The organism is Defluviimonas sp. D31 (genome assembly GCF_033436765.1).
Lineage (GTDB): Bacteria > Pseudomonadota > Alphaproteobacteria > Rhodobacterales > Rhodobacteraceae > Albidovulum.
This window is the reverse complement of sequence record NZ_JAWQFN010000001.1, coordinates 225,476-318,455: the sequence shown is the minus strand read 5'-3', so window position 1 is coordinate 318,455 and position 92,980 is coordinate 225,476. Positions and strand designations below refer to the sequence as shown.

General features: G+C 68.2%; 89 protein-coding genes, 1 tRNA gene and 1 pseudogene. 52 read left to right on the top strand and 39 right to left on the bottom strand.

Translation table 11 applies throughout. The annotated features are described in order from the left end of the window. Nucleotides 1-128: 128 nt before the first annotated feature. Together R5H32_RS01535 and R5H32_RS01530 are read left to right on the top strand one after the other, a co-directional pair. Nucleotides 129-1,256 (top strand): aminotransferase class V-fold PLP-dependent enzyme, encoded by a 1,128-nt coding sequence (locus R5H32_RS01535; RefSeq protein WP_318336918.1) that lies wholly within the window; start codon nucleotides 129-131, stop codon nucleotides 1,254-1,256. 59 nt (nucleotides 1,257-1,315) lie between these two features. Next, nucleotides 1,316-2,134, top strand: coding sequence for a class I SAM-dependent methyltransferase (locus tag R5H32_RS01530; protein ID WP_318336917.1), 819 nt, complete (start codon nucleotides 1,316-1,318; stop codon nucleotides 2,132-2,134). Here R5H32_RS01530 and R5H32_RS01525 read toward each other — a convergent pair. The 3 genes from R5H32_RS01525 to R5H32_RS01515 form a co-directional block, all read right to left on the bottom strand. Then, nucleotides 2,131-3,327, bottom strand: a complete 1,197-nt coding sequence (locus R5H32_RS01525) for a UbiH/UbiF family hydroxylase (protein WP_318336916.1) — start codon at nucleotides 3,325-3,327, stop codon at nucleotides 2,131-2,133. The genes R5H32_RS01530 and R5H32_RS01525 overlap by 4 nt on opposite strands. 74 nt (nucleotides 3,328-3,401) lie before the next feature. After that, nucleotides 3,402-3,641 (bottom strand): hypothetical protein, encoded by a 240-nt coding sequence (locus tag R5H32_RS01520; protein ID WP_318336915.1) that lies wholly within the window; start codon nucleotides 3,639-3,641, stop codon nucleotides 3,402-3,404. An 80-nt stretch (nucleotides 3,642-3,721) separates the two neighbouring features. Beyond that, entirely contained in the window at nucleotides 3,722-4,369 is a 648-nt protein-coding gene (locus R5H32_RS01515) for a pyrimidine 5'-nucleotidase (RefSeq protein WP_318336914.1), read from the bottom strand. A gap of 118 nt (nucleotides 4,370-4,487) precedes the next feature. Between R5H32_RS01515 and R5H32_RS01510 the strand changes: the two genes are divergently transcribed. After that, entirely contained in the window at nucleotides 4,488-5,129 is a 642-nt protein-coding gene (locus tag R5H32_RS01510) for a GntR family transcriptional regulator (protein WP_264771450.1), read from the top strand. A gap of 24 nt (nucleotides 5,130-5,153) precedes the next feature. Here R5H32_RS01510 and R5H32_RS01505 read toward each other — a convergent pair whose 3' ends face one another. Further along, on the bottom strand, nucleotides 5,154-7,295 hold the full coding sequence (locus R5H32_RS01505) for a glycosyltransferase (RefSeq protein WP_318336913.1): 2,142 nt from the start codon (nucleotides 7,293-7,295) through the stop codon (nucleotides 5,154-5,156). A 111-nt stretch (nucleotides 7,296-7,406) separates the two neighbouring features. Next, the gene (gene carA / locus R5H32_RS01500; RefSeq protein ID WP_318336912.1) at nucleotides 7,407-8,573 is read right to left on the bottom strand and encodes a glutamine-hydrolyzing carbamoyl-phosphate synthase small subunit; all 1,167 of its coding nucleotides are present in this window, start codon (nucleotides 8,571-8,573) and stop codon (nucleotides 7,407-7,409) included. A gap of 181 nt (nucleotides 8,574-8,754) precedes the next feature. Between carA and R5H32_RS01495 the strand changes: the two genes are divergently transcribed. After that, nucleotides 8,755-9,213 carry a GatB/YqeY domain-containing protein gene (locus tag R5H32_RS01495; protein ID WP_318336911.1) on the top strand — a complete coding sequence of 153 codons (459 nt, stop codon included), beginning with the start codon at nucleotides 8,755-8,757 and terminating at the stop codon, nucleotides 9,211-9,213. Nucleotides 9,214-9,262: 49 nt separating this feature from the next. Here the strand turns inward: R5H32_RS01495 and R5H32_RS01490 are convergent, their stop codons facing one another. Further along, nucleotides 9,263-9,679 carry a MarR family transcriptional regulator gene (locus R5H32_RS01490; protein WP_318336910.1) on the bottom strand — a complete coding sequence of 139 codons (417 nt, stop codon included), beginning with the start codon at nucleotides 9,677-9,679 and terminating at the stop codon, nucleotides 9,263-9,265. A 218-nt stretch (nucleotides 9,680-9,897) separates the two neighbouring features. Here R5H32_RS01490 and R5H32_RS01485 point away from each other — a divergent pair, with 218 nt between their 5' ends. Genes R5H32_RS01485 through R5H32_RS01465 form a run of 5 tightly spaced genes read left to right on the top strand, consistent with a single transcriptional unit; the run spans nucleotide 9,898 to nucleotide 16,371 of the window. Beyond that, complete coding sequence (locus tag R5H32_RS01485) at nucleotides 9,898-10,797, top strand: UPF0280 family protein (protein ID WP_412098981.1); 900 nt, start codon at nucleotides 9,898-9,900, stop codon at nucleotides 10,795-10,797. Continuing rightward, nucleotides 10,797-11,384 (top strand): amino acid synthesis family protein, encoded by a 588-nt coding sequence (locus tag R5H32_RS01480; RefSeq protein WP_318336909.1) that lies wholly within the window; start codon nucleotides 10,797-10,799, stop codon nucleotides 11,382-11,384. Before R5H32_RS01485 ends, R5H32_RS01480 begins: the two co-directional genes overlap by 1 nt. A gap of 10 nt (nucleotides 11,385-11,394) precedes the next feature. After that, nucleotides 11,395-12,228 (top strand): FAD binding domain-containing protein, encoded by an 834-nt coding sequence (locus R5H32_RS01475; RefSeq protein WP_318336908.1) that lies wholly within the window; start codon nucleotides 11,395-11,397, stop codon nucleotides 12,226-12,228. Next, nucleotides 12,225-14,924, top strand: a complete 2,700-nt coding sequence (locus tag R5H32_RS01470) for a molybdopterin-dependent oxidoreductase (protein ID WP_318336907.1) — start codon at nucleotides 12,225-12,227, stop codon at nucleotides 14,922-14,924. The genes R5H32_RS01475 and R5H32_RS01470 overlap by 4 nt, the downstream gene beginning before the upstream one ends. A gap of 1 nt (nucleotide 14,925) precedes the next feature. Further along, a complete protein-coding gene (locus R5H32_RS01465) occupies nucleotides 14,926-16,371 on the top strand; it encodes a 6-hydroxynicotinate reductase (RefSeq protein ID WP_318336906.1) in 1,446 nt (481 codons plus the stop codon). Nucleotides 16,372-16,486: 115 nt separating this feature from the next. Here R5H32_RS01465 and R5H32_RS01460 read toward each other — a convergent pair whose 3' ends face one another. The 8 genes from R5H32_RS01460 to R5H32_RS01425 all read right to left on the bottom strand — a co-directional run bounded on the left by R5H32_RS01460 (nucleotide 16,487) and on the right by R5H32_RS01425 (nucleotide 25,167). Continuing rightward, nucleotides 16,487-17,683: an amidohydrolase family protein gene (locus R5H32_RS01460; protein ID WP_318336905.1), complete on the bottom strand. Its 1,197-nt coding sequence runs from the start codon at nucleotides 17,681-17,683 to the stop codon at nucleotides 16,487-16,489. Nucleotides 17,684-17,792: 109 nt separating this feature from the next. Beyond that, nucleotides 17,793-18,749, bottom strand: coding sequence for a dipeptide ABC transporter ATP-binding protein (locus R5H32_RS01455; protein WP_318336904.1), 957 nt, complete (start codon nucleotides 18,747-18,749; stop codon nucleotides 17,793-17,795). Continuing rightward, nucleotides 18,746-19,723 carry an ABC transporter ATP-binding protein gene (locus R5H32_RS01450; protein ID WP_263333168.1) on the bottom strand — a complete coding sequence of 326 codons (978 nt, stop codon included), beginning with the start codon at nucleotides 19,721-19,723 and terminating at the stop codon, nucleotides 18,746-18,748. Before R5H32_RS01450 ends, R5H32_RS01455 begins: the two co-directional genes overlap by 4 nt. A 4-nt stretch (nucleotides 19,724-19,727) precedes the next feature. After that, nucleotides 19,728-20,633 carry an ABC transporter permease subunit gene (locus R5H32_RS01445; RefSeq protein WP_318336903.1) on the bottom strand — a complete coding sequence of 302 codons (906 nt, stop codon included), beginning with the start codon at nucleotides 20,631-20,633 and terminating at the stop codon, nucleotides 19,728-19,730. Between the two features lies 1 nt (nucleotide 20,634). Then, on the bottom strand, nucleotides 20,635-21,642 hold the full coding sequence (locus R5H32_RS01440; protein WP_318336902.1) for an ABC transporter permease subunit: 1,008 nt from the start codon (nucleotides 21,640-21,642) through the stop codon (nucleotides 20,635-20,637). Continuing rightward, on the bottom strand, nucleotides 21,642-22,742 hold the full coding sequence (locus tag R5H32_RS01435; RefSeq protein WP_318336901.1) for a Xaa-Pro peptidase family protein: 1,101 nt from the start codon (nucleotides 22,740-22,742) through the stop codon (nucleotides 21,642-21,644). Before R5H32_RS01435 ends, R5H32_RS01440 begins: the two co-directional genes overlap by 1 nt. A gap of 57 nt (nucleotides 22,743-22,799) precedes the next feature. After that, nucleotides 22,800-24,392: an ABC transporter substrate-binding protein gene (locus tag R5H32_RS01430; RefSeq protein ID WP_318336900.1), complete on the bottom strand. Its 1,593-nt coding sequence runs from the start codon at nucleotides 24,390-24,392 to the stop codon at nucleotides 22,800-22,802. Nucleotides 24,393-24,537: 145 nt separating this feature from the next. Next, complete coding sequence (locus R5H32_RS01425; protein WP_318336899.1) at nucleotides 24,538-25,167, bottom strand: XRE family transcriptional regulator; 630 nt, start codon at nucleotides 25,165-25,167, stop codon at nucleotides 24,538-24,540. A 188-nt stretch (nucleotides 25,168-25,355) separates the two neighbouring features. Here R5H32_RS01425 and R5H32_RS01420 point away from each other — a divergent pair, with 188 nt between their 5' ends. The 5 genes from R5H32_RS01420 to R5H32_RS01400 all read left to right on the top strand — a co-directional run bounded on the left by R5H32_RS01420 (nucleotide 25,356) and on the right by R5H32_RS01400 (nucleotide 31,691). Further along, complete coding sequence (locus R5H32_RS01420; RefSeq protein WP_318336898.1) at nucleotides 25,356-27,080, top strand: sensor histidine kinase; 1,725 nt, start codon at nucleotides 25,356-25,358, stop codon at nucleotides 27,078-27,080. Next, nucleotides 27,077-28,306 carry a sigma-54 dependent transcriptional regulator gene (locus tag R5H32_RS01415; RefSeq protein WP_318336897.1) on the top strand — a complete coding sequence of 410 codons (1,230 nt, stop codon included), beginning with the start codon at nucleotides 27,077-27,079 and terminating at the stop codon, nucleotides 28,304-28,306. Before R5H32_RS01420 ends, R5H32_RS01415 begins: the two co-directional genes overlap by 4 nt. Before the next feature lie 229 nt (nucleotides 28,307-28,535). After that, entirely contained in the window at nucleotides 28,536-29,543 is a 1,008-nt protein-coding gene (locus tag R5H32_RS01410) for a DctP family TRAP transporter solute-binding subunit (RefSeq protein WP_318336896.1), read from the top strand. 74 nt (nucleotides 29,544-29,617) lie between these two features. Further along, nucleotides 29,618-30,298: a TRAP transporter small permease gene (locus R5H32_RS01405; protein WP_318336895.1), complete on the top strand. Its 681-nt coding sequence runs from the start codon at nucleotides 29,618-29,620 to the stop codon at nucleotides 30,296-30,298. A gap of 4 nt (nucleotides 30,299-30,302) precedes the next feature. Beyond that, the gene (locus tag R5H32_RS01400; RefSeq protein WP_318336894.1) at nucleotides 30,303-31,691 is read left to right on the top strand and encodes a TRAP transporter large permease subunit; all 1,389 of its coding nucleotides are present in this window, start codon (nucleotides 30,303-30,305) and stop codon (nucleotides 31,689-31,691) included. A 78-nt stretch (nucleotides 31,692-31,769) separates the two neighbouring features. On the opposite strand, the gene R5H32_RS01395 is transcribed toward R5H32_RS01400, so the two are convergent. After that, nucleotides 31,770-32,525 carry a DeoR/GlpR family DNA-binding transcription regulator gene (locus R5H32_RS01395; RefSeq protein WP_318336893.1) on the bottom strand — a complete coding sequence of 252 codons (756 nt, stop codon included), beginning with the start codon at nucleotides 32,523-32,525 and terminating at the stop codon, nucleotides 31,770-31,772. A gap of 232 nt (nucleotides 32,526-32,757) precedes the next feature. Here R5H32_RS01395 and R5H32_RS01390 point away from each other — a divergent pair, with 232 nt between their 5' ends. From R5H32_RS01390 to R5H32_RS01370, 5 genes are all read left to right on the top strand, one after another. Continuing rightward, nucleotides 32,758-33,723, top strand: a complete 966-nt coding sequence (locus R5H32_RS01390; protein WP_318336892.1) for an ABC transporter substrate-binding protein — start codon at nucleotides 32,758-32,760, stop codon at nucleotides 33,721-33,723. A 66-nt stretch (nucleotides 33,724-33,789) separates the two neighbouring features. Beyond that, nucleotides 33,790-34,824: a glycine betaine/L-proline ABC transporter ATP-binding protein gene (locus R5H32_RS01385; protein WP_318336891.1), complete on the top strand. Its 1,035-nt coding sequence runs from the start codon at nucleotides 33,790-33,792 to the stop codon at nucleotides 34,822-34,824. Between the two features lies 1 nt (nucleotide 34,825). Continuing rightward, entirely contained in the window at nucleotides 34,826-36,826 is a 2,001-nt protein-coding gene (locus R5H32_RS01380) for an ABC transporter permease (RefSeq protein ID WP_318336890.1), read from the top strand. A gap of 78 nt (nucleotides 36,827-36,904) precedes the next feature. Then, nucleotides 36,905-37,792, top strand: a complete 888-nt coding sequence (locus R5H32_RS01375; protein ID WP_318336889.1) for a phosphotransferase — start codon at nucleotides 36,905-36,907, stop codon at nucleotides 37,790-37,792. After that, nucleotides 37,789-40,227, top strand: a complete 2,439-nt coding sequence (locus tag R5H32_RS01370; protein WP_318336888.1) for an FAD-dependent oxidoreductase — start codon at nucleotides 37,789-37,791, stop codon at nucleotides 40,225-40,227. The genes R5H32_RS01375 and R5H32_RS01370 overlap by 4 nt, the downstream gene beginning before the upstream one ends. A 50-nt stretch (nucleotides 40,228-40,277) precedes the next feature. Here the strand turns inward: R5H32_RS01370 and R5H32_RS01365 are convergent, their stop codons facing one another. Further along, entirely contained in the window at nucleotides 40,278-40,907 is a 630-nt protein-coding gene (locus tag R5H32_RS01365) for a class I SAM-dependent methyltransferase (protein ID WP_318336887.1), read from the bottom strand. An 87-nt stretch (nucleotides 40,908-40,994) separates the two neighbouring features. On the opposite strand from R5H32_RS01365, the gene R5H32_RS01360 reads away from it, so the two are divergent. After that, entirely contained in the window at nucleotides 40,995-41,897 is a 903-nt protein-coding gene (locus tag R5H32_RS01360) for a phosphotransferase family protein (RefSeq protein WP_318336886.1), read from the top strand. 2 nt (nucleotides 41,898-41,899) lie between these two features. Here the strand turns inward: R5H32_RS01360 and R5H32_RS01355 are convergent, their stop codons facing one another. The 6 genes from R5H32_RS01355 to R5H32_RS01330 all read right to left on the bottom strand — a co-directional run bounded on the left by R5H32_RS01355 (nucleotide 41,900) and on the right by R5H32_RS01330 (nucleotide 47,362). Next, a complete protein-coding gene (locus tag R5H32_RS01355; RefSeq protein WP_318336885.1) occupies nucleotides 41,900-43,564 on the bottom strand; it encodes a Na/Pi cotransporter family protein in 1,665 nt (554 codons plus the stop codon). A 158-nt stretch (nucleotides 43,565-43,722) separates the two neighbouring features. After that, a complete protein-coding gene (locus tag R5H32_RS01350) occupies nucleotides 43,723-44,418 on the bottom strand; it encodes a sirohydrochlorin chelatase (RefSeq protein WP_318336884.1) in 696 nt (231 codons plus the stop codon). A gap of 36 nt (nucleotides 44,419-44,454) precedes the next feature. After that, nucleotides 44,455-45,516, bottom strand: coding sequence for a molybdenum ABC transporter ATP-binding protein (gene modC / locus R5H32_RS01345; RefSeq protein WP_318336883.1), 1,062 nt, complete (start codon nucleotides 45,514-45,516; stop codon nucleotides 44,455-44,457). Further along, on the bottom strand, nucleotides 45,513-46,193 hold the full coding sequence (gene modB, locus R5H32_RS01340; RefSeq protein WP_318336882.1) for a molybdate ABC transporter permease subunit: 681 nt from the start codon (nucleotides 46,191-46,193) through the stop codon (nucleotides 45,513-45,515). Before modB ends, modC begins: the two co-directional genes overlap by 4 nt. Then, nucleotides 46,190-46,930 carry a molybdate ABC transporter substrate-binding protein gene (gene modA, locus R5H32_RS01335; RefSeq protein ID WP_318336881.1) on the bottom strand — a complete coding sequence of 247 codons (741 nt, stop codon included), beginning with the start codon at nucleotides 46,928-46,930 and terminating at the stop codon, nucleotides 46,190-46,192. Before modA ends, modB begins: the two co-directional genes overlap by 4 nt. Nucleotides 46,931-46,990: 60 nt before the next feature. Further along, nucleotides 46,991-47,362 (bottom strand): winged helix-turn-helix domain-containing protein, encoded by a 372-nt coding sequence (locus R5H32_RS01330; protein WP_318336880.1) that lies wholly within the window; start codon nucleotides 47,360-47,362, stop codon nucleotides 46,991-46,993. Between the two features lie 126 nt (nucleotides 47,363-47,488). Here R5H32_RS01330 and R5H32_RS01325 point away from each other — a divergent pair, with 126 nt between their 5' ends. The 6 genes from R5H32_RS01325 (at nucleotide 47,489) to R5H32_RS01300 (ending at nucleotide 51,872) form a co-directional block, all read left to right on the top strand. Continuing rightward, nucleotides 47,489-48,208, top strand: a complete 720-nt coding sequence (locus R5H32_RS01325; protein WP_318336879.1) for a DUF1194 domain-containing protein — start codon at nucleotides 47,489-47,491, stop codon at nucleotides 48,206-48,208. A gap of 167 nt (nucleotides 48,209-48,375) precedes the next feature. Next, complete coding sequence (locus tag R5H32_RS01320; protein ID WP_318336878.1) at nucleotides 48,376-49,005, top strand: ATP-dependent Clp protease proteolytic subunit; 630 nt, start codon at nucleotides 48,376-48,378, stop codon at nucleotides 49,003-49,005. A 132-nt stretch (nucleotides 49,006-49,137) separates the two neighbouring features. Beyond that, a complete protein-coding gene (gene clpX, locus R5H32_RS01315) occupies nucleotides 49,138-50,406 on the top strand; it encodes an ATP-dependent Clp protease ATP-binding subunit ClpX (protein ID WP_318337330.1) in 1,269 nt (422 codons plus the stop codon). A gap of 260 nt (nucleotides 50,407-50,666) precedes the next feature. Next, complete coding sequence (locus R5H32_RS01310) at nucleotides 50,667-51,041, top strand: NADH:ubiquinone oxidoreductase subunit NDUFA12 (protein WP_318336877.1); 375 nt, start codon at nucleotides 50,667-50,669, stop codon at nucleotides 51,039-51,041. A 4-nt stretch (nucleotides 51,042-51,045) separates the two neighbouring features. Continuing rightward, nucleotides 51,046-51,513 (top strand): outer membrane lipid asymmetry maintenance protein MlaD, encoded by a 468-nt coding sequence (locus tag R5H32_RS01305; protein WP_318336876.1) that lies wholly within the window; start codon nucleotides 51,046-51,048, stop codon nucleotides 51,511-51,513. Beyond that, nucleotides 51,510-51,872 (top strand): DUF2155 domain-containing protein, encoded by a 363-nt coding sequence (locus R5H32_RS01300; RefSeq protein ID WP_318336875.1) that lies wholly within the window; start codon nucleotides 51,510-51,512, stop codon nucleotides 51,870-51,872. Before R5H32_RS01305 ends, R5H32_RS01300 begins: the two co-directional genes overlap by 4 nt. On the opposite strand, the gene aat is transcribed toward R5H32_RS01300, so the two are convergent. Genes aat through accB form a run of 3 tightly spaced genes read right to left on the bottom strand, consistent with a single transcriptional unit; the run spans nucleotide 51,836 to nucleotide 54,340 of the window. Further along, nucleotides 51,836-52,465: a leucyl/phenylalanyl-tRNA--protein transferase gene (aat, locus tag R5H32_RS01295; RefSeq protein WP_318336874.1), complete on the bottom strand. Its 630-nt coding sequence runs from the start codon at nucleotides 52,463-52,465 to the stop codon at nucleotides 51,836-51,838. The two genes, R5H32_RS01300 and aat, sit on opposite strands and share 37 nt — an antisense overlap. Before the next feature lie 25 nt (nucleotides 52,466-52,490). Next, a complete protein-coding gene (gene accC, locus R5H32_RS01290; RefSeq protein ID WP_318336873.1) occupies nucleotides 52,491-53,837 on the bottom strand; it encodes an acetyl-CoA carboxylase biotin carboxylase subunit in 1,347 nt (448 codons plus the stop codon). 8 nt (nucleotides 53,838-53,845) lie between these two features. Further along, a complete protein-coding gene (gene accB / locus R5H32_RS01285) occupies nucleotides 53,846-54,340 on the bottom strand; it encodes an acetyl-CoA carboxylase biotin carboxyl carrier protein (RefSeq protein ID WP_318336872.1) in 495 nt (164 codons plus the stop codon). Nucleotides 54,341-54,549: 209 nt separating this feature from the next. Here accB and R5H32_RS01280 point away from each other — a divergent pair, with 209 nt between their 5' ends. The 3 genes from R5H32_RS01280 (at nucleotide 54,550) to R5H32_RS01270 (ending at nucleotide 57,639) form a co-directional block, all read left to right on the top strand. Beyond that, the gene (locus R5H32_RS01280) at nucleotides 54,550-55,884 is read left to right on the top strand and encodes an NAD(P)-dependent oxidoreductase (RefSeq protein WP_318336871.1); all 1,335 of its coding nucleotides are present in this window, start codon (nucleotides 54,550-54,552) and stop codon (nucleotides 55,882-55,884) included. An 11-nt stretch (nucleotides 55,885-55,895) separates the two neighbouring features. Continuing rightward, on the top strand, nucleotides 55,896-57,197 hold the full coding sequence (gene preA, locus R5H32_RS01275) for an NAD-dependent dihydropyrimidine dehydrogenase subunit PreA (RefSeq protein WP_318336870.1): 1,302 nt from the start codon (nucleotides 55,896-55,898) through the stop codon (nucleotides 57,195-57,197). 91 nt (nucleotides 57,198-57,288) lie between these two features. Further along, nucleotides 57,289-57,639 carry a hypothetical protein gene (locus R5H32_RS01270; protein ID WP_318336869.1) on the top strand — a complete coding sequence of 117 codons (351 nt, stop codon included), beginning with the start codon at nucleotides 57,289-57,291 and terminating at the stop codon, nucleotides 57,637-57,639. Here R5H32_RS01270 and R5H32_RS01265 read toward each other — a convergent pair. Further along, nucleotides 57,624-58,262: a TetR family transcriptional regulator C-terminal domain-containing protein gene (locus R5H32_RS01265; RefSeq protein WP_318336868.1), complete on the bottom strand. Its 639-nt coding sequence runs from the start codon at nucleotides 58,260-58,262 to the stop codon at nucleotides 57,624-57,626. The genes R5H32_RS01270 and R5H32_RS01265 overlap by 16 nt on opposite strands. A 99-nt stretch (nucleotides 58,263-58,361) precedes the next feature. Between R5H32_RS01265 and R5H32_RS01260 the strand changes: the two genes are divergently transcribed. Then, complete coding sequence (locus R5H32_RS01260; protein ID WP_318336867.1) at nucleotides 58,362-58,778, top strand: ACT domain-containing protein; 417 nt, start codon at nucleotides 58,362-58,364, stop codon at nucleotides 58,776-58,778. Nucleotides 58,779-58,787: 9 nt separating this feature from the next. Here R5H32_RS01260 and R5H32_RS01255 read toward each other — a convergent pair whose 3' ends face one another. Both R5H32_RS01255 and R5H32_RS01250 read right to left on the bottom strand, forming a co-directional pair. After that, on the bottom strand, nucleotides 58,788-59,612 hold the full coding sequence (locus tag R5H32_RS01255) for a class I SAM-dependent methyltransferase (protein WP_318336866.1): 825 nt from the start codon (nucleotides 59,610-59,612) through the stop codon (nucleotides 58,788-58,790). Between the two features lie 83 nt (nucleotides 59,613-59,695). After that, nucleotides 59,696-60,328, bottom strand: a complete 633-nt coding sequence (locus R5H32_RS01250; protein ID WP_318336865.1) for a TetR/AcrR family transcriptional regulator — start codon at nucleotides 60,326-60,328, stop codon at nucleotides 59,696-59,698. A 125-nt stretch (nucleotides 60,329-60,453) separates the two neighbouring features. On the opposite strand from R5H32_RS01250, the gene R5H32_RS01245 reads away from it, so the two are divergent. The 14 genes from R5H32_RS01245 to R5H32_RS01180 all read left to right on the top strand — a co-directional run bounded on the left by R5H32_RS01245 (nucleotide 60,454) and on the right by R5H32_RS01180 (nucleotide 74,197). Beyond that, the gene (locus tag R5H32_RS01245) at nucleotides 60,454-61,704 is read left to right on the top strand and encodes a Zn-dependent hydrolase (protein ID WP_318336864.1); all 1,251 of its coding nucleotides are present in this window, start codon (nucleotides 60,454-60,456) and stop codon (nucleotides 61,702-61,704) included. A gap of 277 nt (nucleotides 61,705-61,981) precedes the next feature. Next, a complete protein-coding gene (hydA, locus tag R5H32_RS01240) occupies nucleotides 61,982-63,436 on the top strand; it encodes a dihydropyrimidinase (RefSeq protein WP_318336863.1) in 1,455 nt (484 codons plus the stop codon). Continuing rightward, on the top strand, nucleotides 63,436-63,942 hold the full coding sequence (locus R5H32_RS01235) for a hypothetical protein (protein ID WP_318336862.1): 507 nt from the start codon (nucleotides 63,436-63,438) through the stop codon (nucleotides 63,940-63,942). The genes hydA and R5H32_RS01235 overlap by 1 nt, the downstream gene beginning before the upstream one ends. Continuing rightward, entirely contained in the window at nucleotides 63,939-64,739 is an 801-nt protein-coding gene (locus R5H32_RS01230; protein WP_318336861.1) for an ABC transporter ATP-binding protein, read from the top strand. Before R5H32_RS01235 ends, R5H32_RS01230 begins: the two co-directional genes overlap by 4 nt. A 156-nt stretch (nucleotides 64,740-64,895) precedes the next feature. Then, nucleotides 64,896-65,759 (top strand): ABC transporter permease, encoded by an 864-nt coding sequence (locus R5H32_RS01225; protein ID WP_318336860.1) that lies wholly within the window; start codon nucleotides 64,896-64,898, stop codon nucleotides 65,757-65,759. Further along, nucleotides 65,756-66,607, top strand: a complete 852-nt coding sequence (locus R5H32_RS01220; RefSeq protein WP_318336859.1) for an ABC transporter permease — start codon at nucleotides 65,756-65,758, stop codon at nucleotides 66,605-66,607. The genes R5H32_RS01225 and R5H32_RS01220 overlap by 4 nt, the downstream gene beginning before the upstream one ends. Nucleotides 66,608-66,626: 19 nt before the next feature. Next, nucleotides 66,627-67,610 (top strand): ABC transporter substrate-binding protein, encoded by a 984-nt coding sequence (locus tag R5H32_RS01215; RefSeq protein WP_318336858.1) that lies wholly within the window; start codon nucleotides 66,627-66,629, stop codon nucleotides 67,608-67,610. 187 nt (nucleotides 67,611-67,797) lie between these two features. Next, a complete protein-coding gene (locus tag R5H32_RS01210) occupies nucleotides 67,798-67,968 on the top strand; it encodes a hypothetical protein (protein WP_318336857.1) in 171 nt (56 codons plus the stop codon). Nucleotides 67,969-68,082: 114 nt separating this feature from the next. Then, nucleotides 68,083-68,229 carry a hypothetical protein gene (locus R5H32_RS01205; protein WP_318336856.1) on the top strand — a complete coding sequence of 49 codons (147 nt, stop codon included), beginning with the start codon at nucleotides 68,083-68,085 and terminating at the stop codon, nucleotides 68,227-68,229. Nucleotides 68,230-68,328: 99 nt separating this feature from the next. Next, nucleotides 68,329-69,633 (top strand): short-chain fatty acyl-CoA regulator family protein, encoded by a 1,305-nt coding sequence (locus R5H32_RS01200; protein ID WP_318336855.1) that lies wholly within the window; start codon nucleotides 68,329-68,331, stop codon nucleotides 69,631-69,633. A 124-nt stretch (nucleotides 69,634-69,757) separates the two neighbouring features. Beyond that, nucleotides 69,758-70,126, top strand: a complete 369-nt coding sequence (locus R5H32_RS01195; protein WP_318336854.1) for a response regulator transcription factor — start codon at nucleotides 69,758-69,760, stop codon at nucleotides 70,124-70,126. A 34-nt stretch (nucleotides 70,127-70,160) separates the two neighbouring features. After that, entirely contained in the window at nucleotides 70,161-70,442 is a 282-nt protein-coding gene (locus R5H32_RS01190) for a hypothetical protein (protein ID WP_318336853.1), read from the top strand. A 2-nt stretch (nucleotides 70,443-70,444) separates the two neighbouring features. Further along, nucleotides 70,445-73,141, top strand: coding sequence for a sensor histidine kinase (locus R5H32_RS01185; protein ID WP_318337329.1), 2,697 nt, complete (start codon nucleotides 70,445-70,447; stop codon nucleotides 73,139-73,141). An 84-nt stretch (nucleotides 73,142-73,225) separates the two neighbouring features. Continuing rightward, nucleotides 73,226-74,197, top strand: a complete 972-nt coding sequence (locus tag R5H32_RS01180; RefSeq protein ID WP_318336852.1) for a FliM/FliN family flagellar motor C-terminal domain-containing protein — start codon at nucleotides 73,226-73,228, stop codon at nucleotides 74,195-74,197. A 96-nt stretch (nucleotides 74,198-74,293) separates the two neighbouring features. On the opposite strand, the gene R5H32_RS01175 is transcribed toward R5H32_RS01180, so the two are convergent. Then, complete coding sequence (locus tag R5H32_RS01175; RefSeq protein ID WP_318336851.1) at nucleotides 74,294-74,719, bottom strand: TIGR01244 family sulfur transferase; 426 nt, start codon at nucleotides 74,717-74,719, stop codon at nucleotides 74,294-74,296. A 245-nt stretch (nucleotides 74,720-74,964) separates the two neighbouring features. Here R5H32_RS01175 and R5H32_RS01170 point away from each other — a divergent pair, with 245 nt between their 5' ends. Together R5H32_RS01170 and R5H32_RS01165 are read left to right on the top strand one after the other, a co-directional pair. Then, on the top strand, nucleotides 74,965-75,288 hold the full coding sequence (locus R5H32_RS01170; protein ID WP_318336850.1) for a TraR/DksA C4-type zinc finger protein: 324 nt from the start codon (nucleotides 74,965-74,967) through the stop codon (nucleotides 75,286-75,288). Nucleotides 75,289-75,370: 82 nt separating this feature from the next. Beyond that, the gene (locus R5H32_RS01165) at nucleotides 75,371-77,464 is read left to right on the top strand and encodes a 3-hydroxyacyl-CoA dehydrogenase NAD-binding domain-containing protein (RefSeq protein ID WP_318336849.1); all 2,094 of its coding nucleotides are present in this window, start codon (nucleotides 75,371-75,373) and stop codon (nucleotides 77,462-77,464) included. Nucleotides 77,465-77,558: 94 nt separating this feature from the next. Here R5H32_RS01165 and R5H32_RS01160 read toward each other — a convergent pair whose 3' ends face one another. Further along, nucleotides 77,559-77,774 (bottom strand): hypothetical protein, encoded by a 216-nt coding sequence (locus R5H32_RS01160; protein ID WP_263333075.1) that lies wholly within the window; start codon nucleotides 77,772-77,774, stop codon nucleotides 77,559-77,561. Between the two features lie 122 nt (nucleotides 77,775-77,896). On the opposite strand from R5H32_RS01160, the gene R5H32_RS01155 reads away from it, so the two are divergent. Both R5H32_RS01155 and R5H32_RS01150 read left to right on the top strand, forming a co-directional pair. After that, complete coding sequence (locus R5H32_RS01155) at nucleotides 77,897-78,157, top strand: DUF2312 domain-containing protein (RefSeq protein ID WP_263333073.1); 261 nt, start codon at nucleotides 77,897-77,899, stop codon at nucleotides 78,155-78,157. A gap of 78 nt (nucleotides 78,158-78,235) precedes the next feature. Then, nucleotides 78,236-78,934, top strand: coding sequence for an SDR family NAD(P)-dependent oxidoreductase (locus tag R5H32_RS01150; protein ID WP_318337328.1), 699 nt, complete (start codon nucleotides 78,236-78,238; stop codon nucleotides 78,932-78,934). 2 nt (nucleotides 78,935-78,936) lie between these two features. Here the strand turns inward: R5H32_RS01150 and R5H32_RS01145 are convergent, their stop codons facing one another. Further along, a complete protein-coding gene (locus tag R5H32_RS01145; protein WP_318336848.1) occupies nucleotides 78,937-79,812 on the bottom strand; it encodes a hypothetical protein in 876 nt (291 codons plus the stop codon). Between the two features lie 232 nt (nucleotides 79,813-80,044). Here R5H32_RS01145 and R5H32_RS01140 point away from each other — a divergent pair, with 232 nt between their 5' ends. The 3 genes from R5H32_RS01140 to R5H32_RS01130 all read left to right on the top strand — a co-directional run bounded on the left by R5H32_RS01140 (nucleotide 80,045) and on the right by R5H32_RS01130 (nucleotide 82,239). Continuing rightward, a complete protein-coding gene (locus tag R5H32_RS01140; RefSeq protein WP_318337327.1) occupies nucleotides 80,045-81,619 on the top strand; it encodes an iron ABC transporter permease in 1,575 nt (524 codons plus the stop codon). Continuing rightward, nucleotides 81,616-82,122, top strand: coding sequence for a gluconokinase, GntK/IdnK-type (locus tag R5H32_RS01135; RefSeq protein WP_318336847.1), 507 nt, complete (start codon nucleotides 81,616-81,618; stop codon nucleotides 82,120-82,122). Before R5H32_RS01140 ends, R5H32_RS01135 begins: the two co-directional genes overlap by 4 nt. Nucleotides 82,123-82,163: 41 nt before the next feature. Continuing rightward, a tRNA-Thr gene (locus R5H32_RS01130) sits at nucleotides 82,164-82,239 on the top strand. 208 nt (nucleotides 82,240-82,447) lie between these two features. Here R5H32_RS01130 and R5H32_RS01125 read toward each other — a convergent pair. Next, nucleotides 82,448-82,861 (bottom strand): hypothetical protein, encoded by a 414-nt coding sequence (locus R5H32_RS01125; RefSeq protein ID WP_318336846.1) that lies wholly within the window; start codon nucleotides 82,859-82,861, stop codon nucleotides 82,448-82,450. 234 nt (nucleotides 82,862-83,095) lie between these two features. On the opposite strand from R5H32_RS01125, the pseudogene R5H32_RS01120 reads away from it, so the two are divergent. Next, nucleotides 83,096-83,248, top strand: a pseudogene (locus R5H32_RS01120) (IS5/IS1182 family transposase); the annotation flags it as partial. A gap of 85 nt (nucleotides 83,249-83,333) precedes the next feature. Here the strand turns inward: R5H32_RS01120 and R5H32_RS01115 are convergent. The 7 genes from R5H32_RS01115 to R5H32_RS01085 form a co-directional block, all read right to left on the bottom strand. Next, nucleotides 83,334-85,568, bottom strand: coding sequence for an ExeA family protein (locus R5H32_RS01115; protein WP_318336845.1), 2,235 nt, complete (start codon nucleotides 85,566-85,568; stop codon nucleotides 83,334-83,336). 269 nt (nucleotides 85,569-85,837) lie between these two features. After that, the gene (locus tag R5H32_RS01110) at nucleotides 85,838-89,038 is read right to left on the bottom strand and encodes an efflux RND transporter permease subunit (protein WP_318336844.1); all 3,201 of its coding nucleotides are present in this window, start codon (nucleotides 89,036-89,038) and stop codon (nucleotides 85,838-85,840) included. Beyond that, entirely contained in the window at nucleotides 89,035-89,994 is a 960-nt protein-coding gene (locus tag R5H32_RS01105; protein ID WP_318336843.1) for an efflux RND transporter periplasmic adaptor subunit, read from the bottom strand. The genes R5H32_RS01110 and R5H32_RS01105 overlap by 4 nt, the downstream gene beginning before the upstream one ends. A gap of 13 nt (nucleotides 89,995-90,007) precedes the next feature. After that, entirely contained in the window at nucleotides 90,008-90,208 is a 201-nt protein-coding gene (locus R5H32_RS01100) for a DUF2892 domain-containing protein (RefSeq protein ID WP_318336842.1), read from the bottom strand. 90 nt (nucleotides 90,209-90,298) lie between these two features. Then, nucleotides 90,299-91,597, bottom strand: a complete 1,299-nt coding sequence (locus tag R5H32_RS01095) for an NAD(P)/FAD-dependent oxidoreductase (RefSeq protein ID WP_318336841.1) — start codon at nucleotides 91,595-91,597, stop codon at nucleotides 90,299-90,301. A gap of 357 nt (nucleotides 91,598-91,954) precedes the next feature. Beyond that, nucleotides 91,955-92,332, bottom strand: coding sequence for a metalloregulator ArsR/SmtB family transcription factor (locus R5H32_RS01090; protein WP_318336840.1), 378 nt, complete (start codon nucleotides 92,330-92,332; stop codon nucleotides 91,955-91,957). A 68-nt stretch (nucleotides 92,333-92,400) separates the two neighbouring features. Further along, nucleotides 92,401-92,895: a flavin reductase family protein gene (locus tag R5H32_RS01085; protein WP_318336839.1), complete on the bottom strand. Its 495-nt coding sequence runs from the start codon at nucleotides 92,893-92,895 to the stop codon at nucleotides 92,401-92,403. Nucleotides 92,896-92,980: the final 85 nt, after the last annotated feature.

The window sequence follows — 92,980 nt, the reverse complement described above, 5'->3', positions numbered from 1 at the left end:
GGGGTCCGGGGGCGGGACGCCCCCGGCCACCGCCGCCGCGCGCGAAACCGGCGCGTGGATGTCGCAACCGGCTTTGCCTTTGCCGCGCCCATGGGTTACCCGGAAGGCAGCCAACAACGGAGGTCCCCATGCCCGCGCTTCTGCCGAACATCGACCCGGACGGGCTCGAGGAATTCTCGGTCGTCTTCACCGACCGCTCACTGAACCACATGAGCCAGGCCTTCCAGGGCGTGATGCGCGACATCTCCGCCCTCCTGAAGGAGGTCTACAGTGCCGAGGCCGTGGCGCTGGTGCCGGGCGGCGGGACTTTCGCGATGGAAAGCGTCGCGCGCCAGTTCGCGGGCGGCAAGAAGGCGCTGATCGTCCGCAACGGCTGGTTCTCGTTCCGCTGGAGCCAGATCTTCGACATGGGCGGCTTCGCCGGCGAGACCGTCGTCGCGATGGCGCGCCAGACCGGCAACTCCGCCCGGTCGCCCTTCGCCCCCGCGCCGATCGCCGAGGTCGTCCAGGCGATCCGCGACACGAAGCCCGACGCCGTCTTCGCGCCCCATGTCGAGACCGCGAGCGGCATGATCCTGCCCGACGATTACCTCAAGGCGCTGGCCGCGGCCGCGCATGAGGTCGGAGCGCTCTTCGTCCTCGACTGCATCGCCACGGGCTGCGTCTGGGTCGACATGAAGGCGATCGGCGTCGACGTTCTGATCTCGGCGCCGCAGAAGGGCTGGTCGGCCTCGCCCTCGGCCGGGCTCGTGATGCTCTCCGCCGCGGCCCTGCAGCGGCTCGAGGAGACGACCTCGTCGAGCTTCGCGATGGACCTCAAGAAGTGGCGCGCGATCATGGCCGCCTACGAGGCGGGCGGCCACGCCTATCACGCGACCATGCCGACCGACGCGCTCCGCGCCTTCCGCGACACGATGCAGGAGACGAAAGACTACGGCTTCGAGCGCCTGCGCGACGCCCAGTGGAAGCTCGGCAACGCGGTCCGGGCCGAGTTCGCGTCGCGCGGCATCACGTCGGTCGCCGCCGAGGGCTTCGGCGCGCCCGGCGTCGTCGTCAGCTTCACCGAGGATCCCGAGGTCCAGACCGGCAAGAAGTTTGCAGCCCAAGGCGTTCAGATCGCCGCCGGCGTGCCCCTGCAGGTCGGCGAGGGCGACTCCTACCGCAGCTTCCGCATCGGCCTTTTCGGGCTCGACAAGCTCTATGACGTCGAGGGCACGGTGGCGCGGGTCAAGCGGGCGCTCGACGCGGCGCTCTGACCGGAATTGCCGCGCAGGCCTCCCGGCGTTACCCTTCAAGGGGCCGGAAGGAGGGTGAAATGACCGACGTCGCAAGTCACTATACAAGGGGCGAGGGGCTCGCCGCGCGCATCGCGGCGAGCCTTGAGGGGGCCGGCAAGGACCTCGCCCGGATCACCACCGCCGATCTCGGGCCGGTGGACGAGTTCCACATCCGCGGCCGCGCCGCGACGCTGGAGCTTGCCCCCGGCCTGAAGCTCGACCCCGCGTCGAAGGTGCTCGACCTCGGCTCGGGGCTCGGCGGGCCCGCGCGCACGCTGGCCGAGACCTTTGGCTGCCACGTCACCGGCATCGACCTCACGCCCGAATTCTGCCGGGCCGCGACCGAGATCAGCGGCTGGCTCGGCCTCACCGACCGCGTGACCTTCGTGGAAGGCGACGCCACCGCGCTGCCGTTCGAGGACGCCGCCTTCGACGCGGCGCTGACCTTCCACGTCGCGATGAACATCGCAGCCAAGGACCGGCTTTACGCCGAGGCGCGCCGGGTCCTGAAGCCGGGCGGCCGGTTCCTCGTCTATGACGTCATGCAGGGCGAGGGCGGGGCGATCCACTATCCGGTGCCCTGGGCGCAGGATGCCTCGATCAGTTTCGTCGCCACGCCCGACGAGGTGGACACGCTCCTGACCGGCGCCGGGTTCCGGGTGCTTGACCGCACCGATTCGAGCGACGAGAGCGTGGCCTGGTTCGAGGCGCTGTCGGCTCGGATCGCGCAGTCGGGCTCCCGCGCCGCGTCAAGCGGCATGATTCTCGGCGAGGGCTTCGAGGAGATGGTGCGCAATCAGGTGCGCAACCTGACCGAGCGGCGGATCCGCACGGTGAGCTTCCTCTGCGAGGCCTAGCGCATCCCGAGCCCGGCCTTCATCAGCGTCCTGCGCACCGGCGCCAGCGAATAGAGCGCATTCAGCGCGCCCGCGCGCAGGTCGCGCAGGGGCCGCGCCCCGAGCATCGAGGTCCGGTTCAGAAGGTCGATCCCGGTCACCCGCGCCTTCACCTCGGGCCAGCGCCGGCGGTGATAGGCCAGAAGCATCGCCCGCTCGCCGAGCCGGTCGGGCGCCGCCTTCGCCAGATCGACGAGGCAGGCGAGATCGGCGAGCGACATGTTCAGCCCCTGCGCCCCGATCGGCGGCACCACATGCGCCGCCTCGGCCAGAAGGGCGATGCGTTCGGCCTCGAACCGGTCGGCGATCTGGCTGATGATCGGCCAGACCGAGCGCCGCGTGACCAGCGTCAGCGGTCCGAAAAGCCCGGCCGAGCGCGCCAGCATCTCGGCCTCGAACTCCGCCACCGGCAGGGCGGCTAGCCGCAGCACCTCGGGCCCGGTCTCCATCCAGACGATCGCCGAGCAGGGCCTGCCGTCGCGGTCCGGCAGCGGCACCAGCGTGAACGGCCCGCCCGTGCGGTGGATCTCGGTCGAGACATTGTCATGCGGGATCGGATGGGTGACCGCGAAGGCGAGCGCCTTCTGGCCGTAGCGCGTGGTCTTGACGCCGATGCCCGCCGCCTCGCGCACCGGGCTCGCGCGGCCGTCGGCGGCGACGAGAAGCCGGGCCGAAACCGTGGTGCCGTCCGAGAGCGTCACCAGCGCGGCATCGGTGCGGGTCAGCACGCCCGCCGTGGCGACGCCGGGGCGGAAGCTCACGTTCGGCAGCTCGGCGATCCGCGCCACCGTCTCGCGCCGCAGAAGCCAGTTCGGAAAGTTCCAGCCGAACGGCTCCTCGCCGATCTCGGCCGCGTCGAAATCCTTGACGATGCGCGGCTCGGGCGCTTCGCCGCCGGCATCGACGATCCGCATCACCTTCAGCGCGGCGGCATGGGGCGCGAGCCGCTCCCAGAGCCCGGCCGCCTCCAGCACCGCACGGGCGGGCTGCAGGAAGGCGGTGGTGCGCAGGTCGGCGCCGTCCTCCTCGGCCCCGGTCACGGGGGGCGCGGGATCGACGCAGATCACGCGAAACCCCGCGGCGCCGAAGGCCGCCGCCGCGGTCAGCCCGGCGACGCCGCCGCCGGAAATCAGGATATCGGTCGTCTCGCGCATCGTCTTCGCCCCACGTTCGCGGCGCGAAGATAGACCGGACGGGCCCCCGCGTCCAAGCGGCAAGCTGTCCCGGCCTAGTTGCCGAGCGTGATCATGATCAGGACCACGAACATCACCGGCACCATCGTGAGCGCGGTGAGGCCGAGCGCGACGAGACCCCAGGTCTTGACCGCGAGCACCATCAGCGTCGCGAGGATGGTGAGGAAGTACCAGAGGTTGTCCGGCGTCCCGTGCACCAGATCGCGGGCGATCCAGCCGAGGACGGGGACGGAATAGTACCAGGGCAGGCGCGGGGCCAGTGGCATCGGGGTCATGGGAATCTCCTGTTCGCTGCGGTGCGGCATAGGGCTGCGCCCGCAATGCCGCAATGGACGAAATGTCGCAGCGTCAAGCCTCAGCGCCCGAGCGCCGAGAGGAAGCCCGCGAGGTCGTCGGTATGGTGGTGGATGTGGTCGGCGGGCTCGGCCACCGGCGCGACATGGACGGTGCGCATCCCCATTGCGTGCGGCGCGGCGAGGTTGCGCGGATCGTCCTCGAACATCGCCGCGCGGGCGGGGTCGATCCCGTCCCGCGCGAAGACCGTCTCGAAGGCGCCGCGCTCCGGCTTCGGCCGGTAGCCGGCATGTTCGACGCCGTAGACCGCGTCGAAGATGCCGCTCAGCCCGCGCGCCGCGATCACCCGTTCGGCATAGGGCGCCGAGCCGTTGGTATAGACGATCCGACGCCCCGGAAGTGCCGCGATCGCCGCGCGCAGCGCGGGATCTGGCGTGAGCCGGTCGAAGGCGATGTCGTGGACATCGACGAGATAGGGCGCGGGATCGGCGCCATGCTCGTGCATCAGTCCGGCGAGCGTGGTGCCGTAGAGCCGCCAGTACTCGCTCCGCAGCCGGTCCGCCTCGCCCCTGGCCACGCCGAGAAGCTGCATGACATAGGCGGTCATCCGCGCCTCGATCTGGTCGAAGAGCCGCGCCTCGGGCGGGTAGAGCGTGTTGTCGAGGTCGAAGACCCAGGACCGCACATGGGGAAAGTCGGCTTGGTGCATGGCCGCGACACTACGCGCTCGGCGCGCGCCCCGCAACGGAGGCGCTTGCCTTCCGGGCAGGCTGCCGCTTAGGCTCGCGCTCCGGCCGGGCAACGGGCGGCCGGGCGAGGGAGGGAAGATGCAGAAGGACGCCTATACGCTGATCCTCGAGGCGATCGACGGCGGGGTCTACCGCCCCGGCGACCGGCTCGTGGAGGCCGAGCTCGCCGAACGGTTCGGGGTGTCGCGCACGCCGGTGCGAGAGGCGCTGCAGCGGCTGGAAACCCAGTCGATGCTGGCGCGCGACGGCCGCTCGCTCATCGTCGCCTCGCTCGACCACAACCAGCTCGCCGAGCTCTACGTCGTGCGCGCCGAGCTCGAGGCCCTTGCGGCGCGGCTCGCCGCCAAGCACGCGACGCCGGAGGAGGTCAAGGTTCTGGCCGACATGGTCGAGGCCGACCGCGCCCATCTCGGCGACCCCGCCGCCCTGTCACGCGCCAACCGGCGGTTCCACAAGCAGATCCACCTCGCCTCGCACAACCGCTACCTCGTCCAGCAGCTCGACCTCGTCCACCGCTCGATGGCGCTTCTGGCGACGACCTCGCTCGCCGCCGAGGGGCGCGGCCAGACGGCGCTCGCCGAACATGCCGCCATCGTCAAGGCGATCGCCGACGGCGACGGCGAGGCGGCCCAGGCGGCCCTGCGCGCCCATATATCGAAAGCCTTCGAGACCCGGCTCAAGCTCGACGCCGGCGCGGCGCGGGACGTCGGCGAAGGCTGACCCCGGAACCCTGACACCCGGCGGTCAGCACGGCCGTGCGTCCGCCGCCGGGGCGACCAGCGCGGGCGGCGGCAGCACCGGCCGCTCGGCCGCCTCGTCCCCGTAGCCCGCCGCAACGGACAGCGTGATCCGCGCCTTCGTCGTCGCCAGCGTGCCGCACCGTGGCCCAAGCGGCACCGCCTCGGCGTCCGGTGCGGGCAGGTGCACCGGGCGGGTCAGCACGAGGATCGGCAGCAGTTCCGGCACGTCGGCGCCCGCAGCAAGCACGCCGTGGGCGGTCTTGTCCCAGAAGAACGGCCGCGCCACCCATTCGTAGAGCCCCTTGAAGGCCGAGAGCGTGCCGAGCGGGTAATATAGCTGCAGCGTCGGCACCCATTTCATCAGGTGCCGGTGGCCGGGGCCGCGCGTCGCCCAGACCCCGACCGCGAGGTTGACGCCCTCCGCGGCCACAAAAAGCGCGATCAGCGCCGCCGTGAGCCCGGCCGGCCAGGCACCCGCGAACACATGCGACCGCCCGAGCGTCAGGAGCCAGAACGACCACAGCACCGGCGCCATGAGCGAATGCGAAAGCGAGCCGAGAAACAGGATCTGCACCCCCCAGAACCGCTTGGCCCCGAGGTCGCGCCAGAGCCGGGCCGGGTCGCGCATGTGGCTCGCCCAGGTCATCGCGTAGCCCTTCTGCCAGCGCGACCGCTGGCGGATCCAGGTCCGGACGCGCGCGTTCGGCTCCTCCTCGGTCACCGCGTCGATCATCTCGGTCCGGTAGCCGCGCCGCGCCAGCCTGAGGCCGAGATCGGCATCCTCGGTGACATTGTGCGCGTCCCAGCCGCCGAGCGCCTCGATCGCCTCGCGGCGGAAGAAGAGCGTGGTGCCGCCCAAGGGCACGACGAAGCCGAGCCGGGCGAGGCCGGGCAGCACCGCGCGGAACCAGGCGGCATATTCGATAGTGAAGCAGCGCGTCAGCCAGTTGTGGCGCGCGTCGTAGAAATCGAGGATGCCCTGGAGGCAGGCGACCTCCGGCCCGTGGTCGTGGAACCCGCGCACCATCTTGCGGATCTGCCCCGGCTCCGGCGCGTCCTCGGCGTCCCAGACCCCGACGATCGCGCCCCGGCAGAAGTCGAGCGCGTAGTTCAGCGCCCGCGGCTTGGTCCTCACCGTGCCGTTCGGCACCACGATCACCCTCATCCAGCGCGGCAGGTCGCGCTGCGCGAGCGCCTCCTGGGTCTGGTGGTCGTCTTCCTCGACGACGAGCAGGATGTCGAGCAGCTCCTTGGGATAGTCGATGCGGCCGATGCGGCGGATCAGCCGCGGCGCGATGTCGTTCTCGCGGAAAAGCGGCACCATGACCGAGACGACTGGCAGCCGCGCCTGGCCGGGCCGGGGAGCGGGCAGGGGCGCGGAGCGGGCGCGGTACTCGGAGAGGAAACAGGCGAGCTTCAGCCCGGTGCCGGAGGCGAGAGAGATCACGGCCCAGAGCGTGAGTAGAGCGAAGGTCGCGGCCGGCGCCGCGAGCGTGCCGCAGGCCAGCGCGGCGAGCACGGCGGCGGCGGCGCGGGCGATCACCGTGCCGTCCTGCGCTCGGCAGCTCTCGGTCGCCGGCGTCCGGGTCTCGGCGCGGTGGACCATCGAGCTGCGGCGCGCGGCGAGAATCGCTTCATGGATCCCCTGTTCCGGCGCCAAAGCCATCACAACCGGGCCGAATCCCTGCGGCAGCCGGGCACGCAGCGCCGCGAACTCCTCGGGCCGCGCGGTCACGATCACCGTCGCGCCGCCGATCCGCCGCCACGGCAGCGCCGCCTCGGCGAGGCAGGTGTCGCATCCGAGCCGGTCGATGAGCCGCGGGTCGGGCGGCTCCGCGCGCAGGTCCACCACCTTGGCGCCCCATTGCAACGCGAGCGCCGCCATCAGCTCGGCCTCGCCGACCCAGCCGTGAGCCAGGAGCACGTCGCCGAGCCGTACCGCCTGCCGGTCGCGCAGTGCGATCGCCTTCAGGAGATTGCCGGGGTCGACCGCCCGCATGTCGAGCAGGATCTGGCCGAGCGGCTTGCGGCCGATCCGCGCCGCCCGGTCGGCACGGCGGGCGAATCCGCCCGGCTGCGCGGCCGGGCGCGCGGCCGGCACCGGGGCCGGGGTCACGAGACGAAGATGCGGGGCGGCGGAGGACATTCGGGATCCGGGGCAAGAACGTGCCCCGACATTCCGCCGAACTGGGTTAATGGCGCGTTAAGTCACGCGGGCAAAAACGGTCGCCCGCGCGATTCTTCGCGAAACACCGCCTCAGGCGGCGCGGCGCGCCCGCATCGCCTCGGCGAAGCGCTCGAAGAGATAGAAGCTGTCCTGCGGACCGGGGCTCGCCTCGGGATGGTACTGGACCGAGAACACCGGCCGGTCGGCGATGCGGATGCCGCAGTTGGAGCCGTCGAAGAGCGAGACATGGGTCTCCTTGACGCCCGCCGGCAGGGTCTGGCTGTCGACCGTGAAGCCGTGGTTCATCGAGGTGATCTCGACCTTGCCGGTGTCGAGGTCCTTGACCGGGTGGTTGGCGCCGTGATGGCCGTGGTTCATCTTGACGGTCCTGGCGCCGAGCGCCAGCGCCAGCATCTGGTGGCCGAGGCAGATCCCGAAGAGGGGCAGGTCGCGCGCGAGCACGCCCTTGATCATCGGCACCGCGTAATCGCCGGTCGCCGCCGGGTCGCCGGGGCCGTTCGAGAGGAATACGCCCTCGGGATCGTGCGCGAGCACCTCTTCGGCGGTGGCCGTCGCCGGCAGCACGGTGACGTCGCAGCCCACGCTCGCGAGGCAGCGCAGGATGTTGCGCTTGGCGCCGTAGTCGATCGCGACGACGCGGAAGCCGTCGCCTTTGCGCTTGCCGTAGCCCTCGGGCCAGGCCCAGCGGGTCTCGTCCCAGCGGTAGCTCTGCGCGCAGGTCACGTCCTTGGCGAGGTCGAGCCCGACGAGGCCCGACCAGGCGCGCGCCTTGGCCACGAGTGCCGCGATGTCGAACTTGCCCTCGGGATCGTGGGCGATTGCCACATGCGGCGCGCCCTGCTGGCGGATCTCGCGGGTCAGCCGGCGGGTGTCGATGCCGCCGATGCCGATCCGGCCGCGCTTGGCGAGCCAGGCGGCGAGATCTTCGGTGGCGCGCCAGTTCGACGGCTCCGTCGGGTCCCATTTCACCACCATGCCGGCGGCGACGGGATCGGCGGTCTCGTCATCCTCGGGATTGACGCCGGTATTGCCGACATGCGGGAAGGTGAAGGTCACGACCTGGCCGGCATAGGAGGGATCGGTCATGATCTCCTGGTAACCGGTCATCGCGGTGTTGAAGACCAGCTCGGCCACCGTCTCGCCGGTCGCGCCGAAACCGTGGCCGTAGAAGACCGAGCCGTCGGCGAGGGCGAGGCAGGCCGTTGCTTTGACCGAAGGCTCTGGCTTGGTGGGCATGGCGCGACTCCCCGGGGCATAAATCCCGGGGAACCTACGGGGGCCGGGGGTTTCGGTCAAGGGGCCGGGTGTGATTTAGCTTACGTAGCGATATCAATTACTTAGTGGCATTTTGGGCCGTTGTGTCCGCGCCGCCGCTCGGCTATTGTGGGGCTTCGGATGCTCAGGGGATGGAGACCCGATGGAACTGCGTGACCGGATAGGTGCGGCGCTCAAGGACGCGATAAAGTCGCGCGATGCCGAGCGTTTGTCGACGCTGAGGCTGATCAATGCCGCGATCAAGGACAAGGATATCGCGCTCAGGGGCGAGGGCGGCGATGCCACGGTCGGCGATCCCGAGGTGCTGGCGATCCTCGGCCGCATGGTCAAGCAGCGCCAGGAATCCGCGCGCGCCTACGAGGAGGGCGGGCGGCTGGAACTGGCCGAGAAGGAGCTTGCCGAGGTCAAGGTGATCGAGGAATTCCTGCCGCGCCAACTGGCCGAAGACGAGATCGGCGCGGCGATCGACGCCGCCGTGGCCGAGATCGGCGCCAGCTCGATCCGCGACATGGGCAAGGTGATGGCGGTCCTGAAGTCGAAATACGCCGGGCAGATGGATTTCGGCGCGGTTGGCCCGATGGTGAAGGACCGGCTGGGGTAACGCGACCCGGAACCGCCACCGGACCGGCCACACCCGAAACCGGCTCCCCTCAGAGCTTGTCGAGCAGCGTCATCAACCGCGCCAGCTCGCGCGGGCTGAGGTTGCGCGCGGTGCGTTCCGATATCCGCGCCGCCACGACGACCGCCTCGCGGATCTGTTCTGCGCCTTCCGCGGTCAGCGAGATCTCCACCCGCCGCCGGTCGGTGGGCGAGGGCGTCGTCGCGACCAGCCCCTTCCTGACCAGCCGGTCGATCACGCCCTTGGTGGTCGCGGCGTCCATTGCCACGAGCCGGCCGAGGTGGTTTTGCGACAGCGGCCCCTCTTCGTCGAGCTTGGCCATAACCGCAAACTGGCGCGGCGTGAGCTCCGGCATCTCTGACGCGAAGATCTCCAGATGCCGCTGGTTGGCGACGCGGAGCTTGAATCCGATCTGCTCGTCGAGGCGATATTCCGGCCCGTCGCTCACCCTGTCATCCCCTTCGGTCGCGCTCCGCTCGCTTTCCGGTGTCAAACGCGCACTGTAAGGGCTCGGACGTCAAAGACAAGTCCTGCGCCGAAAGCCCGGAGCGACCAAGAAAATTCGTTTGACAACAAACGAATCCAGGTTCGTAATCCGAAGATCGACAGATGCCGCCCGGCGGGGCGGCGAAAGGAGCGGATGTGGCGCCGGGTGCTCCTGCACAAATGATTGCCGGGTCCGGATCGGCCGCGAGGCCACCGGGGCGCGAGCGGCCTTCGTCAAGCCGGAGCGCAGGGCAGGGCCGGCTGCGGCTGACGCACGGGCCGATCGACGTGATCCTCGATCTCTCCGGCCCCGCGGCGGCCGTGGCGATGGCCGAGCGTCGCGCCGCGCGGGCCTTCGACGGGCTCCTCGAGGCGCTGGTCGGCGAACTCGCGGTCCTGCGCGCTCCGGCCGGACCCGGAAGGCCGCTGCCCGAGGGGCGGGTCGCACGGGCGATGGCGGCGGCGGTGGCGCCCTTCGCCCCCTGGTTCGTCACGCCGATGGCGGCGGTGGCGGGCGCGGTCGCCGACCACCTTCTCGCCGCGATCCTGTCCGAACCCGGTCTGAGCCGGGCCGCGGTCAACAATGGCGGCGATATCGCGCTCGGCCTCGCACCTGGGGAACGCTACCGCATCGGCATCTCGGGGGGCTTGCCGGCGGCGGGCCATGCCGCGTTGCTGGAGATCGGCGCGAGTGACGGGGTCGGCGGCATCGCGACGAGCGGCTGGCGCGGGCGCAGCCATTCTTTCGGCATCGCCGACGCCGTCACCGTGCTCGCGGCGACGGCGGCCGAGGCGGATGCCGCGGCGACGATGATCGCCAACGCGGTGGACCTGCCGGGCTCGGCCCGCGTGACCCGCCGCCCGGCCCGGATGCTTGCGCCTGACAGCGACCTCGGCGACCGGCTCGTGACGCTGGCGGTCGCGGAGCTGACCGAGGAAGACAAGGCGCGGGCACTCGATGCCGGCGCGGCGCGGGCGCGCGAGGTCATCGCCATGGGCCGCGCGCGGGCCGTGTTCCTGGCGTTGCAGGGCGCGAGCCGCGCCGTGGGTGAGGTCGCACAAGGAAAGGAGGTGCCGTGATGGGAACCGCGAAGATCCGCAAGATCGTGACCGTGGTGGAGGAGGTGCGCAGCGAGATGGGGCAGGCAATCGACCCGCCGACCCGCCGCGCCGCCGCCATCGCGGTGATCGAGAACCCCTTCGCCGGCCGCTACGAGGCCGATCTGGAGCCGCTGATGGCGATCGGAGAGGAGCTTGGCGGGCTTCTGGGCGAGGCCTGCGTCAAGGCGCTCGGGATCGCGCCGGAGGCGGCGCAGAGCTACGGCAAGGCCGCGCTCGTGGGCGAGAACGGCGAGCTGGAGCACGCCGCCGCGATCCTGCATCCCCGGCTCGGCGCGCCCCTGCGCAAGGCGGTGGAGAAGGGGGCCGCACTGGTCCCCTCGAACAAGAAGCGCGGGCCGATGGGACATCCGCTCGACGTGCCGCTCGGCCACAAGGACGCGGCTTACGTGCGCTCGCATTTCGACGGGATGGAGGTTCGCGTCAACGACGCGCCGCGCGCCGACGAGATCCTCGTCGCGGTCGCGGTGACCGACAGCGGCCGGCCGCTGCCGCGCGTCGGCGGTCTCACCCATGACGAGGCCGAGGGCAAGGACGGGCTGAGGTGAGGGGCGCGGCATGACGGTGTTCCGGCCTGGCCGTCTGGACGAGGCCCTGGGCTTTCTCGCCGAGGCGCCGGCCGTGCTGCTCGCGGGCGGGACGGATGTGTTCCCCGCGCTCGGCGACCGTCCGGCGCCGGGGCGGGTTCTCGACCTGACCGCGATAGCCGAGATGCGCGGCATCGCGCGGGAGGGCGATCACTGGCGGATCGGCGCCGGCGTGACCTGGGCCGAACTCTGCCGGGCGGATCTTCCGCCGCAGTTCGACGCGCTGAAGCGCGCCGGGCGGCAGGTGGGATCGGTGCAGATCCAGACCACCGCGACGATCGCGGGGAACATCTGCAACGCCTCCCCGGCAGCCGATGGCGTGCCCGTGCTGATGGCGCTCGACGCCGAGTTGGACCTCGCCTCGGCCGCCGGGCGGCGCGTGGTGCCGCTCGCCGGGTTCGTGACCGGCAACCGCCGGACCCTGCTTCGGCCGGACGAGGTCGTGACCGCGATCCGCGTGCCGCATCTCGACGGCGCGGTCCGCTCGGATTTTGCCAAGCTCGGCAGCCGCGCCTACCTCGTGATCTCGATCGTCTCCATGGCGGCGGTCCTGCGCTGCGAGGACGGACGCGTGGCGGATGCGCGGATCGCGGTCGGCGCCTGCTCGGCGGTGCCGCTGCGGCTCGCGGCGCTCGAACGCGAGCTGGTCGGGCGGGGGGCCGGAACACTCGGCGCGGCGGTCCGGGCGGAGCATTTCGCGGCGCTCACGCCGATCGACGACGTGCGCGCCAGTGCCGCCTATCGTCGGGACGCAGTGTGCACGATGGCTGTACGGATGCTGCACGGATGGGGGACGGAAGGATGAGCGGTCTGACCTTCACGCTGAACGGAAACGAGGTCCGCCATGACGGGGCCGGGCTGGAGCGGCTCTCCGCCGTGCTGCGCCGCGACTTCGGTTGCCGCGAGGTAAAGGTCGGCTGCGATGCCGGCGACTGCGGCGCCTGCACCGTCCTCCTCGATGGCGCGCCGGTCTGCGCCTGCATCACCTCGTCCGGCCGGGTGGCCGGTCGGAAGGTCGAAACGCTCGCGGGTTTGCGTGAAAATGATCCCATGTTTGCGAGCCTTTCCGCGGCGTTCCTCGCGCATGGCGCGGCGCAGTGCGGGATCTGCACGCCGGGCATGATGGTCTCCGCGGTGGCGCTCCTGCGCGCCACTCCCGCGCCGACGGAGGCCGAGGTCGCGGACGCACTCGGAGGCGTGCTCTGCCGCTGCACCGGCTATCGCAAGATCATCGACGCGGTCATGGGCAAACCCGCGCCCGACCCCGGAAAGGGCGCGGTCGGCGCCGGGATCGCGCGGCTCGACGGCGCCCGGAAGATCGCCGGAGAGGAGATGTTCGGTGACGACGTTTCTCCCGGCAATGCATTGATTCTGAAAGTAATTCGTGCGCCGCACGACCATTGCGGATTCCACTTCGGCGACCTCGATGGCTGGCGGACGGCGTCCGGGATCGACCTGGTCCTGACCGCGAAGGACGTGCCCGGCGAGAACCGGTTCGGAGTCATTCCGGGCTTCATCGACCAGCCGGTCTATGCCGAAACCGTCGCCCGGTTCCGGGGCGAGGCCGTGGCGACCGTGGTCGGCCCGGCCGAGGTGATGTCAGTGCTCGATCTTTCCACGTTTCCAGTGTCTTGGATGGAAAAGCTTGCGTGCCTTGAGCCGCAGGCCGCGAAAGCTGCACCGGAGCTGCATCCAGACCGCGCCGGCAACACCATGTGCCGCGGCCTCGTGCAGCGGGGCGATGCAGAGGCGGCACTTGCGCAGGCCGCGGTCACGGCCGAGGGGGTGTTCGAGACCCGCTTCATCGAACATGCCTACATCGAGCCCGAGGCGGGATATGCCGACTGGACCGTCGACGGCGTCGAGGTCCATGGCGGCACCCAGGCCCCGCATATGAACCGGGACTCGCTGGCGGCCATTCTCGGGCTGCCGGTCGAGGCGGTCCGGGTGGTGCCGTCGGCGGTGGGCGGCGGCTTTGGCTCGAAGCTCGACCTGTCGTTCCAGCCGCATGTGGCGCTGGCGGCGATGCGGCTCGGACGTCCGGTAAGAGTTGCATATACACGTTCGGAATCAATGGCTTCCACGACGAAACGGCACCCGGCCTCGATGCGGGTCAGGGCGGGGGCGACGCAGGACGGCAGGTTGTCCGGCTTCATCTTCGAGGGCACGTTCAACACCGGCGCATATGCCTCCTGGGGGCCGACCGTGGCGAACCGGGTGCCGGTCCATGCCGGCGGGCCCTATGCCCATGCCGACATCCGCTCGCGCACCGAGGCGGTCAACACGACCTGCGTGCCGGCCGGCGCCTTCCGCGGCTTCGGAGTGCCGCAGGCCGCTATCGCGCAGGAGGCGGTGTTCGACGATCTCGCGCTGGAACTTGGCATGGACCGGCTGGAGTTCCGCTACCTCAACGCGCTCGATAACGGCTTTCCGACCGCGACGGGGCAGGTCTTCGACGGCGCGGTCGGGATCCGGCCCTGTCTCGCCGCGCTGCGACCCGCATGGCGTTATGGTCTTCAAAAAGCGCATGAATTCAACGGAGAAGGCGGCGTTCTTCGCAGGGGTGTGGGGATCGCTTGCGGCTGGTATGGCTGCGGGAACACCTCGCTGCCCAACCCCTCGACGATCCGGGCCGGGATCACGTCCGGGGGGCGCGTCATGCTGCACCAGGGGGCGATGGATATCGGCCAGGGCGCCAATACTGTCGTCGCCCAGATCTTCGCCGAGGCTCTCGGAATTGACGTGGGCCGGGTCGAGATCATCGGCCCCGATACCGGCGTGACACCGGATGCGGGCAAGACCTCGGCCTCGCGGCAGACCTATGTCTCCGGCAACGCGGCGCGGCTGACCGGACTTGCGCTGAGGGCGGAAATCCTTCGGCTGACCAACGCGGCAGAGGGCCGGATCGAGATCGCCAAGGGCGAGGTAACGGTGACCGCGCCCGATGGCCGGGTCCATCGCGCCGTGCTGCCAGACGGGGACAGATATGTCGTTGAGGCAGCGGAGACCTACGATCCGCCGACCGCGCCGCTCGACGAGAACGGGCAGGGCGTGCCCTACGCGGTCTATGGCTATACGGCGCAGATGGTGGAACTGACGGTCGACACCGGGCTCGGGACGGTCACGCTCGACCATATCCATGCCGCGCATGACGTCGGTCGCGCGATCAACCCGGTGCTTGTCGAAGGGCAGATCCACGGCGGCGTGGCGCAGGGCATCGGCCTCGCGCTGATGGAGGAATACATTCCCGGTCGCACCGACAACCTGCACGACTACCTGATCCCGACGATCGGGGACGTGCCGCCGATCACCAGCCACATCATCGAGGTCGCCGATCCGCATGGGCCTTATGGGGCGAAGGGGCTGGGAGAGCATGTCCTCATCCCGACCGCGCCGGCGATACTCTCGGCGATCCGGCATGCGACGGGCGCGCGGGTGACGCGGCTGCCGGCGATGCCGGACCGGGTTCTGGCGGCTATCCGGGCCGCGAAGGAAGGTTAGGATGGTCAAGCAACGCGTTGAATCCAGATTGAAAGACAAGATCCGCTGCGATGCCTGTCCGGTCATGTGCTACATCGCCGACGGCCGTGCCGGGGCCTGCGACCGCTATGCGAACCAGGGAGGGGAGCTGGTGCGGCTCGATCCGTTCACCGTGCTGCAGGCGGCCAGGGAGGGCGACGGGCAGGTGGTGCCGTTCCTGGAGCTTGAAGCGGGCGAGTGGGACGGCGACATCCTCAGGACCGAGCGGCCCTTCATCACCGCGATCGGCGCTGGCACGACCTATCCCGATTACAAGCCGGCCCCGTTCATCGTCGCGCAGGAGCATGACGGCGTGGACATGGTCACGGTGGTGACCGAGGGAATCTTCTCCTACTGCGGGGCCAAGGTGAAGATCGACACCGACCGCTTCCTCGGGCCGGAGGCGGCGGCGGTGCGGGTGGATGGCGAGCCCGTCGGCCATGTGATGACGGCCGAATACGGCTCGCAGATGCTGTCGCTTGGCGGGGTGCATCATCTCACCGGCGGCGGCAAGAAGGAGGGCCGCGTCACCTGCGACGCGCTTTTGAGGCTTTGCAACCGCGAGCCGGTCGAGGTGACGATCGACGGCGGGGCCGGGGTGGTGCTGCAGGCCGGCAGGCCGCCGGTGGTGAACGGGGTCGAGGAGCATCTGATGCGGGTCGGCTGCGGGTCGGCGACGATCGGGATGTTTGCCAGGCAGTGGCATGGGCTCGTGGACGAGGTCGTCGTGGTGGACGATCACATCACCGGGGTCCTCTCGGAGCATCAGGCGGGCAAGCTCCTCGGTGTCGAGCCTACGGGCATCAAGATTCTCGGCCACAAGTCGACGCCGGGCCGCTATTTCCGCGTCGCCGAGCCCGGCACCGGCTGGGGCGGGACGGATATCGAGGATCCGCTGACGATCCTCGGGCCCTGGCGCGAACCGGCGCGGCCGGGGCTGACCCTGCTGATGGTTTCGACGACCGGGGAGCAGTGGGGCTACTATGTGCTCGACGAGGACCTGAAGCCGGTCCGCGCCGACCTGCCGGAGGCGCTTCGGACCTCGGTCGAGCGGATCGCGGAGAATTGTGAGCCCTCGGTGACCTCGGTCCTCTTCATGGGCGGGGCGGGCGGATCGCTGCGGGCCGGGGTGACGGAGAACCCGGTGCGGCTCACGCGGTCGGTGCGCGAGGCGGTAACGCGGGTCACCTGCGGCGGGGCGGAGTGTTACGTCTGGCCTGGCGGCGGCATCACCTTCATGGCTGACGTGACCGAGATGCCGTCGAACGCCTTCGGCTATGTGCCGACGCCGGCACTGGTGGCGCCGATCGAGTTCACGATGCGGCTTTCCGACTATGCCTCATTGGGCGGGCATATGGGCCAGGTGCGGCGGGTCGAGGAGATCGCCGGCGAGATCGAGCGGCGGGTTTCGGTGAGGCGGGGGCGGTAGGTTATCAGATCGAGCGCCCGTTCCGGGCGCAAGATGGATCTCGCATCCGCGGCTTGCGCCGCGGACACTCGGGTTCGCCTCCGGCGGGAGTATTTTCGGACAGAAAGTGGTGGGATCAGCTTTCGACGATTTCCGGCAGCCGGGTGGCGGGCGGCGTGTTGCGGCTGCGGGCGGTGCGGACCACGCCGTCGATCACGGTCATGCCGACGCCGGGCAGGTTGCCTTGGTGGACCGAGGCGAGCATCGAGCCGCCCGGCGCGTGCTGGGCCATGTCGATGAGGACGAAATCGGCGGCGCGGCCCGGTTCGATGATGCCGCAGTCGAGGTCGCGCATCCGCGCGGTGTTGCCGGTGGCGAAGCAGAAGGCGATCTCGGGCGGCACGTCGCCGAGTGACGAGAGCATCGCGATCATCCTGAGGATGCCCAGGGGCTGGACGCCGGAGCCGGCGGGCGCGTCGGTGCCGAGGATCACGCGGTCGGGCTGGCCGAGCTCGAAGGCGGTGCGCATCGCGAGGAGCCCGGCGCGCTCGTTGCCGTTGTGGACGATCTCGATGCCGCGCAGGCAGCTTTCGCAAAGGCAGGTGATCTGGTCGTCGGGGAGCGCCGTGTGGCCGCCGTTGATGTGGCCGATGATGTCGGCATCGGCCGCGAGCACCACGTCCTTGTCGATGAGGCCGGAACCCGGGATCGAGGGGCCGCCAGTATGGATCGTCGACTGGATGCCGTATTTGCGCGCCCATTTGACCATCTGGGCGGCGGTCTCCCCGGCCTTGACGGAGCCCAAGCCCACCTCGCCCAATAGCTTCACGCCGGCATCTGCGAGGTCCTTGAAGTCGCTCTCGACCATGCCCTCCTCGAGGACCGGGGCGCCGGAATGGACCTTGACGCCGGAGGGGCGGAAGTTCTCGTACCAGCGCTGCGAGGCGATCGCCATCGCCTTGAGGCCGACGATGTCCTTCGGGCGGCCGGGGGCGTGGACCTCGCCGGCCGAGATCATCGTGGTGACGCCGCCGTGGAGGCAGCTGTCGATCCAGTTGAGCTGCTGCTGGCGCGGCGTGTAGTCGCCGATCACCGGGTGGACATGGCTGTCGATGAGGCCGGGGCAGAGGGTCACGCCCTTGGCATCCACCACAGTCGTCGCGCGGTCGGTGTCGAGATCCTTTTCGTAGCCCACCGCGGTGATCCGGTCGCCGTCGCAGACCACGCAGTCGCCGTCGATCAGGGGCTCCTCGATCCGGCCGGAGAGGATCTGGCCGATGTTGCGGATGACGAGTTTCGTCCTGGTGGCGGGGGCGGTGGCGGGATCGGACATGACGGCATCTCCTTGCCTGAGGCCCGAGGATGGTCCCACAAGATCCGTTAGCAGGCAAACGGTTTCGGGGTCGCGTCGGGGCGGGATGGGAGCCGCCCCGACGCCCGCTTCAGCCCTCGGGGTAGAAGCAGGCCGCACGGTGCCGCGCCGCGTCGAGCGCGGGACGTTCGGCGCGGCATTTGTCCTTCACCTTCCAGCAGCGCGGCGCGAAGGCGCAGCCCGCCGGCACGTTCAGCGGCGAGGGCAGTTCACCCTCGAGCTTGATCCGCGTTTTCTTCGCCTTCGGGTCGGCCATCGGCGTCGCCGAGAGGAGCGCCTTGGTATAGGGATGCTTCGGATGCGCGAAGATTTCGACCTTGGGCCCGATCTCCACCGGGCGGCCGAGATACATCACGATGATGTCGTCGGCCATGTGCTTCACCACCGAGAGGTCGTGGCTGATGAAGAGATAGGCGAGGCCGAGCCGGTCCTGGAGATCGACGAGGAGGTTCAGGATCTGGCTCTGGATCGAGAGGTCGAGCGCAGAGACCGGCTCGTCGAGCACCAGCACCTTCGGCTCCAGCATCAGCGCGCGGGCGACCGCGATGCGCTGGCGCTGGCCGCCCGAGAACATGTGCGGGTAGCGGTCGAAATGCTCGGGGCGCAGGCCCACGAGCTTCAGCATCTCGCGCGCCTTGGCCTCGCGGACGGCGGCGGAGAGGTCGGGGCGGTTGATCTTCAGGGGCTCCTCGAGGATCGAGCCGATCCTCTGGCGCGGGTTCAGCGAGCCGTAGGGGTCCTGGAAGACGATCTGCACGTCGGTCCGGTGGTCGATCCAGGTCTCGGGCGTCACCGGCTTGCCGCCGATCGAGAAGGTGCCCGAGGTCGGCTCCTCGATCATCGTGATCAGCCGCGCGAGGGTGGACTTGCCACAGCCCGACTCGCCGACGACGGCGAGGGTCTTGCCGGGTTCGAGCGTGAAGCTCGTCTCGGACACGGCCCGCACCGTGCCGCCCTTGGAAAAGAGCCCGCCCTTCACGGCGTAATGGCGGGTGAGGTTCTCGGCGGTGACGACGGGGGTGCTCATGCTTCGGCCTCCGCTTTCGCGCTCAGGGGATAGTGGCAGCGGGCGACGCCAAGCTCGGTGCCTGCCGGCGCGGGCGGTTGTTCGCGGCAGCGGTCGTCCGCGTATTTGCAGCGCGGCGAGAAGAGGCAGCCCTTCGGCCGGTCGAACTGGCCCGGCACCACGCCCGGGATCGTCGGCAGGTGGCGCGAGGTCGCGCGTTCCGGGAGCGCGGCGAGGAGTGCCGCCGTATAGGGGTGGTGCGGTGTCTCGAAGAGGTCGGCGACGGGCTGCTCCTCGACCTTCTGGCCGGCATACTGGACCTGCACGCGCTCGGCCGTCTCTGCCACCACCCCCATGTCGTGGGTGATGAGGATGAGCGCCATGCCGGTATCCTTCTGGAGGCCGGTCAGGAGGTCGAGGATCTGCGCCTGGATGGTCACGTCGAGGGCGGTCGTCGGCTCGTCGGCGATCAGGAGCTTCGGGTTGCAGGCGATGGCCATCGCGATCATCACCCGCTGGTTCATGCCGCCCGAAAGCTGGTGCGGGAAGGCCTTGAGCCGGTCCTCGGGGGCGGGGATTCCGACCATCTCGAAAAGTTCGACCGCGCGGTCGTGGCGCTCCTTCTTGTCGAGGCCGAGATGGAGCCTCAGCGCCTCCTTGATCTGGAACCCGGCGGTGAAGCAGGGGTTGAGCGAGGACATCGGCTCCTGGAAGATCATCGCCATGTCCTTGCCGACGATGTCGCGGCGCTGGCGGGGCGAGAGGCCGCGCAGGTCCTGGCCGTTGAAGCTCATCACGTCGGCGGTCACGGTGGCGGTCCATGGCAGGAGCCCCATCATCGCGAGCATCGAGACCGACTTGCCGGAGCCGGACTCGCCTACGATGGCGAGGATCTCGCCGGTATCGACACTGACGTCGACGCCGTCGACGGCGCGGAACTGGCCCGAGGCGGTGGCGAAATCGACCGAGAGGTTGCGGATGTCGAGGAGGGGCATCGGCTCAGCTCCGCTTCAGTTTCGGGTCAAGCGCGTCGCGCAGGCCGTCGCCCATCAGGTTGATGGCAAGGACCGTGATCAGGATCGCGAGGCCGGGCCAGGTGACGACCCACCAGGCACGCAGGATGAACTCGCGCGCCTCGGCGAGCATCGTGCCCCATTCCGGGGTGGGGGGCTGGGCGCCCATGCCGAGGAAGCCAAGCGCGGCCGCGTCGAGGATCGCGGTCGAGAAGGAAAGCGCCGCCTGCACGATGATCGGCGAGAGGCAGTTCGGCAGCACGGTCGTGAACATCAGCCGGGACTTGCTCGCGCCGACGACGCGGGCGGCGGTAACGTAGTCCTTCGACCGTTCCGACAGCACGCTCGCCCGGGTCAGGCGGACGTAATGCGGCTGGTAGGTGATGGCGATGGCGATCATCGCGTTCGTCAGCGACGGGCCGAGGATCGCCACCAGCACCAGGGCAAGGAGAAGCGAGGGGAAGGCGAGGACGATGTCCATCACCCGCATGATGATCGTATCCAGCCATTTCGGCGCGAAGCCGGCGATGAGGCCGATGACGATGCCGCCCGAGGCCGCGAAGGTGACGACGATGATGCCGACGTAGAAGGAGTAGCGCGACCCGTGCACGAGCCGCGAGAGCATGTCGCGGCCCACAGCGTCGGTGCCCAAGGGGTAGGTGAGGCTGCCGCCTTCCTCCCAGAAGGGCGGCTTCAGGAGCGCGTCGCGGAACTGCTGGGTCGGGTCGTGCGGCGCGATCAGCGGCGCGAAGATCGCGACAAGGATGAAGGCCGCGAAGAACCAGAGCCCGATCACGGCGCCCCTGTTCTCGCGGAAATAAAACCAGAATTCCTTCAGCCGGCCCGGGCGGGCGGCGGTGGTCGCGGCGGCGGTCATGGTTGTCTCGGCCATCTCAGCGCTTCCGGATCTTGGGGTTGATGAAGCCGTAGAGCACGTCCACGGTCAGGTTCACGATCATCACCATGACCGCGATCAGAAGAAGCCCGCCCTGCACGACCGGGTAGTCGCGGCGGAAGATCGAGTCGACCATCCACTTGCCGATGCCGGGCCAGGAGAAGATCGTCTCGGTCAGGATCGCGCCGGCGAGAAGCGTGCCGACCGAAAGCCCGATCACGGTCACGACCGGGATGAGCGCGTTTCGGAGCGCATGGACCCCGTTCACCCGGAACGGCGCGAGGCCCTTGGCGCGGGCGGTGCGGATATAGTCTTCGGAGAGTACCTCCAGCATCGCCGAGCGGGTCTGGCGGGCGATGACCGCCAGGGGGATGGTGCCGAGGACGATCGTCGGCAGGACCAGGTGGTGGACGGCCGAGGCGAAGGCGCCGGACTGGCCCGAGCGGAGCGCGTCGATCAGCATGAAGCCGGTGGTGTTGTCGAAATAGTAGAGCAGGCTGATCCGGCCCGAGACGGGCGTGAGCCCGAGCATGCCGGAAAAGACGATGATCAGAAGGAGCGCCCACCAGAAGATCGGCATCGAGTAGCCGACGAGGGCGGTCGACATCAGCGTCCGGTCGAAGAGCTTGCCTCGGTTCACCGCCGCGATGACGCCCGCCGGAAGGCCGAGGGCCACCGCGAAGATCATCGCGCAGATCGACAGTTCCAGGGTCGCCGGGAAGAGCGCGAAGAACTCGTCCCAGACCGGCTTCTTGGTCACGAAGCTCTGGCCGAGGTCGCCCTGGATGACGCCGCCGAGATAGTCGATGTATTGCCGCCACAAGGGCTGGTCGAAGCCGAACTGCTGGACGAGTTCTTCATAGCGTTCCGCGCTGACGCCGCGTTCGCCGGCCATGACGATGATCGGGTCGCCCGGCAGGAGCCGGATGAACGAGAACGAGATGATCGTCACGCCGAAGAAGGTCGGCAGGAACGTCAGGAGGCGCGAGAGGAGATATCTGAGCATCAGCCGACGACCTTCAGTTCTTTGGGAAATGTGGTGAGCGAGCGGCTTCCGCTCTCGGTGACGAGGACGTCGTCCTCGATCCTGACGCCGAAGCCGCCGGGGCCGGTCCGGTAGAGGCCGGGTTCGTTGGTGAAGACCATGCCGGGCTCCAGCACCTGATGATTGCCGCGCATGATGTAGGGCGCCTCGTGCACGTCGCGGCCAAGCCCGTGCCCGGTCTTGGTACGGATCCGGTCGGCATAGGGCGAGGCTTCGAGGACCGAGATCACCGCGTCGTCCACGTCGTGCGCCGTGGCGCCGGGGCGGCTCGCGGCGAAGCCCGCGAGGTTGGCGCGCAGGACGGTGTCGTAGACCGCCTGGGCCTCGTCCGTGGCGTGGCCGACAAAGACGGTACGGGTGATGTCGGCGCAGAGCCCGCCCTTCTTCGCGCCAAAATCGAGAAGCAGCGCGTCGCCGGGCCGGATCGCGTAGTCGGCGCGGGCATGGGCGTGGGAATGGGCGGAGTTGTCGGAGGCCGCGACCAGCGCGCCGAAGGCCTGATCGTCGGCGCCGTGGGCGAAGAGCGCGGCAACAAGCAGGCGCTCGACCGCGGCCTCGGTCATGCCGGGCTTTACCTGGTCGAGTGTCTCGCCAAGTGCCGCCTCGGAGATGCGGATCGCCTCCGTCATTGCGGCAATCTCGTCGCCGGTCTTCCTGAGTCGGAGGCCGGAAATCTCGCGCTCCGCGTCGAGAACCGAGAGCCCCGGAGTGGCGGCGGTGAGCGCGTGATGGACGAAGACCCGCATCACCTGGCCTTCGACCGCGAGCGAGCGAAGTGGCAGGTGGCGGGAGAGGGCCGCGAAGGCATCCGCGTAGCCGGTCTGGTCGCGCCAGTCGAAGACCTCGCCCTCGAAGCCGAGCTTGGCGAAGGAACTGAGTTCGAGGTTCGGAACGACCGCGGCGGGCGCTCCCTCGACCGGTATCACGACGACGAGGGGGCGTTCGTTGGTGCCGAAGGGCGCGCGGTAGAGGCGCTCGAAATTCGGCCCCGGCACCAAAGCCACCGCCTCGGCACCGAGATCGCGCGCGATCGCCCGATGCGCGGCGTAACGGTCAGTCATGTGCTGAACTCCCCCCCGAGAGGCGGGCGGGGCCGGATGCGGCCCCGCCCCGTTGCATCATTCCGTCAGGTCGACGCCGTAGAAGATGTGGCCGCCGAGCGGATGGACCTTGTATCCGGTCACTTCCGGACGCACCGGCATGAAGACCACCGAATGGGCGATCGTGGCCCAGGGCGCCTCGCGCTTGAAGACGACCTGCGCCTCTTCATAGAGCTTGGTGCGCTCCTCGGGGTTCGAGGTCACCTTGGCTTTCTGGATCAGCCCGTCGAACTCCTCGTTGCACCACTGAGCGCGGTTCGAGCCGCCGACCCCGTCGCAGCCGAGCAGCACGGCGAGGAAGTTGTCCGGATCGCCGTTGTCGCCGGTCCAGCCCAGAAGCACCGCTCCGTCGCGGTCCTCGGCCTTCGAGCGCTCGAGATACTCGCCCCATTCGTAGGAGACGATCTCGACGGTGACGCCGACCTTGGCCATGTCGGCCTGGATCAGTTCGGCCATGCGCCGCGCGTTCGGGTTGTACGGGCGCTGCACCGGCATCGCCCAGATCTTCATCGAGAGGTCCGAAACGCCCGCTTCGGCCAGCGCGGCCTTGGCGGCTTCGGGATCGTAGGGATCGTCCTCGACCGCGTCGTTATAGGACCAGATGGTCGGCGGGATCGGGTTCTTCGCGGCCTGGCCGGCGCCCTGGAAGACCACGTCGATGATCGCCTTCTTGTCGATCGCCATGTTCAGCGCCTTGCGCACGGCGGTGTTGTCGAAGGGCGCGACCTTGGTGTTGTAGGCGAGGTAGCCGACGTTGAGTCCTTCCTGCTCCAGAAGCTGCACGTCGGGGTCGGCCTTCATCGCCTCGACGTCAGCCGGGTTCGGATAGGGCATGACATGGCATTCGCCGGCCTTCAGCTTCTGGTAGCGCACCGATGCATCGGGCGTGATCGCGAAGACGAGATCGTCGATCGGGGAAGCCCCGCGCCAGTAGTCCGCGTTCGCCTTGTAGCGGATCACCGCGTCCTTCTGGTAGGCGACGAAGCTGAACGGCCCGGTGCCGATCGGCGCCTGGTTCACCATCTCGGGCGTACCCGCCTCGAGCATCGCGTCTGCATATTCCTTCGACATGATCGAGGCGAAGCCCATCGCGAGGTTCGACACCATCGGTGCCTCGGGCCGGTTCAGCACGAACTTCACGGTGTAGTCGTCGACCTTGACGATCTCCTTGATCAGGTCGGGCATCGACATGCCGTTGAAGTATTCCCAGGTGCCGCCGGAAACCTGGTTGTAGGGGTTGTCGGCCTTGCCCTGACGCTCGAACGAGAAGATCACGTCATCCGCGTTGAAGTCGCGGGTCGGCGTGAACTGGTCGTTCGAGTGGAACTTGACGCCCTGGCGCAGGTTGAAGGTGTACTCCAGCCCGTCTTCCGAGGTCTCCCAGCTCTCGGCGAGGCCGGGAATGACGTTGGTGGTGCCGGTCTCGAAGAGCACGAGCTTGTCGTAGATCGTGTGTTCAGAGGCGTCGAAGGTGGTGCCGGAGGTGTAGAGCGCCGGATCGAAGCCCTCGGGCGAGCCTTCCGAGCAATAGACCAGCGTCTTGGCCGAGGCCGCGCCGCCCATCAGGGCGGCGAGCACGAGGCCGGTGGCGAGTTGGTATCTCAGGTTCATCTGTTACTCCCAGGTTGAAGTTCGTTTTTTCAGTCGTTGCTGCCGTTCCGCGATACGGAATGGCAGGGCTCATCCCCGGTCCGGTTGTCGGCGAGGCCGATGGCCGGGGAATTTCGGTGTTGGTTGCGGTCGCCGTGACGGCCGGTCATGCCTCGCCCTCCTGCATGCCAGAGGCGAGCGAGGGCAGGACCGGCGCGGCACGGGTCGGGCCGCGGAATAGCTCCAGCGTTCCGGTCCAGAGGATCTTCGCCGGTCTGCCGCTGTCATTGTACCATCCATGCGGGCGGTTGCCGCGGTAATGCAGGCTGTCGCCCTGCTTCATCCGGAACTCCTCGCCCTCGAGTACCTGAACGACGCTGCCTTCAAGCACGAAGACGATCTCTTCGCCCTCGTGGCTCACCGTTTCCGAGCGATAGCCGGGTGGAACATGCAGGATGAAGGACGACAATTCGCTGCCGGGAAACTCGGCGCCGATGCGCTCGTAGACGACCGAGGAGCCGTCGATCGAGAAGCGCGGCCGATCCGCGGCGACGGTGAGTGCGTCGGCCGGGCGCGGCGCGGCGATGAAGTAGTCGAGCCCGACGCCGAGCCCCTGCGCGATCTGCGCCAGCGTGCCGAGGGTCGGCGTCGCGTTGTCGCGTTCGAGCTGGCTGAGATAGCCGACCGAAACGCCGGACTTTTCACCCAGCTCCTGCAGCGTGATCGACAGCTGCCGGCGACGGGCGCGGATGAGCGGTCCGATGCTGGTGGTCGTCTGCGGTTGCGGTTTGGGCAAGTCGTCGACTCCGAGTCGGGCGGGAACTACTGTATTAGTAAAAAAATTTTTGTCAGCCAAAAAAGTTTTCTTTCCGTAACGTAAGCCCTGTCGAGTTTTCGCCCGCCCGGCCGAACGCATGGCAAACGAATTGCGCTGGCCATTGCAGCGAGCACTTCGGTAAAGTGCCGGACCGGAGGAGGAACGGCATGATCCGACGCGCGCTGGCGCTAGCCATTTTTCTGAGCCTCGCGGGGGCGGTGATCGCCGGCACCTGGTGGCGTGCGCTCGACGACGCGCTTTCGCGGCTCGAGGAGCGCGGGCGCGCCGATCTCGCGCTCGCGGGCGACCGCTTGCTTGGTCAACTCCAGCGTTACCGCGAGATGACCGTGCTGATGGCGGACCATCCGGAGATCCTTCGCTTCGCCCTCGACCCATCCGCGCCGGCCGAACCGGTCGACGCGCTCTTGCGGCGCACCGCCGATATGACGCGCTCGGACGAACTCCTGCTCGTTGGCGGCGCGGGCCGCGTCATCGCCTCGTCGGGACCGGGGCGCGGCAGCGACCGCTCCGCGGCGCCCTATGTGCGCCGCGCGATGCAAGGCGCACTCGGCTTCTATCACGAGATAGAACCCGAGACCGGGCGGCGGCTCTTCGTCTATGCCGCGCCGGTCTTTTCGCCGGATGGCCCGGTCGCGGGCGCGCTGGTGGTGCGGATCGAGACCGAGGCGGTGGAGGTGATCTGGCGCGGCGAGCCCATGATCGTGTTCTTCACCGACAGCGACGGCATCGCCTTCGTGTCGAACCGCGACGAACTGGTGCTGGTGCGGCTCGACCTCATGCCCGAGGGCGAAGGCGAGGTGCCGGCTGATCTTCTGCGCCGCAAGGTGCGCCACATCGACCGCCACGAGGTCTGGGACCTCGACGGCGGCCCCTACCTGCCGGCCCGCGCGCTGCATCTGACGCGGCCCCTGCCGGTGATCGAGATGACCGGCGAGGCGCTGGTCGACATCGCCCCGGCGGAGCGCCAGGCGCTCTTGCAGGCGCTGGTGGCGGCGGCGGCCTGTCTGGTGATCGGGGCCGGGGGCTTCGCGCTGCTGGAGCGGCGGCGCGCGCTCGCGATGCGGCTCGCGGCTGAGGCTGAGGCCAATGCGCGGCTCGAAACCCGCGTCGAGGAGCGCACGCGGGAGCTTTCCGAGGCCAACGAGCAGCTCCACCGCGCCCAGGCCGAACTGGTGCAGGCGGGCAAGCTCTCGGCGCTTGGCCAGATGTCGGCCGGGATCAGCCACGAGCTCAACCAGCCGCTGATGGCGATCCGCTCCTATGCCGAGAATGCCGGGCTGTTCCTCGACCGCGCCCAGCCCGAGAAGGCAGCCGAAAACCTTGGCCGCATCAACGATCTCGCGCGGCGGATGGGTCGGATCATCAAGAACCTGCGCGCCTTCGCCCGGCAGGAGCATGACGGCATGAGCGATGTCGATCTCGTCCAGGTCGTCGCGGATGCGCTGGAACTCAGCGAGGCGCGGCTCAGGGCGAACGGCGTGGGTGTGGACTGGAAGCCGCCGGCGCGGCCGGTCTGGGTGCGCGGCGGCGAGGTGCGGTTGCAGCAGGTGGTGATGAACCTGCTGGCCAATGCCGCCGACGCGATGGGGGAAGGCGGGACCGTCTCGATCACGATCACCCCCGTCGCAGGGCGGGTGCGGCTTGGCGTCGCCGATACCGGGCCGGGCATCGCCGAGCCGGACAGGATCTTCGACCCGTTCTATTCGACCAAGGAGGTCGGCGCGAGCGAGGGGATGGGGCTTGGTCTCTCGATCTCCTACGGCATCGTCCAGAGCTTCGGCGGCACGATCGCCGGGCGCAACCGCGACACAGGCGGTGCGGAGTTCGTCGTCGAGCTTGACGCGGCCGAACCGGGGACCAAGGCGGCATGACGGACCGGGTACTTCTTGTCGACGACGACCGCGCGGTGCGCGAGGCCCTGGGCCAGACGCTGGAACTTGCGGGGCTGAGGCCGGTGCTGGCGTCGAGTTACATCGAGGCCAAGGACCATATCTCGCCGCAGTTCCAGGGCATCGTGGTCTCCGACATCCGCATGCCCGGAAAGGACGGCTTTGCGCTGCTGGACCATTCGCGCAAGGTCGACGCCGACCTGCCGGTGATCCTCCTGACCGGGGAGGGCGATGTGCCGATGGCGGTCAAGGGCATGGCCGGCGGCGCCTTCGACTTCATCGAGAAGCCGTGCAGCCCCTCGGACTTCCTCGCCGTGGTCGGCAAGGCGCTGAAGACCCGCGCGCTGGTTCTCGAGAACCGCGCGCTGAAGCGCGAGATCCGCCAGGGCGACGCGGCGGCGCGGATGCTGGTAGGAACCTCGGCCCTCTCCGAACAGATGCGCGAGGCGGCGCGGGCGGCGGCGCGGACCTCGGCCGAGGTGCTGATCTCGGGCCCGCCGGGCGCGGGCACCGCGAAGATGGCCGAGGTGATCCACCTGCTCTCGGCCGCCGCGATGCGCCCCTTCCAGAAGATCTCGGCCGCTTCCGCCACGCCAGAGACACTTGCCGCGGCCTTCGGGCGCGCCGAGGGCGGCTCGATCTTCCTCGACGAGGTCGCGGTCCTGCCGCCCGCGGCGCAGTTTGTGCTTCTCGACCTCATCGACGCTCATCCCGGCGCCCGCGTCATCGCCGGGACCTACCGCGATCTCGCGGGCGAGGCGGCGGCGGGGCGGTTCAATCCCGACCTCTTCTACAAGCTCGACGTGATCCGGGTGCGGATTCCGGCGCTGAAGGAGCGGCCCGAGGATATCCCGGTGCTCTTCCGTCACTATGTCGCGCTGGCCTGCGAGCAGTCCGACCTGCCGATGCCCGCGATCACGCCCGAGGTCATCGCCGGCCTGATGGCCGAGGACTGGCCCGGCAACGCCCGTGCGCTGATGAATGCCGCGATGCGCTTCGCGATGGGCCTCAGCGACAGCAACGAGGACGAAGGCGATCCCGGCCTCGCCGGGCAGATGGCGCGGGTCGAGCGCTCGCTCCTGATCGAGGCATTGACGCGCCACGGCGGCAACGCAACCGAGGCGGCGGCGGCACTCAGGCTGCCGCGCAAGACCTTCTACGACAAGCTCACCCGGCACGGGATTCGCGCCGAGGACTACCGGAGCTGACTGTGCGGATTTCCGCACAGTCGGCGGTAACAGTTGTGTGACGATCCGCCCGGTGTGGATTTTCCCTGAATTAGAGCTGGGGTTTAAGGCATTAATAAAAATCAGTAAAACGCCTTCAATACCCCTCGAAAAACAATCTGTTGCGGGTGCGGCTTTCCGCCGCTTCCCTGTATGCGGGCGCCGTTTTCGCGGCGTGACTGCACTGGATTGTCAAAACGGGAGGAAACCGATGAAGACCATCACCACCACCATGACCGCGATCGCGCTCGCGCTTTCGGCCGGCGCCGCCTTTGCCTCGGCGGGCTGCGACGAGGGCGAGATCGTGATGAAGTTCGCCCATGTGACGAACTCCGACAAGCATCCCAAGGGGATCGCCGCCCAAATGTTCGCCGACCGCGTGAACGCCGAGATGGACGGCAAGGCCTGTGTCGAGGTCTATCCGAACTCCACTCTCTACGATGACGACCAGGTGCTCGAGGCGATGCTGCAGGGCGACGTCCAGTTCGCCGCGCCGTCGCTGTCCAAGTTCGAAGCCTTCACCAAGCAGTTCCAGATCTTCGACCTTCCCTTCGTGTTCAAGAACATCGAGGCGGTCGATGCGTTCCAAGCTTCCGAGCAGGGCCAGGCGATGAAGGAATCGATGGTGCGCCGCGGACTTCTCGGCATGGAGTTCTGGCATAACGGCCTGAAGCAGATGTCGGCCAAGAAGCCGGTCGTGATGCCCGAGGACATGAAGGGCCTGAAGATCCGCGTTCAGCCTTCGGACGTGATCGTGGCGCAGATGGAGACGCTCGGCGCCTCGCCCCAGCCGATGGCCTTCGCCGAGGTCTACGGCGCGCTGCAGACCGGCGTCGTCGACGGACAGGAGAACACCTGGTCCAACATCTACGGCCAGAAGTTCTACGAGGTCCAGGACGGCATCACCGAAACCAACCACGGCGTGCTCGACTACCTCGTCGTCACCTCGGTCGACTGGATGGACAGCCTGCCCGAGGACGTGCGGACCCAGCTCACCACGATCCTGCACGAAGTGTCGATGGAGCGGAACGCGGCCGTGACCCAGGTCGATGCCGAGGCGCGCCAGGCGATCCTCGACAACGGCGGGGTGATCCGCGAGCTCGACGACGCGCAGCGCCAGGCCTGGGTCGACGCGATGAAGCCGGTCTGGGAGCAGTTCGTCGAGGGCATCGGCCAGGAAAACATCGACGCCGCGCTGGCCTTCAACGCCGGCAGCTGAGCCACCACTCGCGAGCGGTGACGACAGGGCCCGGCACGGGATGGCCGGGCCCATTTTCAAAGGGGGAGGAGACGATGAGCGGCAAGTACGAACCCGCAACGGCGCTCGGCCGCGTCGTGCATGAATTCGAGGAGACCGTGATCGCGGTGCTTCTCGGCCTGATGACGGTGATCACCTTCATCAACGTGATCCTGAGATACGTCTTCAACTCCTCGCTGATCTGGGGGTTGGAACTGACCACGGCGCTCTTCGCCTGGCTGGTGCTCTTCGGCATGTCCTATGCCGTCAAGGTCACCGCCCATCTGGGCGTCGACGCGATCATCAACCTTCTGCCGCATCGCGGCCGGAGAATCCTGGCGCTGGTCGCCGCCGCCTGCTGCCTGGCCTATGCGTTCCTTCTGATGAAGGGCGCCTGGGACTACTGGGCGCCGTTCGGCGGCTTCGAGCAGACCGGCGGACGCTGGTTCCCCGAGGGCTTCATCAAGACCCGCGACCAGGCCTGGTACGAGACCGAGCAGATCCCGATGCCGGACTGGCTTCGCTTCATCGAGCCGATGTTCAATCAGGGCGAGACCTACGAGAAGCTGCCCCGCTTCATTCCCTACGCGATGCTGCCGATCGGCTGTGCGCTCCTTCTCTTCCGCCTGATCCAGGCGACCTGGGGGATCGTCACGGGCACCCGTGAAAGCCTGATCGTGAGCCACGAAGCCGAGGACGCCGTCGAGGATGTCCGCCACATGAATTACGAGGAATAAGGCCATGGAAGTCGTCCTGCTATTCTTCATGGTCATCGGGTTCATGCTGGTCGGCGTGCCGATCGCGATCTCGCTCGGCCTGTCGTCCACGCTGTTCCTCCTGTGGTTCTCCGACACCTCTCTCGCCTCGATCGCGCAGACGCTCTACAACGCGATGGAGGGCCATTCGACGCTCCTGGCGATCCCGTTCTTCATCCTTGCCTCGTCCTTCATGTCGACGGGCGGCGTGGCCAAGCGGATCATCCGCTTCTCGATCGCCTGCGTCGGCCATCTTCCGGGCGGCCTCGCCATCGCCGGCGTCTTCGCCTGCATGCTCTTCGCGGCGCTCTCCGGGTCGAGCCCCGCGACCGTGGTCGCCATCGGCTCCATCGTCATCGCGGCGATGCGGCAGGTGGGCTATTCCAAGGACTTCGCGGCGGGCGTGATCTGTAACGCCGGCACGCTCGGCATCCTGATCCCGCCCTCGATCGTCATGGTCGTCTATGCCTCCGCGACCGACGTCTCGGTCGGCCGGATGTTCCTTGCGGGCGTCTTTCCGGGGCTTCTCGCCGGCGGCATGCTGATGGCCACGATCCTGGTCTGGGCGATCTGGAAGAAGATGCCCAAGGGCGAGTGGAAGGGCTGGGGCGAGGTCTTCGACAGCTTCGGCGAGGCGTTCTGGGGCCTGATGCTGATCGTGATCATCATGGTCGGTCTCTACGGCATCCCCGGCATCACCTCGGCGATCTTCACGCCGACGGAAGCCGCCGCCGTCGCCTCGATCTGGGCCTTCATCGTCGCGACCTTCATCTACCGCGACATGGGGCCGCTTGCCCGCGAGGGCGGCAACCTGAGCCTGATCCAGAAGCCGATCTCTCTGGTCACCGCCTTCTTCCACCGCGACACCAAGGCGACGCTCTTCGAGGCCGGCAAGCTCACCGTGACGCTCATGTTCATCATCGCCAACGCGCTGATCCTGAAGCATGTTCTGACCGACGAGCAGATCCCGCAGCAGGTCGCGGAAGCGATGCTGAGCGCGGGTTTCGGCAAGATCATGTTCCTCGTGATCGTCAACGTGATCCTCTTGATCGGCGGCCAGTTCATGGAGCCCTCGGGCCTCATCCTGATCGTCGCGCCCTTGGTGTTCCCGATCGCGATCTCGCTCGGCGTCGACCCGATCCATCTCGGCATCATCATGGTTGTGAACATGGAAATCGGGATGATAACGCCGCCGGTGGGCCTCAACCTCTTCGTCACCTCGGGCGTCGCCGGGATGTCGATGATGCGGGTCGTGAAGGCGGCGCTGCCCTTCCTCGTGGTGCTCTTCGTCTTCCTGATCATCGTGACCTATGTTCCCGGACTCTCGACCTGGTTGCCGACGCAGGTCATGGGACCGGAGACGGTCATCAAGTAGAGCGGAAGACCGCAGACATGAGAATGCCCGGCGCCTCGGCGCCGGGCTTTTTCGTTCGCGATCAAACCTTATGACTGCCTAGCGTGCCAGGGTCAGCGTGGCGCCCGCTGCTTCCAGTGCGGACGAGATCTCGGAGGACGGTGCGCGGTCGGTGACTATCTCGCCGATATCGGCGAAGCCCGCCACCGAGATGAGGCCGCGGCGGCCGAACTTCGTGTGGTCGGTCACGACGACCCGACGCTCTCCGCGCGAGAGCACGAGCCGGGCGAACTCCGCCTCCTCGAGCGCGTAGTCCATCACGCCCGAGGCATCGACCGCGCCGGCCGAGATCACCGCGTGGTGCACGGTGAAACTGGCGATGAAGTCGAGCGCCGACTTGCCGAAGGCCGCCCCGGAATCGGAGCGCAGCTCTCCGCCCGCCATGTAGACCCGGTTGCCGTTCACGGTGGCGAGCGTGCGGGCGATGTCGGAGGAGTTGGTCACCACCGTCAGCCGCCGGTGGCCGGTTAGTTCGCGCGCTACGTAACTTGTCGTTGTGCCGGTGTCGAACATCACCGATTCCCCGTCGCGTATCGTTGCCGCGAGCGTGCGGGCGATCGCCTTCTTGGCCTCGGCGTTCTCGCGCATCCGCTTCTGGAACGGTGCCTCGCCGAGCTGCCCGGCGAGCCCGACCGCGCCGTGGACGCGCACCAGCGCGCCGGTCTCGGTTAAGGGCTTCACGTCGCGTCGCACGGTTTCGAGCGACACGCCGAGCTGACGGGCAAGGGCCGCGATCGTCACCGAGCCCTCGTGTTCGAGGATCTTCAGGATGTCGGCATGGCGTTTGGACAGCATCTTCGGCGCTCCGGCTCTGCCGAGAGTCTAGGCGAGTGCGGGGAAGCGCGCAAGAAACGGGCGCAATGCGGGCACTAAAAACACAAAAAACCACAAAGCGGATTGATCGAATCGCCAATCCGCCGCCTACTTGGGGAAGGGGACGGGGCAGGCGGCTGCGACGGCGCCCGCGAACGACCGTTCCATGAGACCGGCCGGCTTCGAGCACGGCCGGCAGAACAGGGAGTTCACGATGTTCAAGACACGATCGAATGCTCTGGTCCGCGGCCTGATCGGCGGGGTGGCCGCCTCGGCGCTGGCGACGCTGGCGATGGCGCAGGAATCGACCGACCCGATCAAGCTCACGCTGCATGACTGGACCGGCCAGCTCATCACCACCGAACTGATGGGCGAGATCCTGAAGCAGGCGGGCTACAACGTGGAGTACGTCCAGGCCGACTATCTCGCGCAGTTCGCAGGGCTCGAGACCGGCGATCTGCATGTCGCGATGGAGATGTGGGAGACGACGGGCCGCGACGCGATGGATGCCGCGACCGCGACCGGCAAGGTCGAGAATATCGGCCCGACCGGCATGAAGGCCAAGGAGGAATGGTGGTATCCCACCTACATGAAGGAGAAATGCCCCGGCCTGCCGAACTGGGAGGCGCTTCTGGACGCGGCCTGCGCCGAGGCCTTCTCCACCGCCGAGACCGCGCCGAAGGGCCGCTATCTCGGCGGGCCGGTGACCTGGGGCGGGTTCGACGACGAGCGGGCGGAATCGCTCGGCCTGCCGTTCGAGGTGATCCATGCGGGCACCGATGCCGCGCTCTTCGCCGAACTGGAAAGCGCCTATCAGCGCCAGGCGCCGATCATGCTCTGGATCTACGCGCCGCACTGGGCCCCGGCAAAATACGAGGGCGAATGGGTCGAGTTCCCGGAATACACGGCCGAGTGCTACAACGACCCGGCCTGGGGCGGGAACCCCGACATGGCCTATGATTGCGGCAAGCCCTTCGGCGAGATCTGGAAGGTCGGCTGGGCCGGCGTGAAGGACAAGTGGCCGGGCGCCTACGCGGCGATCCAGGCCTTTACGATCGAGAACGACGAGATGGGCGCGATGATCACCGATGTCGATCTCAACGGAAAGTCCGTCTCGGAGGTCGTGGCCGGCTGGATGGCAGAGAACGAGGGGCGCTGGAAAGGCTGGATCGGCCAGTAGGTGTCAGACTACTCCGCCCGCGCCAGGCTGCGGCGCGGGCGGGGCCATCCTTCGAGCGGACTGGACATGACCGATAAGACGCCCGAGACCCGCGACGCCAAGCTTGTCTGCCGCCATCTTTGGAAGCTCTTCGGCGCGCGCGGGGCCGAGGTGCTTGCGTCGCTCGGACCAGATCCCGCGCCGGAGCGTCTGATCGCGGCGGGCGTCGTGCCGGCGGTGCGCGACGTCTCGCTCTCGGTCGCAGCGGGCGAGATCTTCGTCATCATGGGGCTGTCGGGATCGGGCAAGTCGACGCTCGTCAGGCTCATGTCGCGGCTCGTCGAGCCGACCTCGGGCGAGGTGCTGTTCAACGGCCAGAACCTTCTCGCCGCGAGCGAGGCCGAGATGACGATGATCCGGCGCCACAAGATGGGCATGGTGTTCCAGCACTTCGCGCTGCTGCCGCATCTCACGGTGCTCGACAACGTGGCCTTCCCGCTCGACGTGCAGGGCGCGCCCCGCGCCGAGCGCGAGGCGCGGGCGCGGCAGATGATCGAGCTCGTCGGACTCGGCGGGCGCGAGGGCGCCTTTCCCCGCGAGTTGTCGGGCGGCCAGCAGCAGCGGGTGGGGATCGCCCGCTCGCTCGCCGTGGAGCCGGAACTGTGGTTTCTCGACGAGCCCTTCTCGGCCCTCGATCCGCTGATCCGGCGCGAGATGCAGGATGAGTTCATCCGCCTGCAATCGGTGCTGCAAAAGACCATTGTCTTCATCACCCACGATTTCGACGAGGCGATCCGGCTCGCGGACCGTATCGCGATCATGAAGGACGGGGCGATCGTTCAGGAGGGCACGCCGGAGGAGATCGTCGTATCGCCCGCGACCGACTATGTGCGCGAGTTCACCCGCGCCGTGCCGCGCGCCAAGGTGGTGCGGGTGGCAAGCGCGATGCGCGCGGCCGAGGGCGAGGAGCCGGTCTCGGAGGTGGCCGCCGGGCTCACCGTGGCCGAGGCCGCGCCGCTTTTCCTAAACGGCACCGAGCGGCTCCGGGTCACGGACGGGCAGGGCGCGACGCTCGGCCACCTGCACCGGGCCGACGTCCTCGACCTGATGCTCGGGGGCTGAGATGGAGACCGCCGCCCTTCCTGCCCGCCCCCTTCTGCCGCGCTGGTCCGGCTGGGCGGTGGCGCTTCTGGCGTTCCTTATTCTCTGGAAGTTCGGGGCGGGGCTCGTGCCCTGGGCCTTCGACTATCCGCGCGGCTGGACCGTCCCGGCGGCGCGCTGGATCACCGGTTTCACCAAATGGCTCCTGAACGAGGCGACCTTCGGCCTCTTCACCTTCGCCGAGTTCACCCGGTTCATCGCCGCGGTGATCGACTTTCCCTACCGGATCGTGCTCAGCCTTCTCTCGACCGGGTTCCTCAAGGGCGAGGGCTCGGCGGCCGTGCAGATCACGCCGCCCCTCTCGTGGGTCGCGGTGATCGTCGTCTTCGCGCTCGTCGGACTTCGCGCGGGCGGCTGGCGGCTTGCGGCCCTGGTCGCGGCCTGCCTCGGCTTCATCGCGGTCTTCGGCCAGTGGCAAAGTGCCATGGTGACGCTCGCCTCGATCCTTGTCGCGGTGCCTTTGGGCGTCCTCGGCGGCGGCGCGCTCGGCATCCTCGCCTGGCGGAGCCCGGTGTTCGAGCGGGCGATCCGGCCCGTCCTCGACCTCATGCAGACGATCCCGGTCTTTGCCTATCTGGTACCGATTCTCTTTCTCTTCGGCTTTGGACCGACCGCGGCGGTGGTGGCGACGCTGATCTACGCGATGCCGCCGATGACGCGGATCACGCATCTCGCGCTCACGCGGGTGCCTGGAGAGCTGACCGATCTCGGCCGCATGGTCGGCTGCTCGCGGCGCCAGATGCTCTGGCGGGTGATGGTGCCGGCCTCGATGCCGGCGCTGATGGTGGGTGTGAACCAGGTCATCATGCTGTCCCTCAACATGGTCATCATCGCCTCGATGATCGGCGCCGGCGGGCTTGGCTTCGACGTGCTGGCGGCGTTGCGGCGGCTCGATTTCGGCGCCGGGCTCGAGGCCGGGCTCGCCATCGTGGCGCTCGCCGTGGCGCTCGACCGGCTGAGCCAGGCGTTCGCGGTGAGCAAGGCGGGAACGGTCGCGACGGGGAACATCGTCGAGCGTCACCCCTATCTGGCGGGCGCGCTCGCGACGATCCTGATCGCGGGGCTGGTAGGGCTCGTCCTGCCGGCGGTGCAGAGCTACCCGAAAGCGGCGGAGCTTTCCACCGGGCGCTTCTGGTCCGACGTCGTGGCCTGGATCAACGTCAACTTCTTCGACACGATCGAGGCGGTGAAGAACGCGGTCCTGCTGAACCTTCTGGTGCCGTTCAAGCGGTTCCTGCTCGGCTTGCCCTGGCTCGGCGTCGCGGGTCTACTCGGCTACGCCGGCTGGCGGCTCGGCGGCTGGCGGCTTGCGGCGCTGGTCGCGGTCCTCGCCGGTCTCATCGCCGCGACCGGGCAGTGGGAGAAGGCGATGATCACCGTCTATCTCTGCGGCATCTCGGTGATGTTCGCGATGCTGATCGGGGTGCCCATCGGCATCCTCGCGGCCGAGCGCGAGCGGCTCTGGACCGTGGTGCGGGTGGTGATCGACACGCTCCAGACGCTGCCGTCCTTCGTCTATCTGATGCCAGCGGTGATGCTCTTCCGGGTCGGCGACTTCACCGCGATGATCGCGGTCGTGGCCTATGCGGTGGCACCGGCAATCCGCTACACGGTGCTCGGGCTCCAGGGCGTCGATCCGCGGCTTCTCGAGGCTGGTCGCGCAATGGGCTGCACGCCGCGCCAGATCCTCTGGCGCATCAAGCTCAGGCTCGCGGCGCCGGAGATCCTTCTGGGGCTGAACCAAACCGTTATGTTCGCGCTGTCCATGCTGGTGATCACCGCGCTCGTCGGTACCCGCGACCTCGGCCAGGAGGTCTATATCGCGCTCACCAAGGCCGATCCGGGGCGGGGGCTCGTCGCCGGGCTCGCGGTCGCCTTCATCGCCATCATAACCGACCGGCTGATCCATGCCGGGGCGCGGGCCGCGCGGGCGCGGCTCGGGCTCGAGGAGGGGGCGGCATGAGGCTTGCGGGCGGCGCACGTGTGGCGGGTGCGGGAGCCTCCGGCTGGGGTATTTGGGACAATGAAGAAGGGGCGGGCGGTGGCACTTGATCGCATCCGGGCGCTGCCCTGCTGGCGGGGCGAGATCGTTGCCGAGCCGCTGGTCGGGGGGCTGTCGAACGAGAGCTGGAAGGTGGTGGACGCGGCCGGTTCCCATGTCGTGCGGTTCGGCGAGGATTTCCCCTTTCACCACGTGAGCCGCGCCAACGAGGTGATGGCTGCGCGGGCGGCGCACCGGGCGGGCTTCGCGCCGGAGGTGGAATTCGCAGGGCCCGGTGTGATGGTCTCGGCTTTCGTCGCGGCGCGGACCTGGGGCGAGGCGGAGGTTGCGGACGATCCCGGCCGGGTGGGGCGCTACCTGCGGGAGTTCCACGCGAAGATGCCGTTCGAAGTCTCCGGCGCGGCAGCGTTTTTCTGGGTCTTCCACGTGATCCGCGACTATGCGCGGGTGCTCGCCGAGCGGAAGAGCCGCTTCGCGCCGGACCTGCCGCGCCTGACCGGGCTCGCGGCGGCGATGGAGGCGGCCCAGTTGCCCCTGCCGATCGTCTACGGCCATCACGATCTCTTGCCCGCGAATTTCCTCGAGGATGCGGACGGGCGGCTCTGGCTCATCGACTACGAATACGCGGGCTTCGGAACGGCGATGTTCGACCTTGCCGGGGCGGCCTCCAATGCCGGGATGGGTTCGGAGGCGGCGGAGGCTTTGCTGGGCGCCTATTTCGGCGCGGTGCCGGAGGTCGCGATGATCCGCGCCTTCGACGCGATGCAATGCGCCTCGCTCGCGCGAGAGGCTATGTGGGCGATGGTGTCTGAGATCTTCCTTGCCGCACCGGGGGCCGATTACGACGCCCATGCGCGCGACTATCTCGGCCGGCTCGACGCCGCGCTCGACCGCTATCAGGGCCGCCACGGAAAGGTGCCGCTATGACGCTTCCCTCTCACGCCCGGATCGTCGTCATCGGCGGCGGCATCATCGGCTGTTCGACCGCCTATCACCTCGCCCGCGATCACCGCGCCGAGGTCGTGCTTGTGGAGCAGGGGCGGCTGACCTCCGGTTCCACCTGGCATGCGGCGGGGCTCGTCGGCCAGCTCCGCTCCTCGGCGGCGATCACCCGGGTGCTGAAATACTCGGTCGAGCTTTACAAGGGGCTCGCGGCCGAGACCGGGCTTGAGACCGGCTGGAAGATGACCGGCTGCCTGCGCCTTGCCACCAACGCGGACCGCTGGACCGAGTACAAGCGGCTCGCCACCACGGCACGGTCCTTCGGGATGGAAATGCATCTGATCCCCCCCGAGGAGGTGAAGCGGATGTGGCCGCTGATGGAGGTCTCCGACCTCGTGGGCGCAAGCTGGCTGCCGACCGACGGGCAGGCTTCGCCCTCCGACATCACCCAGTCGCTCGCGAAGGGGGCGCGGATGCATGGTGCGAGGATCTTCGAAGGGGTGCGGGTCACGGGCTTCCGGATGGCGGGGGGGCGGATCACCCATGTCGAGACCGACCAGGGCGCGATCGCTTGCGAGACGGTGGTCAATTGCGCCGGGCAATGGGCGCGGCAGGTCGGCGCGATGGCCGGGATCAACGTGCCGTTGCAGGCGGTGCGCCACCAGTACATCGTCACCGGGACGGTGCCGGGGCTTGCCGCCGACGCGCCGACCCTGCGCGACCCCGACCGGCGGACCTATTTCAAGGAGGAGGTCGGCGGGCTGGTCATGGGGGGCTACGAGCCGAACCCGCAGCCCCTGTCCACGGGCGACATCCCGAACGACTGGCAGTTCCACCTCTTCGAGGATGACTACGACCATTTCGAGCAGCATCTGGTGCAGGCGATCGAACGCGTTCCGGCGCTGGCCGAGGTCGGCGTCAAGCAGATGATCAACGGGCCGGAAAGCTTTACGCCGGATGGGAATTTCATTCTCGGACGTGCGGCGGAATGCGCCAACATGTTCGTCGGCGCGGGCTTCAACGCCTTCGGCATCGCCTCGGGCGGCGGTGCCGGCTGGGTGCTTGCGGAATGGGCGATCCGGGGCGAGGCGCCCCTGGATCTCTGGTCGGTCGATATCCGCCGCTTCTCGGGGCTGCACCGGGACCGTGACTGGGTCTCGGCGCGGACCTGCGAGGCGTATGGCAAGCATTACACCATCGCCTATCCGCACGAGGAATACACTTCGGGCCGGCCGCGCATCGTCTCGCCGCTTTATGAGCGGCTGAAACGGCATGGGGCGGTCTTCGGCTCGAAGCTCGGATGGGAGCGGCCGAACTGGTTCGCGCCCGAGGGGGTGGAGCCGCGCGATGTCTATGCGATGGGGCGGCAGAACTGGTTCCCCCATGTCGGCGCCGAGCATCGCCATGTGCGCGAGGCGGTCGGAATCTTCGACCAGTCCTCTTTCGCGAAATACGAGGTGACGGGCCCGGACGCAGCGCGGGCGCTGAATCATGTCTCTTCGGGCGACGTGGCCAGGGCGCCGGGGCGGCTGACCTATACCCAGCTTCTGAACTCGCGTGGCGGCATCGAGGCCGACCTCACGGTGGCGCGGCTTGCCGAGGACCGGTTCTACATCGTCACCGGAACCGGGTTCAGGGCCCATGACCTCGCCTGGATCGCCGAGCATCTGCCGGAGGGCGATGTCGCGATCCGCGACGTGACCGAGGACTGGGGGGTGCTGTCGCTGATGGGGCCGAAGGCGCGTGACGTGCTGGCGCGGGTCACCGATGCGGATGTGTCGAACGAGGGTTTCCCGTTCGGCCATGTGCGAGAGCTCGAGGTGGCCGGGGCCAGGGTCCGCGCGCTCCGCATCACCTATGTGGGCGAACTTGGCTGGGAATTGCATGTGCCGATCGACGCGACCGTCGCGGTTTTCGACGCGCTGATGGCGGCGGGCGCGGGCGCGGGGATCCGCCCCGTGGGCTACCGCGCGATCGAGAGCCTGCGGCTTGAGAAGGGATACCGCGCCTGGTCGGCCGATATCACGCCGGCCGACACGCCCTTCGAGGCTGGGCTCGGCTGGGCGGTGAAGCTGAACCGGAACACCGATTTCATCGGCCGGGCGGCGCTGGAGGCGCTGGCGGGGCAGGTGCCGGCGAAGCGGCTCGCGGGGTTCACGATCGACGATCCGGCGGCGGTTCTCGTGGGGCGCGAGACGATTCTGAGGGATGGTGAGGCGGTGGGCTATCTGACCTCGGGGGGCTATGGCTACACGGTCGGCAAGAGTATCGGCTACGGCTATGTGCGCCATTCGGGGGGCGTGACCGACGATTTCCTGATGTTGGGGCGCTACGAACTTGTCGTCGCGAACGAGGTCTTTCCGGCAGAGATCGGGCTCGCGCCCTTCCATGATCCCGGCAATCTCAGGGTGCGCGCATGAGGCGGGTGTTGCTTGCCTCCGGCGGGGACATTCTCGGCAAGATGAAGGGGTCAGGGTTCGCGGCGCAGGACGATGGCGAGGCTCGGGACTGTGCCGGCCTCGCCGGGCATCGAGACGTAGGGCGCGGTTTCCTCGGCGAGGGAGACGGCGGCGGCGAGAGCGGCTACGCGTTGGGAAAAGCCCGCCGTCCAGAGTGTTGTCTTGACGGTGAGCACGATGACGCCGCCCGGCCGGCAGATGCGGACGAGTTCGTCGAGGCCCTCGGCGCCGACATGGCCAGAGGTGAAGACGCCGGCGGAGACGACGCCCGCGAACGCGCCGTCGGCGAAGGGCAGGGACTGGCCGAGGGCGAGGCGGTGAAGCCTGGTGTAGACGCCCTTGCGCGCGGCGATGGCGAGCATGCCTTCGGACAGGTCGAGCGCCTCGACCTCGGGATAGCCGAGAATCCCGAGCCATTCGCCGAGGAGCCCGGTGCCGGCGCCGGCATCGAGCAGGGGGGCCGCGCCGCGCGGCAGGTGGCGGGCGAGAAGCGCGAGGCAAACCGTCGGGTGGCGGTAGCCGGCGGCGGCCATCTCGGCCTCGTAGCTCTCGGCCCAGCCGTCATAGAGTCGCGCGACCTCCTCTGCGTTCGCCGCGCCGTAGACCGCGCCGAGATGGCCCTGATGCTTGCTCTCGCCCATGGATCGGATCCCCTGAAGGTCGGGCGGATGATAGCCGCAGGGCATGGAATGTGAAATCCTTTGTGCGGGAACGGGAAGGGAGGGCCGATGCGTGAGGACGAGGAACTGAGGGCGGCGATCGCGGCGATCCCGGTGCTTGCAGGCGAGGGCGGGGCGGTCGAGCGACTTGGCGGGCTCACCAACCGGGTCTACCGGGTGGGAAGCCATTGCCTGCGGCTGCCGGGCGCGGGAACCGAGGAATATATCGACCGCGCCAACGAGGCGGTCGCCGCGCGCGAGGCGGCGCGGGCGGGGGTGAGCCCGACGGTGATCCATGCCGATCCTGCCACCGGGATCATGGTGACCGAGTTCATCGCGAACACTGTGACGATGAGCCCGGAGGCTTTCCGCTCCCGCTCCGGCGCCGCGGGGCGCGCGGGCGCGGCCTTCGCGAAGCTGCATGGCTCGGGTGCGGTCTTCCCGTTCCGCTTCGAATTGTTCGCGATGATCGACGACTATCTCGGCGTGCTCGCGACCAAGGACGTGGCCCTGCCGGAGGGCTATCACGACGTCGTCGCCGAGGCGGGCGCGGTGCGCGCCGCACTGGCCGCGAGGCCGCTGCCGCTTGCGCCCTGCCACTGTGATCCGCTGTGCGAGAACTTCCTCGATACCGGGGAGAGGATGTGGATCGTCGACTGGGAATATTCCGGCATGAACGATCCGATGTGGGATCTCGGCGATCTCTCGGTCGAGGGCGGATTCGGGGCCGATCAGGACGAAGAGATGCTGCGGGCCTATTTCGGCGGTGAACCCTCGCCGCGCGACCGGGGGCGAATGGTGATCTACAAGGCGATGTGCGACCTTCTCTGGACGCTCTGGGGCCTCATCCAGCTTGCCGCGGGCAACCCGGCCGAGGATTTCCGCGCCTATGCCGACGGTCGTTTCGGGCGTTGCAAGGCGCTGATGGCCGATCCGGAGTTCTCGCGCCATCTCAAGGCGGTGGCGGCCTGACTTCAACCGCTTTGCCGGGTCAGTCGGCTCGCCAGAAGATCGCCCGTCTCCGACAGGATCGGATAGGCGATCATCGTGAAGGCGGAGTTGACCTGCTTCAGCGCCCGGAGCGTTTCCTGGTGGATGTTCGAGGTCTCGATGCTCTCGGTCAGGCCCTGTTTCAGCCGGTCGAGATGCGAGCGTTGCAGGCGCTGCTCCATGTCGCGGACATGGTCCTTTTCCTCAACCAGCGCGCGGGCGGCGTCAGGATTGAGCGTCATCAGCACGTTGAGCCCGGATTGCGCGTTGGCGAGTACCCGGTCGTGGAAGTCCTTGATCTCCTTCCAGCCGCTTTCCGAGAAGCTCGCCCCGCTCTGGTCGAGGCGGCGGGCGAGACCGAGCATCGTGTCGGCGATGGCGTTGCCGGCACTTTCCAGGTTGACCGCCATGTCGGCGAGTTCGAGCCCGCGGCGGCTGACATCCTCGTCGGCGGTCGACCGCTGCAACTTCGCGAGATAAAGCTTTGTCGCGATGTGCATCTTGTCGACGTCGGACTCCTTGGCCTGGATCGCGGCGGCGGTCCCGTCGTCCCAGGTCTCGTATAGGCCCGCGACGGTGCGCAGCATCGCCTCGACGCCTTCGCCCATCTGCAGCACCTCGCGTGCCGCGCAGGCAAGCGCGCGGTCGGGCTGCGAGAGAGCGGCGGGATCGAGCGCGCTGATCCGCGCGAGGCTCGCCGCCTCCGGCGGGGGCGTGATCCAGCGCCCGACGAGCGCGAGGACCGGTCCGGTGAGCGGCAGGGCAACGAGCGCTAGCGCGAGGTTGAAGGCAAGGTGCAGGTTGATGACCTGGCGCGCGGGCGTCGCGCCGAGCAGGTCGAGCGAGGGCGCGAACGACGAGAGCGCCATCAGCGCCGCCGCCGCACCGCCGCCACGGAGCGCGAGATTGGCGACGATGACCCGGCGGGCGGCGATCTCGGAGCCGAGGGTGAGCACATAGGCGATGACCGCACCGCCGAGGTTGGCGCCGAGCACCATCGCGACGCCCGCCGTGACCGGCAGGATGCCCTGCGCCGAGAGCGTGACGAAAAGGAGCACCGCGGCGACTGAGGAATGCACCGCCCAGGCGAAGAGCGCGCCGATAACGAAGGCGGTGACCGGGTCGCCGCCGAGATAGCGCATCGCGCTTGCCAGGCCAGTGCTGTCGCGCAGGGGTTCGGTCGCATCGCGGATCATCGTCAGCGAGACGAAGATGAGTGCGAGCCCGATCAGCACCCGTCCGGCCATACGGAAATCGCGGCTCGACGATTTCAGGAACATCCCCACGCCGGCGACGAGCAGGACTGGCACCAGCCAGTCGGCGCGGGTGAGCAGGATCTGCGCCACGATCGCCGAGCCGAGATCTGCGCCGAGCAGGATCGCGAGGCCCGCCCCCGCCGCGAGCGTGCCCCCGGCCACGAAGTTCGAGGTCAGGATTGCCACGGCGGTCGAGCTTTGCAGCACCACCGCCGCCCCGGTGCCGGAGAGTGCGGCGAGCCAGCGGCTATCCGAGCCACGCCGCAGCAGTCGCCGGAGTTGGACCGACCAGCCGCGCTCCACGCCGGTCCGCACGAGTCGCACGGCCCAGATCAGAAGCGCGGCGGCGCCCGCGACATGCAGGACGAACAGCATCGGCGAGGTTTCAGGCAAGCGGCGGTCCTCCGGGGCGTGGCTGCGAGTCGCGGCCGTTACAAAACTGTCACAAAACCTTCACATTGCCGGGGCGGACACAATGGCCATTCGCAACCGGATCGCAGGGACTATAGCGGTATTGCCGATCCGTGACAGTGGTGCGAGCGCCGTGCGGCTCATGCCGACCGAAGGCTGCCGGCGATCAGCGCGGGTACGTCGGGATGGGTTCCGATCGGGTCGAGGAGCCGTCCGGCGAAGCTGGCGTCATCGAGCGCCGCGGGAATGTCGGAGATGACATGGCCCCACCGCGCCACGAACAGCGGCAGGCAGAGCGATCGCGGGCCGGCGTCGCGCGCGGCCCCGGCGAGGTCTGGCGCCTCTTCGATGAAGCCGGTGCGGAGCCCGGCCAGAGGAAGGGCGCCGGCGATGGCGGCCTCGGTCGCGCGGGCCGCCTCGGCGGGGGCGCGGCTGCGTCCCGATCCGTGCGCGGCAAGGATCAGCGTCGTGTCGGTTTCCAGCCAGTCCTCCGCGGCGCAGGCGTCGCGGACGATGCGGATCGCGAGGTCTGCTGTTTCGGGTAGAACGCCGAAGGGAGAGAGGATCCGCAGATGCCCGGCGCCGGCTTCGGAAAGGCGGCGCGGCAGGAGGCTTCGAATGAACCAGCCATCAGCCATGAAGAACGGAAATACTACAGGGTTATCAGCGCCTTTCAGCGCGTTCTTCAGGGCGTCTGGCTCGGCGAGCGTGGCCGAAACGATGGTCCAGCCCGATAGTTCGCGAGCCACGGCTTGCGCAACGGCGGTGAGGTCGGCCTCGGCGGGCTCGGGATCGGAGGGCTGGCCATGGGCGACAATGAGCGCGGTGCGGGACATGGGGTCGGAGCCTAGCGGATGGGCGGCGGAACGCAACTAGTCGCGGGCGAGCGCCACGGTCTTAAGGATCGCGTGGCATTCGGTTCCGGGCGCGAGGTCGAGGGCGGCGACCGAGCGGCGGGTGATGCGGGCGCGCAGCGCCGCGCCGCCGCAATCGAGCGCGACCTCGGCGGCGGCGTCGTCAAGGGGCGTTACGGCCTCGACCCGTGCGGGCAGGATGTTGAGCGCGCTGAGGCCGTCGGGCCGGGTCCGCGCGAGCATCACGTCGCGGGCGCGGATGAAGAGGCGAACCGGCGCGCCGGTGGGCCCCATCGCCTCGGGCGTAAGGATCGTGCCGCCGGAAAAACCGAGTTCGCAGAGCCCGTCGTCGGTCATGCCGGTGACGCGCGCGGCGATCAGGCTGCCGGGCTCGGTGCCGACGACGCCGGGCCGGGCGGCGGCCTCGGCAAGGATCTCGGCGGCGGGGCCGAGGCCGGTGACCCGGCCGCGGTCGAGCGCCAGAACCTGGGTTGCCAGCCGGGCGACCTCGGAGAGCGAATGGCTGACGTAGAGGATCGGGATCCGCGCCTCGTCGCGCAGGGTTTCGATATAGGGCAGGATTTCGCCCCGCCGGGCGTGGTCCAGGGCGGCGAGCGGCTCGTCCATCAGGATCAGGCGCGGCCGGGTCAGGAGCGCGCGGGCAAGCGCCACGCGCTGCGCCTCGCCACCCGAGAGCGCCTCGGTTCGGCGCCGCAGGAGCGGGCCAAGGTCGAAACGGTCGATCAGCGCGCCCTGCGCCGCCGCCTGGCCGTTGCGGCGGGCGGCATAGGCGAGGTTGGCCGCAACGTCGAGATGGGCGAAGAGCCGCGGCTGCTGGAACACCGTGGCGACTCGCCGCCGGTGCGGCGGCACGAAGCGGCGCCCGTCCTCCCAGGTCTCGTCCCCGAAGGCGACACGGCCCGCGCCGCGCTCGAAACCGGCGATGATCCGCAGGAGCGTGCTCTTGCCCGCGCCGCTCGGGCCGAAGATCGCGGTGAGGCCGGACAGGGCGATGCGCCTGTCCATTGCAATAGAGAAATCAGGGTGTTGGAGATTGATTTTCAGGTCGATTTCGGTCATCGCCGCGCCTCTTGCCGATGCCGGCCGTTGATCCAGTAGAGGGCGAGCAGGATGGCGAAGGAGAGCGCGAGCAGGATCCCGGAGAGGACATGCGCGGCCGCGTAGTCAAGGGTTTCGACCTCTTCGTAGATCGCGATCGAGATGACGCGGGTCTCGCCCGGAATGTTGCCGCCAACCATCAGGACGACCCCGAATTCGCCGAGCGTATGGGCGAAGGTGAGCACGGCCGCGGTCAGGTAGCCGCGCAGGCAGAGCGGGGCGGCGACGGTGAGGAAGGCGTCAAGCGGGGACGCGCTCAGGCTTGCCGCCGCTTCCATCGGCGCGCGGCCGAGCGCCGTGAAGGCGGCCTGGAGCGGCTGGACGGTGAAGGGCAGCGAATAGAGCAGCGAGGCGATGACGAGCCCGGCGAAGGAGAAGGTGAGCGTGCTGCCCGTGACCGAGAGCCAGAGCTGGCCGAGCGGCGCCGAGGGGTTGAAGGCGAGGAGCAGGTAGAAGCCGAGCACCGTCGGCGGCAGAACGAGCGGCAGCGCGGTCACCGCCTCGACCACCGGGGCGAGGCGTGAACGCGTATGGGCGAGCCACCAGGCGAGCGGGGTGCCGAGCAGCATCAGGATTGCCGTCACCAGCGCGGCGAGGCGCAGCGTGAGCCACAAAGGGGCGAGGTCGCCGGGGCTCATGGCAGGGTTTCGTAGCCATTCGCCTCGATCACGGCGCGCGCCTTGGCGCCGCGCAGGTGGTCAAGAAAGGCGAGGGCGGCGGCATTGCCCTCGGCGCGGGCGAGCAGCACAGCGTCCTGACGGATCGGATCGTGTGCGCTTTCCGGGACCGGCCAGGAACTGCCTGCCAGAGTCGGATCGGCATGGAGCGCCGAGGCCGCGACGAAGCCGGCCCCGGCGGCGCCGCTGCGCACCATCGCGAAGGTCTGGCCGATGTTCTCGCCCTGCACGATCTTGCCTTCAACGGCGTCAGAAAACCCCAGTGAGTCAATGGTCTGCAGGGCGGCCCTGCCATAGGGCGCGAGGTCCGGATTGGCGATCGCCACATGTTTCAGCGTCGCAAGGTACGCGCCGGGGTCGGAAAGATCCGCACGGTCGTCGTTTGTCCAGAGCACGAGCCGGCCGATCGCGTAGGTGAAACGGTGCTCGGGATCGGCCTGTCCCTCGGCGATCAACTTGTCGACGGTCGCTTCGTCGGCCGAGAGAAAGACGTCGAAGGGTGCCCCTGAGGCGACCTGGGCCGCGAGCTTGCCGGTGGCTGCGGCGGCGAGGCGGATCTCGTGGCCGGTCTCGGCGGTGAACTCCTCGGCCAGGATCTCGGCCACGGGACGGAAATTGGTCGCAACGGCGACGAGCGCGCTCTCCGCGGCCGCGGGGCCCGGCAGCGCGAGCAGGGCCAGTAGGACGGCGCGGCGCATCGGCACTCCTTGCGTTGTGTCTGTCTGGAGGTAACGGCGTTTCGCGCGGTGTGGCAAGCGTTATTTCTTTTCGGACATAACGGAGAGTCGGTGGATTTCCTCGATCTCCGAGGCGAGCGCGGCGGCGCCCTTTTCCTGCATCTGCCGGTAGAGCGCGAGCACCCTGCGCCCGGCGTCAGTCAGTTCGGCGCCGCCGTGGCCGGCGCCGCCGCGGCTCGCGGCCACCAGCGGCTCGCGGAACATCGCGTTCAGCGCCTCGACGAGGCTCCAGGCACGTTTGTAGCTCATCCGCATCCGCTTGCCGGCGGCCGAGATCGAGCCGGTCTCGGCAATGCCTTCGAGGAGGTCGGCCTTGCCCGGGCCGAGCCATTCGCCGCCCTCGACGACGAGGCGCAGCTTGAGGCCGGGTGAGAGGCGGGAGGCTTTGGGCATGACGAATCCTCGCGATCGGTGTGCATGTTAGGCGCCGCCCGCGCCGCGCGAAAGCGTGGGCGGGCTGTGGCCGGGGCGTTCGGCGTGCTAGTCTCCGGGCCGTGGGGGCGCTCGGAGGGTGAAGCGATGCTGCGTGTGCTGGCCTGTCTTGCCGCGCTCTGGGGCGCGCCGGTCCTGGGGCAGACCGACGTGGATCTGGAGCTGGTGCTTCTGGCGGACAGCTCGGGCTCGATCGACGACGGCGAGATCCTGTTCCAGCGCGAGGGCTATGCGCGGGCGATCACCGACCCGGCCGTCGTCGCGGCGATCCGCCGCACGGCCTATGGCAGCATCGCGGTCACCTATGTCGAATGGGGGAGGTTCGACAGCCAGGACGTGGTCGTTCCCTGGACGGTGATCGACGGTCAGGCCGCGGCGGAACGCTTCGCGGCGGCGTTGACGGGACCGCCGCGCCGCGCGCGGGGCCGCAACGCGATCGGGGCGGCGCTGATCTTCGGGCGCGACCTGATCGAGGGCAACGAGATCGCGGGCTGGCGACGGATCATCGACTTCTCGGGCGATTCCGCGGGCAACTTCAACGGGCCGACCATCGCCGAGGGGCGCCGGGCCGCGCTCGAGGCCGGAATCACGATCAACGGCCTAGCGGTGCTGTGCCGGATCTGCGCGTCGGGCCGGTCGGGCTCGGGCGATCTGGAGACGGAGTTCGCCGACAGGATCATCGGCGGGCAGGGCGCCTTCGTCGTGACCGCGGACGGCGGCGAGGCTTTCGCGGCGGCGGTCAGGCGCAAGCTCATCCTCGAAATATCGGGCGGCGGCGGCCCGGCGGTGGCGCGCGCCGGCCAATGAGGCAAGGCAGTCGCGGCCCGATCGGCGCTTTCGGGCGCGCATCCTGCGGGCCGGCAAGCGCCAGAAGTGCGCCCGCGGCCCTTGCAGGCCCCGGTGCGCGCCTCTAAGACTTGCGCAAGGTTATGTGCATAAGCATTCACCCCGGGAACAGCGACAGGCGGACGAGCATGAAAGACCCCTTTGACATCTACATGAACACCCTCGTGCCGATGGTGGTCGAGCAGACCTCGCGCGGGGAACGGGCCTATGACATCTATTCGCGCCTCCTCAAGGAGCGGATCATCTTCCTTTCGGGGCCGGTCCATGACGGCATGTCGACGCTGATCTGCGCCCAACTCCTGTTCCTCGAGGCCGAGAATCCCTCGAAGGAAATCGCGATGTACATCAACTCGCCCGGCGGCGTGGTGACCTCGGGTCTCTCGATCTACGACACGATGCAGTACATCCGGCCGAAGGTCTCGACGCTGGTGATCGGCCAGGCGGCCTCGATGGGTTCGCTTCTCCTGACGGCGGGCGAAAAGGGGATGCGGTTCTCGTTGCCGAACAGCCGGGTGATGGTGCACCAGCCCTCTGGCGGCTACCAGGGTCAGGCGACGGACATCATGATCCATGCGCAGGAGACCCAGAAGCTCAAGGACCGGCTGAACCAGATCTACGTGAAGCACACGGATCAGCCGCTGGAAAAGGTCGAGGCGGCGCTCGAACGCGACAACTTCATGTCGCCGGAGGAGGCGAAGGACTGGGGTCTGATCGACGAGATCCTCGACGCGCGTCCGGGTGAGGGCGATTCGAAGTAAGTGGTCTGCACGCCATCGCCAGGCGGTGGCGGGCAATTTTGCATTGTGGTGATCCGGGGGCTGCCCTAATCTTGTCGGAAAGGGCCGCCATAAAATGATGGACGACAGGCGAACTGGCCTCAGAGGATGACGATGGCAACGAATTCAGGCGGCGACAGCAAGAACACGCTCTACTGCTCCTTCTGCGGGAAGTCGCAGCACGAAGTGCGCAAGCTGATCGCCGGCCCCACGGTCTTCATCTGCGACGAATGCGTCGAGCTCTGCATGGACATCATCCGTGAAGAGACGAAGTCCACCGGGCTCAAGTCGGCAAACGGCGTGCCGACGCCGCGCGACATCTGCAAGGTGCTGGACGATTACGTGATCGGCCAGGAGCATGCCAAGCGCGTGCTCTCGGTCGCGGTCCACAACCATTACAAGCGCCTCAACCACGCCTCGAAATCGGCCGATATCGAGCTCGCGAAGTCGAACATCCTGCTGATCGGGCCGACGGGCTGCGGCAAGACGCTTCTGGCGCAGACGCTGGCCCGCATCCTCGATGTGCCGTTCACGATGGCGGACGCGACGACGCTGACCGAGGCGGGCTATGTCGGCGAGGATGTCGAGAACATCATCCTGAAGCTCCTGCAGGCGTCGGAGTACAACGTCGAGCGGGCGCAGCGCGGCATCGTCTATATCGACGAGGTCGACAAGATCACCCGCAAGTCCGACAACCCCTCGATCACCCGCGATGTCTCGGGCGAGGGCGTGCAGCAGGCGCTCCTGAAGATCATGGAGGGCACCGTGGCTTCCGTGCCGCCGCAGGGCGGGCGCAAGCATCCGCAGCAGGAGTTCCTGCAGGTGGACACGACGAACATCCTCTTCATCTGCGGCGGCGCCTTCGCCGGGCTCGAGCGGATCATCGCGCAGCGCGGCAAAGGGTCGGCGATCGGCTTCGGCGCCGAGGTCAAGGATCCCGATGCGCGCGGCGTGGGCGAGCTCTTCACCGAGCTCGAACCGGAAGATCTGCTGAAGTTCGGCCTGATCCCGGAATTCGTCGGCCGCCTGCCGGTGATCGCGACGCTGACCGACCTCGACGAGGCGGCGCTGGTCACGATCCTGACCGAGCCGAAGAACGCGCTTGTCAAGCAGTACCAGCGGCTCTTCGATCTCGAAGGGGTGAAGCTGACCTTCACCGCCGACGCGCTCACCGCGATCGCCAAGCGCGCGATCAAGCGCAAGACCGGCGCGCGGGGCCTCCGCTCGATCATGGAGGATATCCTGCTCGACACAATGTTCGAACTGCCGGGCATGACCTCGGTCTCGGAGGTTGTGGTCAACGAGGAAGCCGTCGATTCCGGCGCGAAACCCCTGCTGATCCACGCCGACTCGAAGGGCGAGAAGGCCGCTACGGCGGGCTGATCCAATCTTTGCCGTTTTTCGCGCCGCGGCCGGGCAACCGGCCGCGGCGTTGCGTTTTCCGGCAGAGTGTGCGGCGCATTCATGACAAGCCCGAGGTTGGCACCTTCGGTAGCTACCAACCTGCCGCGTCGTCGCCACGCTGAAAACGCCGCGAGAGCGTTCTGCCTCAGGGTTCGAGGCGATATGCCGCTGGTGCCCGTCGGCACTGGACCTCGCCCGCGCCTGCGCTATAAGGGGGCAGCAATGCCCGGAGGATGTCCATGAATTTCCTGCTGCGCCTTTTGACCTGGTGGAACAGCCAGACGCTCGGCACCCAGCTCTTCACCTGGCGCAACGGCCAGAAGGTCGGCGAGGATGCGCAGGGCAATGCCTTCTACCAGACCCGTGATGGCAAGCGCCGCTGGGTGATCTACAACGGCGAATCCGAAGCCTCGCGAGTCAGCCCGGACTGGCACGGCTGGCTCCATTTTACCTGGGACGAGCCGCCGACCAAGGCCGCGCTCAAGCATAAGGAATGGGAAAAGCCGCACCAGGAAAACCTGACCGGCACCGCTCTTGCCTATGCGCCGGCAGGTTCGATCCGCCGCGCCGCTCCGGCCGAGCGGCGCGACTACGAGGCCTGGAGCCCGGAATAGGGCGATGGCCGAGAACACGACAGAGGTTCTGGCCGGTGCTGGCGTGCTTGCGGTCGCGCTCGGCTTCCTCGTCTATGCCGGCGACGGCAACGGCATCACCCAAACCGGTGACAGCTACGACCTGACCGCGAGCTTCCGCTCTGTCGAGGGCATCACGATCGGCACCGATGTCCGCATGGCCGGCGTCAAGGTGGGCTCGGTCACCGAACTGGCGCTCAACCCAGAGACCTTCTTCGCCGATGCGCGTTTCACTGTCCGCAACGGCGTCGTCGTGCCCGATGACAGCACCGCGGTGATCGCTTCCGAGGGGCTCCTTGGCGGCGCCTTCCTCGAGATCCTGCCGGGCGGAAGCCCGATGGATCTCGAGCCCGGTGCCGAGATCGAGAACACCCAAGGTGCAGTGAGTGTGATCGCCCTTATGATGAAATTCGTCGGCGGCGGCGACGAAACGGCGGAGCCCGCCCTGCCATGACCGCCCGCCTTCTTCTGCTTCTGGCGCTCGCTCTCGGCGGCGGCGCGGCCGCTGCCCAGGAGGTCGCGAGCGCGCCGGGCGCGGTCCTGCGCGGTCTCGACAAGGTCTCGGGCGCGACCGAGGACATCGAGATCGCGGCGGGAGAAACGAAGACCTTCGGCCGGCTCATCGTCTCGCTGTCCGATTGCCGCTATCCGGTCGCAGACCCGAGCGCCAATGCCTACGCGCACATGACGATCACGGACAGCGCGGCCGGGACCGTGGAGTTCGACGGCTGGATGGTCGCGTCGAGCCCGGCGCTCTCGGCGCTCGACGATCCGCGCTACGACGTCTGGCTCCTGCGCTGCAAGAGCAGCTGAGGCGCGGGCACCGCGGGTGCGGTGAAGTCGGCCATTCCGCGCACGGCCTTCGAAAGACGTGCACGATACTCGGACCGCGGAATCTCGACCCCGCCGAGCGAGGCGAGATGCGGCGTGAGAAACTGGGTGTCGAAGAGCATGAACCCCCCGGCGCGGAGCCGGTCCACGAGATAGGCGAGCGCGACCTTCGAGGCGTCGCGCCGGAGAGAGAACATGCTCTCGCCGAAGAACGCAGCACCTAGCGTCAGGCCGAAGACCCCGCCGACGAGCGTGCCCTCCTCCCAGACCTCGAGCGAATGGGCGTGGCCGCGCGCGTGGAGCGTGTCGTAGAGCGCGGCGAGGGGAGCGTTGATCCAGGTCTCCTCCCGCGCCGCGCACAAGGCGACCACCTCTGAGAAGGCATGGTCTATGGAGATCTCGAACCGCCCGCTCCGGATCCTCCGGGCGAGCGAGCGCGAGATGCGGAAGCCGTCGAGCGGCATCACCCCGCGCAGGCGCGGGTCGATCCAGTGCAGCTCGTCCGAGCCGCGGCTTTCCGCCATCGGGAAGATGCCCCGCGCATAGCCCGCAAGCATCCCCTCCGGCGTCAGCATCGCCCGGCCCGGTCCGCGATCCGGTTCAGCCGAATTCCCGTGCCAGCCACTTTTCCAACCAGTGGATCGAGTAGTTCCCGGTCAGGATGTCGTCTTCCTGCAGGAGCCCGTGGAACAGCGGGATCGTGGTGTCGATTCCGTCGACGATGAGCTCGCTCAGGGCGCGCTTCAGCCGCGCCAGCGCCTCGGGCCGGTCGCGGCCGTGGACGATGAGCTTGCCGATCAGGCTGTCGTAGTAGGGCGGGATCGAATAGCCGTCGTAGAGCGCGGAATCCATCCTCACGCCAAGGCCGCCCGGCGCGTGGTACTGGGTGATCTTGCCGGGGCAGGGCGAGAAGTTCGGCAGCTTCTCGGCATTGATCCGGACCTCGATCGCATGGCCGTTCACCACCAGATCGTCCTGGGTGAACGAGAGTGGATAGCCCTCGGCGACGCGGATCTGCTCGCGCACGAGATCGACTCCGAAGATCGCCTCGGTGACGGGGTGCTCGACCTGGAGCCGGGTGTTCATCTCGATGAAGTAGAACTCGCCGTCCTCGTAGAGGAACTCGATCGTGCCGGCGCCGATGTAGTTGATCTTGGCGACCGCGTTGGCGCAGATCGCGCCGATATCGGCGCGCTGCTCGGGCGTGATGACGGGGCCGGGCGCCTCTTCGAAGACCTTCTGGTGACGGCGCTGCAGCGAGCAGTCGCGCTCGCCGAGATGGACGGCGTTACCCTTGCCGTCGCCGAAGACCTGGATTTCGATATGGCGCGGCTTCTGGAGGTACTTCTCCATGTAGACTTCGTCGTTGCCGAAGGCGGCCTTCGCCTCGGAACGCGCGGTGCGGAAGGCGATCTCCAGCTCGCTTTCGTCCTTGGCGACCTTCATCCCGCGGCCGCCACCGCCGGCGGTGGCCTTGATGATGACCGGATAGCCGATCTCCTTGGCCACCTTCTTGGCTGTCGCGGTGTCGGGCACGCCGCCATCCGAGCCGGGCACGACCGGGATGCCGAGCTTCTTGGCGGTGTCCTTGGCTGTGATCTTGTCGCCCATGATGCGGATGTGTTCCGCGGTCGGGCCGATGAAGGTGATGCCGTGGTCCTCGAGCGCCTGGACGAAATTGGCGTTCTCGGAGAGGAAGCCGTAGCCCGGATGGATCGCCTGAGCGCCGGTGATCTCGCAGGCCGAGATGACCGAGGCGATCGACAGGTAGCTTTGCGACGAGGGGTTGGGGCCGATGCAGACCGACTCGTCGGCCATGCGCACGTGCATCGCGTCGGAATCTGCCGTCGAATGCACCGCGACGGAGCGGATGCCCATCTCGCGGCAGGCGCGGATCACGCGGAGCGCGATTTCGCCCCGGTTGGCGACGAGGATTTTCTCGAACATCGCGCGCCTCACTCGATGATGAGCAGCGGCGCGCCGTATTCGACGGGGCTCCCATCCTCGACGAGGATGCGCTTCACGGTGCCGGCACGCGGCGAGGGAATGTGGTTCATAGTCTTCATCGCCTCGACGATGAGGACGGTCTGGCCTTCCTTGACCTGGGCGCCGACGGTCACGAAGGGATCCGCGCCGGGCTCGGCGGCGAGGTAGACGGTGCCGACCATCGGCGAGATCACGGCGCCGGGATGGCTGGCGGGATCGGCGGGCTGCGCCGCCGGAGCGGCGGCCGGGGCCGGGGTGGCGGCGACCGGCGCTGCGGCCGGGGCGGGGGCCGCGAAGGCGGCTGGCGCGGCGATCTGGGCCGCGTATTTCGTGACCTTGACGTTCAGGCTGTCATTGTCGCCGTATTCGCGCTTCACGCTCAGTTCGGCGAGCCCGCTCTTGTTCAGAAGCTCGGCCAGAGCCTCGATGAAGGCCACATCACTTTCATGGGGATTCTTGGTCATTGCCGTCCTCGATCGGTCCTGTCGGATGCCCGTCTTGCTCTGCGGACTTTCCGTTTCCCGCCGCTTATACGCGCTTGGTCCGGCCGAGGAAAGCCGCGAGTTTCACCGCACCGCCACCCAAAAACCGGCTGCAACCAAAAAATTTACCAGTTGATAAAAAAATGATTCGGTGGCAGCCTTTCCTCAAGAACGGACGGAGGGAGGCCGCCTTGACCAACAGCCAGCTCACGCCGGGCATCGTGCCCGGGCGCCTCGGGGCAGAGGATTATGCCCGCAACTTCTCTGACATCGCGCCGCGCCTTGATGCGCACGAGGCGCGGGTCGCGGCGGACCGCTGCTATTTCTGCCATGACGCGCCCTGCATGACCGCCTGCCCGACCTCGATCGACATTCCGCTCTTCATCCGCCAGATCGCGACCGGCACGCCCGAGGCGGCCGCGAAGACGATCTTTTCGCAGAACATCCTCGGCGGCATGTGCGCCCGCGTCTGCCCGACCGAGACGCTCTGCGAGGAGGTCTGCGTGCGCGAGGTGGCCGAGGGCAAGCCGGTCGAGATCGGGCGGTTGCAGCGCTTCGCCACCGACACGCTGATGGAGAAGGGCAGCCATCCCTTCCACCGCGCGGCGGCGACCGGCAAGCGGATCGCGGTTCTCGGCGCCGGACCGGCGGGGCTGGCGGCGGCGCACCGGCTGGCGATGAAGGGCCACGACGTGGTGGTCTACGACCCGCGCCCGAAGGCGGGCGGGCTCAACGAATACGGCATCGCGAGCTACAAGAGCCCCGGTGGCTTCGCCGAGGCCGAGGTCGACTGGCTCCTGAAGATCGGCGGGATCACCGTTCAGACCGGCAAGTCGCTCGGCAGCGGTCTGACGCTTGACGGGCTGAAAGCCGACCATGACGCGGTGGTGCTCGCCATCGGCCTGGCCGGTGTCAACGCGCTGCGCGCCGAGGGCGAGGGCCTTGGGAACGTTCTTTCGGCCGTCGATTTCATTGCCGGGCTCAGGCAGGAGCCCGACAAGGCGAAACTCGCCATCGGCCGCGATGTCGTGGTGATCGGCGGCGGCATGACGGCGGTGGATGCCGCGGTGCAGTCGAAGCTTCTGGGCGCCGAGAACGTCACCATCGTCTACCGGCGCGGGCCGGAGAAGATGTCGGCGTCGGGCCACGAGCAGGAACACGCGACCTCGGTCGGTGTCCGTATCCTTCACAATGCCGCGCCGGTGCGCGTGATCGGCAACGGCGCCGCGCGAGAGGTCGAGTTCGCCTATACCGAGGACGGTCCGGGCGGGCTCAAGCTGAAGGACGAGACGTTCCTGTTGAAGGCCGACCAGGTGATGAAGGCGATCGGCCAGACGCTCGACGGCGCGCCCGAGGGGCTTAAGATCGAGGGCGGCAAGATCGCGGTGACCGGCGCGGGCCGGACCTCGATCCCCGGCGTCTGGGCGGCGGGCGACTGCGCCCTGGGCGGCGAGGACCTGACCGTCACCGCCGTCGCCGAGGGCCGCGACGCGGCCGAGGACATTCATGCGAGCCTGATGGGCTGAGGGAGGCACCAATGGCTGATCTGACGACCAATTTCATCGGGATCAAATCCCCGAACCCGTTCTGGCTGGCCTCGGCCCCGCCGACCGACAAGGAATACAACGTCCGCCGCGCCTTCGAGGCGGGCTGGGGCGGCGTGGTCTGGAAGACGCTCGGGTCCGAAGGCCCGCCCGTCGTCAACGTCAACGGCCCGCGCTACGGCGCGATCTGGGGCGCCGACCGGCGGCTTCTGGGGCTCAACAACATCGAGCTGATCACCGATCGGCCGCTCGAGGTGAACCTGCGCGAGATCAAGCAGGTCAAGCGCGACTACCCGGACCGGGCGCTGGTCATCTCGCTCATGGTGCCCTGCGACGAGGAAAGCTGGAAGGCGATCCTGAAGGCGGTCGAGGATACCGGCGCGGACGGGGTCGAACTCAACTTCGGCTGCCCGCACGGCATGAGCGAGCGCGGCATGGGCTCGGCCGTGGGGCAGGTGCCGGAATATATCGAGATGGTCACGCGCTGGGTGAAGCAGCACAGCCGGATGCCCTGCATCGTCAAGCTCACCCCCAACATCACCGATGTGAGGAAGCCCGCGGCGGCCGCCAAGCGCGGCGGCGCCGATGCGGTGAGCCTGATCAACACGATCAACTCGATCACCTCAGTCAATCTCGACAGCTTCAGCCCCGAACCCTCGATCGACGGCAAGGGTGCCCACGGCGGCTATTGCGGCCCGGCGGTGAAGCCGATCGCGCTCTCGATGGTCTCGGAAATCGCTCGCGACGCGGAAACCCGCGGCCTGCCGATCTCCGGCATCGGCGGGGTCACGACCTGGCGCGACGCTGCGGAGTTCATGGCGCTCGGTGCCGGCAACGTACAGGTCTGCACCGCAGCCATGACCTACGGCTTCAAGATCGTGCAGGAGATGATCTCGGGCCTGTCGGAATATATGGACGGCAAGGGTTTCACCTCGACCGCCGATCTCGTCGGCCGCGCGGTGCCCAATGTCACCGACTGGCAGTATCTCAACCTCAACTACGTCACCAAGGCCGAGATCGATCAGGACCTCTGCATCAAGTGCGGCCGTTGCTATGCCGCCTGCGAGGACACCTCGCACCAGGCCATCGCGATGGGCGAGGACCGGGTGTTCTCGGTCAAGGACGAGGAATGCGTCGCCTGCAACCTCTGCATCGATGTCTGCCCGGTCGAGAACTGCATCACCATGCGGCCGCTCGCGAAGGGCGAGGTCGATCCGAGAACGGGCAAGAAGGTGGGCGACTACGCCAACTGGACGACCCATCCGAACAACCCGATGGCGCAGGCGGCAGAATAGGGCTCACCGGATGGTGGTTTGACAGCGGGCGCGCCCGCATGTTCCCCTCTCCCCGCCGGTGCCTCCCTGCCGGCGGGGAGAGGATGATCTTGTGAGACCTCTGTTGATCCTCGCGGCCTTCGGCCTCGCCCAGCCGGCCGCTGCCGAGGGCTGGGCGATGAAGCCGGGCGATGAGGTCTTCACGCCGGACGGGATCGCGGCCTTCATCGCCGGGAACGACATTCGCTTCTACGATGGCGGGCGCTCCGAATACGGTGCCGACGGGGCCTATGCCTATGTCTATGACGGCGGCGACCGTGCCGAGGGGCGCTACCGGATCGAGGATGACGGCTCGGTCTGCGTCGAGTTCCTGAACGGCTGGTCGCGCTGCGATCTTTACGTCCGCAATGGCGACCGGGTTCTGCTGATCGACGAAAAGGGCGACCGCTATCCGTTGCGCTGATCCGGCGCGAGGAGTTTTCCGAAGAGCGTGTCGAGGAAGCCCTGCGCCTCGGCATAGGGATCGTGGCCGGGACCGAGCACCGCGCGGACCTGGACGTCGAAGTCGGCGTAATGCTGGGTCAGCGCCCAGATCGAGAAGATCAGGTGATGCGGCGGCAGGTCGGCGATCCGCCCGGCCGCCGCCCAGTCCGCGAGCAGCGCCGCCTTCTCGTCGACGAGCGCCTTCAACTCGCCCTCGAGTGCCTCCATGATCCGCGGCGCGCCCTGCAGGATCTCGTTGGCGAAGAGCCGGCTTTCGCGCGGGTAGTCGCGGCTGAGTTCGAGCTTGCGGCGGACATAGCCAAGGATCTCCGCGACCGGCTCGCCCTCGGGGTCGAGTGCCCGCAAGGGATCGAGCCAGGTATCGAGCAGCATCGACAGAAGCTCGGCGTGGATCGCTTCCTTGGAGGGGAAGTAGTAGAGCAGGTTCGGCTTCGACAGGCCCGCAAGCTCGGCGATCTGATCGACGGTGGTGCCGCGGAAACCGTAGCTGGAAAACGCGTCGAGCGCCGCTTCGAGGATGGTCTGGCGGTTCTTGCGCTGTATCCGTGTCAGCGGTCGCTCGGCGGTCTGCCGGTCCTGCACGCGGTTCTCTCCCTTGACGTCCTCTCATCAGCTAGCGTGTATTTGACCGGAAGGTCAAACGTCATTTCCGCCAACCCGGCGGTAGGGAAGGAGGCAAGCGTGCCAGATCCGGTCGTTGAGACAAGCGCCATGATCGCGGGCATGTCGCCGGAGCTTCTGCCCGGATCGTTCGTCTTCTGCAGCCTGCCGGGCGGAAGCGCGAGCGCCGCGCTTCTGGACGCCGCGCTTTCGGTCTTTCGCGAGGACGAGGGCCTGTCACTGATCCTGCCCGAGGCGGTCGCCGCCGCACACGGCATCGACACGGCATCGCCGATGCGGCTGATCCGGCTCAACGTGCATTCGTCGCTCGAGGGCGTCGGGCTGACCGCCGCGGTCGCCACGGCGCTCGCGGCGGAGAGCATCGCCTGCAACATGGTGGCGGCCTTTCACCATGACCATGCCTTCGTCCCCGCCGACCGCGCCGGGGAGGCGTTGGCGATCCTCCTGCGCCTTCAGGGCTCCGCCGCCGCGCGGTGAGCGCGCCAGTCAACCGACGGGCCGGGTCGCGTGGCACATCAGGTATTCGCGCCGCCCCTCCTGGAAGTCGCGGAAGATCCACGAGCCCGGCGTCCCGGCCCAGAGCCGCACCGCGCGCCTTGTGCCGGGCGGGAAGCGCCGGTCGATCTCGACCGTCCGCCGGCCGGCGTCGTTTTCGAGCCCCCGGACGATGTTCGGCGTGATGTCGGCGATCCGGACCTCAGCGAAGCCGGCGGCGGCAAGGCCCTTGCGGGTTTCGACCAGAGCCGTGCCGGGCGCGACGCGGGCGGGGGTGAAATCGGCGTAGAGCAGGCTGCCGCCGGGCCTGAGCACCCGGTGCGCCTCGCGGAAGAACGCCTGCCGGTCGGGATAGCAATGCGCGCTCTCGACGCTGAGGACGGCGTCGAACTCGCCGTCGCCGAAGGGCATGGCCATCGCGTCGCCATGCTGGAACAGAAGCCCGTCGATCCCGTCATAAACGCGGCGGCAGAACTCGACCGCGCGCTCGGCAAGGTCGCAGCCGATCATCTGGCCGGTCCGGAGATAGCGGTGGACATAGGCCGAACCGCCGCCGCGGCCCGAGCCGATGTCGAGCACCCGCTTGCCGCTGAGGTCGATCTGGGTGGCGACGACATGGTAGAGCTGGGCGCAGAAGCGTTCGGCCTCGTCTTCCCGCTGCAGGTCCGGTCCCGGCGCGCCGGGATCGAAGGCGAAGCCATAGTTCATGAACCTGAGGTCGGTCGCGTTCCGAAGATGCCAGCCGAGGCATTCGTAGAGGAGTTTGGCCCGCCGGCCGAAGAAATACCGAAATTCGCTCGGGCGCGTTACCGCCATACCACTGCTCCGATATGTCCGCCCCGCGCGCCAAGCATCGGCCGGGAGCGGCATCGAAGTCAATCGTGACGTCTCGGCCGGGCTCAGGCCGCACCGATCCCGCGCAGGATGATCGTCTTGACGCTCTCCTTGGCGGCCTTCCACTGCCGGTCGCTCAGGGGTCTGCCGCCGTTTAGCGTCTCGATCTGGTGGCCGAAGTCGGCGTAGTGCTGGGTCGTGGCCCAGAGCATGTAGAGGAGGTGCCTCGGGTCCACCGGCGCCATCTTGCCCTCGTCGATCCAGCGCTGGATCAGGCCCGCTCGGCCCTTTGTCCACTCCCTCAGCGTGGTTTCCAGGTAATCCTGGATCACCGGCGCGCCGTGCATCACCTCCGAGGCCCAGACCTTCGAGCCGAACGGGTGGCGGCGCGAAATCTCCATCTTCGCGTCGATATAGGCGCCGATCGCCTCGACCGGGCCGGGGGCATCGTCGAAACTGTCCGCCGCATGCAGCCAGATCTCGAAAATCTGTTGCACCACCTTGCGGTAGAGTTCTTCCTTGGTGGCGAAATAGTAGTGCAGGTTGGCCTTGGGCAGCCCCGCCATGTCGGCGATGAGTTGCATCGTCGCCCCGCCGAACCCGGCCTCGGCGAAGACCTTCTCGGCCGCCGCCAGGATCCGCGCCTCGTTTTCCCGCCGCGTGGCGTCGCGCTTCGAGATGCGTCCGGATGCGGCCATGTCCCTCAATATTTTCGTTGACCGGTTGGTCAGGTTGTGGTGCTCTCAACCTTGACCATACGGTCAGAAAGAGAGTCGCCGCAAGGGGCATCAAGATCCCGGGGGCGACCGACAGGAGGAGAGAGATGTCCGCACCCGGAGAGAACCTCAGGATTGACCCCGCACGACTTTGGGATTCACTCGTGGAGATGGCGAAGATCGGCCCGGGCGTCGCGGGCGGCAACAACCGCCAGACGCTGACCGACGCCGACAGCGAGGGGCGGAAACTCTTCCAGTCCTGGTGCGAGGCCGCCGGCATGACGATGGGCGTCGACCAGATGGGCACGATGTTCGCGCGCCGCGAAGGCGAGGACCCGGACGCGCTGCCAGTCTACATGGGCTCGCATCTCGACACCCAGCCGACCGGGGGCAAGTATGACGGGGTGCTGGGGGTGCTCGGGGCGCTCGAATGCGTCCGAACGATGAACGACCTCGGGATCAAGACGAAGCACCCGATCGTGGTGGTGAACTGGACCAACGAGGAGGGGACGCGCTTTGCCCCGGCGATGCTCGCCTCCGGGGTCTTCGCGGGCAAGCATGAATTGCAGTGGGCCTATGACCGCGAGGACCATGACGGCAAGACATTCGGCGACGAACTGAAGCGTATCGGCTGGGTCGGCGACGAAAAGGTTGGTGACCGCAAGATGCACGCGCTCTTCGAGCTGCATATCGAACAGGGCCCGATTTTGGAGGCCGAGGGCAAGGATATCGGCGTTGTTACCCACGGGCAGGGGCTCAGATGGATCGAATGCACCGTGACCGGGAAGGAGAGCCATACCGGCTCCACGCCAATGCACATGCGCAAGAATGCGGGCCGGGGATTGGCGCTGGTGACCGAGCTCGTCCACGAGATCGCGATGAAGAACCAGCCGAACGCGGTGGGCGCCATCGGCCATATCGACGTCTACCCGAACTCGCGCAACATCATCCCCGGTAGGGTCGTCTTCACGGTCGACATGCGGACCCATATCCTTCCCAAGCTCAACGCGATGGTAGCGGAGTTCATGGAGCGCGCGCCGAATCTCTGCGAGGAGATCGGGGTCGGATTCGAGGCGAAGATCGTCGGCCAGTTCGACCCGCCCGCCTTCAACGAGGATTGCGTGAAGGCCGTGCGGTCGGCGGCCGAACGGCTCGGCTACAGCCACATGGACATCGTCTCGGGGGCCGGCCACGACGCTTGCTGTATCAATGACGTGGCGCCGACCGCGATGATCATGTGCCCCTGCGTCGACGGGCTTTCGCACAACGAGGCCGAGGAGATCAGCCCGGAATGGGCGGCGGCGGGGACGGATGTGCTGTTGCACGCGGTTCTGGAGACGGCGGGGGTCGTGAGGTGAACCAAGAAATGCACTCACTGCACTTGAGGCGATGCACTTTGCATCGCTGTTATTATGGAATTGCGTCGTGTCCGGTAGCCATGCCCAAGATTTCAAGCGAACCAACTGCGAAGTCGTATCAACTTCGAGAGACAATACTCAATCGTGTAGAAGCTCGCTTGGCCAATAGCTATCGCCAGGGCAAGGGTGTGAACATCACTGCCGACGAACTCACGGTTCTCTACGAGCGGTACTTCGGGGCACTGCGACCAAATCCGCACAGATAAGGATCGAGAATATGACCACAGTCATCAAGAACGGCACCATCGTCACCGCCGATCTGACGTACAAGGCCGACGTGCTGGTCGAGGGCGGGAAGATCGCTCAGATCGGCGAGGGCCTGAAGGGCGACAAGGTGCTCGACGCCACCGGCTGCTATGTCATGCCGGGCGGGATCGACCCCCATACGCATCTGGAGATGCCCTTCATGGGCACTTATTCCACCGACGATTTCGAGAGCGGCACCCGAGCGGCGCTCGCGGGCGGCACGACGATGGTCGTCGACTTCGTGCTGCCGTCGCCGGGGCAGGGGCTCCTTGATGCCAAGCAGATGTGGCACAACAAGTCGGGCCGGGCGAATTGCGACTATTCCTACCACATGGCGGTGACCTGGTGGGGCGAGCAGGTCTTCAACGAGATGAAGGACGTGATCGAGAAGGAGGGCATCACCACCTTCAAGCATTTCATGGCCTACAAGGGCGCCTTGATGGTCAATGACGACGAGATGTATGCCTCGTTCAAGCGGCTCGCGGAGCTGGGCGGCATCGCGCTCGTCCATGCCGAGAACGGCGACGTGGTCGCCGAGTTGCAGCGCAAGCTGATGGAGGACGGAAATACCGGCCCCGAGGCGCATGCCTACAGCCGTCCGCCGCAGGTCGAGGGCGAGGCCACCAACCGCGCGATCATGATCGCCGACATGGCCGGGGTGCCGCTTTATGTCGTGCATACCTCCTGCGAGGAGGCGCACGAGGCAATTCGCCGGGCGCGGATGCAGGGCAAGCGCGTTTGGGGCGAGCCCTTGATCCAGCACCTGACGCTCGATGAGAGCGAGTATTTCAACAAGGACTGGGACCATGCCGCGCGGCGGGTGATGTCGCCGCCATTCCGCAACCAGAAGCACCAGGACAGCCTCTGGGCCGGGCTCATGTCGGGCTCGCTCTCGGTTGTCGCGACCGACCACTGCGCCTTCACGACCGAGCAGAAGCGCTTCGGGGTGGGCGATTTCACCAAGATCCCGAACGGGACCGGGGGGCTCGAGGACCGGATGCCGATGCTCTGGACGCATGGCGTGAACACCGGTCGGCTGACGCCGAACGAGTTCGTCGCGGTTACCTCAACGAACATCGCCAAGATCCTGAATTGTTACCCGAAAAAGGGCGCGATCCTTGTCGGGGCCGATGCCGATATCGTGGTCTGGGATCCCGAGCGGACCAAGACGATCAGCGCCAAGTCACAGCAGTCGGCCATCGACTACAACGTCTTCGAGGGTCATGACGTGAAGGGTCTGCCGCGCTACACGCTGACCCGCGGCATGGTCGCGGTGAACGACGGCAAGGTCGAGACCCGCGAGGGCCACGGCGAGTTCGTCCGCCGCGAGGCCGGCAACCCGGTCAACAAGGCGCTGTCGAGCTGGAAGGAGCTGACGAGCCCACGACCGGTGAAGCGGACCGGCATTCCGGCGAGCGGGGTGTGATGAAGACTTTCCGCATGCGCTGGGGGCTTGACGCGCGCTTGGTGTGGCTGGTGTTCGCTTCGGTGTTCTTTTCCATTCTGGGCTACAGCGTGTGCGTTGTTTTGATAGCTGTTTGGCAAAATCCCGGGGAGATTGGGCGTGCATTCCTGTTTCTTCCCTGGGCAGTCTTTGGCTGGGGGCCCCTGATCGTCGTTTTCATTGGCCTCAAGGCGCCCTACGCCTTTCCCATCGCGATCGCATTCTGGAGCGCATGCTTCCGTTTCGCGTCTGCCCGCGGCCTGTCGCGGCGCAGGGCGGCCCAGATTGCGGCGGCAGCCACGGGCTTTGGCTTCTGGGCTGCATTGTTCGTCGCCGATTGGGCCAATGCCGGGGCATTCGATTCTTGGGAGCGCAGTATCCCGGCTCTCGCCACAGTCGGGTCTGTTTCCGCGTTGGTCAGCGCGTTGGCGGCGACCATGATCTATCGCTCCGAACCGGAAACTGACGTCAGGCGGATGTGCGCATGAAAGATACCACGACAACCGCCGGAACCGTAATCGAGGCGCGGGGGCTCGGGCTGACGTTCCAGACCAGCGACGGCCCCGTCCATGCGCTGAAGGATGTGAACCTGACGGTCGAGAAGGGCGATTTCGTTTCCTTCATCGGGCCCTCGGGTTGCGGTAAGACCACGTTTCTCAGGGCCATCGCCGCGCTGGAGCATCCGACGGAAGGCACGCTCACCGTCAACGGCATGGAGCCGGATGCGGCGCGGCAGGCGCGGGCCTATGGCTATGTGTTCCAGGCGGCGGGGCTTTACCCGTGGCGGACGATCGCCGGGAACATCAGGCTTCCCCTTGAGATCATGGGGTTTTCGCGAGCAGAGCAGGCGGCGCGGGTGGAGAAGGTGCTTTCGCTCGTGGATCTTGAGGGCTTCGGCAAGAAGTTCCCCTGGCAGCTCTCGGGGGGCATGCAGCAGCGCGCCTCGATCGCACGGGCGCTGGCTTTCGACGCCGATATCCTTCTCATGGACGAGCCCTTCGGGGCGCTCGACGAGATCGTGCGGGATCGGCTCAACGAGGAGCTTTTGAAGCTCTGGGCGCGGACCGAGAAGACCATCGGTTTCGTTACCCATTCGATCCCGGAGGCGGTCTATCTCTCCACCAAGATCGTGGTGATGTCGCCCCGTCCGGGGCGGATCACCGACGTGATCGAGTCGACCCTGCCGAAGGAGCGGCCGCTCGACATCCGCGATTCGAGGGAGTTCATCGAGATCGCCCACCGGGTGCGGGAAGGCTTGAGGGCGGGGCATGGCGATGAGGTCTGACTGCGGTCGGCGAAGTGTCGGCAAGGTGTATGGCACGTCTTCGGCCGGCGTCGGGCCGGTCTTGACCGGGAACTGGGGGCTGTCTGCCCCCCGGTCCCGGGCCAGGCCCGGGACTCCCCCCGAGGATATTTTCAAAAAGAAGAGGGGGCCGGGGGAATGAGGTCAGTCCTGCCCATCCTCGCCGTGCTCGCCGCCATCGTCGCGCTCTGGTATGCGGCGACGGTCTGGCTCAACAGCCAGTGGACCTACGACCAGGCGGCGCGGGCCGGGGTCGAGGTGAGTTTCGGCGAGGTCGTTGTCGACACGCTGAACCAGGACCGCCCGGTCCTGCCGGCGCCGCACCAGGTGGCCGAGGGGCTCTGGGACGGGCTCGCGGGGCAGAAGGTCACCTCGAAGCGGAGCCTCGTCTATCATGGCTGGGTGACGCTCTCGGCGACGCTCGTCGGCTTCGCCATCGGCACCGGGCTCGGGATCCTGCTCGCGGTCGGGATCGTCCACAACCGGGCGATGGACATGAGCGTCATGCCCTGGGCGATCGCGAGCCAGACGATCCCGATCCTCGCCATTGCGCCGATGGTGATCGTGGTCTTCGCCTCGGTCGGGCTCACCGGGCTCATTCCGAAGGCGATCATCTCGGCCTACCTGTCGTTCTTCCCGGTCGTGGTCGGCATGGCGAAGGGGCTGCGCTCGCCCGACGCGATGCAGCTCGATCTATTGAAGACCTACAATGCGGGGGGCTGGGACACGCTCTGGAAGCTCCGGCTGCCCGCCTCGATGCCCTATCTCTTCGCCTCGCTCAAGGTCTCGGTCGCGGCCTCGCTCGTCGGTGCGATCGTGGGCGAACTGCCGGCGGGGGCCACGTCGGGTCTCGGTGCGCGGCTCTTGTCGGGGAGCTATTACGGCCAGACGATCCAGATCTGGGCGGCGCTCTTCGCGGCGGCGATCCTTGCCGCGGGACTGGTGATGATCATCGGCGGGATCGAGCGCGGCACCCTGCGGCGGATGGGGATGGCGCGATGAGCTGGCTCTGGGGGGCAATCCTGTTCTGGCTCGGGGCCTGGGCGCTGAATGCCCGGCTCGCGGGCTCCCGGTTCGCGGGGCGAAGGGTGGTGCGGTTCTTCGTGCCGGCGCTCTTCGGGGTGACGCTGCTTGTCCTCTGGGAGGGGATCGTGCGCGGGCTCGGCGTGCCGGGCGTGATCCTGCCGCCGCCCTCCGCGATCTGGGAGACCATCACCGGGGCGGTGCCGGTCCTTTGGGGCGATTTCGTCCAGACCATCGTCAAGGGCGCCCTGTCGGGCTATGTCATCGGCTGCGGCGCGGCCTTCCTGACCGCGGTGGCGATCGACCGCTCGCCCTTCCTGCAGCGGGGGCTGTTGCCGGTGGGCAATTTCGTCGCCGCCCTGCCGATCGTCGGCATCGCGCCGATCCTCGTGATGTGGTTCGGTTTCGACTGGCAGTCGAAGGCCGCCGTCGTCGTCGTGATGGTGTTCTTCCCGGTCCTCGTGAACACCGTCGCCGGGCTCGCCGCGACCGAGCGGATGCAGCGCGACCTGATGGCGACCTATTCGGCCTCCTACTGGCAGACGCTTTTCAAGCTCAGGCTGCCGGCTGCGATGCCCTTCGTTTTCAACGGGTTGAAAATCGCCACGACTCTTGCGCTGATCGGCGCTATCGTGGCCGAGTTCTTCGGATCGCCGATCCGCGGCATGGGCTTCAGGATCTCGACGGAGGTCGGGCGGCTCGCGCTCGACATGGTCTGGGCCGAGATCGCGGTGGCCGCGCTGGCCGGGTCGGCATTCTACGGGTTGGTGGCGGCGGCCGAGAAGGCCGTCACCTTCTGGCATCCCTCGCAAAGAGGGCGGAAATGACAACAGGGAGGTTGGACAGATGAAGAAGATCTTGACCGCGGCGATGATCGCGGGGTTCGGGGGCGGCGCGGCGCAGGCGGCCGACGATCTGACCCTGCAGCTGAAGTGGGTGACCCAGGCGCAGTTCGCGGGCTATTACGTCGCGCTCGAGAACGGGTTCTACGAGGAGGAGGGCCTCAACGTCACGATCAAGCCGGGCGGGCCCGACATCGCGCCGACCCAGGTGATCGCGGGCGGCGGGGCCGACGTGACCGTCGAGTGGATGCCGGCCGCGCTGGCCGCGCGCGAGAAGGGGCTGCCGCTCGTCAACATCGCGCAGCCGTTCAAGTCGTCGGGCATGATGCTGACCTGCCTCAAGGAGAGCGGGATCGCGAGCCCGGACGACTTCAAGGGCCACACGCTCGGCGTCTGGTTCTTCGGCAACGAGTATCCGTTCCTGAGCTGGATGAGCCAGCTCGGCGTCCCGACCACGGGCGGCGCCGACGGGGTCGAGGTGCTCAAGCAGGGCTTCAACGTCGATCCCTTGCTGCAAAAGCAGGCCTCGTGCATCTCGACCATGACCTACAACGAGTACTGGCAGGTCATCGACGCCGGGATCGCCGAAGGCGATCTGGTGACGTTCAAGTACGAGGACCAGGGCGTGGCGACGCTGGAGGACGGGCTCTATGTGCTTGAGGACAAGCTCGCCGATCCGGCCTTCGAGGACAAGCTCGTGCGGTTCGTGCGGGCCTCGATGAAGGGCTGGAAATGGGCCGAGGAGAATCCCGATGACGCGGCGATGATCGTCCTCGACAACGACGAGACCGGGGCTCAGACCGAGGCGCATCAGAAGCGGATGATGGGCGAGATCGCCAAGCTCACCGCGGGGTCGAACGGCGCCCTCGACGAGGCCGATTACGAGCGGACGGTGGCGACGCTGCTCGGCGGCGGCTCGGACCCGGTGATCTCGAAGGCGCCGGAAGGGGCCTGGACCCACCAGATCACCGACAAGGCGCTACAATAGCGTTTCGCCCGAACCGGAACAGATGGCGCGCGGGGCTCTGCCCCGCGCGTTCTTTTTCCTCCGGTTGATCGGCGTCAGGACCCGGGCGCGGGAGAGCTGGCAATGTTCGGCGCAAGGGCATGCCGTTGGGCCGGAGTCCGGGACGGAGGGCCGGTCCGGCGCTGCGGAGCGATCGAAAGGAGTGAAGATGGCGTTGATCCTGGCGAGACTGGCGGGCGGCCTGCGCCTCGGGGTGCTGGCTTGTGCGATGATCGGCGGCCTTGCGGCCTGCGAGCCGCAGCAACAGGCGATCGGGCAATGCGAGGAAGGTGTTGCGGACATCTCCCGGGTTGCCGACATCGCGCCGGTGAACTGCTGAGGCGCGCGAGGAGCCTTTTCGCTTGCCCTCGCCGGCGGTTCGCGGTCTATCTCGGGGGAAACGGGAGCAAGGGACGCTGAGGCGATGACGGAAGCGACGAGGCAAGGACGGGGCATGCGGACGGCCGGAATTGTCGCCATCGGACTGAGCCTGATCGCGGCGCTCTCGGCCTGTTCGGGTGACAAGACGCCGCTGACCGCCTGCGTGGGCGGTACGCCGGTGGTGGAGCGCACGTTCGACGTCGCGCCGCCGAACTGCTGATGCGCTGAAAATCCCTGCGCAACGGTATCAATTCACTTGTGAAAGCTGTAAACTCGCTCGGCGGGCCGAAGCGGGCTTCGCGGATCGGGTGAGGAACGGATGGCGCGGTCGGCACTGACCGGGACGAGGGTGCGGGAGCGCCGCCTCCTGATCGGCATGAAGCAGGCCGATCTCGCGCGGGCGGTCGAAATCTCGCCGGCCTATCTCAATCTGATCGAGCACAACCGCCGCAGGGTCGGGGCGGAACTCCTTGCCGCCCTGGCGCGGGTGCTCGGCGTCGAGGAGGCGGCGCTGGCCGAGGGCGCGGAGAGCGCGCTTTTCGAGGGGCTGCGCGAGGCGGCGGCCGGCATGGCGGGCGGCGAGGCCGCGCCCGAAGTCGTGCGGATCGAGGAATTCGTCGGGCGCTTTCCCGGCTGGGCCGCCCTTCTGGCGGCGGCGCAGGCGCGGATCGGCACGCTCGAGCGCACGGTCGAGGCACTGAGCGAACGGATGGCGCATGACCCGTTTCTCTTCGCCTCGCTGCACGAGGTGGTCTCGGCGGCGACCTCGGTGCGTTCGACGGCGGCGATCCTCGCCGAGACCGAGGAGATCGACCCCGAGTGGCGGGCGCGGTTCCACCGGAACGTCTACGAGGACAGCATCCGGCTCAGCGATGCCGCGGCGGCGCTCGTGGCCTATCTCGACGCGACCAAGGAAAGCGAGACCGGGCTTTCCTCGCCACAGGAGGAGGTCGAGGCCTGGCTCGAGAAATCCGACTATCACCTCGCCGCACTGGAACGCACCCATCCGCCGCCGGGAGATGCGCTGATCGCCGGGGTGCCCGAGCTGGCGAGCGGGGCAGCGCGCAAGCTCGCGCTCGCTCATATCGCGCGCTACCGCGCCGACGCGGTGGCGCTGCCGCTCGACGGGTTCCGGCGGGCGCTTGAGGCGGCGGGGCCGGACCCGGCGGCGCTGGCGCAGGCGACGGGGGCGGGGCTCGCTCGGGTGTTCCGGCGGCTCGCCACGCTGCCCGAGGGCATGGGGCCGCCCGTCGGCCTCGTCGCTTGCGACGCCTCGGGCACGCTCACCTTCCGCAGGCCCGCGCCGGGCTTCGCGCTGCCGCGCCATGGCGCGGCCTGTCCGCTCTGGCCGCTCTACGAGGCGCTCGCGCGGCCGATGGTGCCGATCCGATCCGCGGTCGAGATGGCGGGGCGGGTGCCGCAAAGGTTCCTGACCTATGCGTTCAGCGAGCCGCGCCATCCCGGAGGCTTCGACGGGCCGCAGGTGGTGGAGGCTCAGATGCTGATTCTGCCCGCCCCCGAGGAGCGCGGCGGCGAGCGGCCGATCGGGCCGTCGTGCCGGATCTGCCCGCGCGGCGGCTGCGCGGCGCGGCGGGAGCCTTCGATCCTTTCCGAGGAGGGCTGAGCGTGGTCGTCCGGCCGCCCGCTGCACGCCGTTACCTTGATCCGCGACTTGCGTTTTGACAGCCGCCCGGAACATCGGCGATAGTCGGATCGGGATGGCGCGAGGCGGGGAGGTCAGGCGGCACATGGGCAGACGGGTCCTGCTGATCGAGGATGAGCCGCATATCGCCGAGGCGATCCGGTTCCTGCTTTCCCGCGACGGCTGGTCGGTGGCAAGCCACGACGAGGGAACCGGCGCGATGGAGGCGATCCGGCGCGAGGGGCCGGATGTGCTCGTGCTCGACATGATCCTGCCGGGCCGCTCGGGCTACGAGATCCTCGGCGACCTGCGCGCCGACCCCGCGCTCGCGGGCCTGCCGGTTCTGGTTCTGAGCGCCCGCGGCCAGGCCGAGGACCGCGCCGCGGCCGTCGAGGCGGGCGCCTCGTGCTTCATGGCCAAGCCCTTCGTCAATTCGGAGATCGTCGCGACCCTGCGGCAGATGGCGGGCGGATGAGCGGGCGCGGGGCGAGATCCGGCGCGGACCGGGCATGAAAAGGCCGAGCCCGCCCCGCTTCCTTGCCCGCAGGAGCTACCGGCGGCGCCGGCTCATAGATGCCGCGCGGCTGCTGCCGGTGCTTGGGTTCATCCTGATCATGGTGCCGATCCTGTGGCGGCCGGGTGCCACGGCGGCGCCTGACACCGCTTTAGGCGGTCTTTACCTCTTCGCGGTCTGGTTCGGACTGATCGGCGCGGCCTTCCTCGTCGCGCGGATCCTCGCGCGTGGCGAGCCGGACGCCGGCGACGGCGAGACGGAGCGGGAGACCCGCTGATGGTGCCGTTCAACATCCTCGTCGCGGTCTGCCTCGTCTATGTCTGCCTTCTGTTCCTCGTCGCCTTCGTGGCCGAACGGCGGGCGGAACGCGGCAAGGCGGGGTTCCTGCGTTCGCCGCTGGTCTACACTCTGTCGCTGTCGATCTACTGCACCGCCTGGACGTTCTACGGCGCGGTCGGCTACGCCGCGCGCTCGGGGCTCGAATTCCTGACGATCTATCTCGGGCCGACGCTGGTGCTGATCGGCTGGTGGGTTCTCCTGCGCAAGCTCGTCAGGATCGGCCAGAGCCAGCGCGTGACCTCGATCGCCGACCTTATCTCGTCGCGCTACGGAAAGTCGAACCTCCTCGGCGTCATCGTGACGGTGATCTGCGTCGTCGCGGCGACGCCCTATATCGCGCTGCAATTGCAGTCGGTGACGCTGTCGTTCGGGGTCTTCGCCTCGGGCACGCCGGAGGGCTGGGCGCTGCCGAACCAGAGCGCCACCGCGCTCTGGGTGGCGGCCGGGCTCACGGTCTTCACGATTCTCTTCGGCACCCGCAATCTCGACGCCAACGAACGCCATCACGGTGTGGTCATGGCGATCGCGCTCGAGGCGGTGGTCAAACTCGTGGCATTGCTGGCGGTCGGCATCTTCGTGGTCTGGGGCGTGGCTGGCGGCTGGGCCGATGTCGCCGCGCGCATCGACGCCTCGCCGATCGGCGACTGGCCGCTGGTGCCCGGGCGCTGGATCGGGCTGACCCTGGTCTCGGCCGCCGCCATCGTCACGCTGCCGCGCATGTTCCAGGTCATGGTCGTGGAAAATTCCGACGAGCGCCACCTCGCCACCGCCTCCTGGGCCTTCCCGCTCTACCTGATGCTGATGAGCCTCTTCGTCGTGCCGATCGCGGTCGTCGGCCTCTCGGTCCTGCCCGAGGGCGCCAATCCCGACCTCTTCGTGCTGACGCTGCCCCTGGCCGAGGGCAAGGGCAAGCTCGCGATGCTCGCCTTCCTCGGCGGGTTCTCCTCGGCGACCTCGATGGTGATCGTGGCGGCGATCGCGCTCGCGACGATGGTGTCGAACCATGTCGTGGCGCCGCTCTGGCTGTCCTTGCGGGCCGGGGGCGCCAAGGCGCCGGGCGATGTGCGCGGGCTGGTCTTGATGTCGCGGCGGGTCTCGATCGCGGCGATCCTGGCGCTCGGCTACATCTATTACAGCCTCTCGGGCGGCTCGGCGGCGCTCGCCGCGATCGGGCTCATCGCCTTCGTCGGCGTGGCGCAGATCCTGCCGGCGATGCTCGGCGGCCTCTTCTGGCGCGGCGCGACCCGGATCGGCGCGGCCCTTGGTCTCACGACGGGATTCCTCGTCTGGCTCTACACGCTCTACCTGCCGTCGTTCGGCGCCGGCGGGCTCCTTTCCGCGGCGGTCCTCGCCGATGGGCCCTGGGGGATCGGCTGGCTGCGGCCGCAGGCGATGTTCGGGGCGCATGGGCTCGACCCCCTGATGCATGCGGTGTTCTGGTCGCTCGCGCTCAACACCTTCACCTTCGTCGCTGGCTCGCTCGTGACTTTCCCCGGACCGGTCGAGCGGATGCAGGGTCTCGCCTTCGTCAACGCCTTCGACCACGATCCCGGCGCGCGGGGCTGGTCGCGCGGCGGCGCCGAGGCCGAGGATCTCCTGACCATGGCGCAGGGCATCCTCGGCGCCGAGGAGGCGCAGGAGTTCTTCCGGACCTGCGCCGAGGCCCAGGGCAAGGCCGGCTTCCTGCCCGACACCACCGCCGACTTCATCGAGCGGCTCGAGCGCCGGCTCTCGGGGGCGGTCGGCTCGGCCACGGCGCATGCCATGGTCGCGCAGTTCGCCGAGGGCGCGGCGGTGTCGGCGCAGGATCTCCTGGCGGTCGCCTCCGAGGCGCAGCAGATCCTCGAATATTCGACCCAGCTCGAAGCCAAGTCCGAGGAACTGGAGCGGACCGCGCGCCAGCTGCAGGAGGCCAACGAGAAGCTCAAGGATCTCTCGGTCCAGAAGGATGCGTTCCTGAGCCAGATCAGTCACGAACTGAGAACGCCGATGACCTCGATCCGGGCGTTCTCGGAGATCCTCAAGGATCCGGACCTGCCCGACGAGATGCAAAAGCAATATGCCGGGGTCATCCATGACGAGACGATCCGGCTGACGCGGCTTCTTGACGACCTGCTCGACCTCTCGGTGCTGGAGAACCGCAAGGTCAAGCTCGACGTCAAGGTGGCGAACCTGCACGACCTGATTTCGAAGGCGGTGCGCTCGGCGTCGAACACGAGGCCGGAGCGGAGCTTCGTCATCCACCGCGACCAGCCGACCGAGCATATCCCGGTGATCACCGATACCGACCGGCTGGTGCAGGTCTTCATCAACCTCGTCTCGAACGCGCGCAAGTATTGCGACGCCGAGCGGCCGGAGCTGACGATCAACGCGCGGCGGCGGGGCAACCGGATCATCGTCGATTTCATCGACAACGGCTCGGGCATCCCGAAGGCCTCGCAGCGGCTGATCTTCGAGAAGTTCGCGCGGCTGACCGATACCGCGCGGGCGGGCGGTGCCGGGCTCGGGCTGGCGATCTGCCGCGAGATCATGGCCAATCTCGGCGGCACCATCGCCTACCTGCCCGGTCAGGGCGGCGCGGCCTTCCGGGTCTCGTTGCCGACCAAGCCTGAGACCAGGGCACAGGAAGCCGCCTGAGGCGGCGCGGATTCAGTCTTTGGTAACTCTGTTCTGCGACGGTCGCCCGGAAAGCCCGCGGCCCATCGCGGCGGGGACGGAGGCATGAGCGAGCGCGCGCCAGAGTCAGTCTTGAAGCGGAAGGCCGGGGCGGGCAGGGCGGCCGCCGGCGCGCCCGCCCCCACGCCCGCGCGGATCTTCGGGCTGGCCTTCGCCAAGGCGGCGCAGGAGATGCTGAAGCTCTCGGTGGCGGTCGATGAGGCCAGCGAAACGCGGATGTCGGCGGCCGAGATTTCGGAGCGGTTGCCGGAACGGGCGCTCCTGGCGGTGATCGAGGGGCCGGGCGAGGGGCTCGGTCTTGTCGTCCTGTCGGCCGAAACCCTGGCGAGCCTGATCGAGATCCAGACCACCGGCCGGATCGGCGGCCCCGAAGTCGCGGCACGGCGGCCGACCCGCACCGATGCGGCGATGTCGGCGCGGTTCCTCGACGGGATCCTCGGCACCGCGGAGACGCTTCTCGAGGCCGATCCGGCGCTGAGCTGGGCGGGCGGATTCCGCTACGCCTCGTTTCTCGAAGACCCGCGCACGCTCGCGCTCATCCTCGAGGAGCCGGCCTATCGCGTGGTCACGCTCACGCTGCGGTTCGGCGCGGAGGCCGCGCGCCGGGGGACGCTTCTGGTCACCCTGCCGGCCGAGGGGCGCGGGGCGGCTCCGGCGCCGCGCGGGTCCGCGATGGCGGATTCGGCGAGGGATGCCGCGGCGGCGCGGGCCTGGAGCGAACGGATCGAGGCGGCGGTGATGGGTGCCGGAACCGAACTCGAGGCGGTGCTCGACCGGGTCAGGCTGCCGCTCGCCGAGGTGCTGGCGCTGGAGCCGGGCGCGATGGTGACATTGTCGAAAGGCGCCCTATCGCGGCTCAGGGTAGAAGGACGGGGGCGGCGCCTCATCCTCTACGGCCGCCTCGGGCAGTGCCAGGGCAGCTACGCGGTGCGGCTGCATCTCGGCCTCGACGAGGCGGAGGCCGGCGCCGCGCTGCCCGCACCGTCAGCGCCGGGTCCTGCGGAGGGACCGGCCTGAACGCCGGAGTTTCGGGGGCGCGTGACGACGGCCGGGCGATTTGCGGCGCCCGGCGCAGGAGGCGGTGGGCTCCGGAAGGGACGGTCCGGGCGGGCGTCAGCGCGCGGCCAGAGCGTCGATATGGGGGCGGAACGGTTCGAGATTGTAGCCCCAGCGCGCCGCGGTCTCGATCAGGTCCGCAGTCGGGCGACGCCCCGCCTGGCTCAGCGCCCAGACGATCGAGGAGCGGTTGCCGGAGGCGCAATAGGCCAGGACCGGTCCCGTCGCCGAGGCGATCGCGTCGCGCTGCGCGGTCACGTTCTCGGCCGTGATCGCGCCGCCGATCACCGGATTGGCGACGAAGCCGATGCCCGCAGCCTCGACCACCGCCCGCAGCCGGTCGGTCTGCAGATCGGGAGGGATCTCGCCGTCCGGCCGGTTGTCGATCACGAGCACGAAACCCGCCGCCCGGATCGCTGCGACATCCTCGACGGCAATCTGCGGCGAGACGGCGTAGTCGGGGGTCAGTTGGCGGATGTCCATGATCTCTCCTCAGGCGGTGGTGCGCCGGCCGCTGCCGGTCCGCGGGCGGGGCGCCGGCGAACATACCGGGCATCGGTGGCGGAAGGAAGAGCCGACCGCGGGCATCGCCGCGGAGCGGCCAAGACCCCGTGGAAAGCGAATAAAAACCGCCTATCCGGGGGCAAGATCGCAGGATTGACTTGCATCAAGGCCGATAGGCACCCAGCCTGAATAGTAGAGACCGGGGATTGGTATAGGAGAGCCAGATGAAGTCCGTCGCCCAACGCAAGGTTGAGCTCGAAACACGCCGCGACGATCTGCAGGCGCGGATCGCCGAGATCGGCGCCGAGTTCGACAGCCACGAAGCCAAGGATTGGGAAGAGATGGCGACGGAGCGTGAGGCCGACGAGGTGCTGGAGGATCTCGGCCATTCGGCGCATCAGGAACTGCGTATGATCGAGGCCGCGCTGGTGCGGGTCGATGAGGACGAATACGGCTTTTGCGTTCAGTGCGGCAACCAGATCGCCGAGGAGCGTCTCGACCTTCTGCCCGCGACGCCGTTCTGCCGCAACTGTGCTCCGCGCAAGTAGGGTCGCGTGGGCAGCCTGTTGTTGCCAAGCCGCGCCTGAGCCGTAGAGTGGTGAGGAATACCGCTTCGCTAGAAGGGCAGGCATGACGGAAGAGGCAGGCATCGCCATCGGCGACGGGATCGCCACCATCACGCTCGACAATCCGCCGGTGAACGCGCTCGGCGCGGGCTTGCGCGCCGGACTGATGGCCGCGCTCAGGGCCGCGCTCGACGATCCCGGAGTGCGGGTGATCGTGCTCACCGCGGCGGGACGGACCTGGCCCGCGGGTGCCGATATCCGCGAATTCGGCCATCCGCCGGTGGCGCCCCTGCTGCCCGAGGTCTGCCAGGCGGTCGCCGGCAGCGCCAAGCCGGTGATCGCCGCGCTGCACGGCACGGTGCTCGGCGGCGGGCTGGAGCTTGCGCTCGCGGCGCGGGTGCGGCTCGCCGAACCGGGCACCGAGCTCGGCCTGCCGGAGGTCACGCTCGGGATCCTGCCGGGCGCCGGGGGCACCCAGCGGCTGCCGCGGCTCATTGGCGCGAAGCAGGCTTTCGGGCTGATGCTGAGCGGGCTGCCGATCGGTGCGGAACGGGCGATGGAGCTTGGCCTCGTCGATGCGGTGACCGAGGGCGGATCGTCGGCGGCGGCCGAACGGCTGGCGCGGGCCTATCTCGCCGGCGAGGCGGAACTGCCCGAGGCCGAGGAGCGGCGCCGCGGCCGGGCCGATCCGGGCGCCTGGCTGACGGCGGTGGCCGAGGCGAGGGCGAGGCTTGGCGATCCGCGGCTGCCGGCGCCGGGGCGGATCATCGACTGCGTCGAGGCGGCGCTGCTCCTGCCCGAGGACGAGGGCTTCGCCTTCGAGCGCGCGGCCTTCGAGGACCTCGTCGCGACGCCGGAGGCGGCGGCTCTGCGCCATGCCTTCCTCGCCGAACGCCGCGCGGCGAAGCAGCCCGACCTCGCCCATGTGGCGCCGCGCGAGATCCATCATGTCGGCGTCGTCGGCGCCGGGCTGATGGGGGCGGGCATCGCCACGGCGCTCCTTGGCGTGGGCTATGGCGTGACGCTGGTGGAGCGCGACGGCGATGCGCTCGCCGCCGGGCTCGCGCGCGTCGCGGCCCATCACGAACGGGCGGTCGCGAAGGGCCGGCTCAGCCCCGAGGCGCGCGAGGCCGAATGGGCGCGGATCGCCGGGGCGACCGAAATCGCGGCGCTCGCAAGGGCCGACCTGGTGATCGAGGCCGCCTACGAGGACGAGGCGGTGAAGGCGGGGATCTTCGCCGAACTCGACCGGGTGGCGCGGCCGGGCGCGATCCTGGCCACCAACACCTCCTATCTCGACGTCAACCGGATCGCGGCGGCGACGTCGCGGCCACGGGACGTGGTCGGGCTGCATTTCTTCTCGCCCGTGCAGGCGATGAGGCTCGTCGAGGTCGTCGTGGGAGCGGAAACCGCGCCCGATGTCATAGCCACCGCCTTCACGCTCGCCCGGCGGATGGGCAAGGTCGCGGTGCGCGCCGGGGTCTGCGACGGGTTCATCGGCAACCGGATCCTGACCGCCTATCGCACCGCTGCAGACTTCCTGGTCGAGGACGGTGCCTCACCATACGACGTCGACCGGGCGATGGTCGACTGGGGCTTTCCGCAGGGGCCCTACCAGGTGCTCGACATGGCCGGGCTCGACATCTCCTGGGCGCGCCGCAAGCGGCTCGAGGCGACCCGCGACCCGGCACGGCGCTATGTCGCGATCGGAGACCGGCTCTGCTTGGCGGGGCGGTTCGGGCGGAAGGCGGGCAAGGGCTACTACCTTTACCCCGAGGGCGCATGGCAGGGTGTCAAGGATCCCGAGGTCATGGCGCTGATCGCGGCCGAGCGCGAGGCGCGGGGCATCGTCGCGCGCGAGGTGACCGCGGCGGAGATCCAGGACCGGGCGCTCGCGGCGATGGCCAACGAGGGCGCGCGGATCCTCGAGGAGGGGATCGCGGCGCGGCCCTCGGACATCGACCTCGTGATGCTTCTGGGCTACGGCTTCCCGCGCTGGCGCGGCGGGCCGATGCTGGCGGCCGACCAGGCCGGATTGCTCGCCCTGCGCAACCGGCTCGTCGACTACGCCCGCGAGGAGGAGGCGTTCTGGCGCCCTGCCGCCCTCTGGGACGAGCTGATCAAGTACGGCCGTAAGTTCGCCGATCTGAACGACTGAGCTTCATGTTTCCGTAAATATCCCCGCCGGAGGCAAATGCCGCTGGGGCAGGACGCTCCGCGGGGGATATTTGGAGCAAGATGAAAGCGCCGGTTCAGCCGAGCATGATGCCGGCGACCACCATCATCAGCCCGAGCGCCGACAGCAGGAGGGCCGCGAAATTCAGTGTGACCGCGCGCTGCAGGCGGGCGCGGAGTTCGGGGTCGGGCAGGTTTTCGCGGCGGGCGCGGGCGACGCTCAGGATGCACCAGACGAGTGCGGCGAGCCCCGCGAACGTGACCAGCGCGCCGGTCCAGATGAGCCAGTCCATGGCGGTTCTCCCCTTGCCTCCGCCCGCCCTAGCGCGAAGCCGCCGGGAGGGCAAGGCCGGGCCTTGAAGCACCGCGCGCGAGCGTCTAGTCAGGATGCCGGCCCCCTAGAGGAGAATGCGTGATGAACCAGCCCGTGTCCGATGCCACCTACAACGTCGCCGCCGACGAGCTGCGCCAGTTCATCGAACGCTACGAGCATCTGGAAGCCGAGAAGAAGGACATCGCCGAGCAGCAGAAGGAAGTGATGGCCGAGGCCAAGGGGCGCGGCTACGACACCAAGGTGCTGCGCAAGATCGTCGCGCTGAGAAAGCGCGACAAGGACGACATCGCCGAGGAAGAGGCGGTGCTGGAGATGTACAAGGCCGCGCTCGGCATGGAGTGAGCCGGCCCCGGCCTTCCTCCCGGCGCGCGTCCGCGCGTCGTGCTATGCTCGGGCAGAGCATGAGCGAGGGAGGAAGCCATCACCAAACCGGTTTGCGCCATTCTCGGGGTCGGTCCCGGCAACGGGATGGCCTGCGCCCGGCGGTTCTCGGACGGCGGATATGCGCTCGGGCTCTGTTCGCGGCGCGGGCCGGATGCGGCGGCGCTCGCCTCGGTCGGTGACGCGCATGGCTATGCCTGCGACGTGACGGATCCGGATTCGCTCGCTGCGGCGCTGGCGGCGATCCGCGCCGATCTCGGGCCGATCGAGACGCTTATCTTTAACGCGGGATCGGCGCATTGGGGTGATATCGACGCGCTGGACGCCGACGCCCTGCGCCGCGATGTCGAGGTCAATGCGGTCGGTCTCTTCATGGCCGCGAAGGGTGTGCTGCCCGGCATGCGGGAGCTCGGGCGCGGCAATATCGTGGTGATCGGCGCGGGGGCTGCGCTGCGCGGGCGGCCCGGCACCATCGCCTTCGCGGCCGGAAAGGCGGCGCAGCGCTCGGTGGCACAGTCGCTCGCCCGCCAGCTCGGGCCGGAGAACATCCATGTCGCCTATCTCGTCCTGGACGGGGTCGTCGATCTCGCCACCACCAAGGCGCGGATGCCGGACAGGCCGGAGACCTTCTTCCTCTCGGCCGACGGCGTTGCCGAGGCCGCCTTCGCGGTGACCCGGCAGGACCGGCAGGCCTGGAGCTTCGAGCTCGATCTCAGGCCCTTCGGCGAGAGCTGGTAGGATCAGGGCTGGAGAAAGGTCACGCCCGGCATCGAAGCGATCTCGGCGCAGTCCTCCTCGTAGGCCGCGGTCATGGCGGCGACGAGCGCCTCGTCCCAGCCGGGCAGCGCGATCTCGACCTCGATCTCCTCGGGGCGGGCGAAGCGGTCGAGGAAGTCGGCGGTGATCTCGCGCCGCTCGGCGACCGTCGCGGGCGGATGCGCGTCGAGATGGGCCTTGAGTTCGGCGAGCCCGTCCTCGGTCATGATCGTCGCGAGCAGGTCGAAGTCACCTTCGAGCATCGCGTCGGGCCCGAGCCCGGCGAGGCCGCGCAGGATCTCCGGCCAGAGGAGCGGCGTGTCCTCGTTGCACCAGAGCGTAAGATGGAGGTCGGGGCGCTGGTCGAGCACGCGTTCGATCGCGGGCGCCCAGCGCAGCGCCATCGGGTCGGTGTCGCCCATGACCTCGTCGTAGCTGCGGTCCGCCGCGCGCTCGATCAGCGCCGGGACCAGCGTCGCGGGGTTGCGCAGCGCGAGGTGGAACTCGGTCTCGGCCTCGGGGAAGAGATTGGCATAGGAGGCGATGCGCATCGGCGCGGTGGCGTAGAAGACGCCGTCGGCGACGACGTTGACCGGAAAGCAGATCAGGCCGTCATGGCTGAAGACCAGCCTCTGCGCCGTCTCGGTCTCCATCACCGCGTCGAGGATGACCTGCTGGGCATCGGCGCCGGCATAGCCGCCCTTGAGCGACTTGGCCACCTTGGGCAGGAGCGTCCGGTACTGCCGCGAGGCGGGCACCGAGATGCCTTGCGCCTCGAGCGTGCCGCGATTCTTCAAAAGCGCCCGGAGGAGCCGTTCGTCGTCGGTGCAGTGCGCCCCGAGGTGATACACGATCTGCATGACGCCTGCCCGTTCCCACTCGCTTCCGGCGCCGACCCTATACGGGCTTGCTGGACAGGAAAACCGCTTTCCTGTAACCGCTGTGGTCATGGCCGAGCAAAACAGTCAAGCAATCGCGGGCGGGGAAATCGTGGCGGGCAGGGGCCGGGCGCGGGCGGCGGCGTCGCATGGTCCGAGAGCCGGAAGCGGCCTGTGGTCGGCCGGCGCGCTGGCGATCGCGGCGCTGGTGGTGATGCCGATCGTCGCGGTGCTGGTGCTTGCCTTCCATCCGACCGAGAACATCTGGCCGCATCTCCTGTCGACGACGCTGCCGCGCTATGCCGCGAACACCGCGATCCTGACGGTGGCGACCGGCGCGCTCGCGGCGGCGGTGGGGGCCGGGGCGGCCTGGCTCGTGACGATGTACCGCTTCCCGTTCTCGCGGCTCCTCGAATGGCTGCTGCTCCTGCCGCTCGCGATCCCGGCCTATATCGGTGCCTATGCGCTGGTCGATTCCCTCGACTATTCCGGCCCGGTGCAGGTTGCCTTGCGCGACACGATGGGCTGGACCTCGGCGCGCGACTACTGGTTTCCCGCGGTCCGCTCGCGCACCGGGGCGGTGATCGTCCTTGCCGCGGCGATGTATCCTTACGTCTACATGCTCGCCCGTGCCGCCTTCCGCGAGACCTCGGCGGCGAGCTACGAGGTCGCCCGCGCGCTTGGCGCGGGGCCGGTGGGGCTGTTCTGGCGGGTCGGGATGCCGCTCGCGCGGCCGGCGATCGCGGCGGGCGCCGCGATCGTGATGATGGAGACGGTGAACGATTTCGGCGTCGTCGACTTCTTCGCGGTGCAGACGCTGACGACCGGGATCTTCACGGTCTGGCTCGAAACCGGCAATGCCGGCGGCGCGGCGCAGATCGCCTGCGTGATCCTCGCGGTGATCCTCGCGCTGGTGGCGCTGGAGAAGGTCAGCCGGCGCAATTCGCGCTACTACCAGTCGGCGCGGCAGTCGCGGCCGGTGACGAAGATCGCGCTGACCGGCTGGGCGGGGCGGGTGGCGATGCTGCTTTGCGTGCTGCCGGTGGCGATGGGCTTCGTTCTGCCGCTCGGCGTGATCCTTGGCCATGCCTTCGACTCGCCCGATACCTGGCTCGGCGCCGGTCTTGGCCGGGCGTTTCTCAACACGCTGACGGTGGGCGGGGCGGCGGCGCTGCTGACCGTCACCGGCGCGCTCTTCATGGTCTACGGGGTGCGGCTCACGGGGCGGCGGCTGCCGAAGCTGGTGCTGCCGGTGACGACCATCGGCTATGCCGCGCCGGGCGCGGTGCTGGCGGTCGGCATCCTCATTCCGGTCGCGGCCTTCGACCACCGGGTGGCAGACGCTGTGCTGTGGCTCACGGGGCGCGATCCGGGCCTGATCCTCACCGGTTCTGCGGCAGCGATCGTCTTCGCCTACACGGTGCGCTTCTTCGCCATCGCCCAAGGCGCGACCGATGCGGCTTTCGGCCGGGTCTCGCCCTCCCTGCCGATGGCGGCGCGGTCGCTCGGCCGCACGGCGGGCGGCGCTTTGCGCGAGGTCTACCTGCCCCTGATGAAAGGCTCGGTCGGCACCGCGCTCCTGCTCGTCTTCGTCGACTGCGTGAAGGAGCTGCCGGCGACGCTGCTTCTGCGCCCGTTCAACTACGACACGCTTGCAACCCGCGCGCATGAGAAGGCGAGTCTGGAAAACATCGCCGAGGCGGCGCCGCCGGCACTTCTGGTGATCGCGGTGGGGCTGGTGGCGGTCGGGTTGCTCGCGCGCGCAAACCTCAGGGCTCGGACGCGGTGAGGGCCGCGCCGCCGCCCCGCGTGGTGATCGTGATGGGGGTGGCAGGGGCCGGCAAGTCGACGCTGGCCGCAGCGCTGGCCGCGACGCTCGGGGCGCGGTTCATCGAGGGCGACGCCTATCACCCCGAGTGCAACATCGCCGCGATGTCCGCGGGTCGGCCGCTCACCGACGACATGCGGCAGGGCTGGCTCGACCGGCTGGCCGCGGAGGCGGCGGGAACGCCGGGGCGCGTCGTCCTGGCCTGTTCTGCGTTGAAACGCGCCCATCGCGAGCGGCTCCGCGCCGGGATCGGCGCCTGCCGATTTCTTCATCTGGCCTGCGACCCCGGCGTCGCCGCCACCCGGATCGCCACCCGGCAGGGACATTTCATGGCGCCGTCGCTCCTGCCGAGCCAGTTCGCCGCGCTCGAGCCGCCGGCGCCTGACGAGGCGGACGCAGTGACGCTCGCCGCCGCTCTGACGCCGGGCCAACTCCTTGCCACGGCACTTCTGCATGTCGGATGAGGCTTGCGCGCGGGCGCGGGGAGATTTATCTCCACAGATGTGCCCCTATAGCTCAGCTGGTAGAGCATCTGATTTGTAATCAGGGGGTCGGGGGTTCAAGTCCCTCTGGGGGCACCATGGATTTCAAATGAGCCATGGCCGAACCCGGGTGATGGGGTTTGAGAAGGCGGCGTATCGTGGCGGGTGGCGGATCCTGCCAGAACCTCCAAAGGTGCGATAGGCCATGAAAGACGATACTTGCATCCTCCCCCACGCCAGCCGGAGTCTGTCATCGCTCCGCTGACATTGCCGGTCACTTCGGCATGCTGCCGATCTGCCCGGGCGTCTACTTATCCATCCAGAACGTCATGTACAGAACATCTCCGCAAGTATTCAGGAGCCCATGACCAGAGAATGTGACGCCAGTTCCCTCGGGGTCATCATGGCTGATGTAAGCTAGAAGCCGGGGACCCTCCAGTAGGCGCCGCCACCACGGAACGTCGCTTTTCTCCGAGTCGTCTGCCCACGGGTTTTTCTCCGGATCCGAAACAACACCGCAACACGCCGGATCTGCCGATTGCATCTGTTCGATGCTCGGTATTTCCAGGTTTCTTGCAGCAACCCACTTGTTTTGTATTGATGTTCGAAGCGTTGCCAGCAGTTCTTGATCTTGAAGTCGCCGCCCAAGTTGGGGGCAGTCAAAATCGGACTCACGCCATCCTTCAGATAATGTCAAACCAGGAGTTGCGATGATTAGCATCGCAAGCGCGCAGACGGAATGTGTTCGCAATTGAAGTCTTGTTCTCCGGCTATGCGCAGATTCGCCCAATCCAGCCAGAAGAAGCAAGATCGTCAGGGTATCGTCAACATGGACGATACACCTTTCGTTGTCTGACGCAGTGAATGACGGGGACTCTGCTGCACAAACCGTTGAGGGATTCAGCTTTAGAATCCAGTGTGGTAGCCGCGATGGACAAGCTCACCGACACCCCCGATCCACAAGACCGGGAACTGGCCAGCCTGTAACGAAGCGCTCAAGCGCCGCGGCTCGCTGACGATCTGGTTCGACTCCGAGAAGAGGTGGCATGCCGCGCCGTCAAGTCGTCGACCCCGCCGCAGCGGTCCGGTTCCGGCCGCGACGAACACCGGGATGGAGCCTGGATTGCAGCACCGGAAAGGCATCCTCAAGGAAGCGCCGGGCGGAGTTCCGTAAGCTTCTCTCACTTGAAGGGCTACTTCTTCCGGCCGCCGCCGTTGCCGCCTCCCTTGTCCTTTCCGCGACTCTTGTCCTTACCTTTGGCCTTACCTTTGGCCTTGTCCTTGCTCTTGCTCTTGCTCTTGCTGGCGCCGTTGCTATTGCCGCTGCTGCCATCATTGCTACTGCGGTCAGCCTTAGCGCTGCCGCTTCCGCCAGAGTTGCTGCCGCCGCTTGCGCCAGCGTTGCCGCCGCCGCCGCTTGCGCCAGAGTTGCTGCCGCCGCTTGCGCCAGCGTTGCTGCCGCCGCTTGCGCCAGCGTTGCTGCCGCCGCTTGCGCCAGAGTTGCTGCCGCCGCTTGCGCCAGCGTTGCTGCCGCCGCTTGCGCCAGCGTTGCTGCCGCCGCTTGCGCCAGCGTTGCCGCCGCCGCTTGCGCCAGCGTTGCTGCCGCCGCTCTTGCCGACGTTGTCGCCTCCGTTCCTGTTGACGTTGCTGCCGCCGCTCCTGCCGACGTTGCTGTTCCTGTCGATATTGCCGCGACCGATCGCTTCCGTCCTGTCGCTGCCGCCGCGGTTCCGGTCGACCCGGACGTTTTCAGTTCGTTCTTCGCCGACACGTCCGCTCGTGATCCAGAGGATGAGCGGCTTGGACCTAGGTACGATGCTCGCGGTGGGGGCAGCGAGATCCGCATCCGGGGCTGCTCCCGATCCGGTCCGGCTCGGCGCGGTGCGATACTGGTCGGCGGAACTTCTGGGTCGCGCGGCGGCGAGGGTGGCCGGCGCTGCCGCCGCTTCCGGTTCGGCCCGGCTCGGCGCAGTGCGATACTGGTCGGCGGAGCTTCTGGGACGCGCGGCGGCGAGGGTGGCCGGCGCTGCCGCCGCTTCCGGTTCGGTCCGGCTCGGCGCGGTGCGATACTGGTCGGCGGAACTTCTGGGCCGCGCGGCGGCGAGGGTGGCCGGCGCTGCCGCCGCTTCTGGTTCGGTCCGGGGCGGCGCGGTGCCGAGCAGCGTATCGGCCCGTTCCCTCAGATCGGCGAGCCGGATTTCGAGCGGCGTGCCGGGTTCGGTCAACTGGGCAGCGCCGCCGATCGTCGCGAGAAGGATCAGCGCGATGGCTTCCAGGCGCCAGCCCGGCGAACGGGACGCGGAGGCAAGTGCCGGTTCTTCGGATTCTGTCCCGGTCGCGGGAGCCGGTGCGGCGTCCGCGACGGCCGTCGGTTCCGAAGTGACCAGCGCTTCGGTCAGAATGAGCGGTGGCGGATCCAACTGCCTTGGGGCGCCAGAACGCCCCAGGATCGACGCGAGCACGGTGGCGGGGGCGTCGGGATCGGCAGACGGAGCGACAGGATGCTGCGAGCCCGACTTGGGCGGAACCGGGGGCGAAACTGAGGTCAGGCTTCGATTTTGCGACAAAGCCTGCGGCGCTGGTGGTGGGTCGGCGCGTTTGGGCGTCATGTCCCCGGACGTCATTCCCCGCGACGGGCGCGCTGCGGCGATGTTCGCGGCCTGGACCGGGCTCAGGTGGATCCGACCGAGCGCCTGCCGGGGGGGCTGGACCCGATAGCCCCCGATGGCGGCGCCAATCTTCTGCGCCACTCCGTTGGTCTGCGCGAAGATTTCCTTCAGCGCCGCGGCGTCAATGTCATCCGGGCGCCCTCCGGCGGCCTTCACGACGTGGCGGACGTAGGCGGCCGTGTCCTCCTCGGTCATCGGGCCAAGCTCGAAGCTTGGACCCACGAGATCGTGCGCGCGGCGATCGACCCAGCCGTGAAGAGGCCGCGAGCCGACGAGGACGAGCTTTAGGCGCGGCCCCTCGTCGAGGCCGCCGGTGGCGAAATAGCACAGTGCAGAGAGCGCCTCTTCCGACAGCCGGTCGGCGTCGTCGACGATCAGAAGCGGAGCGGAGCCATCGGATCCCGCGGATGCAAGGAAGGTCGCGAGACCGGCGCAATTCAGGTCGCGCCGACCGGGCTCATGGGGTTTTCCGAAGACGTTAAGCACCCCGGCGCAGGCATCGTCGGAGAGCGCGGCGGGATCCGGGACGATCCGGATGAGGCGTTCACTCTTCTCGCGCCGGGCGAGTTCGCGGATCAGGGTCGAGCGGCCGGTGCCCGGATCTCCGGTGAAGATGGTGAGCGGCGCGCGGTTCTTGGCCGCGAAGTCGAGCCGGTCGAAGGCGAGCCGGTGAGCCTTGCTCCAGAAGATTTCGTGCCCGTCATCCGATGCGGAGAAGGGGCTTCTCTTGAGTTCTGATACTGCTTTGTGCGCGAACAACTATCCCCCTCCGAACTGGCAAGGCGTGGACGTCATCCCTCGGTGGCGAGCGGTCGGGCGGGTCGCGCAGGGCGTCTTTCACAACGCCAAACGGCGGACTGACTCCGCCGTTCCATTTCTGCCGTTTCGCCGCAATCCTCTGTATCGGGTCTAAGCGCCCGATTAACACCATGGCACTCCTTGGTGCCGTTCCCCCATATGCAGTCTGCCAGAAAGAGGAGCGAAAATCCAGCCGCGCACGGGGCCGTGCGCGGCTGGCTGCTGCCCGGTCAGGTCCTGAGCACCCGGTAAACGGCCGGGATCACCAGCACCGTCAGGAGCGTCGAGGAGGCAAGCCCGAAGAGAAGCGAGATCGCGAGGCCCTGGAAGATCGGGTCGGTCAGGATCACCGCCGCCCCGATCATCGCCGCGAGCGCGGTCAGCAGGATCGGCTTGAAACGGATCGCGCCGGCTTCCAGCAGGATCTCGGTCAAGGGGCGGTCCCGGTCCGGTGCGTGGCGGATGAAGTCGACCAGGAGGATCGAGTTCCGCACGATGATGCCGGCGAGCGCGATGAAGCCGATCATCGAGGTCGCAGAGAACGGCGCGCCGAACAGCCAGTGGCCAAGCAGGATGCCGATGAACGTGAGCGGGATCGGCGTGAGGATCACCAGCGGCACCTTGAACGAGCCGAACTGTGCCACGACGAGGATGTAGATGCCCAGAAGCGCCACGCCGAAGGCCGCGCCCATGTCGCGGAAGGTCACCCAGGTCACCTCCCATTCGCCGTCCCAAAGAAGCGTGGGGGCGCTTTCGTCCCCGGGCTGGCCGTGGAGCGCCACCACCGGTTTCGGCAGGTCGGTCCAGTCCTGCGCGTCGAGCGCCTCCTGCACGGCGAGCATGCCGTACAAGGGCGCCTCGAAATCGCCCGCGAGCTCCGCTGTCACCATCTCGGCCGCGAGGCCGTTATGGCGGAAGATCGGGTAGGAGGCGCGTTCCTCGGTCACGTCGACCACGTCGCCAAGCTCCACCACGCCGCGCGCGCCGGGCAGCACGTTCGCGGGGATCGGCGTCGTGAGGAACGTTTCGTCGAGCGTGCGCTCGCCCTTCGGCCGTTCCACCCGGATCGGGATCGGCTGGCGGCCTTCGCCGCGATGGGAATAGCCCACCGTCGTGCCGCCGTTCAGGATCGCGATCGTGTCGAGCACGTCGGATTCCTGGACCTGGAAGAACTCGGCATTGTCGGTCGAGATCGTGGTGCGGAGCCGCCGCGCGGGATCGCCGTAGGAATTGTCCACGTCGACGATGTAGGGAACCGAGCGGAAGGCGGCCTCGACCTTCTCGGCGACCTGGCGGCGGGTCTCGGGGTCGGGCCCGTAGATCTCGGCCAGAAGCGTCGCGAGCACCGGCGGGCCGGGGGGCGGTTCGACGGTCTTGAGCGAGGTGCCCTCGGGCACCGGCAGCGCCATGATACGCTCGCGGATCTCCAGCGCGATCTCGTGGCTGGTGCGGTCGCGTTCGCCCTTGGGCAGGAGGTTGATCGCGACCTCGCCCATCTCGGGGCCGGAGCGCAGGTAGGAGTGCCGCACGAGGCCGTTGAAGTTGAAGGGGGCCGCCGTGCCGGCATGGGTCTGGACCGAGCGGACCTCGGGCAGGTCGAGGACCGCGCGGGCGACGGACTGGGCGACGGCGTCGGTCGCCTCGACCGGGGAGCCCTCGGGCAGGTCGATGGTCACCTGAAGCTCCGACTTGTTGTCGAAGGGTAGGAGCTTCACGGTCACGTTCTTGGTGTAGAAAAGCGCTAGCGAGCCGAAGGTGAGGACGAGGACCACGCCGATGAAGCCCCAGCTCCGCGCCTTGGAGGCGAGGATCGGCTTGGCGACGGTCGTGTAGGCGCGGCCGAGAGGGCCGCCCTGGCCGCCATCCTCGTGCCCATGCGTTGGCGCCTTCCCGGCGACCTTGAGCATCAGCCAGGGCGTGACCATGACCGCGACGAAGAAGGAAAAGATCATCGCCGCCGAGGCATTGGCCGGAATCGGGCTCATGTAGGGGCCCATGAGACCAGAGACGAAGAGCATCGGCAGAAGTGCTGCGACCACGGTCAGCGTCGCGACGATGGTCGGGTTGCCGACCTCGGCCACGGCGTCGATGGCGGCTTGGCGGCGGTCGCGGCCGTCGTGCATGCCCCAGTGCCGCGCGATGTTCTCGATCACCACGATGGCGTCGTCGACGAGGATACCGATGGAGAAGATCAGCGCGAAGAGCGAGACGCGGTTCAGCGTGTAGCCCATCAGCCAGGAGGCGAAGAGGGTCAAGAGGATCGTGACCGGGATCACCACCGCGACGACGACAGCCTCGCGCCGGCCGATCGTCGCCCAGACTAGGGCGATGATCGACACTGTGGCAAGGCCGAGGTGGTAGAGCAGCTCATTCGCCTTCTCGTTGGCGCTCTCGCCGTAGTCGCGGGTCACCTCGACCTCGACGTCGTGAGGGATGAGCGTGCCTTCGAGCGCATGGGCCTTGTGGAGGATCGCTTCGGCGACGGTGACCGCGTTGGAGCCGGCACGCTTGGCTACCGCGAGCGTGACCGAGGGACGGCGGAGAAGGCCTTCCGCGGTCCTGGTGACGGTGGCCACGCGCAGCTCCTCGGCTCCCGCGGCGAAGCTCACATCGGCCACGTCGCGGACATAGACGGGGCGGCCGTCGCGGGTGGTGAGGAGAAGGTTGCCGATCTCCTGCGGCGAGCCGAGGGTCTCGCCGGCGACAAGCTCGATCTGCTCGCCGGCGTCGCGGAGATTGCCGACCGGGATCGCCCGGTTGGCGCCCTGGACCTTGCCGGCAAGCTGCTGCAGCGTGACGCCGTTCAGCGCCAGCCGCGCCGGGTCGGGGGCGATGCGGATGCGCTCGGCGGTCTCGCCGACGATGTAGGTGAGGCCCACATCGGGGATCTTGGCGATCTCGGTCCGGAGCTCGCGGGCGATGCGGGTGAGGTCGTTCGCGGTGACACGATCGGCGGCGGCCTCCGACGGCGAGAGCGTCAGGGACAGGATCGCCACGTCGTCGATGCCGCGCCCGACGATCAGCGGTTCGGGAATGCCGACCGGGATCCGGTCCATGTTGGCGCGGACCTTGTCGTGGACACGGAGCACAGCGGCGTCCGAGGAGGTGCCGACGAGGAAGCGCGCGGTGACCATGACCTGGTCGTCTCGGCTCTGCGAATAGACGTGCTCGACCCCGTCGATGCCCTTGACGATGGTCTCGAGAGGCTCGGTGATCAGCTTCACGGCGTCCGCGGCCTTCAAGCCATCGGCGCGGACGAGGATGTCGACCATCGGCACCGAGATCTGCGGCTCCTCCTCGCGCGGGAGCGAGACGAGGGCCACCAGTCCGAAGACGAAGGCGGCGATGAGGAACAAGGGCGTCAGCGGCGAGCCGATGAAGGCCCGCGTGAGTCCGCCGGCGATGCCGAGCTTGGTGTTTTCGGTTGTCATGGTGTGACCACGGTGTCGCCGGCCTCAAGGCCGGTCAGGATCTCGACCATCTCGGCGCCGTCCAGAGTGACGGTCTCGCCGAGGACGACGGCGCGTTCGGCTTCCTCGCCGGCCTCGGAGACGGTGACGAAGTCGATGCCCGAGCGCGTGGCCACGGCATCGGCGGGGATCACCAGCGCCTCGCGCGTCCCGACCGGCAGGCGGACGAGGACGCGGGCATTGACGAAGTCGGTTTCCAGCCCCGCGACCTCGACATCGGCGGTGACACGGCCGTTGTCGATCTGGGGATAGAGCTTGGCGATGCGGCCCTCCTTCTCCTCGCCGTCGGTGATGCGGATCGCATCGCCCTCGGCAAGGGCCGCCGCGTGGCGCTCGGGGATCGAGAGGCGCAGGAAGAAGCCGCCGCCGCCGATCGTGGCGACGGGCTCACCAGGCAGGATCACCGCTCCGGGCGTGACAGGCACGGTCAGGACGCGGCCCGCGGAGGGCGCGAGCACACGACCCTCGGAGGCTTGCTGGACCGAGATGTCGCGCTGCGCCTCGGTGGTCGAGATCTGGCCCCGGATCACATCGACGGAGGTGCGGAGCTGGTCGAGCCTTTGCACGGTTGCGACGCCGCGTTCGACCAGCGTCTCGCCGCGTTTCAGCTCGGTTTCGGCGGTGGCAAGCTGCGCTTGCAGCGCGGCGATCTGGGCGTCGTGGGCGGCGATCTGGAAGGCGATCTTGTCGTCATGGACGAGGGCGATCTCCTGGCCGGCTGAGACGAGATCGCCCTCGGTGACCGAGAGCGACTGGATCGTGCCGCCGATGCGCGCGCGGGCCGGGATCGTCTCCTTTGCCTCGATGCGGCCGTAGACGGCCTTCCACTCGGTCAGCGTCTCGGGAGCCAGCGTCAGCGACCCGGCAAGGGCCGGGCCGGTGGCGAGGAGAGAGGCGGCGATCAGCAGCGCGCGCATGGGTCCTTACCTTTCAGAATGCAGTGCCGGGCTTGACGCCGAGCTTGCGGAACACAATCGCGGCCGGGCAGAAGCCGGTAAAGGCCGATTGCAGGAGGTTCAGGCCGATGAAGACCGTGAACCAGACGAAATAGGGCGACACCCAGGTGGTGAGCGCCACCGAGAGCAGAACCATTGCGCCGGCAAAGGCAAGCATGGTGCGGTCGAGAGACATGGAAACCTCCTTCGATACTTTCGCATTCGCAAATATGAATGTGTTGTCGAGATTGCAAGGGCCATCGCGCGGATGGCCCTCGCGATCCGGTCAGGCCGCACCGTCTTCCGAGACGTTGATTTCCTTCAGCTTCTCGATCCCGAGCATGTGCAGCGCGAGCTTTTCGTAGAAGGGTTCGGACTTGCCGCTGCGGACCTTGTGGAGGAAATATTTCTCGAAGCCGATCTTGGCGGCGTGGACCCACTTGCCCGAGGACGACCAGTTGACGTTGCGCGGCGGGATCTGCGGCTGGGCGACGAAGGCCACGCCGCCATCGCCGAAATCGGCGAGGCAGACGGCGTTCCACGTTCCTTGCGCGTTGGGTGCCTTGCCCTCGATCAGCCGCGCGATGTTGTGGGTCGTCGCGGTCACCATGCTCTCGATCATGAAGCCGGTCTTCGGCACGCCGACCGGCACCGGGGTCTTGCCGACCGGCGGGATCGCGACGCAGACGCCGACCGCGAAGATCTCGGGGAAGGCCGGATTGCGCTGGTGCTTGTCGACGAGGATGAAGCCGCGCGGATTGGTCAGCCCCTCGATTTCGCGCACCGCGGCGACGCCGCGGAAGGCGGGCAGCATCATCGTGTAGACCTGCGGAACTTCATGCGTCGCGGCGACGGTGCCGTCCTCGGCGATCTCTGAGACGTGGAGCTTGCCGGCCTCGACCTTGTCGACGCGGGCGTTGCAGATCCACTTGATGTGATGCTGGCGCAGCTCGCTTTCGAGCAGGCTCTTGGTGTCGCCGACGCCGTCGAGCCCGAGATGGCCGATATAGGGCTCCGAGGTGACGAAGGTCATCGGCACCCGGTCGCGCACCTTGGCGTCGCGGAGCGCCTTGTCGAGGATGAAGGCGAATTCGTAGGCCGGGCCGAAGCAGGACGCGCCCTGAACGGCGCCGATCACCACCGGGCCGGGATTGGCGACGAGCTTGTCGAAGGCGGCCTTGGCCTGAAGCGCATGGCCGACCTGGCAGACCGACTGGGTCTCGGCGCCCGGCCCGAAGCCCTCGATCTCGTCGAAAGCGAGGTCGGGGCCGGTGGCGATGACGAGGTAGTCGTAGTCGAGCGTGGCGCCGTCGGTCAGCTCGATGCGCTTCTGGTCGGGATGGAGCCGTCGGGCGCCCTGCGGATGCAGCGCGATGTCGCGGCGGGCGAGGACCGGGGCGAGGTCGACCTCGACCGAAGCCTGGTCGCGCCAGCCGACCGCGACCCAGGGGTTGGAGGGGACGAAGTGATACTTCGTGCCGAGCGTGACGACCGCGATGCGGTGCTCCTTGCCGAGTTTCTCGCGCAGCTCGTAGGCCATGATCGTGCCGCCGAGACCGCCGCCAAGAACGATGATCTGTGCCATGTCCGTGTCTCCTCCTGGTCCCGACAGCGGGCGCTTGCCTCCTGAAGCCCGCCGCGGGACGGTGTTGAACCGCCATGCGGCCGGCGGATGCCAGGAGCGGCGGCGATGCAAGTTACATACACATATCGATATATGAATGTAAATGCTCGGACCGCAAGGGTGCGACGATCTTTCCGGGTGGTTTTCTCGCGTGGACGGGGTGTCTCGCAGGGTCCGGGTTCGCACCGACCAGGCACGGCAGCGACGGGCTTGTGCCGGGCGCTGGTATCCGGTCGCCTGCTATCGGAAGGTTGCAGAGGGGGCCGGCTTTAAACGCCTATGGTCCGCGTTAGGGCCGGCAGCAAGATTGGGCGGCGATCAGTCCGCGCAGTCCGTGGCGCAGAACATGTCGTAGAGCAGCCCGATCACGCGCTCCGTACGGCGGTCGCTCAGCGAGTAGTAGATCGCCTTGCCATCGCGGCGGGTCGTGACCAGCCCCTCGAGGCGCAGGCGGGCGAGCTGCTGGCTGACCGCGGCCTGGCGCGAGGACAGGAGCTGTTCAAGCTCGGTCACGGATTTCTCGCCGGAGGAAAGATGGCACAGAATCATCAGCCGTCCTTCATGGGCCAGTGCCTTGAGAAAGGCCGAAGCCTCCTCGGCGCGGGTGACCATGTCATCCGGCGCAACGCCGCTTTGCGGCGCATCCTGGTCCGATACGGATTGAAGATCGTGGTCGTTCAAGGTGTTCTTTCCCATTCGCCTTGTTGAATATAGGATGGATCCCGCGCGCTTGCCAGTGCTGCTTTGCGGCGTCGGGCGCGTCGTCAGTCGTGGTGCAGGAAGTCGCCATAGCGGCCGCCCCAGAACAGGAGCGGCTCGCCCGGACGCATCGCGGCGCGCAGTACCCGGCCGACGAGAATCGCGTGGTCGCCGCCGTCATGGGCGGCATGGGCCGCGCAATCGAAGCGCGCGAGGCAGCCGGGCAGGAGCGGCAGGCCGTCCGGCGTCGTCCCGGTGTCGAGGCCGTCGAAATCGCCGCCCGCGCGCGCGAAGCGCCGGCAGAGCTCTAACTGGTCGGCGGCGAGCACATGGATCGCGTAGAACGGTGCCTCGGCGAAGGCCTGGAACCGGGCCGAGCTGCGGGCAGGGCACCAAAGCACGAGCGGCGGGTCGATGGAGACCGAGGTGAAGCTGTTGGCGGTGATCCCGACCGGCCCCCGCGACCCGAGCGCGGTCACCACCGTCACGCCGGTGGCGTAACGGCCGAGCGCAGCACGAAAATCGCGCCCGCCGGCGGGGTCTGAAGTGATGTCTCCCATGGTCGTCCTGCCGTTTCCGGTACCGGTACCGGCCGAGGCCGGTGTTCGCGGCGACAGGAAAACCATATTCGCGGCCGAAAGGCCA

Excerpts from the sequence above, each read along its gene's own strand:
- R5H32_RS01535 (WP_318336918.1), top strand. The coding sequence starts at position 129 with ATGCCCGCGCTTCTGCCGAACATCGACCCGGACGGGCTCGAGGAATTC.
- R5H32_RS01530 (WP_318336917.1), top strand. The coding sequence starts at position 1,316 with ATGACCGACGTCGCAAGTCACTATACAAGGGGCGAGGGGCTCGCCGCG.
- R5H32_RS01525 (WP_318336916.1), bottom strand. The coding sequence starts at position 3,327 with ATGCGCGAGACGACCGATATCCTGATTTCCGGCGGCGGCGTCGCCGGG.
- R5H32_RS01520 (WP_318336915.1), bottom strand. The coding sequence starts at position 3,641 with ATGACCCCGATGCCACTGGCCCCGCGCCTGCCCTGGTACTATTCCGTC.
- R5H32_RS01515 (WP_318336914.1), bottom strand. The coding sequence starts at position 4,369 with ATGCACCAAGCCGACTTTCCCCATGTGCGGTCCTGGGTCTTCGACCTC.
- R5H32_RS01510 (WP_264771450.1), top strand. The coding sequence starts at position 4,488 with ATGCAGAAGGACGCCTATACGCTGATCCTCGAGGCGATCGACGGCGGG.
- R5H32_RS01505 (WP_318336913.1), bottom strand. The coding sequence starts at position 7,295 with ATGTCCTCCGCCGCCCCGCATCTTCGTCTCGTGACCCCGGCCCCGGTG.
- carA (WP_318336912.1), bottom strand. The coding sequence starts at position 8,573 with ATGCCCACCAAGCCAGAGCCTTCGGTCAAAGCAACGGCCTGCCTCGCC.
- R5H32_RS01495 (WP_318336911.1), top strand. The coding sequence starts at position 8,755 with ATGGAACTGCGTGACCGGATAGGTGCGGCGCTCAAGGACGCGATAAAG.
- R5H32_RS01485 (WP_412098981.1), top strand. The coding sequence starts at position 9,898 with ATGATTGCCGGGTCCGGATCGGCCGCGAGGCCACCGGGGCGCGAGCGG.
- R5H32_RS01480 (WP_318336909.1), top strand. The coding sequence starts at position 10,797 with ATGGGAACCGCGAAGATCCGCAAGATCGTGACCGTGGTGGAGGAGGTG.
- R5H32_RS01475 (WP_318336908.1), top strand. The coding sequence starts at position 11,395 with ATGACGGTGTTCCGGCCTGGCCGTCTGGACGAGGCCCTGGGCTTTCTC.
- R5H32_RS01470 (WP_318336907.1), top strand. The coding sequence starts at position 12,225 with ATGAGCGGTCTGACCTTCACGCTGAACGGAAACGAGGTCCGCCATGAC.
- R5H32_RS01465 (WP_318336906.1), top strand. The coding sequence starts at position 14,926 with ATGGTCAAGCAACGCGTTGAATCCAGATTGAAAGACAAGATCCGCTGC.
- R5H32_RS01460 (WP_318336905.1), bottom strand. The coding sequence starts at position 17,683 with ATGTCCGATCCCGCCACCGCCCCCGCCACCAGGACGAAACTCGTCATC.
- R5H32_RS01455 (WP_318336904.1), bottom strand. The coding sequence starts at position 18,749 with ATGAGCACCCCCGTCGTCACCGCCGAGAACCTCACCCGCCATTACGCC.
- R5H32_RS01450 (WP_263333168.1), bottom strand. The coding sequence starts at position 19,723 with ATGCCCCTCCTCGACATCCGCAACCTCTCGGTCGATTTCGCCACCGCC.
- R5H32_RS01445 (WP_318336903.1), bottom strand. The coding sequence starts at position 20,633 with ATGGCCGAGACAACCATGACCGCCGCCGCGACCACCGCCGCCCGCCCG.
- R5H32_RS01440 (WP_318336902.1), bottom strand. The coding sequence starts at position 21,642 with ATGCTCAGATATCTCCTCTCGCGCCTCCTGACGTTCCTGCCGACCTTC.
- R5H32_RS01435 (WP_318336901.1), bottom strand. The coding sequence starts at position 22,742 with ATGACTGACCGTTACGCCGCGCATCGGGCGATCGCGCGCGATCTCGGT.
- R5H32_RS01430 (WP_318336900.1), bottom strand. The coding sequence starts at position 24,392 with ATGAACCTGAGATACCAACTCGCCACCGGCCTCGTGCTCGCCGCCCTG.
- R5H32_RS01420 (WP_318336898.1), top strand. The coding sequence starts at position 25,356 with ATGATCCGACGCGCGCTGGCGCTAGCCATTTTTCTGAGCCTCGCGGGG.
- R5H32_RS01415 (WP_318336897.1), top strand. The coding sequence starts at position 27,077 with ATGACGGACCGGGTACTTCTTGTCGACGACGACCGCGCGGTGCGCGAG.
- R5H32_RS01410 (WP_318336896.1), top strand. The coding sequence starts at position 28,536 with ATGAAGACCATCACCACCACCATGACCGCGATCGCGCTCGCGCTTTCG.
- R5H32_RS01405 (WP_318336895.1), top strand. The coding sequence starts at position 29,618 with ATGAGCGGCAAGTACGAACCCGCAACGGCGCTCGGCCGCGTCGTGCAT.
- R5H32_RS01400 (WP_318336894.1), top strand. The coding sequence starts at position 30,303 with ATGGAAGTCGTCCTGCTATTCTTCATGGTCATCGGGTTCATGCTGGTC.
- R5H32_RS01395 (WP_318336893.1), bottom strand. The coding sequence starts at position 32,525 with ATGCTGTCCAAACGCCATGCCGACATCCTGAAGATCCTCGAACACGAG.
- R5H32_RS01390 (WP_318336892.1), top strand. The coding sequence starts at position 32,758 with ATGTTCAAGACACGATCGAATGCTCTGGTCCGCGGCCTGATCGGCGGG.
- R5H32_RS01385 (WP_318336891.1), top strand. The coding sequence starts at position 33,790 with ATGACCGATAAGACGCCCGAGACCCGCGACGCCAAGCTTGTCTGCCGC.
- R5H32_RS01380 (WP_318336890.1), top strand. The coding sequence starts at position 34,826 with ATGGAGACCGCCGCCCTTCCTGCCCGCCCCCTTCTGCCGCGCTGGTCC.
- R5H32_RS01370 (WP_318336888.1), top strand. The coding sequence starts at position 37,789 with ATGACGCTTCCCTCTCACGCCCGGATCGTCGTCATCGGCGGCGGCATC.
- R5H32_RS01365 (WP_318336887.1), bottom strand. The coding sequence starts at position 40,907 with ATGGGCGAGAGCAAGCATCAGGGCCATCTCGGCGCGGTCTACGGCGCG.
- R5H32_RS01360 (WP_318336886.1), top strand. The coding sequence starts at position 40,995 with ATGCGTGAGGACGAGGAACTGAGGGCGGCGATCGCGGCGATCCCGGTG.
- R5H32_RS01350 (WP_318336884.1), bottom strand. The coding sequence starts at position 44,418 with ATGTCCCGCACCGCGCTCATTGTCGCCCATGGCCAGCCCTCCGATCCC.
- modC (WP_318336883.1), bottom strand. The coding sequence starts at position 45,516 with ATGACCGAAATCGACCTGAAAATCAATCTCCAACACCCTGATTTCTCT.
- modB (WP_318336882.1), bottom strand. The coding sequence starts at position 46,193 with ATGAGCCCCGGCGACCTCGCCCCTTTGTGGCTCACGCTGCGCCTCGCC.
- modA (WP_318336881.1), bottom strand. The coding sequence starts at position 46,930 with ATGCGCCGCGCCGTCCTACTGGCCCTGCTCGCGCTGCCGGGCCCCGCG.
- R5H32_RS01330 (WP_318336880.1), bottom strand. The coding sequence starts at position 47,362 with ATGCCCAAAGCCTCCCGCCTCTCACCCGGCCTCAAGCTGCGCCTCGTC.
- R5H32_RS01325 (WP_318336879.1), top strand. The coding sequence starts at position 47,489 with ATGCTGCGTGTGCTGGCCTGTCTTGCCGCGCTCTGGGGCGCGCCGGTC.
- R5H32_RS01320 (WP_318336878.1), top strand. The coding sequence starts at position 48,376 with ATGAAAGACCCCTTTGACATCTACATGAACACCCTCGTGCCGATGGTG.
- clpX (WP_318337330.1), top strand. The coding sequence starts at position 49,138 with ATGGCAACGAATTCAGGCGGCGACAGCAAGAACACGCTCTACTGCTCC.
- R5H32_RS01310 (WP_318336877.1), top strand. The coding sequence starts at position 50,667 with ATGAATTTCCTGCTGCGCCTTTTGACCTGGTGGAACAGCCAGACGCTC.
- R5H32_RS01305 (WP_318336876.1), top strand. The coding sequence starts at position 51,046 with ATGGCCGAGAACACGACAGAGGTTCTGGCCGGTGCTGGCGTGCTTGCG.
- R5H32_RS01300 (WP_318336875.1), top strand. The coding sequence starts at position 51,510 with ATGACCGCCCGCCTTCTTCTGCTTCTGGCGCTCGCTCTCGGCGGCGGC.
- aat (WP_318336874.1), bottom strand. The coding sequence starts at position 52,465 with ATGCTGACGCCGGAGGGGATGCTTGCGGGCTATGCGCGGGGCATCTTC.
- accC (WP_318336873.1), bottom strand. The coding sequence starts at position 53,837 with ATGTTCGAGAAAATCCTCGTCGCCAACCGGGGCGAAATCGCGCTCCGC.
- accB (WP_318336872.1), bottom strand. The coding sequence starts at position 54,340 with ATGACCAAGAATCCCCATGAAAGTGATGTGGCCTTCATCGAGGCTCTG.
- preA (WP_318336870.1), top strand. The coding sequence starts at position 55,896 with ATGGCTGATCTGACGACCAATTTCATCGGGATCAAATCCCCGAACCCG.
- R5H32_RS01255 (WP_318336866.1), bottom strand. The coding sequence starts at position 59,612 with ATGGCGGTAACGCGCCCGAGCGAATTTCGGTATTTCTTCGGCCGGCGG.
- R5H32_RS01250 (WP_318336865.1), bottom strand. The coding sequence starts at position 60,328 with ATGGCCGCATCCGGACGCATCTCGAAGCGCGACGCCACGCGGCGGGAA.
- R5H32_RS01245 (WP_318336864.1), top strand. The coding sequence starts at position 60,454 with ATGTCCGCACCCGGAGAGAACCTCAGGATTGACCCCGCACGACTTTGG.
- hydA (WP_318336863.1), top strand. The coding sequence starts at position 61,982 with ATGACCACAGTCATCAAGAACGGCACCATCGTCACCGCCGATCTGACG.
- R5H32_RS01235 (WP_318336862.1), top strand. The coding sequence starts at position 63,436 with ATGAAGACTTTCCGCATGCGCTGGGGGCTTGACGCGCGCTTGGTGTGG.
- R5H32_RS01230 (WP_318336861.1), top strand. The coding sequence starts at position 63,939 with ATGAAAGATACCACGACAACCGCCGGAACCGTAATCGAGGCGCGGGGG.
- R5H32_RS01225 (WP_318336860.1), top strand. The coding sequence starts at position 64,896 with ATGAGGTCAGTCCTGCCCATCCTCGCCGTGCTCGCCGCCATCGTCGCG.
- R5H32_RS01220 (WP_318336859.1), top strand. The coding sequence starts at position 65,756 with ATGAGCTGGCTCTGGGGGGCAATCCTGTTCTGGCTCGGGGCCTGGGCG.
- R5H32_RS01215 (WP_318336858.1), top strand. The coding sequence starts at position 66,627 with ATGAAGAAGATCTTGACCGCGGCGATGATCGCGGGGTTCGGGGGCGGC.
- R5H32_RS01210 (WP_318336857.1), top strand. The coding sequence starts at position 67,798 with ATGGCGTTGATCCTGGCGAGACTGGCGGGCGGCCTGCGCCTCGGGGTG.
- R5H32_RS01205 (WP_318336856.1), top strand. The coding sequence starts at position 68,083 with ATGCGGACGGCCGGAATTGTCGCCATCGGACTGAGCCTGATCGCGGCG.
- R5H32_RS01200 (WP_318336855.1), top strand. The coding sequence starts at position 68,329 with ATGGCGCGGTCGGCACTGACCGGGACGAGGGTGCGGGAGCGCCGCCTC.
- R5H32_RS01195 (WP_318336854.1), top strand. The coding sequence starts at position 69,758 with ATGGGCAGACGGGTCCTGCTGATCGAGGATGAGCCGCATATCGCCGAG.
- R5H32_RS01190 (WP_318336853.1), top strand. The coding sequence starts at position 70,161 with ATGAAAAGGCCGAGCCCGCCCCGCTTCCTTGCCCGCAGGAGCTACCGG.
- R5H32_RS01180 (WP_318336852.1), top strand. The coding sequence starts at position 73,226 with ATGAGCGAGCGCGCGCCAGAGTCAGTCTTGAAGCGGAAGGCCGGGGCG.
- R5H32_RS01175 (WP_318336851.1), bottom strand. The coding sequence starts at position 74,719 with ATGGACATCCGCCAACTGACCCCCGACTACGCCGTCTCGCCGCAGATT.
- R5H32_RS01170 (WP_318336850.1), top strand. The coding sequence starts at position 74,965 with ATGAAGTCCGTCGCCCAACGCAAGGTTGAGCTCGAAACACGCCGCGAC.
- R5H32_RS01165 (WP_318336849.1), top strand. The coding sequence starts at position 75,371 with ATGACGGAAGAGGCAGGCATCGCCATCGGCGACGGGATCGCCACCATC.
- R5H32_RS01160 (WP_263333075.1), bottom strand. The coding sequence starts at position 77,774 with ATGGACTGGCTCATCTGGACCGGCGCGCTGGTCACGTTCGCGGGGCTC.
- R5H32_RS01155 (WP_263333073.1), top strand. The coding sequence starts at position 77,897 with ATGAACCAGCCCGTGTCCGATGCCACCTACAACGTCGCCGCCGACGAG.
- R5H32_RS01145 (WP_318336848.1), bottom strand. The coding sequence starts at position 79,812 with ATGCAGATCGTGTATCACCTCGGGGCGCACTGCACCGACGACGAACGG.
- R5H32_RS01140 (WP_318337327.1), top strand. The coding sequence starts at position 80,045 with ATGCCGATCGTCGCGGTGCTGGTGCTTGCCTTCCATCCGACCGAGAAC.
- R5H32_RS01125 (WP_318336846.1), bottom strand. The coding sequence starts at position 82,861 with ATGCTAATCATCGCAACTCCTGGTTTGACATTATCTGAAGGATGGCGT.
- R5H32_RS01110 (WP_318336844.1), bottom strand. The coding sequence starts at position 89,038 with ATGACAACCGAAAACACCAAGCTCGGCATCGCCGGCGGACTCACGCGG.
- R5H32_RS01105 (WP_318336843.1), bottom strand. The coding sequence starts at position 89,994 with ATGCGCGCGCTGCTGATCGCCGCCTCTCTCCTCGCCACCGGCCCGGCC.
- R5H32_RS01100 (WP_318336842.1), bottom strand. The coding sequence starts at position 90,208 with ATGTCTCTCGACCGCACCATGCTTGCCTTTGCCGGCGCAATGGTTCTG.
- R5H32_RS01095 (WP_318336841.1), bottom strand. The coding sequence starts at position 91,597 with ATGGCACAGATCATCGTTCTTGGCGGCGGTCTCGGCGGCACGATCATG.
- R5H32_RS01090 (WP_318336840.1), bottom strand. The coding sequence starts at position 92,332 with ATGGGAAAGAACACCTTGAACGACCACGATCTTCAATCCGTATCGGAC.
- R5H32_RS01085 (WP_318336839.1), bottom strand. The coding sequence starts at position 92,895 with ATGGGAGACATCACTTCAGACCCCGCCGGCGGGCGCGATTTTCGTGCT.